General features: G+C 65.4%; 113 protein-coding genes and 2 pseudogenes (2 of these 115 only partly in view). 82 read left to right on the forward strand and 33 right to left on the reverse strand.

Translation table 11 applies throughout. From position 1 onward, the window contains the following. The 3 genes from AB4059_RS08645 to AB4059_RS08655 all read left to right on the forward strand — a co-directional run. Positions 1–840, forward strand: the 3' portion of a protein-coding gene (locus AB4059_RS08645) for an alpha/beta fold hydrolase (RefSeq protein ID WP_498978513.1). It extends 132 nt beyond the left edge of the window; the window shows 840 of its 972 coding nt (coding positions 133–972); its start codon lies off the left edge, out of view; its stop codon occupies positions 838–840. Next, positions 837–1,565 carry a hypothetical protein gene (locus tag AB4059_RS08650; protein WP_498978514.1) on the forward strand — a complete coding sequence of 243 codons (729 nt, stop codon included), beginning with the start codon at positions 837–839 and terminating at the stop codon, positions 1,563–1,565. Before AB4059_RS08645 ends, AB4059_RS08650 begins: the two co-directional genes overlap by 4 nt. Before the next feature lie 71 nt (positions 1,566–1,636). Next, the gene (locus tag AB4059_RS08655) at positions 1,637–2,104 is read left to right on the forward strand and encodes an aminoacyl-tRNA deacylase (protein WP_498978515.1); all 468 of its coding nucleotides are present in this window, start codon (positions 1,637–1,639) and stop codon (positions 2,102–2,104) included. Here AB4059_RS08655 and AB4059_RS08660 read toward each other — a convergent pair whose 3' ends face one another. Then, positions 2,105–3,037 (reverse strand): carbohydrate kinase family protein, encoded by a 933-nt coding sequence (locus AB4059_RS08660; RefSeq protein WP_498978516.1) that lies wholly within the window; start codon positions 3,035–3,037, stop codon positions 2,105–2,107. A gap of 237 nt (positions 3,038–3,274) precedes the next feature. Here AB4059_RS08660 and AB4059_RS08665 point away from each other — a divergent pair, with 237 nt between their 5' ends. The 13 genes and pseudogenes from AB4059_RS08665 (at position 3,275) to AB4059_RS08725 (ending at position 18,165) form a co-directional block, all read left to right on the forward strand. Next, positions 3,275–4,321, forward strand: coding sequence for a rod shape-determining protein (locus AB4059_RS08665; RefSeq protein ID WP_498959701.1), 1,047 nt, complete (start codon positions 3,275–3,277; stop codon positions 4,319–4,321). Positions 4,322–4,363: 42 nt separating this feature from the next. Then, positions 4,364–5,404, forward strand: a pseudogene (gene mreC, locus AB4059_RS08670) (rod shape-determining protein MreC); the annotation flags it as partial. Then, a complete protein-coding gene (gene mreD, locus AB4059_RS08675; RefSeq protein WP_498978517.1) occupies positions 5,404–5,889 on the forward strand; it encodes a rod shape-determining protein MreD in 486 nt (161 codons plus the stop codon). The pseudogene mreC and the gene mreD, both read left to right, overlap by 1 nt. A gap of 10 nt (positions 5,890–5,899) precedes the next feature. Beyond that, entirely contained in the window at positions 5,900–7,813 is a 1,914-nt protein-coding gene (gene mrdA / locus AB4059_RS08680; protein WP_498978518.1) for a penicillin-binding protein 2, read from the forward strand. Then, a complete protein-coding gene (gene rodA / locus AB4059_RS08685; RefSeq protein WP_498978519.1) occupies positions 7,810–8,922 on the forward strand; it encodes a rod shape-determining protein RodA in 1,113 nt (370 codons plus the stop codon). Before mrdA ends, rodA begins: the two co-directional genes overlap by 4 nt. Before the next feature lie 104 nt (positions 8,923–9,026). Then, positions 9,027–10,133, forward strand: a pseudogene (mltB, locus tag AB4059_RS08690) (lytic murein transglycosylase B); the annotation flags it as partial. Positions 10,134–10,204: 71 nt separating this feature from the next. After that, positions 10,205–11,482 (forward strand): septal ring lytic transglycosylase RlpA family protein, encoded by a 1,278-nt coding sequence (locus AB4059_RS08695; protein ID WP_498978520.1) that lies wholly within the window; start codon positions 10,205–10,207, stop codon positions 11,480–11,482. A gap of 58 nt (positions 11,483–11,540) precedes the next feature. Beyond that, positions 11,541–12,755, forward strand: a complete 1,215-nt coding sequence (locus AB4059_RS08700; protein WP_498978521.1) for a D-alanyl-D-alanine carboxypeptidase family protein — start codon at positions 11,541–11,543, stop codon at positions 12,753–12,755. Between the two features lie 65 nt (positions 12,756–12,820). Then, the gene (locus AB4059_RS08705) at positions 12,821–13,099 is read left to right on the forward strand and encodes a DUF493 family protein (protein ID WP_498959720.1); all 279 of its coding nucleotides are present in this window, start codon (positions 12,821–12,823) and stop codon (positions 13,097–13,099) included. Further along, positions 13,096–13,800 carry a lipoyl(octanoyl) transferase LipB gene (gene lipB, locus AB4059_RS08710; protein ID WP_498978522.1) on the forward strand — a complete coding sequence of 235 codons (705 nt, stop codon included), beginning with the start codon at positions 13,096–13,098 and terminating at the stop codon, positions 13,798–13,800. Before AB4059_RS08705 ends, lipB begins: the two co-directional genes overlap by 4 nt. Then, positions 13,797–14,804, forward strand: a complete 1,008-nt coding sequence (gene lipA, locus AB4059_RS08715) for a lipoyl synthase (RefSeq protein ID WP_498978523.1) — start codon at positions 13,797–13,799, stop codon at positions 14,802–14,804. Before lipB ends, lipA begins: the two co-directional genes overlap by 4 nt. A 234-nt stretch (positions 14,805–15,038) precedes the next feature. Beyond that, positions 15,039–17,222 (forward strand): carboxy terminal-processing peptidase, encoded by a 2,184-nt coding sequence (locus AB4059_RS08720; protein WP_498978524.1) that lies wholly within the window; start codon positions 15,039–15,041, stop codon positions 17,220–17,222. A 100-nt stretch (positions 17,223–17,322) separates the two neighbouring features. Continuing rightward, positions 17,323–18,165 carry a methylated-DNA--[protein]-cysteine S-methyltransferase gene (locus AB4059_RS08725; protein ID WP_498978525.1) on the forward strand — a complete coding sequence of 281 codons (843 nt, stop codon included), beginning with the start codon at positions 17,323–17,325 and terminating at the stop codon, positions 18,163–18,165. Between the two features lie 54 nt (positions 18,166–18,219). Here the strand turns inward: AB4059_RS08725 and AB4059_RS08730 are convergent, their stop codons facing one another. Beyond that, positions 18,220–18,714 carry an Lrp/AsnC family transcriptional regulator gene (locus AB4059_RS08730; RefSeq protein ID WP_498978526.1) on the reverse strand — a complete coding sequence of 165 codons (495 nt, stop codon included), beginning with the start codon at positions 18,712–18,714 and terminating at the stop codon, positions 18,220–18,222. Between the two features lie 135 nt (positions 18,715–18,849). Here AB4059_RS08730 and AB4059_RS08735 point away from each other — a divergent pair, with 135 nt between their 5' ends. Genes AB4059_RS08735 through rarD form a run of 3 tightly spaced genes read left to right on the forward strand, consistent with a single transcriptional unit; the run spans position 18,850 to position 21,184 of the window. Then, a complete protein-coding gene (locus tag AB4059_RS08735; RefSeq protein WP_498978527.1) occupies positions 18,850–19,332 on the forward strand; it encodes a DinB family protein in 483 nt (160 codons plus the stop codon). Next, entirely contained in the window at positions 19,329–20,267 is a 939-nt protein-coding gene (gene yedA, locus AB4059_RS08740; protein ID WP_498978528.1) for a drug/metabolite exporter YedA, read from the forward strand. Before AB4059_RS08735 ends, yedA begins: the two co-directional genes overlap by 4 nt. Then, positions 20,264–21,184, forward strand: a complete 921-nt coding sequence (gene rarD, locus AB4059_RS08745) for an EamA family transporter RarD (protein ID WP_498978529.1) — start codon at positions 20,264–20,266, stop codon at positions 21,182–21,184. The genes yedA and rarD overlap by 4 nt, the downstream gene beginning before the upstream one ends. A gap of 35 nt (positions 21,185–21,219) precedes the next feature. Here the strand turns inward: rarD and AB4059_RS08750 are convergent, their stop codons facing one another. The 5 genes from AB4059_RS08750 to AB4059_RS08770 all read right to left on the reverse strand — a co-directional run bounded on the left by AB4059_RS08750 (position 21,220) and on the right by AB4059_RS08770 (position 27,009). After that, positions 21,220–22,392 carry a ricin-type beta-trefoil lectin domain protein gene (locus tag AB4059_RS08750; protein ID WP_498978530.1) on the reverse strand — a complete coding sequence of 391 codons (1,173 nt, stop codon included), beginning with the start codon at positions 22,390–22,392 and terminating at the stop codon, positions 21,220–21,222. A 153-nt stretch (positions 22,393–22,545) separates the two neighbouring features. After that, the gene (locus tag AB4059_RS08755) at positions 22,546–23,847 is read right to left on the reverse strand and encodes an ABC transporter permease (RefSeq protein ID WP_498978531.1); all 1,302 of its coding nucleotides are present in this window, start codon (positions 23,845–23,847) and stop codon (positions 22,546–22,548) included. A gap of 10 nt (positions 23,848–23,857) precedes the next feature. After that, positions 23,858–25,018: an ABC transporter permease gene (locus tag AB4059_RS08760; protein WP_498978532.1), complete on the reverse strand. Its 1,161-nt coding sequence runs from the start codon at positions 25,016–25,018 to the stop codon at positions 23,858–23,860. Positions 25,019–25,034: 16 nt separating this feature from the next. Then, complete coding sequence (locus tag AB4059_RS08765; protein WP_498978533.1) at positions 25,035–25,724, reverse strand: ABC transporter ATP-binding protein; 690 nt, start codon at positions 25,722–25,724, stop codon at positions 25,035–25,037. Between the two features lie 31 nt (positions 25,725–25,755). After that, positions 25,756–27,009, reverse strand: coding sequence for an efflux RND transporter periplasmic adaptor subunit (locus tag AB4059_RS08770; protein WP_498978534.1), 1,254 nt, complete (start codon positions 27,007–27,009; stop codon positions 25,756–25,758). A gap of 192 nt (positions 27,010–27,201) precedes the next feature. Here AB4059_RS08770 and AB4059_RS08775 point away from each other — a divergent pair, with 192 nt between their 5' ends. Genes AB4059_RS08775 through AB4059_RS08790 form a run of 4 tightly spaced genes read left to right on the forward strand, consistent with a single transcriptional unit; the run spans position 27,202 to position 30,703 of the window. Next, on the forward strand, positions 27,202–28,122 hold the full coding sequence (locus AB4059_RS08775) for an ABC transporter ATP-binding protein (protein WP_498978535.1): 921 nt from the start codon (positions 27,202–27,204) through the stop codon (positions 28,120–28,122). After that, on the forward strand, positions 28,122–28,910 hold the full coding sequence (locus tag AB4059_RS08780; protein ID WP_498978536.1) for an ABC transporter permease: 789 nt from the start codon (positions 28,122–28,124) through the stop codon (positions 28,908–28,910). Before AB4059_RS08775 ends, AB4059_RS08780 begins: the two co-directional genes overlap by 1 nt. Positions 28,911–28,931: 21 nt before the next feature. Continuing rightward, positions 28,932–30,104: a sensor histidine kinase gene (locus AB4059_RS08785; RefSeq protein WP_498978537.1), complete on the forward strand. Its 1,173-nt coding sequence runs from the start codon at positions 28,932–28,934 to the stop codon at positions 30,102–30,104. Further along, on the forward strand, positions 30,101–30,703 hold the full coding sequence (locus tag AB4059_RS08790) for a response regulator transcription factor (RefSeq protein WP_498978538.1): 603 nt from the start codon (positions 30,101–30,103) through the stop codon (positions 30,701–30,703). The genes AB4059_RS08785 and AB4059_RS08790 overlap by 4 nt, the downstream gene beginning before the upstream one ends. Here the strand turns inward: AB4059_RS08790 and AB4059_RS08795 are convergent, their stop codons facing one another. From AB4059_RS08795 to AB4059_RS08825, 7 genes are all read right to left on the reverse strand, one after another. Next, on the reverse strand, positions 30,704–32,074 hold the full coding sequence (locus tag AB4059_RS08795; protein ID WP_498978539.1) for a leucyl aminopeptidase family protein: 1,371 nt from the start codon (positions 32,072–32,074) through the stop codon (positions 30,704–30,706). Then, positions 32,071–32,793 (reverse strand): HAD family hydrolase, encoded by a 723-nt coding sequence (locus AB4059_RS08800; protein ID WP_498978540.1) that lies wholly within the window; start codon positions 32,791–32,793, stop codon positions 32,071–32,073. The genes AB4059_RS08795 and AB4059_RS08800 overlap by 4 nt, the downstream gene beginning before the upstream one ends. Before the next feature lie 50 nt (positions 32,794–32,843). Then, the gene (locus AB4059_RS08805) at positions 32,844–33,935 is read right to left on the reverse strand and encodes an AI-2E family transporter (RefSeq protein WP_498978541.1); all 1,092 of its coding nucleotides are present in this window, start codon (positions 33,933–33,935) and stop codon (positions 32,844–32,846) included. Next, entirely contained in the window at positions 33,932–34,267 is a 336-nt protein-coding gene (locus AB4059_RS08810; RefSeq protein ID WP_498978542.1) for a hypothetical protein, read from the reverse strand. Before AB4059_RS08810 ends, AB4059_RS08805 begins: the two co-directional genes overlap by 4 nt. A gap of 61 nt (positions 34,268–34,328) precedes the next feature. Further along, positions 34,329–34,886 (reverse strand): phage holin family protein, encoded by a 558-nt coding sequence (locus AB4059_RS08815; RefSeq protein ID WP_498978543.1) that lies wholly within the window; start codon positions 34,884–34,886, stop codon positions 34,329–34,331. Positions 34,887–34,898: 12 nt separating this feature from the next. Next, positions 34,899–35,273, reverse strand: a complete 375-nt coding sequence (locus AB4059_RS08820; RefSeq protein ID WP_498959767.1) for a hypothetical protein — start codon at positions 35,271–35,273, stop codon at positions 34,899–34,901. Positions 35,274–35,298: 25 nt separating this feature from the next. After that, positions 35,299–36,732, reverse strand: a complete 1,434-nt coding sequence (locus AB4059_RS08825) for a Do family serine endopeptidase (protein ID WP_498978544.1) — start codon at positions 36,730–36,732, stop codon at positions 35,299–35,301. 483 nt (positions 36,733–37,215) lie between these two features. Between AB4059_RS08825 and AB4059_RS08830 the strand changes: the two genes are divergently transcribed. From AB4059_RS08830 to AB4059_RS08865, 8 genes are all read left to right on the forward strand, one after another. Then, complete coding sequence (locus AB4059_RS08830; RefSeq protein ID WP_498978545.1) at positions 37,216–39,369, forward strand: adenosylcobalamin-dependent ribonucleoside-diphosphate reductase; 2,154 nt, start codon at positions 37,216–37,218, stop codon at positions 39,367–39,369. Between the two features lie 92 nt (positions 39,370–39,461). Beyond that, entirely contained in the window at positions 39,462–40,007 is a 546-nt protein-coding gene (locus tag AB4059_RS08835; protein ID WP_498978546.1) for a histidine biosynthesis protein HisIE, read from the forward strand. Between the two features lie 63 nt (positions 40,008–40,070). Then, entirely contained in the window at positions 40,071–40,853 is a 783-nt protein-coding gene (locus AB4059_RS08840; protein WP_498959775.1) for a TSCPD domain-containing protein, read from the forward strand. Positions 40,854–41,352: 499 nt separating this feature from the next. Next, entirely contained in the window at positions 41,353–41,829 is a 477-nt protein-coding gene (locus tag AB4059_RS08845) for a hypothetical protein (protein WP_498978547.1), read from the forward strand. Positions 41,830–41,847: 18 nt separating this feature from the next. Next, a complete protein-coding gene (locus AB4059_RS08850) occupies positions 41,848–42,015 on the forward strand; it encodes a hypothetical protein (protein ID WP_498978548.1) in 168 nt (55 codons plus the stop codon). A gap of 57 nt (positions 42,016–42,072) precedes the next feature. Beyond that, positions 42,073–42,435 (forward strand): hypothetical protein, encoded by a 363-nt coding sequence (locus tag AB4059_RS08855; RefSeq protein ID WP_498978549.1) that lies wholly within the window; start codon positions 42,073–42,075, stop codon positions 42,433–42,435. Between the two features lie 304 nt (positions 42,436–42,739). After that, entirely contained in the window at positions 42,740–43,771 is a 1,032-nt protein-coding gene (locus tag AB4059_RS08860; RefSeq protein WP_498978550.1) for a proline iminopeptidase-family hydrolase, read from the forward strand. Positions 43,772–43,839: 68 nt separating this feature from the next. Beyond that, positions 43,840–44,424: a DUF1294 domain-containing protein gene (locus AB4059_RS08865; RefSeq protein ID WP_498978551.1), complete on the forward strand. Its 585-nt coding sequence runs from the start codon at positions 43,840–43,842 to the stop codon at positions 44,422–44,424. Between the two features lie 7 nt (positions 44,425–44,431). Here AB4059_RS08865 and AB4059_RS08870 read toward each other — a convergent pair whose 3' ends face one another. Beyond that, positions 44,432–44,947: a hypothetical protein gene (locus tag AB4059_RS08870; protein WP_498978552.1), complete on the reverse strand. Its 516-nt coding sequence runs from the start codon at positions 44,945–44,947 to the stop codon at positions 44,432–44,434. A gap of 26 nt (positions 44,948–44,973) precedes the next feature. On the opposite strand from AB4059_RS08870, the gene AB4059_RS08875 reads away from it, so the two are divergent. The 4 genes from AB4059_RS08875 (at position 44,974) to AB4059_RS08890 (ending at position 49,324) form a co-directional block, all read left to right on the forward strand. Further along, complete coding sequence (locus AB4059_RS08875; protein ID WP_498979048.1) at positions 44,974–45,744, forward strand: lytic transglycosylase domain-containing protein; 771 nt, start codon at positions 44,974–44,976, stop codon at positions 45,742–45,744. 71 nt (positions 45,745–45,815) lie between these two features. Next, entirely contained in the window at positions 45,816–46,586 is a 771-nt protein-coding gene (locus AB4059_RS08880) for a lytic transglycosylase domain-containing protein (protein WP_498978553.1), read from the forward strand. Positions 46,587–46,655: 69 nt separating this feature from the next. Then, entirely contained in the window at positions 46,656–46,994 is a 339-nt protein-coding gene (locus AB4059_RS08885) for a thioredoxin family protein (RefSeq protein WP_498978554.1), read from the forward strand. After that, on the forward strand, positions 46,991–49,324 hold the full coding sequence (locus tag AB4059_RS08890; RefSeq protein ID WP_498978555.1) for a PAS domain S-box protein: 2,334 nt from the start codon (positions 46,991–46,993) through the stop codon (positions 49,322–49,324). The genes AB4059_RS08885 and AB4059_RS08890 overlap by 4 nt, the downstream gene beginning before the upstream one ends. Before the next feature lie 60 nt (positions 49,325–49,384). Here AB4059_RS08890 and AB4059_RS08895 read toward each other — a convergent pair whose 3' ends face one another. Then, on the reverse strand, positions 49,385–49,828 hold the full coding sequence (locus AB4059_RS08895; protein ID WP_498978556.1) for a hypothetical protein: 444 nt from the start codon (positions 49,826–49,828) through the stop codon (positions 49,385–49,387). A gap of 100 nt (positions 49,829–49,928) precedes the next feature. Next, positions 49,929–50,213 carry a hypothetical protein gene (locus AB4059_RS08900; protein WP_498978557.1) on the reverse strand — a complete coding sequence of 95 codons (285 nt, stop codon included), beginning with the start codon at positions 50,211–50,213 and terminating at the stop codon, positions 49,929–49,931. A 189-nt stretch (positions 50,214–50,402) separates the two neighbouring features. On the opposite strand from AB4059_RS08900, the gene AB4059_RS08905 reads away from it, so the two are divergent. The 3 genes from AB4059_RS08905 to AB4059_RS08915 all read left to right on the forward strand — a co-directional run bounded on the left by AB4059_RS08905 (position 50,403) and on the right by AB4059_RS08915 (position 54,105). Further along, positions 50,403–53,318: a putative bifunctional diguanylate cyclase/phosphodiesterase gene (locus tag AB4059_RS08905; RefSeq protein WP_498978558.1), complete on the forward strand. Its 2,916-nt coding sequence runs from the start codon at positions 50,403–50,405 to the stop codon at positions 53,316–53,318. A gap of 84 nt (positions 53,319–53,402) precedes the next feature. Continuing rightward, a complete protein-coding gene (locus tag AB4059_RS08910; protein WP_498978559.1) occupies positions 53,403–53,915 on the forward strand; it encodes a DUF1993 domain-containing protein in 513 nt (170 codons plus the stop codon). A gap of 1 nt (position 53,916) precedes the next feature. Next, a complete protein-coding gene (locus AB4059_RS08915; protein ID WP_498978560.1) occupies positions 53,917–54,105 on the forward strand; it encodes a CPXCG motif-containing cysteine-rich protein in 189 nt (62 codons plus the stop codon). 8 nt (positions 54,106–54,113) lie between these two features. On the opposite strand, the gene AB4059_RS08920 is transcribed toward AB4059_RS08915, so the two are convergent. Beyond that, positions 54,114–54,392 carry a hypothetical protein gene (locus AB4059_RS08920; RefSeq protein ID WP_498978561.1) on the reverse strand — a complete coding sequence of 93 codons (279 nt, stop codon included), beginning with the start codon at positions 54,390–54,392 and terminating at the stop codon, positions 54,114–54,116. 7 nt (positions 54,393–54,399) lie between these two features. Continuing rightward, on the reverse strand, positions 54,400–54,624 hold the full coding sequence (locus AB4059_RS08925; protein WP_498978562.1) for a hypothetical protein: 225 nt from the start codon (positions 54,622–54,624) through the stop codon (positions 54,400–54,402). 384 nt (positions 54,625–55,008) lie between these two features. On the opposite strand from AB4059_RS08925, the gene AB4059_RS08930 reads away from it, so the two are divergent. From AB4059_RS08930 to AB4059_RS08950, 5 genes are all read left to right on the forward strand, one after another. Continuing rightward, a complete protein-coding gene (locus AB4059_RS08930; RefSeq protein WP_498978563.1) occupies positions 55,009–55,506 on the forward strand; it encodes an EF-hand domain-containing protein in 498 nt (165 codons plus the stop codon). A 118-nt stretch (positions 55,507–55,624) separates the two neighbouring features. Further along, positions 55,625–55,852: a hypothetical protein gene (locus tag AB4059_RS08935; RefSeq protein WP_498959808.1), complete on the forward strand. Its 228-nt coding sequence runs from the start codon at positions 55,625–55,627 to the stop codon at positions 55,850–55,852. Between the two features lie 118 nt (positions 55,853–55,970). Beyond that, the gene (locus AB4059_RS08940; protein ID WP_498978564.1) at positions 55,971–56,720 is read left to right on the forward strand and encodes an HAD family hydrolase; all 750 of its coding nucleotides are present in this window, start codon (positions 55,971–55,973) and stop codon (positions 56,718–56,720) included. Positions 56,721–56,809: 89 nt separating this feature from the next. Beyond that, on the forward strand, positions 56,810–57,271 hold the full coding sequence (locus AB4059_RS08945; RefSeq protein WP_498978565.1) for a hypothetical protein: 462 nt from the start codon (positions 56,810–56,812) through the stop codon (positions 57,269–57,271). 105 nt (positions 57,272–57,376) lie between these two features. Next, positions 57,377–57,814 carry a hypothetical protein gene (locus tag AB4059_RS08950; RefSeq protein WP_498978566.1) on the forward strand — a complete coding sequence of 146 codons (438 nt, stop codon included), beginning with the start codon at positions 57,377–57,379 and terminating at the stop codon, positions 57,812–57,814. Between the two features lie 18 nt (positions 57,815–57,832). Here AB4059_RS08950 and AB4059_RS08955 read toward each other — a convergent pair whose 3' ends face one another. After that, positions 57,833–58,018, reverse strand: coding sequence for a hypothetical protein (locus AB4059_RS08955; protein ID WP_498959816.1), 186 nt, complete (start codon positions 58,016–58,018; stop codon positions 57,833–57,835). A gap of 81 nt (positions 58,019–58,099) precedes the next feature. Between AB4059_RS08955 and AB4059_RS08960 the strand changes: the two genes are divergently transcribed. From AB4059_RS08960 to AB4059_RS08975, 4 genes are all read left to right on the forward strand, one after another. Then, complete coding sequence (locus tag AB4059_RS08960) at positions 58,100–58,534, forward strand: copper resistance protein NlpE N-terminal domain-containing protein (RefSeq protein ID WP_498978567.1); 435 nt, start codon at positions 58,100–58,102, stop codon at positions 58,532–58,534. Between the two features lie 89 nt (positions 58,535–58,623). Beyond that, on the forward strand, positions 58,624–59,235 hold the full coding sequence (locus AB4059_RS08965; RefSeq protein ID WP_498978568.1) for a hypothetical protein: 612 nt from the start codon (positions 58,624–58,626) through the stop codon (positions 59,233–59,235). After that, positions 59,232–59,636: a GFA family protein gene (locus tag AB4059_RS08970; protein WP_498978569.1), complete on the forward strand. Its 405-nt coding sequence runs from the start codon at positions 59,232–59,234 to the stop codon at positions 59,634–59,636. The genes AB4059_RS08965 and AB4059_RS08970 overlap by 4 nt, the downstream gene beginning before the upstream one ends. Positions 59,637–59,759: 123 nt before the next feature. Next, complete coding sequence (locus AB4059_RS08975) at positions 59,760–59,963, forward strand: hypothetical protein (protein WP_498959824.1); 204 nt, start codon at positions 59,760–59,762, stop codon at positions 59,961–59,963. A gap of 243 nt (positions 59,964–60,206) precedes the next feature. Here AB4059_RS08975 and AB4059_RS08980 read toward each other — a convergent pair whose 3' ends face one another. Then, positions 60,207–60,566: a hypothetical protein gene (locus AB4059_RS08980; protein WP_498978570.1), complete on the reverse strand. Its 360-nt coding sequence runs from the start codon at positions 60,564–60,566 to the stop codon at positions 60,207–60,209. 183 nt (positions 60,567–60,749) lie between these two features. Here AB4059_RS08980 and AB4059_RS08985 point away from each other — a divergent pair, with 183 nt between their 5' ends. The 9 genes from AB4059_RS08985 to AB4059_RS09025 all read left to right on the forward strand — a co-directional run bounded on the left by AB4059_RS08985 (position 60,750) and on the right by AB4059_RS09025 (position 69,896). Further along, positions 60,750–61,226: a redoxin domain-containing protein gene (locus tag AB4059_RS08985; protein ID WP_498978571.1), complete on the forward strand. Its 477-nt coding sequence runs from the start codon at positions 60,750–60,752 to the stop codon at positions 61,224–61,226. Further along, positions 61,223–61,744 carry a DsbA family protein gene (locus AB4059_RS08990; protein ID WP_498978572.1) on the forward strand — a complete coding sequence of 174 codons (522 nt, stop codon included), beginning with the start codon at positions 61,223–61,225 and terminating at the stop codon, positions 61,742–61,744. Before AB4059_RS08985 ends, AB4059_RS08990 begins: the two co-directional genes overlap by 4 nt. 463 nt (positions 61,745–62,207) lie before the next feature. Beyond that, a complete protein-coding gene (locus AB4059_RS08995; RefSeq protein WP_498978573.1) occupies positions 62,208–62,999 on the forward strand; it encodes an RNA polymerase sigma factor in 792 nt (263 codons plus the stop codon). Beyond that, on the forward strand, positions 62,996–63,631 hold the full coding sequence (locus tag AB4059_RS09000) for a hypothetical protein (RefSeq protein ID WP_498978574.1): 636 nt from the start codon (positions 62,996–62,998) through the stop codon (positions 63,629–63,631). The genes AB4059_RS08995 and AB4059_RS09000 overlap by 4 nt, the downstream gene beginning before the upstream one ends. A 6-nt stretch (positions 63,632–63,637) precedes the next feature. Beyond that, positions 63,638–66,991: a UvrD-helicase domain-containing protein gene (locus AB4059_RS09005; protein ID WP_498978575.1), complete on the forward strand. Its 3,354-nt coding sequence runs from the start codon at positions 63,638–63,640 to the stop codon at positions 66,989–66,991. 91 nt (positions 66,992–67,082) lie between these two features. Continuing rightward, positions 67,083–67,592, forward strand: a complete 510-nt coding sequence (locus AB4059_RS09010) for a hypothetical protein (RefSeq protein WP_498978576.1) — start codon at positions 67,083–67,085, stop codon at positions 67,590–67,592. Between the two features lies 1 nt (position 67,593). After that, entirely contained in the window at positions 67,594–68,049 is a 456-nt protein-coding gene (locus AB4059_RS09015; RefSeq protein ID WP_498978577.1) for a DUF7665 family protein, read from the forward strand. Next, the gene (locus tag AB4059_RS09020; protein WP_498978578.1) at positions 68,033–68,521 is read left to right on the forward strand and encodes a hypothetical protein; all 489 of its coding nucleotides are present in this window, start codon (positions 68,033–68,035) and stop codon (positions 68,519–68,521) included. The genes AB4059_RS09015 and AB4059_RS09020 overlap by 17 nt, the downstream gene beginning before the upstream one ends. Further along, a complete protein-coding gene (locus tag AB4059_RS09025) occupies positions 68,514–69,896 on the forward strand; it encodes a ThiF family adenylyltransferase (protein ID WP_498978579.1) in 1,383 nt (460 codons plus the stop codon). Before AB4059_RS09020 ends, AB4059_RS09025 begins: the two co-directional genes overlap by 8 nt. A gap of 94 nt (positions 69,897–69,990) precedes the next feature. Here AB4059_RS09025 and AB4059_RS09030 read toward each other — a convergent pair whose 3' ends face one another. Further along, positions 69,991–70,746, reverse strand: coding sequence for an abortive infection family protein (locus tag AB4059_RS09030; RefSeq protein WP_498978580.1), 756 nt, complete (start codon positions 70,744–70,746; stop codon positions 69,991–69,993). A gap of 113 nt (positions 70,747–70,859) precedes the next feature. Between AB4059_RS09030 and AB4059_RS09035 the strand changes: the two genes are divergently transcribed. Together AB4059_RS09035 and AB4059_RS09040 are read left to right on the forward strand one after the other, a co-directional pair. Further along, complete coding sequence (locus tag AB4059_RS09035; protein WP_498978581.1) at positions 70,860–76,439, forward strand: DUF3320 domain-containing protein; 5,580 nt, start codon at positions 70,860–70,862, stop codon at positions 76,437–76,439. A gap of 62 nt (positions 76,440–76,501) precedes the next feature. After that, positions 76,502–77,095, forward strand: a complete 594-nt coding sequence (locus tag AB4059_RS09040) for a BRCT domain-containing protein (RefSeq protein WP_498978582.1) — start codon at positions 76,502–76,504, stop codon at positions 77,093–77,095. Between the two features lie 122 nt (positions 77,096–77,217). Here AB4059_RS09040 and AB4059_RS09045 read toward each other — a convergent pair whose 3' ends face one another. The 4 genes from AB4059_RS09045 to AB4059_RS09060 form a co-directional block, all read right to left on the reverse strand. Continuing rightward, on the reverse strand, positions 77,218–77,430 hold the full coding sequence (locus AB4059_RS09045; protein WP_498978583.1) for a GDCCVxC domain-containing (seleno)protein: 213 nt from the start codon (positions 77,428–77,430) through the stop codon (positions 77,218–77,220). Further along, the gene (gene merC / locus AB4059_RS09050; protein ID WP_498978584.1) at positions 77,418–77,792 is read right to left on the reverse strand and encodes an organomercurial transporter MerC; all 375 of its coding nucleotides are present in this window, start codon (positions 77,790–77,792) and stop codon (positions 77,418–77,420) included. The genes AB4059_RS09045 and merC overlap by 13 nt, the downstream gene beginning before the upstream one ends. A gap of 147 nt (positions 77,793–77,939) precedes the next feature. Continuing rightward, positions 77,940–79,571 (reverse strand): NAD+ synthase, encoded by a 1,632-nt coding sequence (locus AB4059_RS09055; RefSeq protein WP_498978585.1) that lies wholly within the window; start codon positions 79,569–79,571, stop codon positions 77,940–77,942. Continuing rightward, entirely contained in the window at positions 79,568–79,972 is a 405-nt protein-coding gene (locus AB4059_RS09060; RefSeq protein WP_498978586.1) for a MerR family transcriptional regulator, read from the reverse strand. Before AB4059_RS09060 ends, AB4059_RS09055 begins: the two co-directional genes overlap by 4 nt. 137 nt (positions 79,973–80,109) lie before the next feature. Here AB4059_RS09060 and AB4059_RS09065 point away from each other — a divergent pair, with 137 nt between their 5' ends. From AB4059_RS09065 to AB4059_RS09140, 16 genes are all read left to right on the forward strand, one after another. Next, positions 80,110–82,044 (forward strand): FTR1 family protein, encoded by a 1,935-nt coding sequence (locus tag AB4059_RS09065; RefSeq protein ID WP_498978587.1) that lies wholly within the window; start codon positions 80,110–80,112, stop codon positions 82,042–82,044. Further along, positions 82,041–82,721 carry a cation efflux transmembrane domain-containing protein gene (locus tag AB4059_RS09070; protein WP_498978588.1) on the forward strand — a complete coding sequence of 227 codons (681 nt, stop codon included), beginning with the start codon at positions 82,041–82,043 and terminating at the stop codon, positions 82,719–82,721. Before AB4059_RS09065 ends, AB4059_RS09070 begins: the two co-directional genes overlap by 4 nt. Further along, complete coding sequence (locus AB4059_RS09075) at positions 82,708–83,130, forward strand: hypothetical protein (protein WP_498978589.1); 423 nt, start codon at positions 82,708–82,710, stop codon at positions 83,128–83,130. Before AB4059_RS09070 ends, AB4059_RS09075 begins: the two co-directional genes overlap by 14 nt. A gap of 61 nt (positions 83,131–83,191) precedes the next feature. Continuing rightward, positions 83,192–84,472, forward strand: a complete 1,281-nt coding sequence (locus AB4059_RS09080) for a TolC family protein (RefSeq protein ID WP_498978590.1) — start codon at positions 83,192–83,194, stop codon at positions 84,470–84,472. A gap of 11 nt (positions 84,473–84,483) precedes the next feature. Further along, the gene (locus AB4059_RS09085; RefSeq protein ID WP_498978591.1) at positions 84,484–85,659 is read left to right on the forward strand and encodes an efflux RND transporter periplasmic adaptor subunit; all 1,176 of its coding nucleotides are present in this window, start codon (positions 84,484–84,486) and stop codon (positions 85,657–85,659) included. 30 nt (positions 85,660–85,689) lie between these two features. Next, positions 85,690–88,815, forward strand: coding sequence for an efflux RND transporter permease subunit (locus tag AB4059_RS09090; RefSeq protein ID WP_498978592.1), 3,126 nt, complete (start codon positions 85,690–85,692; stop codon positions 88,813–88,815). Beyond that, on the forward strand, positions 88,815–89,135 hold the full coding sequence (locus AB4059_RS09095) for a P-II family nitrogen regulator (protein ID WP_498978593.1): 321 nt from the start codon (positions 88,815–88,817) through the stop codon (positions 89,133–89,135). The genes AB4059_RS09090 and AB4059_RS09095 overlap by 1 nt, the downstream gene beginning before the upstream one ends. Before the next feature lie 61 nt (positions 89,136–89,196). Further along, positions 89,197–89,532, forward strand: a complete 336-nt coding sequence (locus AB4059_RS09100; RefSeq protein ID WP_498978594.1) for a P-II family nitrogen regulator — start codon at positions 89,197–89,199, stop codon at positions 89,530–89,532. Further along, the gene (locus AB4059_RS09105) at positions 89,532–90,794 is read left to right on the forward strand and encodes a calcium:cation antiporter family protein (protein WP_498978595.1); all 1,263 of its coding nucleotides are present in this window, start codon (positions 89,532–89,534) and stop codon (positions 90,792–90,794) included. Before AB4059_RS09100 ends, AB4059_RS09105 begins: the two co-directional genes overlap by 1 nt. Before the next feature lie 22 nt (positions 90,795–90,816). After that, positions 90,817–91,713: a cation diffusion facilitator family transporter gene (locus AB4059_RS09110; RefSeq protein ID WP_498978596.1), complete on the forward strand. Its 897-nt coding sequence runs from the start codon at positions 90,817–90,819 to the stop codon at positions 91,711–91,713. 21 nt (positions 91,714–91,734) lie between these two features. Further along, complete coding sequence (locus tag AB4059_RS09115; RefSeq protein WP_498978597.1) at positions 91,735–91,986, forward strand: hypothetical protein; 252 nt, start codon at positions 91,735–91,737, stop codon at positions 91,984–91,986. 71 nt (positions 91,987–92,057) lie between these two features. After that, complete coding sequence (locus AB4059_RS09120; RefSeq protein WP_498978598.1) at positions 92,058–92,438, forward strand: hypothetical protein; 381 nt, start codon at positions 92,058–92,060, stop codon at positions 92,436–92,438. Between the two features lie 75 nt (positions 92,439–92,513). Then, entirely contained in the window at positions 92,514–93,800 is a 1,287-nt protein-coding gene (locus AB4059_RS09125; RefSeq protein ID WP_498978599.1) for a TolC family protein, read from the forward strand. Next, positions 93,797–95,332: an efflux RND transporter periplasmic adaptor subunit gene (locus tag AB4059_RS09130; protein WP_498978600.1), complete on the forward strand. Its 1,536-nt coding sequence runs from the start codon at positions 93,797–93,799 to the stop codon at positions 95,330–95,332. The genes AB4059_RS09125 and AB4059_RS09130 overlap by 4 nt, the downstream gene beginning before the upstream one ends. Next, a complete protein-coding gene (locus AB4059_RS09135; protein WP_498978601.1) occupies positions 95,329–98,472 on the forward strand; it encodes an efflux RND transporter permease subunit in 3,144 nt (1,047 codons plus the stop codon). The genes AB4059_RS09130 and AB4059_RS09135 overlap by 4 nt, the downstream gene beginning before the upstream one ends. A gap of 33 nt (positions 98,473–98,505) precedes the next feature. Further along, the gene (locus AB4059_RS09140; RefSeq protein ID WP_498979049.1) at positions 98,506–98,880 is read left to right on the forward strand and encodes a copper-binding protein; all 375 of its coding nucleotides are present in this window, start codon (positions 98,506–98,508) and stop codon (positions 98,878–98,880) included. A gap of 781 nt (positions 98,881–99,661) precedes the next feature. Here AB4059_RS09140 and AB4059_RS09145 read toward each other — a convergent pair. The 5 genes from AB4059_RS09145 to AB4059_RS09165 all read right to left on the reverse strand — a co-directional run bounded on the left by AB4059_RS09145 (position 99,662) and on the right by AB4059_RS09165 (position 103,779). Beyond that, positions 99,662–101,056: a DUF5906 domain-containing protein gene (locus AB4059_RS09145; protein WP_498978602.1), complete on the reverse strand. Its 1,395-nt coding sequence runs from the start codon at positions 101,054–101,056 to the stop codon at positions 99,662–99,664. After that, on the reverse strand, positions 101,056–101,514 hold the full coding sequence (locus AB4059_RS09150) for a hypothetical protein (RefSeq protein WP_498978603.1): 459 nt from the start codon (positions 101,512–101,514) through the stop codon (positions 101,056–101,058). The genes AB4059_RS09145 and AB4059_RS09150 overlap by 1 nt, the downstream gene beginning before the upstream one ends. 319 nt (positions 101,515–101,833) lie before the next feature. Next, positions 101,834–102,085, reverse strand: coding sequence for a helix-turn-helix transcriptional regulator (locus tag AB4059_RS09155; protein WP_498978604.1), 252 nt, complete (start codon positions 102,083–102,085; stop codon positions 101,834–101,836). Between the two features lie 87 nt (positions 102,086–102,172). Further along, on the reverse strand, positions 102,173–102,853 hold the full coding sequence (locus tag AB4059_RS09160) for a hypothetical protein (RefSeq protein WP_498978605.1): 681 nt from the start codon (positions 102,851–102,853) through the stop codon (positions 102,173–102,175). Beyond that, positions 102,850–103,779, reverse strand: a complete 930-nt coding sequence (locus AB4059_RS09165; protein WP_498978606.1) for a tyrosine-type recombinase/integrase — start codon at positions 103,777–103,779, stop codon at positions 102,850–102,852. Before AB4059_RS09165 ends, AB4059_RS09160 begins: the two co-directional genes overlap by 4 nt. Before the next feature lie 265 nt (positions 103,780–104,044). Here AB4059_RS09165 and dusA point away from each other — a divergent pair, with 265 nt between their 5' ends. The 5 genes from dusA (at position 104,045) to AB4059_RS09190 (ending at position 108,574) form a co-directional block, all read left to right on the forward strand. Then, positions 104,045–105,007 carry a tRNA dihydrouridine(20/20a) synthase DusA gene (dusA, locus tag AB4059_RS09170; RefSeq protein ID WP_498978607.1) on the forward strand — a complete coding sequence of 321 codons (963 nt, stop codon included), beginning with the start codon at positions 104,045–104,047 and terminating at the stop codon, positions 105,005–105,007. Further along, positions 105,004–105,915, forward strand: coding sequence for an arginine deiminase-related protein (locus AB4059_RS09175; protein WP_498978608.1), 912 nt, complete (start codon positions 105,004–105,006; stop codon positions 105,913–105,915). The genes dusA and AB4059_RS09175 overlap by 4 nt, the downstream gene beginning before the upstream one ends. 130 nt (positions 105,916–106,045) lie before the next feature. Further along, positions 106,046–106,423, forward strand: a complete 378-nt coding sequence (locus tag AB4059_RS09180) for a hypothetical protein (protein ID WP_498978609.1) — start codon at positions 106,046–106,048, stop codon at positions 106,421–106,423. A 40-nt stretch (positions 106,424–106,463) separates the two neighbouring features. Then, complete coding sequence (locus AB4059_RS09185; RefSeq protein WP_156640792.1) at positions 106,464–107,147, forward strand: response regulator transcription factor; 684 nt, start codon at positions 106,464–106,466, stop codon at positions 107,145–107,147. 11 nt (positions 107,148–107,158) lie between these two features. Next, positions 107,159–108,574, forward strand: a complete 1,416-nt coding sequence (locus tag AB4059_RS09190; RefSeq protein ID WP_498978610.1) for an ATP-binding protein — start codon at positions 107,159–107,161, stop codon at positions 108,572–108,574. Position 108,575: 1 nt separating this feature from the next. Here the strand turns inward: AB4059_RS09190 and AB4059_RS09195 are convergent, their stop codons facing one another. Continuing rightward, complete coding sequence (locus tag AB4059_RS09195; protein ID WP_498978611.1) at positions 108,576–109,322, reverse strand: M90 family metallopeptidase; 747 nt, start codon at positions 109,320–109,322, stop codon at positions 108,576–108,578. 21 nt (positions 109,323–109,343) lie between these two features. Then, positions 109,344–109,664 carry a hypothetical protein gene (locus AB4059_RS09200; RefSeq protein WP_498978612.1) on the reverse strand — a complete coding sequence of 107 codons (321 nt, stop codon included), beginning with the start codon at positions 109,662–109,664 and terminating at the stop codon, positions 109,344–109,346. 158 nt (positions 109,665–109,822) lie between these two features. Here AB4059_RS09200 and AB4059_RS09205 point away from each other — a divergent pair, with 158 nt between their 5' ends. The 3 genes in view from AB4059_RS09205 to AB4059_RS09215 are tightly spaced (each overlapping or abutting the next) and all read left to right on the forward strand, a layout consistent with a single transcriptional unit that may run on beyond the window. Next, positions 109,823–110,821 carry a biotin--[acetyl-CoA-carboxylase] ligase gene (locus AB4059_RS09205; protein WP_498978613.1) on the forward strand — a complete coding sequence of 333 codons (999 nt, stop codon included), beginning with the start codon at positions 109,823–109,825 and terminating at the stop codon, positions 110,819–110,821. Further along, positions 110,818–111,531 (forward strand): type III pantothenate kinase, encoded by a 714-nt coding sequence (locus tag AB4059_RS09210; RefSeq protein ID WP_498978614.1) that lies wholly within the window; start codon positions 110,818–110,820, stop codon positions 111,529–111,531. Before AB4059_RS09205 ends, AB4059_RS09210 begins: the two co-directional genes overlap by 4 nt. Beyond that, a protein-coding gene (locus AB4059_RS09215; protein WP_498978615.1) for an SPOR domain-containing protein crosses the window boundary here: on the forward strand, positions 111,528–111,783 show its 5' end (the start). 419 nt of this gene lie beyond the right edge of the window; the window shows 256 of its 675 coding nt (coding positions 1–256); the start codon lies at positions 111,528–111,530; its stop codon lies off the right edge, out of view. The genes AB4059_RS09210 and AB4059_RS09215 overlap by 4 nt, the downstream gene beginning before the upstream one ends.

Below are 111,783 nucleotides of genomic sequence, written 5' to 3' on the forward strand. Positions count from 1 at the left end.
AAGTTGTCGCGGGAAACGCGGGACGTCGCCGGACACCGCTGGGTCTACGCGACGCGCGAAGCGAAGACGGCCGATGCGCCGACGATCGTGATGGTGCACGGCTTCGTCGGCGGCAAGGAAAACTTCTATCCCGTCGCGCGTGCGCTGGCGGGCAAATATCGCCTCGTGATTCCCGACCTGCCGGGGTGGGGCGAAAGCCAGCGCATTCCGAACGAGAACTACGGCTTCCTCGCGCAGAGCGAGCGCCTGGCCGCGTTCATCCGCAATGTCTCGCCAGGCAAGCCGGTCGTGCTCGTCGGGCACTCGATGGGCGGCGGCATCGCGGCGCTCGTCGCGGCGGGCCATCCGGACCTGGTCTCGCGCGTGGCGTTGATCGATGCGGCAGGCGTGCGCTTCAACGACAACGACTTCGGCAAACAGGTCCTCGCCGGTGGCAATCCATATGCCGTGCGCGATCGCGCGAGCCTGGATCGTTTCTTCGCCACCGTCTTCCATCGGGAAGACATGCGGCCGTGGGTGCCGTGGCCGGCCGACAAGGCCTACATCGCGCGTCGCATGCGCGATGCGGAATTCGAACAACAGGTGCTCGCCGCGATCGGCCGCGGCCCCGAACGGTTTCTTCCCGGCAACGAAGCCGCACGCATCCGCCAGCCCACGTTGTTGCTGTGGTGCCGGCAGGACACCGTGATCGATCCCAGCGCGCTCGGGTTGTACGCTGACCGCATTCCGCAGGCGACGGGCGTGATGCTCGATGATTGCGGCCACATGTCGATCATGGAACGGCCCGAAGACGTCGCCATCGCCATCGACCGACTCATCGAACGAGGCCAGCCCCGATGAACGCCCGCATTGGCTCCACGCTCACCGTCGCGCTGCTGCTTGCCGCCTGTGGCCCGAAGGAAGATCCGCAGGCCGCCGCGAAGGCCGCGGCCGCCGAGTCGGCGCGCGTGGATCAACTCGCCGCCGGCAAGGAAAAGGAATTCGAGGACGCGTACGCGCGCAGCGATTGGAAACTCGCGCGCGGCTACGGCGATTCGCTGCAGATGGATTATCCGAACTCCGCCGCCGCCAAGCGCATCCAGGCCAAGCTCGATGACGCGCGCGCGCATCTGCACGCCGAAGACGATGCGCGACGCCGCGCCGCACTGTGGGCCTACCAGACACAACCGGCGAAGGGCGGCACGCAAATTTCGGCGGCGATCTATTCGAAGGAGGAAGTCGACACCGGCGGCGGCAAGCGCCCCGTTCGCCTGATCTTCCGCGACCATCCCGAATGGGGAAAGAGCGCGTACCTGGTGCTGGAGAAGGGCGACTTCGATTGCTATTCGGGGTGCAAGGTGAAGGTGGCGATCGACGACGGAAAACCGAAGGCGATGGCGGCTTCGCGCCCGAAGACCGATGAGGCGATCGCGATGTTCATCACCGACCAGGGCGCGTTGTGGCGCATGGCCGCGCAGGCGAAGACGGCCCTGTCGATCGAGTTCCCGGTGAAGGCCGGCGGCACGCGCACGGCGGTGTTCGAAACCGGTGGCGTGGACAAGGGCAAGCTGCCGAAGTGGAAGTAGTCCGACGAACGATCACGCCGGGTTAGCGCGAGGGGACTAAGCTCGACGTCCCCACCGGAGCGGAGGCGACCATGCTGTCACCGCGCCTGCACAACTATCTCGACCAGCAACATTCCCACTATTCCACGCTGGTGCACGATCGCACGGTCACCGCGCACGAAACCGCCAGTGCCGCGCAAGTCAGCCGCCAGGTGTTCGCCAAGACCGTGATGCTGAAAGTCGACGGCACGCTCGCGATGATGGTAATGCCCGCGGCGTATCGCGTCGACCTGACGCGGCTGTCGCGCGCCCTGGGCGGGCGCATGACCGAACTGGCCGAAGAAACCGAATTCAAGGACGCATTCCCCGATTGCGAAGTCGGTGCGATGCCGCCGTTCGGCAACCTCTACGGGATGCCGGTGTTCGTCGACTCGCGCCTGGCCTCGCACCACGAAATCGCGTTCAACGCCGGCACGCACACCGATGCGGTGCAGATGCCGTACAAGGAATTCGAGCGCCTCGCGCAGCCAGAGTTGCTCTGGCTGGCGCACGTGATGTGATTACAGCGCGTAGCCGAACTGCTGGCGGAATTGCTCGCTGAAGTCCGCGTAATCGAAGCGCTGGTTCTGCGTGCCCGGGTGTTCGACCTTCAGCGCGCCCATCAGATTTCCGATGCGCCCGATCGTCATCCAGTCCGCGCCCTTTTCGATGCCGAAGATCAGGCCCGCGCGGAATGCGTCGCCGCAACCGGTGGGGTCGGTGACGCGGCGCTCGTGCGCGGGCGGCACGTCGTAGGACTTGCCCGGCGTGTGGATCTGCGCGCCCTGCGGGCCGCGCGTGACGATGTAGGCCTTCGTGCGCGAAACGATGTCCTTCTCGTTCCAGCCCGTGCGCTCCTGCAGCAGGTTGGATTCGTAATCGTTGACGGTGACGTAGTCGGCCAGCTCGATGAACTCGCGCAGTTCCTGCCCGTTGAACAGCGGCATCGCCTGGCCCGGATCGAAGATGAAGGGGATGCTGCCCTCGGCGAATTCCTTGGCGTTCTGCAACATGCCTTCGCGGCCGTCGGGGCTCACGATGCCGAAGCTCACGCCCGCCACGTCCTTCACGTGGTTTTCGTAGCTGCGCATCATCGCGCCCGGATGGAAGGCGGTGATCTGGTTGTTGTCGTGGTCGGTGGTGATGAAAGCCTGCGGCGTGAACAACTCGTCGATCACCTTGACCTGGTCCAGGCGGATGTCCTGTTCGACGAACCACTCGCGATACGGGCCGAAATCCTGGCCGACGGTGGCCATCGGGATCGGATCGCCGCCCAGCAGCTTGAGGTTGTAGGCGATGTTGCCCGCGCAACCACCGAACTCCCGGCGCATCCTCGGCACGAGGAAGGAGACATTCAGGATGTGCACCTTGTCCGGCAGGATGTGGTTCTTGAACTGGTCGGGGAACACCATGATGGTGTCGTAGGCCAGGGAACCGCAGATCAGGGCGGACATCGGGAAACCTTGTATTCGGGCCGGGCTGGGCCCGCGGGGCGCACAGGGTAGCGGCCCGTTGCCCGCATGGCCAGAACGGGCCACTTCGGAGGCGATTCTGCGGAGGCCGTCGAATTGCCCGAAATCCCCGGAAAAAACGCGCACTCCGCGCTTGCTGGGGGGCAGGGGGAAGGATAGGCTAGCGCACCTTCGCGGCACGATTTCCAGTGCCGCCCGCATGCAGGCGACTCCCCCCGAATGTTCAAGTTCCTCGGCCGCTACTTCTCCAGCGACCTGTCCATCGATCTGGGCACGGCCAACACCCTCATCTACGTCCGCGGGCAGGGCATCGTGCTCAACGAGCCGTCCGTGGTCGCCGTGCGCCAGGATCGCCTCGGCGGCGGCTCCAAGACGGTCGCGGCGGTCGGCACGGAGGCCAAGCAGATGCTGGGCCGCACCCCGGGCCACATCACCACGATCCGGCCGATGAAGGACGGCGTCATCGCCGACTTCACCTACACCGAGGAAATGCTGAAGCACTTCATCCGCAAGGTGCACAAGTCGCGCCTGCTGCGCCCCAGCCCGCGCGTGCTGGTGTGCGTGCCCTGCGGTTCGACCCAGGTCGAGCGCCGCGCGATCAAGGAATCGGCCGAAGAAGCCGGTGCCCGCGAGGTCCACCTGGTCGAAGAACCCATGGCCGCCGCCATCGGCGCCGGCATGCCGGTGACCGAAGCCTGCGGCTCGATGGTCGTGGACATCGGCGGCGGCACGACGGAAGTCGCGGTCATCGCCCTCAACGGCATCGTGTACTCGCAGTCGGCCCGCATCGGCGGCGACCGCTTCGACGAGGCGATCATCGCCTACGTCCGCCGCACGCAGGGCATGCTGATCGGCGACGCGACGGCCGAGCGCATCAAGCTCGAAATCGGTTGCGCCTACCCGCCGAAGGAAGTGCGCACGATGGAAATCTCGGGCCGCCACCTGGCCGAGGGCGTGCCGAAGATGATCACCATCACCTCCAACGAAGTCCTCGAAGCGCTGCGCGAGCCGCTCGCCGGCATCGTGGCGGCGGTGAAGCAGGCGCTGGAGCAGACCCCGCCGGAACTGTGCGCCGACGTCGCCGAGCGCGGCATCGTGCTCACCGGTGGTGGCGCGCTGTTGCGCGACCTGGATCGCCTGCTGACCGAAGAAACCGGCCTGCATGTGCAGGTGGCCGACGATCCGCTGACGTGCGTGGCGCGTGGCGGTGGCCGTGCGCTGGAGATGCTCGACATGCACGGCAACGAGTTCTTCGCTCCGGAATAAGCGAGCCCCTTTCCCGCCAGGCCTTCCTTCCTCGCCGCCATCGTGCCGTCCTACGCCGGTCCAGCAGCTGCCCGCCCCGGCGAAATCGTCGGCACGCTTCGGCTGCTGGCGTATCTGGCCGCGGCCTTCGCGCTGATCCTGCTGGACCATCGCGGCGGTTGGCTCTCGCAGGTCCGCCAGCAGGCGCAGGCGTTCGTGCAACCGATGTGGGCCGTGGCCGGCTGGCCCGGGGCCATGATCGATTCGATCAGCGACGATGCCGGCACGCGCACCTCGCTCATCGAAGAAAACCGCCGCATGCGCAACCAGATGCTCGTCGACAGCGCGCGCATGGCGCGCCTGCAGGCGGCGGCCGCCGACAACGATCGCCTGCGCCGCATGCTCGGCGTCGTGCAGCGCGGCGGCCTGGACGTGCAGCTCGCGCCCATCCTCGACATCGACCTGGATCCCACGCGGCAACGCCTGGTGCTCGATGCCGGCAGCAGCGACGGCGTGCGCGTGGGCCAGGTCGTGATCGATGCCGGCGGCGTGGTCGGCCAGGTCATCGCCACCACCGCGTCGCATTCGACCGCCTTGTTGCTCACCGATCCCGACCATGCCGTGCCCGTCGCCGTGATGCGCAACGGCGTACGCCTGGTCGCCTACGGCACGGGGCGCAGCGATCGGCTCGCGCTGGCGAGCATCCCCTTGTCGAGCGACGTGAAGGTCGGCGATGTCGTCGTCACGTCCGGTCTCGGCGAACGTTTTCCCGCGGGTTTCCCCGTCGGCAGGATCTCCGCGCTGCGGCCCGACGACAGCCGCGCGTTCCTCGTCGGCGATGTCACGCCCGCCGCGCAACTGGATCGCGGCCGCGACGTGCTGCTGCTGCGCAGCGCACCCGAACGCCCGGTGATCGGCCCCGCGCCGGCGACCACCGCGCCGGCCAGCGCATCGAGCGCCGCCGTTCCCGCATCGACCGCCGCCATTCCCACGCGTGCGCAGCTCAAGGCGCGCGCGCCGGCGGCATCGGCCAAGCCCGCCGCAACGACGCAGCCCGCGCCCGCAACGACGCAGCCCGCGCCCGCCACCACCGGGGCGCGCCCATGAGCCGCGAACGCGCCGCCTGGGTCCTTCCCGTCAGCATCGTGGTCGCGCTGCTGCTCGGCTTGCTGCCGCTTCCGGCGCAGGTCGCGCCGCTGCGGCCGTACTGGCTCGCGCTCGCGCTGGCGTACTGGGTGCTCGAAGAACCCGATCGCGTGGGCCTGGGCTTCGCGTTCGTCGTCGGCCTCATCGCGGACCTGTGTTTCGGCAGCCTGCTCGGCGAACAGGCGCTGCGCCTGACCATCCTCGCGTTCATCCTGCAGCGCTTCCGCGCGCGGCTGCGCTTTTTCCCGCTCTCGCAACAGGCACTGGCGATCGGCGCGCTGTTGCTCAACGATCGCATCGTGACCACCGCGCTGCATCTGGCGCTGGGCGAATCGCTGCTCCCGCCGCTGGCGTGGGTGGCGCCGGCGATCGGGATGGTGCTGTGGGCGCCGTTGTTCCTGTTGTTCGACACGCTGCGCCTGCGGGCGTGGCGCAACCGCTGAAGGCCGTCGCATGCGCCGCCGCCAGCTGAAGAACGCATTCGCCGAGGCGATGCAGTTCCGCACCCGCGCGTTGATCGCGTTCGCGGCGGTCGCGCTCGCGCTGTTCGGGCTGGGCGGCTGGTACTTCCGCCTGCAGGTGCTCGAGCACGACGAATACGCGACGCGCTCGGAAGCCAACCGCATCAAGCCGCGCCCGGTCGTGCCGGGCCGCGGGCTCATTCTCGACCGCAAGGGCCGCGTGCTCGCCGAAAACGTGCCGGCCTTCCGCCTGGACGTCGTGCCCGACCAGGCGGGTGACACCCAACAGCTGGTCGCGAGCCTGTCGAAGATCGTCGCCCTCGATCCCGAAGAGATCGAACGTTTCGATATCGAACGCAAGGGCAAGCACGGCTGGCGCCCGATCACGCTGAAGATGCGCGTGGGCGAGGAAGAGGCGGCGCGCTTCGCCGTCGACCGCTGGCGTTTCCCGGGCGTCGAACTCGTGCCCTATCTCAATCGCCATTACCCCTACGGCGATCTGCTCGCGCACATCATCGGTTACGTCGGCCGCATCGACCAGGCGGACCTGGCGAAGATGGGCGAGGTCGACGCCGCGCTCACGCACACCGGCAAGACGGGGCTGGAGCGCTATTACGAGGAAGCGCTGCGCGGCAAGGTGGGTTTCGAGAAGATCGAAACCAACGTCGAAGGCCGCGCGCTGCGTCGCCTCGGCCAGGTGCCCGCGGTGCCGGGCGCGGACCTGCGCCTGTCGATCGACCTGGATCTGCAGAAGGCGATGGTCGCCGCGTTCGAGGATCACGATGGTTCGGCGGTCGCGATCGACCCGCGCACCGGCGAAATCCTCGCGATGGTGAGCCTGCCCTCCTACGACCCCAACCTGTTCGTCAACGGCATCTCGCACGCGCAATACAAGGCGCTGATGGATGATCCCTCGCGCCCGCTGTTCAATCGCAACGTGCTCGGAGGTGGGCCGCCGGGTTCGACGGTGAAGCCGCTGATCGCGCTCGCGGGCCTGGACAGCGGCCTGCGCCGTCCGGAAGACAAGGTGTTCTCCACCGGCGAATTCCACATTCCCGGCCAGAAGCGCGGCTATCGCGACGCGCACGGCGGCGCGGGGTGGACCGACCTGCGCAAGTCGATCGCCGCGTCGGTGAACTTCTACTACTACAAGCTCGCCTACGACATGGGCATCGAGCGCTTCGCCGCGTACATGCACAAATACGGATTCGGCGCGCCCTCGGGCATCGACCTGGCCGGCGAAACCAGCGGCATCGTGCCTTCGCCGGCGTGGAAGGCCACGCGCACGAAGGACCAGTGGTACGCCGGCGAAACCGTGATCGCAGGCATCGGGCAGGGCTATTGGGTCGCCACGACGCTGCAGCTGGCGCGCGGTGTGTCGGCGATCGCCAACGGCGGTCGCCTGATCCGCCCGCACTTGGCCGCCGCGCGTCGCGATGGATACGACACGCCGTGGTTGCCGATCGCGCAGCCGCCCGCGGTGCGCATCACCGACCATCCCGACAACCTGCGTGCCGTGCAGGAAGGCATGATGATGACGATGCAGCCGGGCGGCACGGGCTTCAGCCTCGTGCGCGGCGCGCCGTACCTGATGGCGGGCAAGACCGGCACGGCGCAGAAGATCAGCCGCCGTGGCGGCGTAAGCGTGGATCCGCACCAGTTGCCGTTCAACCTGCGCCACCAGGCCTTGTTCGTCGGCTATGCGCCGGCGGACAACCCGACGATCGCCGTCGCCGTCGCCGTCGAACACGGTGGTTTCGGCGCGAGCACCGCCGGCCCGATCGCACGCAAGATCTTCGACGCCTACCTGCTGGGCAAGATGCCCGAAGTGGCGCCGGCGACGCAGCTTCCCGTCGCCGCTGCAGTCCCGGCGACGCCTTCGCCGACACCGGCGCCGCCGCGATGAACGCCATCCTCCGCATCGGCGTGGATGTCACCGGGCGCGTGATGCGCACGGTCGATCCGTGGCTGCTCGCCGCGCTGCTGGCCTTGATGACCATCGGCCTGGCCGTGTTGTACAGCGCGGGCGCCGAAACCCCGAAACTCGTTTATGCGCAGGGCGTGCGCTTCGTCGTGGGGCTGGCCGCGATGTGGGGCCTGTCGCGCATTCCGCCCACGCGGCTGCGGCACTGGTCGCCGCTGGTGTACGGCATTTCGCTGCTGCCCTTGCTGCTCGTGCTCGCGATCGGGCAGGGCAAGCACGGCAACCACTGGATCAACCTGGGCTTCTTCTACTTCCAGCCTTCGGAAGTGATCAAGTTGAGCCTGCCGATGATGGTCGCGTGGTTCCTGCAGCGCGAACCCTTGCCACCGAGCTTCCGCGTCGTGCTGGTCTCCGGCGCCCTGATCGCGATTCCGCTCGGGCTGATCCTGCTGCAACCGGATTTCGGCACGGGGATGCTGGTGGCCTCCAGCGGCGTGTTCGCGCTGTTCCTCGCCGGCTTGTCGTGGTGGTGGTTCGTCGCCGCCTTCGCCGGCGTGGCGGCGGTCGCGCCGGCCGCGTGGTTCTTCATGCTGCGCGAGTACCAGAAGGAACGCATCCTGACCTTCCTCAATCCCGAATCCGATCCGCTCGGCGCCGGCTGGAACATCATCCAGTCGAAGATCGCGATCGGCGCGGGCGGCATGACGGGCAAGGGCTGGGGGCAGGGCTCGCAGTCGCACCTGGATTACCTGCCCGAACACACCACCGATTTCATCTTCGCCGTGTTGAGCGAAGAGTTCGGCTGGATCGGCGTGGCCACGGTGCTCACGCTGTATCTGTTCGTGATCGGACGCTGCCTGTGGATCGCGGCCGAAGCGCGCGATGGCTATTCGCGTCTGCTCGCGGGCGCGTTGGGCCTGTCCTTCTTCGTCTACGTCATCGTCAACGGCGGGATGATTTCGGGCATGTTGCCGGTCGTCGGCGTGCCCATGCCGCTCCTGAGTTACGGCGGTACGTCCGCGGTTTCCCTGCTGGCGGGCCTGGGCCTGGTGATGGCGGTCGGCGCGCATCGTCCGCGCCATACGACATGAAGCAAAGGCGGGAATAGGGAATAGGGAATGGTTGATGCATGGCGGATCAACAATTCCCCATTCCCTATTCCCCATTCCCCGTCCACGCGCTACCCTCCGGCGCAATGACGTTCCGTGCCGCACTGCTCATTCCATTGGCCGCGCTGACCGCGTGCGCGACCCAGGCCCCGCCTTCCCCGCAAACCGCGCCGACGCCCGCCATCACGCAGGTCAAGCCGGCTTCCGCCGCAACCCGCAGCACGACGCCCGCACCGCCCGTCCCGGCGCAATTGCGCGACATCAGCGCCGCGCGCGCCGACTTCGTGCGCCTGACCGCGGCGAAGTACGACATCGATCCTGCGTACATCGAATCGGTGCTGGCGAAGGCGCAGATCCGCGACGGCATCATCGCCGCGATGTCGCGCCCGGCCGAAGCCAAACCCTGGCGCGACTACCGCCCGATCTTCATCACGCAAGGGCGCATCGACGGCGGCAAGGCCTTCATGTCGACCAATCGCGATGCGCTCGCGCGTGCCGAGGCCCGCTTCGGCGTGCCGGCGGAAATCATCACCGCGATCATCGGCGTGGAAACCAGCTACGGCGGCAACAAGGGCAGCTATCCGGTCATCGATGCGCTGTACACGCTCGCCTTCAACTATCCGCGCACCGGCGATCCGGCCAAGGTCGCGCGCGAGAACCAGCGCGAAGCTTTCTTCCGCGACGAGCTCGGCCAATTCTTCGCCCTGGGCAAGGAAACGGGCCTGGACATCACGCAGCTCAAGGGCAGCTATGCCGGCGCGATGGGCTACGGCCAGTTCATGCCGTCCAGCTACCGGCAGTACGCGGTGGATGGCGACAACGACGGCAAGCGCGATCTGTTCGTCAACATCGACGACGCGGTGGAATCGGTCGCCAACTATTTCGCGAAGAAGGGCGGCTGGAAACGCGGCGGCCCGGTGATGACGGCCGCGCTGCGCGATCCGTCGGCCACCGACTACAGCGCCGAAAACATCGACGTGATGCAGCCCTTCGAGAGCTTCGCGCCGATCGGCTATCGCACCAACCTTCCGCTCGCGCCCGCCACGCCCGCGCAGATCGTGCGCTTCGACGGCGCCGGCGGCACCGAATACTGGATGGTGTTCGACAACTTCCGCGCGATCACCAAGTACAACACCTCGCGTTTGTATGCGACGGCCGTGTACCAACTCGCCGAATCGATCGCCGGGCGCGATGCGCAAATCGCGCAGCAGACGCAGCTGGCGACCGTTCCGCCGCCGCCCGTGCAGGCGCAGGCCACGCCGCCATGAAGCGCGCGCTGCCGGCGATGTGCCTGTTGCTGGCCGCCTGCGGCGGCGCGCCGACCACCAAGGCGCCGACGCCTTCGCAATCTTCCACCACCGTTTCGAACACGTCGGCGAACACGCCCGGCGGCAAACGCCGTTCGCCTTACGCGCCCGCGCAGGAAGACCTTTCCAAGCGCGGCGATTACACCGCCGGCGGCCTCTACGCACCGGGCATCAAGGACAGCGCGCCGCCGCCGATCGACGACGTGCACCTGATCCCCGAACCCGAGGTCGTCGCCGAACCGCGTTCGCGCTACGGCAATCGTGATTACGCGGTGCTCGGCAAGCAATACCACGTGCTCGACGATCCCTCCGGCTATGTCGAACGCGGCACCGCGTCGTTCTACGGCCAGAAATTCCACGGCCGGCGCACCTCGTCGCTCGAGGTGTACGACATGTACGCCTTCAGCGCCGCGCACAAGACCTTGCCGTTGCCGTCCTTCGCACGCGTCACCAACCTGGCGAACGGCAAGTCGGTGATCGTGCGCGTCAACGATCGCGGCCCCTTCCACGACGGGCGCGTGATCGACCTCAGCTACGCGGCTGCGGTGAAGCTCGGCGTGTATCCGGCAGGCACCGCGAACGTGGAAGTGCGCGCGCTCACCGTGAACGATCGCGGCCCCGACATGCGCGTGGCTTCACCCGATCCCGCGCCGCCGCCTGTGTCGCCGAGCGCGATGGACCGCATGGTCGATGCGCTTCCGATCGCCAGCGCGCAAGCCGGCGAACGCAAACCGACGCCCGCCAGCGCGGAGCCCGAACCCACGCCGCCCGGCCCCTGGCGCTTCGACATGCGCCAGGACGGCAAGGCGATGACGGCCGACGAGTTCGACAAGTGGATGAAACAGCGGCAGGTGCACGTGGCGACCGGCCAGTCCGGTACGCCCGCCCCGCGCCCGCCCACCGAACCGGTGAAGGCACCGCTCCCCACCGCAACGGCCGCTTCCACGCCACCGCCGGCCGCGCCCGAAACACCCCCCGCGCAACCTGCGCCGACCGTGAAGGGCGACGCCGTCGTGTTGCAGATCGCCAGTTTCGCCGCACGCGCCAATGCAGAGCGCGCGCTGGCGATGCTTGAAGGCGCCGGCATTCGCGATGCACGCCTGTTCGATGCCACCGCCGCGGGCCAGAAAGTCTGGCGCCTGCGCGTCGGCCCGGTGCCGGGCGAACGCGTTGCGGAACTCAGCGCGACCGTCGCCGGTCTCGGATTCGGCCGCCCAAACATCGTGCGCGATTGATTCTCCTTAGAATCGCGTTCTTTCCCCCTTCGCCGCATTTCCGGAACCCGCCGTCCTGATGAACGTCCGTCCCCTCGCCGCCCTCACCCTCGCGGCCCTCGCCACTTCCTTCATCGGCCTGGCGCTCGCGCAAACGCCGGCGCCTGCGGGCAAGCCCGCCGCGCCCGCCGCGCTGAGCGATTCGCTGCCCGTGCCGCCGCCGCCGCAGATCCAGGGCAAAGCCTGGGTCCTGATGGATTACGCGACCGGCCAGGTCATCGCAGGGCAGAACGGCGATGCGCAACTCGAACCGGCGAGCATCACCAAGGTGATGACCAGCTATGTCGTCGTCGCCGAGATGAAGTCGGGCAAGGTGAAGGGCACCGACCCGGTGATGATGAGCGAGCACGCCTGGCGCGAAGGCGGCGCCGGCACCGAGGGCAGCTACAGCGGTTTCGAAGTGAACAAGACCGCGCCGCTGGTGGAGATGGAAAAGGGCATGGTCGTGCAGTCGGGCAACGACGCGGCCATCGCGCTCGCCGAACACGTCGCCGGCAGCGAAGACGCCTTCGCCGCGCTGATGAATGCCTACGCGCAGCGCATCGGCATGCAGCATTCGCACTTCGAGAATCCGCACGGGCTTTCGCAGCCGGGCCACGTCTCCACCGCGCACGACCTGGCGATTCTCGGCCGCGCATTGATCCGCGATTTCCCCGAGGCCTATTCGTACAACAAGATCAAGGAATACACGGTCGGCCCGATCACGCAGCGCAATCGCAACCTGCTGCTGTGGCGCGATCCTTCCGTCGACGGCATCAAGACCGGCCACCACAGCGGCGCCGGTTACTGCCTGATGGCCTCGGCCAAGCGCGGCGACCAGCGCCTGATTTCGGTGGTCATGGGTTCGACCAGCGAAAACCAGCGTGCGGTGGATTCGCAGGCGCTGCTCAACTGGGGCTTCCGTTTCTTCGAAACCCATCGCCTGTACGAGGCGAACAAGGCGATCTCCAAGCAGAAGGTGTGGAAGGGCGATGCCGACGAAGTGCAGCTCGGCGTGGACTCGCCGATGCTGGTGAGCACGCCGCGCGGCAAGTACGCGCAGCTCAAGCCGAGCATGGACATCCCCAAGACGCTGGTCGCGCCGATCGCGAAGGGCCAGAAGATCGGCAGCGTGAAGGTCACGCTCGACGGCAAGGTGATCGCCGAGCGGCCGCTGGTGGCGCTCAACGCGGTGGAAGAAGGCGGCTTCTTCAAGCGCATGTGGGACGAGCTGATGATGTGGTGGAACAGCTGACGGGTTGAAGCCGCTTCGGGGGCGCCGGGGTTGGGTTCGCTCCTTGGCGGTCCCATAATCGGCCGATGGAGATCAAGTCCGACAACCCCGATCACGGCTTCCAGTTTCCCGGCACCTTCGAGCTCTCCGCCATGGGCGCGGCCGACAAGGACCTGCAGGCCGAACTTCCGCGCCTGCTGATGGCCGCCGGCATCGACGTGGTGAGCGAGTCGGTCAGCTGGAAGCACTCCTCCAACGGGAAATACGTCTCCGTGCGCATCGCCTTCAAGGCCGACTCGCGCGAGCAGTACGACGCCGCGCACGCCGCCCTGCGTGCGCACCCCGAGGTGAAGTGGACGCTGTGAGCGTCGCCATCGCGCCGCAGGCGGGGATCGCACGCGAGCTCGTCGCGCGCCCGGCGTTCGTTCGCGACCTGGGCCGCAGGTCCTACGAACCGGTGTGGCGCGCGATGCAGGCCTTCACGGATGCGCGCACCGATGAAACCCCCGACGAAATCTGGCTCGTGGAGCACGATCCGGTTTTCACGCTCGGCCAGGCCGGCAAGCCCGAACACGTCCTGATGCCGGGCGATATCCCCGTGATCCACGTCGATCGCGGCGGGCAGGTGACCTATCACGGCCCGGGCCAGATCGTGGCCTACCCCTTGCTCGACCTGAAGCGGCTGAAGGTGGGCGTGCGCGAGTACGTCCATCGCATCGAACAGGCCATCATCGACACGCTGGGCGACTGGAACATCCACGCGCAGCGCCGCGACGGCGCGCCGGGTGTGTACGTGAACGACGCCAAGGTCGCCGCGCTGGGCATCCGCGTGCGACGCGGCTGCACCTTCCACGGCCTCGCATTCAACATCGCGATGGACCTGGAACCCTTCCACCGCATCAATCCGTGCGGCTACGCGGGGTTGCAGGTGGTCTCGATGCAAGACCTGGGCGGCCCGAACGACCTGGACGCCGTCAAACCCCGGCTGCTGGAGCACCTGGCCGTACAATTCGGCCTGCGGCTCCAGCCTGCGCCCCCTGAATCATTCGCGGCACCTTCCCCATGAGCGAAACCGAGTCCAAGGCCATCCCGCTGACCATCGTCGGCGACGTCGCACCGTCGCTCGTGCCGGGCGCCAAGCAAGTGGCCGGCGACAAGATCGCGCGCTCGCCGGTGCAATTCGCCGACACGCCCGTGTTGCGCAAACCGTCCTGGATCCGCGTGCGCATTCCCTCGGGCAATTCGGTGGCCAACCTCAAGGCCAAGCTGCGCGAGAACCGCCTGGTCACGGTGTGCGAGGAAGCCAGCTGCCCGAACATCCACGAGTGCTTCAGCCACGGCACGGCGACCTTCATGATCCTCGGCGAGGTCTGCACGCGCCGCTGCTCGTTCTGCGACGTCGCCCATGGCCGCCCGAAGCCGCCCGATGCCGGCGAGCCCCTGCACCTGGCGACCACCATCGCCGACATGGGCCTGAAGTACGTGGTGATCACTTCGGTCGACCGCGACGACCTGCGCGACGGCGGTGCCCAGCACTTCGTCGACTGCATCAGCGCGGTGCGCCACCACAGCCCGCGCACGAAGATCGAAATCCTCACGCCCGATTTCCGGGGCAAGGGCCGCATGGACCGCGCGCTGGAGATCCTGGCGACCAACCCGCCCGACGTGTTCAACCACAATGTCGAGACGGTGCCGGACCTGTATCCGAACGTGCGCCCCGGCGCGGACTACGCCTGGTCGCTCACGCTGCTGAAGAAGTTCAAGGCGCAGCACCCGGACGTCGCCACCAAGTCCGGGATCATGCTCGGCCTCGGCGAGACGATGGAGCAGGTGCAGGCGACGCTGCGCGATTTGCGCGCACACGACGTGGACATGATCACCATCGGCCAGTACCTCCAGCCCAGCCCGCACCACCATCCGGTGCTGCGTTACTGGACGCCGGACGAATTCAAGGCGCTCGAGGTCTACGGCATGTCGCTCGGGTTCACCCACGTCGCCTCGGGCCCGTTGGTGCGTTCGTCGTACCACGCTGATCGGCAGGCGATCGACGCGGGCTTCGTCGCCGCGTAAAGGCGCGGTTCGGGTTGGCCTTCGGATTTCGTTAACGCCACGCGAAAGCGGGCGTGGGGAATGAACGATCCCCATGGCCTGAACGCTCAGTCTCACCTTTTGCCGCTGGCGCGCGCCGGAAACTTTCGGCACTGTCGGCCTATCGATGCCAGTCGCAGTCTGGACTTGCCGTTCAATCCCAGCGGCACCCCGTTGTTCCCTTGTCGGCCCGCCCCACCGGGCCCGGAAGCGCCCATGAAGCTCAGCAAGACCCTGCCCGTCCTCACCATCGCCCTCGCGCTGTCGGCGCCACTCGCGCTGCTCGCGCGCGCCGACAACGACACCCAGTTGCCGGATGGTCCCAACGCCGCGCAGGCGAAGACCGCCGAACTGGTCTACGGCCTGTTGTCGGACAGCCGCTTCGCCTATCGCCCGCGCAATCTCGACGACGCGCTGTCGAAAGACATCTACAAGCGCTACCTCGAAGCGATGGATCCCGGGAAGCTGTTCTTCACCGCGCAGGACATCGCGAAGTTCGCGCCGTACCAGACGCAACTGGACGACGCGATCAAGAGCGGTTCGATGGACGCGCCCTACGCGATGTTCGCCATCTACAAGCAGCGCGTCGCCGAACGCACCGCGTTCGCGCGCAAGGCGCTGAAGACCGACAAGTTCGATTTCAGCGGCACCGACCGCTACGACTACGACCGCGAAAAAGCGGCGTGGGCCGACGCGGCCACGCTCGACAAGATCTGGATGCAGTCGGTGCGCAACGACTGGCTGCGCCTGAAGCTCGCCGGCAAGGCGCCCGACGACATCCGCAAGACGCTCGACAAGCGCTACGGCAACCTGGTCAAGGGCGTCGAGGATCTCAACGGCGAGGACATCTTCCAGACGTTCCTGACCTCCTACGCGAATTCGATCGACCCGCACACCGATTACTTCAACCCGCGCACCGCGGCCAACTTCAACCTCACCATGTCGCTGTCGCTGGAAGGCATCGGCGCGGTGCTGCAGAAGCAGGACGAAGTGGTGGTGATCCGCGAGATCATCCCGGGCGGCCCTGCTTCGCGCAGCGGCAAGCTCAAGCCGGGCGACCGCATCGTCGCCGTCGGGCAGGGCACGTCGGGCGAGATGAAGGACGTGGTCGGCTGGCGCATCGACGATGTCGTCGAGCAGATCCGCGGCAACAAGGGCACGCCCGTGCGCCTGGATGTCGTGCCGGCCGAATCGCCCGCCGATTCCAAGCCCGAGCGCCTGGTGCTCACGCGCGACAAGGTGCGCCTGGAAGAACAGGCCGCCAAGGCGCAGACCATCACCGTGCCGGGCGCCGATGGCGCGCCCTCGCGCAAGATCGGCGTGATCAAGCTGCCGGCGTTCTACCAGGACTTCGAAGGCCGCCGGAAGAACGCGAACGACTATGCGTCGGCCACGCGCGACGTCGCCAAGCTGCTCGCGCAGCTCAAGGCGCAGAAGGTCGACGGCGTGGTGCTCGACCTGCGCAACAACGGCGGCGGTTCGCTCACCGAAGCGGTGGAGTTGACCGGCCTGTTCGTCGATCGCGGCCCGGTGGTGCAGGTGGTCGAATCCGGCGGACGCGTGAGCGTCGAGGACGACACGCGCGCCGGCGTCGCATGGGACGGCCCGCTCGCGGTGCTGACCAATCGTGGCTCGGCCTCGGCGTCGGAAATCTTCGCCGGCGCGATCCAGGATTACGGCCGCGGCCTGGTCATCGGTGAAACGACCTTCGGCAAGGGCACGGTGCAGAACCTGATCGACCTGGATCGTTGGCCGCAGAACGACGGCGACAAGTACGGCCAGGTGAAGCTCACCATCGCGCAGTTCTTCCGCATCAGCGGCGGCAGCACGCAGCACAAGGGCGTGGTGCCGGACATCGCCTTCCCGGTGTCGGTGGATGCCAGCGAATTCGGCGAGAGCACCTACGACAACGCGCTGCCGTGGTCGCGCATCCAGGCGGTCGACCACACGCAGTACGGCAACTTCGCGCCGATCATTCCGCGCCTGGATTCCCTGCACGCCGCGCGCGTGGCCAAGGACAAGGAGTTCCAGTGGTGGGCGCAGGACGTGGCGCAGTTCCGCGCCGAGTCGGCGAAGAAGTCGGTCTCGCTCAACGAAGCCGAGCGCCGCGCCGAGCGCGACAAGTTCGAAGCCAAGACCAAGCAGCGCCAGGCCGAACGCAAGGCGCTGGGCCTGCCGCTGGATCCCTTCGCCAACGACAGCGACGACGGCTTGCAGGCCAACGAGCGCAACATTGCCGAAGACGCCAAGCGCGAGAAGCTGGAAGAGAAGCGCCCGGATCCGCTGCTCCGCGAATCCGCCGCGATCCTCGCCGATGCGCTCACGCTGCTGACCAACGACCAGAAGCTTTCGCAGCAGGTGCTGCCGGCTTCGCGGACGATGGGGCACTGGTCCGAGTAACGCCGGCCAGGCGCGGCTCGCGTCGGAGTTTCCCGACGCGGCGGCGGGCAAGAATCGGATATCGGGCGCCTTCGGGCGCCCGTATCGTTTGCACATGGACATGATCGCAACCAAAGCCAGCGACACGACGATCCGCAAGCTCGAGCACGCCCGCCGCGTGCTGGAAACCGACGAGCCCACGCTCGAGGCACTCGCCGAGATCGTGGGCCTCAGCGCGTCGCATCTGCAGCGCAGTTTCACCGCGCGGTTCGGGCTCAGCCCGGCGCAATTCCTGGCACAGCGCAAGCTCGGCGCGCTGAAGACCGCGCTGCGCGACGGCGACGACGTGAGCGGTGCGCTCTACGACGCCGGGTATGGCTCGCCCTCGCGCGTGTATGAAGACGGCGCCGCGAAACTCGGCATGACGCCGGCGCGTTACCGCGCGGGCGGGCAGGGCGAACGCATTCGCTGGAGCATCGTCGACACCGCATTGGGCCAGGCGCTGGTCGCGACCACCGAGCGCGGCATCTGCATGGTGGAACTCGGTCGCGACGCCACGGGCCTGGAGCGCAGCCTGCACATGGAATTCCCGCAGGCGCACCTGGAACGCGTCGACGCCGGCCGCGACGAATTCCTCACACCGCGCGTGCGCGCCGTGGCTGACGCGCTGGCGGGCAAGCAGGCGCATGTCGACCTCGACCTGCTGGGCACCGCCTTCCAGAAAAAAGTCTGGGACGCGCTGATGCGCATTCCGCGCGGCGAAACCCGCAGTTACTCGGCGCTCGCCACCGACGTCGGCGCGCCCCTGGGGGCACGTGCGATCGCCAACGCCTGCGCACACAACCGCGTCGCAATCCTCGTTCCCTGCCATCGCGTGGTGCGCAACGATGGGACGCTCGGCGGCTACCGCTGGGGCCTGCCGCTGAAGGAACACTTGCTGCGTCGCGAGCAAGCCGCCGCGTAACTCCCTCCCCTGCGAAGGCAGGGAGGGCCGGGGAGGGGTTGCGCGTTTCGCGCGCTACTTCTTCCGCTTTACAGGCGCACGCGTCGGCAGATGCAACCCCAACTTGATCGGCTCGAACACCATGCGCGTCTCATAGCGCTTGAGCGTTTCGTCATTGCCGAACAGGCGCTCGGCGACTTCGCGCGTATGCGGCAGCCCCGTCGTTGCGAGAATCACCAGGTAATCCCACTCGCCGGCCAGCACGTAACACTGCTGCACTTCGGCCGAGCTGCGCATGCGCGCATAGAACGCCGCGTGGTGGCGCGCCGATTCCCGCTCCAGCGCCACCAGCACCGTGGCCAATGTGACGTTGCCGAGCATCGCCGGATTCAGCACGGCCACCTGCCGCATCAAGCCCGATTCGCGATAGCGCTTGATGCGCCGCTGCACGGCGCTGGCGGACAGCCCCACTTCGTCGCCGAGCGCCGACAGCGTGGCGTCGGCGTCGCGTTGCAGCAGTTCGAGCAGCCGGTGGTCGAATTCGTCCAGTGCGAAGGGCGTGGTCGACATCGTGTTCGCTCGCAGGGTGATGCGCGTCTTCGCGCCATGCAAGATTCTTGCGCGCAAACGCACGAATTTTCAAGCGCGATTCCGGACGGCTCGCTAGAGTGCTCGCTTCCGACAACCCCCTCGTCGGGAGCCCAGATGCAGGACCCGATCCTCGCCTCCCTCGCGCAGTTCCCGCAGCTCCTGCGCGCGCATTTCGCCACGATTCCACCCGGCCAGGCCCGCTTCCGTCCCCAGGCCTGGGACGGCTGCCCGAGCGAACACTTCGACCCGCTCCACCAGCTCTGGCACCTACGCGACATCGAGCGCGAGGGTTACCACGTGCGCTTCGGCCGCACGCTGGCCGAGCACGCACCACTGCTCGCCGACATCGACAGTTACGCGCTCGCCGAATCCAGGGGCGAACGCGGCAGCGCGGAAGAGGCGCTCGACGAATTCGAAGCCGCGCGCGCGCAAACCATCGCCCTGCTCACCGACCTAACCCCCGGACAACTCGAACGCCCGGCGACCTTCGACGGCTTCGGCCCGGTGACCGTGCGCAGCCTGATGCATCTGTTGTGCAGCCACGACCACCAACACCTCGCGGGCCTGCAATGGCTCGCCGCACGAGCCCTCGCATGAGCACGCCTCTCAAACCCGCCACCCCGCTCGCCGTCGGCCTGGCGCTCGCGTCGGTCTACATCCTGTGGGGTTCGACCTACCTCGCGATCCGCTTCGCCCTGCACGGCTATCCGCCGTTCCTGCTCGCGGCGATCCGCATGGCGATCGCCGGTTCGATCATGTACGCGGTGTTGCGCATGCGCGGCGTGGCCGCACCGACCAAGCAGCAATGGATCACGCTGGCCAAGCTCTCGGTCTTCATGGTCGTGCTGTCCAATGCGTTGGTGAACAAGGCCGAGACGCAAGTGGGTTCGGGCCTGGCGGCGATCGCGGTCGCGTCGATGCCGCTGTTCGCGGGCGTGTTCGCAATGCTCAAGGGCCGCCATCCCACGCGCATGGAATGGGCCGGCCTGATCGTGGGTTTCCTCGGCGTGATCTGGCTCAGTGTCGGCGGTGAGCTCTCGGGTTCGAAGCTCGGGCTGATCTGCCTGATCATCGCGCCGCTGGCGTGGGCATGGGGCTCGATCTGGTCGCGCGACCAGGACTTGCCCGAACCCTTCATGGCCGCCGCGGGCCAGATGCTCGTCGGCACGCTGTGGTTGGTCGTCGTCGCGCTCGTCGCGGGCGAACGCATCACGACGATGCCGAGTGTCGAATCCACCGCCGCGCTGCTGTACCTGGTCGTCGCCGGTTCGATCTTCGGCTTCACCGCCTACATCTGGTTGTTGCATCACGTGCGGCCGGCGCTTGCGACCAGCTATGCCTACGTCAATCCGCCGCTCGCGGTGTTGATCGGCGCGCTGATCGGTGGCGAATCCTTCACCACGCACGATCTCGGCGCGATGGCGGTGATCCTCGCCGGCGTGGTGTTGATCACGTTGGCGAAAGCGCGCGCTGCATCGCCGGCGCCGACAGCGGCGGCCGTGCGCGAAGCGGCCGAGGAGCCCGTGGCGTGAGCGAGCAGACGCTCGATCGCCGCGGCCTGTGGATCGCGATCGCCTCCTTCCTGCTGTGGGGCGTCATGCCGCTGTGGTGGCACCTGATGAAGTCGGTGCCCTCGCTGCAGATCGTGTTGCATCGCATCGCGTGGAGCGCGGTGATCGTCGGCGCGTTCCTGTTCTGGCGCGACGGGCGCGGCTGGCTCAAGCGCGCGCTGTCGAAGCCCAACACGTGGTGGATGCTCGCCCTGTCCGGCGTGCTGATCGGCTTCAACTGGGGCCTGTACATCTGGGCGGTGAACGCCGGCCACGTCGTGGAATCGAGCCTGGGGTACTTCATCAATCCGCTGCTCAACGTATTGCTTGGCGTCGTCTTCCTGCGCGAGCGCCTCGGCCGCGTGCAGTGGGTGTCGGTGGCGATCGCGACAATCGGCGTGGCGTGGCTGACGTTCCGCTTCGGCCAGTTGCCGTGGATCGCGCTGGCGCTCGCGGCGTCGTTCGCGCTGTACGGCTTGATCCGCAAGCTCGCGGCGGTCGACTCGATCGATGGCCTGGGTGTCGAAGGCGCGTATCTGTTCCTGCCGGTCGTCGCGATGCTCGCGTGGAGCGAAACGCACGGGCAGGGCGGCTTCTTCGATGGCTACGGCGCGTTGATGAGCGTGATGCTGATCGTCAGCGGCGCGCTCACGGCGCTGCCGCTCGTGGGCTTCGCCTACGCGGTGAGGCGCGTGCCCTTGTCGATCATTGGCTTGCTGCAGTACGTCGCGCCGACGATGCAATTCCTGATCGGCGTGTTCGTCTTCCACGAAGCCTTCGACCGCGACCGCGCGGTCGGCTTCGCCTTCATCTGGATCGCCCTGGCGATCTTCGCGATCGACGGCGCGCTGCGTGCGCGCCGTGCGAATGCGCGCACACCGCTCGTTCCCGCCGCCTGAACCCCTCTCCCTGGAGGGGAGAGGGGGGCGATGCGTTAGGGCGTCATCGCAAGGAAGCGTTGTTGCACAGCGTTTGCGCAAGTCTTCAGCGCCGGGCGAAGTTCGCCCGGGGCCACCGTGATGCACATCTGCGTGCCGTCCGCGCGCAACCGGCCATGCACGTCGCGCACCCAGGCTTGGCGGACGCCGCCGTCGCAGGTTGCGGCGATGAGGTTCAACGAGGGCGACTGCGACGCCTCGAGGCACTTCCCGCCAACCTGGAGCTGCTTGCCGACACGGCGGAACACCTGGCCTGTTGCACCGCTGCACGTGCGGGCGCCCACCGGGCGTGTTGCCCCGGCGCCGCCCTGTGCTTCGAGGCAGCGGTTGTCGAGATTGCTGACCAGCAGCGCGTCCTGTGTCACGCGCACGCGGCGCACCTCATGCGCGCTGCCGCTGGTGTCCACATACGAGAACAAGCCGAAGCGCAGGCGGTCCGGCGGCGCGATGGCGAAATCCTGCGCGTCATAGACGACGTGCCCGTCAAGGGAGAGGTCGAACAGGAACCCGCCGTTGTTCGCCTTCGGCGTCAACGTGGCATCCACGCTGCGCACGAATCCCTTGGCGATGCCTTCCTCGCGCGACATGCACTCGTACTCCGGAACGCGCTCGTCGGGCATCGACTGGTAATTCATGCAGGCCAGGCGGACCGGGGAGGGGCGTTTGTCGACCACTTGGTGTCCCGCACCGCGCACGGCCACGAGATTCGCCATGTGCGGGTCGAAGGCACCGCCACATGGCGCGGAGAACTGCCCCAGCCACTGGAAGCCGATGCTGAGGTAATCCCCCTTCATCGCGCAGCCTTGTCCGTCGTGGTGGAGCGAGGTGTTCACCACGCTCGCATCCATCAGCTGGAAACCGAACAGGCGTGCATCGGCCCTGCGGGGGCTGTGCGACAGGAACTCGTACCGGATGCGCATGGGGAACAGGGGATCGAGTGTTTCGCCCGACGTGGCGTAGCTCACCTGGTAGGTCGCCTGGTTGCTATTCAGCGCCTTCCAGCCCGAACCGTCCGTCGAAGGTTGTTCGACGACCGGATCGGCGTGGGCATATGTGAGGGCCTTGGCGTCGAGGGTCCATGGTGATTTCGCCGACGCCGTACCGGACGCGAAAGCGCCGAGCAGCGCGAGCGTCGTGACGACAGTGCGCGTGTTGCAGATTCGATTCACCCGAAATCCTTATCGTTGGCGCCGATTGCGCCACGCGCAATGGTGTCGAACGAACTTGCAAGCGTCAGCGCGAATCGTCCCGCGTGTGCCTTGCTTCAGATAAGGAAAGGCCGCGCAATGCGCGGCCTTCGGAATGCAACCATGCGCCAACCCTCACGCCGCGCGCAACGCCTCCGTCACCGGCAGCCGCGCCGCGCGCAGCGCCGGGAACAAGCCGCCGACCAGGCCGATGCCGAGCGCCCACTTCAGCCCGGTCCAGAGCAACTGCGGGGTGACGCGGAACTGGAACACGACCTGGCTGAAGTTGTTGCCCAGCGTCGAGACCGTGTGCCCGTTGAACAACAGCCACGCGATCGCCGCGCCGAGCAAACCGCCGAGCAGCGCGAGCAACATCGTTTCCAGCATCACCGCCGTCACCACCGGCAGGCCGCGGAAACCGATCGCGCGCATCGTCGCGATTTCGCGCGCACGCCCGGCCACCGCTGCGTACATCGAGTTCAGCGCGCCGAAGATCGCGCCGACCGCCATGATCGTGCCGATCACGATGCCGAGGATCGACAGGAACTTGGTGAGGTTTTCCGATTGCTTGGCGTAGTAGTCGTGCGTTGTCGACACGTCGAGCTTCAAGCGCGGATCGGCGGCGAGTGCGCCGCTCAACTGCTTGAAGCCCGTCTTGCCATCCAGCTTCACCGTCACCGACTGGAAGGCCTGGCGCTGGTAGGCCGGGCCCAGCACGTCGGCATCGGCCCACAACTCCGACTCGTTCGAATCGCCCGATTCGAACACGCCCACCACCGTCCAGATCTGGTTGGCGAGGTTGAGCTGCTTGCCGACTTCCAGGCCACGGAACTGCCGTTGCGCGCCGCGCCCGACGACCATCTCGCGCAGGCCGCCGTTGAACTTGCGGCCTTCGACGATCTTCAGGTTCGGGCGGATCGTCCACGCATCCGGCCCGACGCCGCGGAACTGCACGTTGGTGTCGGTGCCGTCGGCCTTGCTCTGCAGGTTGACGACCTGGGAGAGCTCCGGCGACACGATCGGACGCCCGTCGGGGCCGCGCGCGATGCCGGCCAACGCGGAGATCAGCGGGACCTGGTCGCGCGTGATCACCGAGTTGGTCTCCGCTTGCGAGCCACCGCGCAACACGATCGCCGTGTCGGTACCGCCGGTGTTGGACAGCGTGGCGCGGAAGCCTTCGCCCATCGCGAGCATCGCGACCAGCACGCCGACCACGCCGGCGATGCCGACCACGATCACGACCGACGGACCCCAGCGTTGCGGGAGACCGGCGATGCCGATGCTCGTGGCTGCGCGTGCGAGTGCGCCGCTGCGCGTGGTGAACAACCAGATGGCGACGATCGTGGCGAGGCCGAGCATGCCGTAGGGCACGAACGCCGCGGCCACCAGCACCACGGCGAGCAGGAGCAGGAGGAGCAAGTTCACAAGAATCTTCATGTGGATCTCCTCAGCGGCCCGCGAGGGCGTCGACGATGTTCAGGCGCATCGCGCGCAGTGCCGGCAGCAGGCCGGACAACACACCGAAGGCCAACATGAGCACCAGCCCGGTGATCCAGCTTTCGGCCGGCAAGGACGACGGCAACTGGATGAACCCGCCGCTGCCCTTGGTCGTGGCGATCATCGCGATGGGCGCGAGCGCCAGGCCGATGATCGCGCCGATGGCGACAAGCAAGACCGATTCGCCCAGCACCAGCAGCAGGATGCTGCGGTTGGTGAAACCGATCGTCTTGAGCACCGCCAGTTCCGGGATGCGTTCGCGCACGGCCTGCGCCATCGTGTTGCCCGTCAGCAGCAACAGGGTGAAGAAGACCGCGCCCATGATCCCGCTCACGATCATGCCGATGTCGGCGATCTGCTTGATGAAGGCCTTGTTGAACGCTTCCTCGGTCTGCGTCTTGGTCTCGTGGTCGGAGTTGGCCGAGAGCTTGTCGATCGCCTTGGCGACGCGATCGGCGCTGTCGGCGTTGTCCAGTTGCACGATGTACCAGCCCACGCGCCCCTTGACGTAGTCGTTGGACTCGTCGAAGTAATTCCAGTGGAACAGCATCACCGCTTCCTGGCCTTTCCGCTTTTCGTCTTCGACCTTGAAGATGCCGTCGAGGCGGAAGGTCCAGTCGTTGCTGCCCTTGGTCGGGAAGATCGTCGCCTGCAGCGGGATCGTGTCGCCGATCTTCCAGCCGAACTTCTTGGCCAGCGTTTCGCCGACCACCGCGCCGACGCGATCGGATTCCCAGGCCTTGCGCTGGTCGGCCGGCAACACGTACTCCGGATACAGATCCAGGTAGTCGGGGCCGACGGAGAAGTTCGGGAAGAAGTTTTCCGGCTTCTGGTAGATGCCGCCGAACCACGCCGCGTACGAGGATTTCTTCACCCCGTCGATCGAACGGATCTGCGAGTCCAGGCTGTAAGGCAGCATCTGCGTCAGCGACAGGCGCGAGGACGCGATCATGCGGTTGGCGCCGGTCACGCTGCCGCCGGAATTGAAGGCGACGCGCACCGAGTCCAGCATGCCGAACAGGAAGAACGCCGTGATCACCGAGAACAGAGTGAGGAACGTGCGTGTCTTGGAGCGGAACAGGGCCGCCCAGATCAAATGGAAATATTTCATCGCTGGCCTCCGGCGATCACGCGTGGATGGCTTGTTCGACGAGGTTGCCCTTGTCGAGGTGCAGCGTGTGCGTGGCGTACTCGGCCGCCTTCGGATCGTGCGTGACCATCACGATGGTCTTGTTGTGATCGCGATTGAGCATCTGCAGCAGCCCCAGGATTTCCTCGGCCGATGCGCGGTCCAGGTCGCCGGTGGGTTCGTCGCAGATCAGCAGCGTGGGGTCGGACACGATGGCGCGCGCGATTGCCACGCGCTGCTGCTGGCCGCCGGAGAGTTCGGACGGCCGATGCTTGCCGCGATCCTTCAATCCGACCAGTTCCAGCGCGATTTCTGCGTTGCGCTTGCGCTGCGCGGCCGAGAGCTTGGTGAGCAGCAGCGGCAGTTCGACGTTCTTCTGCGCGGTGAGCGTCGGCATCAGGTTGTAGAACTGGAAGACGAAGCCGACGTGGTTGCTGCGCCAGTTCGACAACTGCCCCGACGCGAGCTGGTCGATGCGTGCGCCGCCCACCGAGATCTCGCCGCCCGAAGGCGTATCCAGGCCGCCGATGAGATTGAGCAGCGTGGTCTTGCCCGAACCCGACGGGCCCATCAGCGCGACGAAATCGCCCTCGTCGATATCCAGGTCCAGGCCGTTCAGAACGTCGACGGTCTCCGGACCGCGGCGGTACTTCTTGTGCAGGTTGCGGATGCTGACGAGGGTGGACATGCGAACTCCGGGGGGTGGGTGCGGTGGGGAGTTACTGCGCTTCTGGTTTCTTCTGCTTGATGCGGCCGCCATCGACCAGCGATTCGGGCGGGCTGAGCACGACGGTGTCGCCGCCGCTCAGTCCATCGACGATCTCGCGGTCGTCGCCCAGCGTGCGGCCGACCTTGACCGCGCGCTGCTGCGCCTTGTCGTCGGCGACCACGAATACGACGTCGTTGCCGCCGCGATCGACGATCGCGTTCGCCGGTGCGAGCACCGTCGGCTTGCGCGGCGGCGCGTCCTTCGGCGGCGCGGCTTCCAGGAAGCTCACGCGCGCGCCCATGTCGGGCACGATGCGCGCGTCCTTCTGGTCCACCGCCACGCGCACCTTCACCGTCGCCTTGCCGCGGTCGGCGGCGGGAATGATGGCGATGACGTGGCCGGGGATCTTCCAGTCGGGATAGGCGTTGAGCATGGTCTGCGTCGGCATGCCGGGTTTCACGCGGCCGATGAAGGCCTCGCCGACTTCCACTTCCACTTCCAGCGAATCCATGTCGACGATGGTGCCGATGCCCGTGCGCGTGAAGCCGCCACCGGCGGACAGCGGCGAGACGATTTCGCCCGGCTGCGCGGCCTTGGCGATCACGATGCCCGCGAACGGCGCCCGCACGATCGTGTTGTCCATGCCCAGGTCGGCGATGCGCAGGCGATCGCCGGCCACGCGCGCGTTGCGCTGCGCGGTGAGCAATTGCGCGCGCAATGCATCGCGTTCGGCGACGGCCTGGTCGTACTGCGCTTTGGCGACGAGCTGCTGCTTGACCAGCCCGTTCAAACGACCGACGTTGGCTTCGGCTTCCTTGAGCTGTGCCTGCACCATGCCGATCTGGCTTTGCGCGGCGCCGACCTGCGAAGACATGAGCGAACGTTCGGCGTCTGCGTCGATCGGATCGAGCGTCGCCATGACCTGGCCGGCCTCGACATGCATGCCTTCCTCGATCTTGATCTCGCGCACCTTGCCGGTGATCTTCGCCGACACCGTCGCCATGCGCCGCGCGACCATGTAACCGGTCGCATCGAGCACCGTGGCCGCCCCGCCGCCGCTGGCGCCACCGACGGTGGTCACCTGCGCGGTTTCGACTTCGATCGCCTTGTCGTGACCGAACGCGACCCATGCGCCGACCAGCGCCGCGAACACGCCGCCGAAGATGGCGAGCAATGCCCAGCGCTTCCGCGACGGCGGCGCGGGCGGGGGCGCACTGCGGTCGATGCGCAATTCCTTCAACAGATCGGCGGACGCGTTGGGCATGGTGGTCCAGGGACGGAGGGAGGCGCCTAGTGTGACCAAGCAGGCAGGCGGATGCCATTGCAGGGGCGCAGCCTACGGAAGGCCGCCCCCGGGCGCACCTGACGCATGTCATGTGCTTTGCATGAAGGTCCGGACTGGGACGCGCCCCGGCGCGAGCGCAGCATCGTCTCCACATTCACGTGGAGCTTCGCCATGTCCAGCTTCGAGGGCGCACTCGCGCGCCTGCACCAGGCAAGCAAGTCCTACGGCAAGGTGCGCGCGCTGGACGGCGTGGACCTGACGCTGCGCGGCGGCGAGTTGCTCGCGCTGCTCGGCCCCAACGGTGCGGGCAAGACCACCGCGATCGGCCTGTTCCTCGGACTGCTGCGCGCCGACGGCGGCACGGTCGAACTGTTCGGCCAGGATCCGCAGGACATCGCCGCGCGTCGCCATATCGGCGTGATGCTGCAGGACGCGCAACTGCCGCCGACCTTGCGCGTCGGCGAACTCATTCGCCTGGCCGCCAGCTATTACCCCGCCCCGCGCGGTGTGCAGGAAAGCGCGGACCTGGCCGGTGTCGCCGATCTGTTGAAGCGTCCGTACGGCAAGTTGTCCGGCGGCCAGCAGCGTCGCGTGCAATTTGCGCTCGCACTGTGCGGCCGGCCCAAGCTGTTGTTCCTCGACGAACCGACCGTGGGCATGGACATCGAAGCGCGCCGCAAACTCTGGGCCGCGATCCGCCACCTCGTCGCCGAAGGCAATGGCGTCGTGCTGACCACGCATTACCTGGAGGAAGCCGAAGCGCTCGCCGACCGCGTGTGCGTGATGGCGAAGGGCCGCGTGATCAGCGAGGGCAGCGTCGATGCGCTACGCGCGCGCGTCGCCATGAAGCGCGTGCGCTGCGTGACGCAGTTGCCGATCGAAATCATCCAGGCCTGGCCGGGCGTGGTGGAAATCACGCGCGAAGGCGATCGGCTGTGCATCAGCACCGAGCAGGCCGAAGACGTGGTGCGTCGCCTGCTCGCACTCGACGCCGACCTGCGCGGCCTGGAAGTCCGCGCAGCGGGCCTGGCCGAAGCCTTCACCGAACTGACGCGCGACGATGCCGTCGCCACCTTGCAGGAGGCCGCGTGATGAACGATCTGTCGATCCTCTCCGAACGCCCGCGCATCGATGCGATGCCGCGCATCCGCGTGCTCAACGCGTATCTGCAGGAAATGCGCGCCGAATGCCTGCGTTACCTGCGCAACCCGGGCTTCATGCTGCCGACGCTGTTGTTCCCGACGGTGTTCTACCTGATGTTCGGCGTGTTCCTCGCACGCCCCGGCAGCGAAGCGGGCCGTTATCTGCTCGCCGCCTACGGCACCTTCGGCGTGATGGCGCCGGGCCTGTTCGGTTTCGGCGTGTCGATGGCGATGGAACGCGAGAACGGCCTGCTCACGCTCAAGCGCGCACTGCCGATGCCGCCCTTCGCGTATCTGTTCGGCAAGATGGTCATGGCGATGGGCGTGGCGGCCGGCGTGCTGACGCTGCTGGTGTTGCTCGCGGTATTCGTCGCGCACGTGCCGGTGACCGGTGCGCAGATCGCCGCGCTGTATCTGTCGAACGTGCCGGGCGTGTTGCCGTTCTGCGCGCTGGGCCTGCTGCTCGGCACACTGGTGAAGGGACAGGGCGCGCCCGCGGTCATCAACATGCTGTACCTGCCGATGGCCTTCCTCTCGGGCCTGTGGTTCCCGGTCGCGAGCCTGCCCAAGGCGATGCAGGCCATCGCGCCGGCGCTTCCGAGTTTCCATCTCAACGCGCTCGCGCTGGACGCGGTGGACATCGCGCACGTCAATCCGTGGCCGCACGTCACGCTCTTGCTGGGCTTCACGGTCGGCGTGTCGTGGCTCGCCGCGCGCCGCCTGCGCAAGGTGGGTTGAAGCCCGCTAGCATTGGCCCGCATGAACACCGCCGCCGCCGCGCCCATCCCGCCCCGCATCGCGCAGTTGCTCGCGCGCTGCGGGTTCGCGCCCGCGCCGGATTCGGCGATCGCCGACCTCATCCGCCAGGGCAAATCGCCGTGGACCGACGCGGTCCACCTGCTCTGGTCGCTGTGGGTGTTCATCACCCCGATGTTCGGCATGGGCTACACGTGGAAGTGGGTCGGGCTCACGGCGCTCTCGTATCCGGTGTTCATCGCGCTGTATGCGAAGACCTTGTTGTCCTCGCGCCGCATTTCCGACCGCTACGCCTACGGCATGGCGGTCCTGTGTTTCGTGTTGTTGCCCTGGTATCCCTCGGGCATCAGCTACTTCGTGTTCGGTTGCGTGATGCTGCATGCGGGCAAGCGGCACCGCGCGATCCCGGTGTACCTGCTGCAGTGGCTGGTGATGAACGCGGTGTACGCGGGCATCGCGACCGCGGTGGGCTATCCCTGGCAGATGATCGTGTGGATGCCGGTGATGACGTTGATCATCGGCCTGATCATCAACGTCGAACGCGCGAGCGCCGACAAGGACATCGCGCTGAAACTCTCGCACGACGAAGTGCGGCGCCTGGCCGCCACCGCCGAGCGCGAACGCATCGGTCGCGACCTGCACGACCTGCTCGGCCACACGCTGTCGCTGATCACGCTCAAGCTCGAACTCGCACGCAAGCTCAGCGAGCGCGATCCGCCGGGCTCGCGCCGCGAGCTGGAAGAAGCTGAACGCGTCGCGCGCCACGCGCTGGCCGAAGTGCGCAGTGCCGTCACCGGTATCCGTTCGGCCGACCTGGCCGCGGAACTCGCCTCGGCGCGATTGCTGCTGGAATCCTCGAACGTGCACCTGGAATACGGCGCGCCGCCCACGGGCCTGCCGCCGGATGTCGAACGCGGGCTGTCGCTGGTACTGCGCGAAGCGGCGACCAACATCGCGCGCCACGCGCAGGCGACCAGTGCGCGCGTCGCCTTCGACACCGATGCGCGCAGCGTGCGCATGTGCGTGGAAGACAACGGGCGCGGCGGCGTCACCGACGATGGCAACGGGCTGGCCGGCATGCGCGATCGCGTGCGCGGCATGGGCGGCACGCTGAGCATCGACTCGACCAAGGGCAGCGGCACGAAGCTGCTCGTGCGCGCGGGGTTGCCAGGATGATCCGCATCCTGTTGGCCGAAGACCAGGCGCTCGTGCGCGGCGCCTTGTCGGCGCTGCTTTCATTGGAAAGCGACCTGGAGGTCGTCGGCACCGCGCCCGATGGCGAAGCGGCCTGGCGTGAAGTGCAGCGCCTCAAACCCGACGTTCTCGTCACCGACATCGAAATGCCCGGCATGTCGGGGCTGGAACTCGCGCAACGCATCCAGCGCCACGAACTGCCGATCAAGGTCGTCATCGTCACGACCTTCGCGCGTGCCGGTTTCCTGCGTCGCGCGCTCGACGCCGGTGTGTCGGGTTATTTGCTGAAGGACGCGCCTGCCGAAGATCTCGCCGAAGCCTTGCGCAAGGTGCATCGCGGCGGCCGCGCGATCGACCCGCAACTGGCGATCGATGCATGGAGCGATGCCGATCCGCTCAACGATCGCGAACGGCAGGTGCTGCGCCTGGCCGGCGACGGCATGTCCGCGTCGGAAATCGCCGCCCAGTTGAACCTGTCGGGCGGCACGGTGCGCAACTATCTGTCCGAAGCGATCGGGAAGCTCGGCGTCGGCAACCGCATCGAGGCCTATCGCCTCGCGCGACAGAAGGGTTGGTTGTAACTACCCGAAGCGCTGCCTGAGCATCGCCCACGCCGCACGCAAGCCCTGCGCTTCGCCACCCGCGGGACGTCCCGGGCGATCGGTGTCGTTCCACGAATACACGTCCAGGTGCGCCCACGGCTGCGTGGACGGCACGAAGCGTTCGAGATACAGCGCCGCGGTCACGCTGCCGGCCATGCGCGAAGGCCCGCCGTTGGCGATGTCCGCCACGCTGCTGACGAGATATCGCAGGTACGGACGCCACAAGGGCATGCGCCACACCGGGTCGCGTTGCGCGCCGGAGGCTTCGAGCCAATCGGCGGCGACCGACTCGTCGTTCGCGTACAACGCGGGCAGGTCCGGGCCCAGCGCGATGCGCGCCGCGCCCGTCAGCGTCGCGAAGTCGACCAGCAACGCGGGCTTGTCTTCGGCCGCGCGCGCCAGCGCATCGCACAACACCACGCGCCCTTCGGCATCGGTGTTGTCGATTTCGACCGACACGCCGAGCCGCGTGTTCACGACATCGCCCGGGCGATAACTCATCGGCCCGATCGCGTTTTCGACCGCCGCGACGAACAAGGTCAGCCGCACGGGCAGTTTTTGCGCCATCACCAGGCCGGCGAGCGCGATCGCATGCGCGGCGCCGCCCATGTCCTTCTTCATGTTGCGCATGCCATCGGCGGCCTTGATGTCCAGGCCGCCGGTGTCGAAGCACACGCCCTTGCCGACGAGCGTCAGCTTCGGCGCATCGGCATCGCCCCAACGCACGGCGATCAGGCGCGGCGCGCGATGCGAGGCGCGGCCGACGGCGTAGATCGCCGGATAGTTGTGGGCCAGCAGATCCTCGCCGCTGACCACTTCGATGTGCGCGCCGTGCGCTTCGGCCAGTTCGCAGCAGGCCTGTTCGAGTTGGTCGGGGCCCATGTCTTCGGCGGGCGTGTTGACCAGGTCGCGCACGCGCACGCAGGCGGCGAGCGTGTCGCGCGTTTCGTCGTCGATCGCGCCTGCGACCAGACGCGCCGGCGCACGCAGCGGCGCCTTGTACCGCGTGAAGCGATACGCGCCCAGGCCCCAGCCCAGGTGCAGCGCACGCAGCGCGTCGGCATCGAGTTCGCTCGCCAGCGCCCAGTCCCCCGGCGGCAAGGCGAAGGGTGCATGCGCATAGGAATAGGGATCCAGCGGATCGCCGACGCCCAGCACCGCGCCCGCGATCCCGCCATCGCCCGGCAGCAGCAATACGCTGCCGGAGACGCCGCTGAAGGAATGCGCGTCGATCCAGCTCCCGATTTCGGGGACCTGCAATTGCCGCCATGCGTCGAAGCCCGTGCGTTCGACGCAATACAGCGGCAAGCCCTTGGTCCCCGGCGGTGCGAACCCGTTCGAATCGGTCATGCGACGTCGTCCTGGAGGTGCGCGTCCAGCCAGTCGGCCAACGCATCGAGGGTGGGAAAGGCGAGGTCGGGGCGCACGTGCGCGTGCGGCCACGTCGGTTCGGGATGCAGGTCGTCGCGATGGATCCAGCACGTGCGCAGGCCGGCGCGCGCGGCGCCGAGCACGTCGAGCTCGATGTCGTCGCCGACGTGCAGCACATGTTGCGGCGCATGCCCGAGGCGCTCGCACGCGGCGCGGAAGATCGTGGGATCGGGCTTCGGCGCGCCGTGCTGGCTGGCGCCGAGCTGGAAGGCGAAGTGGTGCTTCAAGCCGATGCGCGCGAGGTCGGCATTGCCGTTGGTCACCGCGGCGACGGGCACGCGCGCGGCGATCCGTTCGAGCGCGGCGACGGCATCGGGATAGCACTCCACGCGATTGCGCTCGGCGAAGAAGGCTTCGAACGCGGGCTCGACCTGCGAGAGGTCATCGCCGGCCAGTTCCATCGCGCGCGCCAGGGTGAGCTTGCGCAGCCGGCTGAAGTCGTGGGCCAGGTGCGGATGTTCGGCGTTGACCACCTCGCGCAGGCGACGCATGGCATCGACCGGGAAGCGCTCGGCCGTGCGCGGGCAGTTCGCGCGCAGCCAGTCGTGCTGCACGTGGTCCACGCGCGCGCCGATGGGCGCGAACGGCCACAGGGTGTCGTCCAGATCGAGGGTGATGGCGCGGATGCGGAGGTTCACCCAGCGGATTCTAAACGGTATGGGCCGAAGGCCACGCCGCACCGCCGCAGTCACTCCAGCAGCTTGGCCCACCCGTCCAGGCCATCGATGCGCGCCAGCACCAGCTTGACGCACACCAACAGCGGCACGGCCAGCAGCAGGCCGATGATTCCCCACAACCAGCCGAAGACCATCAGCGAGAGGATCAGCACCAGCGGCGAGAGCGCCATGCGGCGGCCGAGCACGATCGGCGTGACGATCTGGCCTTCCAGCGTGTGCAGGCCCAGGTACAGCGCCGCCGGCCCAAGCGATTCGAGCGTGCCGCCGTAACTGACGAAGCCCATCACCAACATGATGCAGATGCCGATCAGCGGCCCGACATAGGGCGCGAAGTTCAACAGGCCCGCCATCGTGCCCCACAGCAAGGCTTCGTCGGCGGGCAGGTCGAACAGCAGGTACAACAAACCGGCGAACACCAGGCCGACGATCACGTTGATGATGCTGATGGTGAGGACGTAGCGCGAGATCTCGGTTTCGATCGCCTGCAGGATCTCGACGGTGAGTTTCTTCTGCTGCCGCGATGGCAGCAACGCGATCGCGTTGCGCTGCAGATCGCCGCCGTAAACCATGAAGAAGAACGTCAGCAACACCACAGCGAGGAAGGAGGCGACCACGCGCGGCGTGGAGGTCAGCACGCGGTAGGGATCGTTGACCTCGGTCTTGACGACCTGGACCTTCGAGGAGGTTTCACCGCCGGCCGCGCGCGCGATGTTCTCGGCGGCGCGGTTGGCTTCGGTCATCGGCTTGGTCAGGTTGCGCAGCTTCGGCGCGAGGTCGCGCATCTGCCGGGGGACTTCGCGGACCCACTCGGCGCCGGGCTGCACCAGCACGCGCCCGAGCGAATACGTGGCGAACATGCCCAGGCCCAACACCAGGATCGCGGAAACGAAGCGCGGCACCCACAGTTTGCGCAACAGGCGGATGATCGGATTGCCGACCAGCGCGAAGAACGCGGCGAGCAACACCGGCAGCAACAAGTCCTGCGCCAGGTACAGGGTGAAGGCGACGGCGAGCACCGCGAGCACGATCGCCGCGCTGGAGGAGCGCGGGCGCGGCGGAGACGGCGGTTGTTCGGCCTGGTCGGTCTCGAACTGGAAGCTCATGCGCCCACCGGCGGCGTTTGCGCCACTTCTTCGGCGGATTGCGCGGCCTCTTCGGCCTTGCCTGCCGCAGCCTGCGCGCTGCCACCGGCGAACATGCCCGCGACCGCGGTCAGCATCTGCAGCAGCGTGTTGCCCTTCGCGACACTCTTGCCCGGCTCGAGCTTGCCGACGAGGAAACCCGATGCGAGCCCGGCGATGACGATGCGGCCCGGCGTCCACGACGCGAGCCACGTCGACTTCGCCTGTCGCCAATCGGCGGCGGCCTGGCGCTCCTTCGCCTCGAGCGCGACTTCGGCCTGGCGGACTTTGCGCTGGAGCGATTCGAAGTTCACGCGCGACTCTGCAGTTTGGATGTGGGGATGCTGGCGTAACGCTGGTTGACGGCCGTGTGATTCATGGCGGCGTGACATCGACGCCGAGGCCTTTCTTGACGCCGTCTGCGGTCGCGTCGGCGACTTGTTCGGCACTCTTCTTCGCCGACTTGCTCGAATCGGCGCCCGCCATCATGTCGCCGAGCTCGCCGATGCCCAGGCGTGCGAGTTGGCGACGCGTGGCTTTCATGCGCGTGTGTTCGAAGTAATGCGTCGCCAGCCAGGCGGCGGCCACGGTCAGCACCAGGCTGGTGCCGCCGCACACGACGAGCGAAAGCCACCACGCCCAGCCGACATTGAGCGACAGCCACGCGATCAGCGAGGCCATCAACAACAACCACGCCGATGCGCCGAAGATGATCGCCAGCGCGGTCAGCGCCAGCGTGCGCCCCGCGGCGCTGCGCGCGAGCGCGAAGTCCGCGGTGATGAGGATGCGCAGCGCGGTCGCGGCTTCGCGGCCGGCGGCCCACGTGGCCTTGCCGGTGTCGCCGAGTTCCTTCAGCGCATCGGCGATGCCCGGCGCGGCGGCACGCGCTTGCGTGCCGTCGTCCGTCGTGTCCCCGCTGCCCTCGCTCCCCATCGCGGCGCTGCCTTACTTGTCGCTGCTGCGACCGAGCTTGGCGATGATCCAGCCCGCGGCAAAAGCGACGCCGAAGGAAGCGAGCGGGCGCTCGCGGATCAATTCGGCTGCGCTGTCGATCAGGTCGCGGCCCTTGTCCATGATCGCGTCGACTTGTTCGCGCGAGGCCGCACCGAGGTTTTCGGCCGCCGAAATGGAGGAGAGCGTGCCGTCGGCCAGTTCGGCCTTCATTTGCGCCTTGCCCAGGCGCATCTCGTCGCCCGCGGCGACGGCCGCGCCTTTGATCGCATCGCCCGCGGCCACCGCGGCGCCCTTGAAGTGCTGGCCCGCTTCGCCGAGATCGGCCTTCATCGAATCGGTCGCACGACCGTTGTTGTCCGGGGACATCGCGTTCTCCTTGGGGGGTGGGGGATTACTGCATGGCCAGGTCGCCGCGCGCGTTGCCGCGCAGCACGCGCAGCACCAGGCGTTGCGGGGTCTGCCCGAAACTGGCGCGGAAGCCGCCAAGATCGATGAATTCGCCGCTGGTGGCGGCAAGCACGACGTCGTCCTTCTGCAAGCCATTCTGCGCCGCGCGGCTGCCGCGTGCGACCGCACTCACCAGCACGCCGTCCAGGCCCGCCTGGCGCAGGCGCTCGGGCAGTTCGGAGAAGGTGGCGCCGGCCAGGCGCGCATCGAGCACGCTGCCATCGTAGGCGCGCGGCTGTTCGCGCAGCGTGGCCTTGAGGGTGAGCGGCGCCTTGTCGCGGCGCAGCTCCAGCGCGACGTCGCTGCCGACCGCCTGCAAGCCTTCGAAGTTGTGCAGCGCCTCGCGCGTGTCCATGCGCTGGCCGTTGGCCGACAGCACGACATCGCCCACGCGCACGCCGGCGGCCGAGGCGGCCGAGTTCGGGAACACGCGCGTCACCACCGCACCGCGCGGCGTATCCAGCCCCAGGCCCTTGTAGAGCTGGTCGTCGACCGTCTGCGTCTCGATGCCCAGCGTGCCGCGCCGTACTTCGCCCGTGCTCGCCAGCTGGCGCATCACGTTGCCGGCCAGGTTGGCGGGAATCGCGAAGCCCAGGCCGATGTCGCCGGCGCGGCTGCCCTGCGGATTGAAGGTCGCGGTGTTGATGCCGACCAGTTCGCCGCGCAGGTTGACCAACGCGCCGCCCGAATTGCCCGGGTTGATCGACGCATCGGTCTGGATGAAGTTCTGGAAGCCCAAGCCAGGCAAGCCATTGCGCCCGACCGCCGAGACGATGCCCGAGGTCACCGTCTGGCTGAAGCCGAAGGGATTGCCGACCGCGACGACGAAGTCGCCCACGCGCAACTGATCGGAGTTCGCCAGCGGCAACGCGGTGAGCTTGTCGGCCTGGATGCGCATCAGCGCGACATCCGTATCCGGATCGGAGCCGACGAAGTTGGCGACGAAGGTGCGTCCATCGGCCAGCGTCACCGACACTTCGTCCGCGCCCTCGATGACGTGGTGGTTGGTCAGCACCAGGCCCTTGGCCGCATCGACGATCACGCCCGAGCCCAGCGACTGGTTGATCCGTTCCTGCGGCACCTGCGGGAACAGGCGGCGGAACACCGGATCGTCGGCGAAGGGATTGCGCACGCGCACGCGTTGCTTGGTATGCACGCTCACCACCGCGGGCGTGACCTTCTCCAGCATCGGCGCCAGCGACGGCAGCGCCTGGCCATCCACGGCGGTCGGCAACGCGGCCACCAGCGGCACGGCGGCGGGCGCCGGTTCGGCCATCGCGGGGGATTGCAGTCCTTCGCGCATCGCAGTCGCCGCGAAGCCGCCGAAACCAGCGGCGATCGTGAGGGCGGCGAGCGTTTTCAGGGGAGCATGGCGCATGAGTTCATTGTCCCGGGGGCAAGTGAGTCAGTGATGTGAAATCGCGGCAGGCCGCCATCGAATCAAGACGTCGCTGAACAGGGGCGTATTTTTGGTCGCGTGGCCGGATGCTTGCGGACAACGCGTTTCTGCGCCTTCGGCGCGCGCATCACAGGCTCGACAAATATTTTCGCCAGCCCGTTGACACAGCTCGCGGCCGGGGCGTAGTTTCGCCTTCCGTTGCCACAACATATAGTGGTGGCAGCGTAGGACGGACCTGAATGTTGTGTTCCACGAACTTTCAGGCCCATCCACGAACACAGGCGATAACGTGACCGGAATCCCGGTTGCGTCAGGGGAAAACCAGCGTTCGAAGGTGGCGAGGGATACGCCCATGGGGTGGCGTTTCCGGCTTGCTTCCGTGGAACCGGAGCGACCCGATCGCCACCAGATAAAACGATGAGAACCGGGCACGACCCGGCCACGACGAGGAGATGGAGCAGCATGAGCACGGTGCGCCTCGAGGCGGTCAAGATGGACAACGCAGCGCAGGAGATCCCGATGCAGCCGGCCTCGGCCGACATCTGGGACAAGAAGTACCGGCTGAAGACGAAGTCGGGTGAAGCGATCGATGCCGACATCGACGGCACCTACCAGCGTGTCGCCAGGGCGCTGGCCGAAGCCGAGGGTTCGCCCGAGAAGCAGAAGTACTGGCACGAGCGTTTCGTCTGGGCGCTGCGCCGCGGTGCGATTCCCGCCGGCCGCATCACGTCCAACGCAGGCGCCCTGGAACACAAGCCGGCCACCTCGACGATCAACTGCACGGTCTCCGGCACGATCGAAGACTCGATGGACGGCATCCTGGAGAAGGTGCACGAAGCGGGCCTGACGCTGAAGGCCGGTTGCGGCATCGGCTATGAATTCTCGACGCTGCGCCCGCGAGGCGCGTTCGTCGCCGGCGCCGGCGCCTACACGTCGGGCCCGATGTCCTTCATGGATATCTACGACAAGATGTGTTTCACCGTCTCCTCGGCCGGTGGCCGTCGTGGCGCGCAGATGGGCACCTTCGACGTCTCGCACCCCGACGTGAAGGACTTCATCCGTGCCAAGCGCGAAGACGGGCGCCTGCGCCAGTTCAACCTCTCGCTGCTGATCACCGACGGCTTCATGGAAGCGGTGGAAAACGACGCCGACTGGCCGCTGGTCTTCCCGGTCAACGCCAAGGAACAGGGCGACATCGACCTGGCCGACGCGCAGACGGTGGTCTGGCGCGAATGGCCCACGCACAAGAACTACATCGTGCGCGAAGACGGCCTGGTCGCCTGCCGCATCTACGGCCACATCCGCGCGCGGCACCTGTGGGACATGATCATGGTCTCGACGTACGACTACGCCGAGCCGGGCTTCATCCTGATCGACCGCGTCAACGAGATGAACAACAACTGGTGGTGCGAGAATATCCGCGCGACCAACCCCTGCGGCGAACAACCGCTGCCGGCCTACGGCGCATGCCTGCTGGGCTCGGTGAACCTGACCAAGTTCGTGCGCAACGCCTTCACCGACCAGGCCGAATTCGACTGGGAGGAATACAAGGAAGTCGTGCGCGTGTTCACCCGCATGCTCGACAACGTGGTCGAAGTGAACGGCCTGCCGTTGCAGCAGCAGCGCGACGAGATCATGCGCAAGCGCCGCCACGGCATGGGCTTTTTGGGCCTGGGCAGCACGATGACGATGCTGCGCATGAAGTACGGCTCGCCCGAATCCTGCGAATTCACCGACCGCATCGCCCGCGACATGGCCGTGGCCGGCTGGGAAATGGGCCTGGTGCTCTCCAAGGAAAAGGGTGCCGCCCCGATCATGGAAGAGCGCTTCCCGGTGACCGCCGAGATGCTGCGCAAGCGCCCCGAGATGGTGCGCGATGGCTGGAAGATCGGCCAGGACATCGAAGGCAAGGTGCTGCACGCCAAGTACTCGCGCTACATGCAGCGCGTGGCCGAAGTGGCGCCGGAACTGGTGGACGAGCTGGCCGAAGTCGGCGCGCGCTTCACCCACCACTCCTCGATCGCCCCGACCGGCACGATCTCGCTGTCGCTGGCCAACAACGCCTCCAACGGCATCGAGCCCTCGTTCGCGCACCACTACAGCCGCAACGTGATCCGCGAAGGCAAGAAGACCAAGGAGAAGGTGGACGTCTATTCCTTCGAACTGCTGGCCTACCGCGAGCTGGTCAACGCCAAGGCCATGCCTTTCTCGGACGAAGCCGGCGCCAAGCTTCCCGACTACTTCATCTCCGCCGACGACATCTCGCCGAAGGAACACGTCGACGTCCAGGCCGCCGCCCAGAAGTGGGTGGACTCCTCGATCTCCAAGACGGCCAACGTCCCCACGGACTACCCGTACGAAGACTTCAAGGACATCTACCGCTACGCCCACCAGCAAGGCCTGAAGGGCTGCACCACCTTCCGCTTCAACCCCGCCGCCTTCCAGGGCGTGCTGGTGAAGGAAGCGGACCTGGAGAACACGACCTACCGTTTCGAGCTGGAAGACGGCTCGGTCCTGGAGGTCAAGGGCAACGAGCAGATCGAGTACGACGGCGAGATGCACACCGCCGCCAACCTGTTCGATGCACTCAAGGAAGGGTATTACGGGAAGTTTTGAGGAACACCGACAGAGCGTCTCGACTACTTGTTCACGCACGTGACGGGTATAGGATCGCGTTGTTCCACAAACCTGGCCAACGAGGAGCACCAATGAGCAACGGCAACGGGGTCACGGCGACCCTTTCCAACGCCGCCGATACGGTGGTCGAGACCGCCAAGTCCGTCGCCAAGCGCGCGGGCAAGGCAGTGTCGGGCGCGAAGAAGACGGCATCCAAGGCGGCCAAGTCCGCCAAGAAGGCCGTGACCAAGGCGAAGAAGAAGCTCTCCGCTGCGAGCGCGGCGGCGAAGAAGGAAGCCGCAACGCTGAAGCGCAAGGTGGCCGGCAAGAAGGCCGCCGCCAAGCGCGCGGCGAAGAAGACCGGTCGCAAGGCTGCCAACAAGAAGGCCTCGACCAAGCGCGCAGTCAAGAAGACGGCGAAGAAAGTCGGGCGGAAGGTCGCCGCGACCAAGCGCGCGGTCAAGAAGACGGCGAAGAAGGTCGGCCGCAAGGTCGCCGCCAAGAAGGGCGCAGTGAAGCGCGCCACGAAGAAAACGGCGCGCAAGACCTCGGCCCGCAAGGCGCCCGCCCGCAAGACCGCTGCCAAGAAGACCGGCGCTCGCAAGACCGCCCGCAAGACGGCGCGCAAGAGCGCGTAAGCGACAACGTCCCCTCCCGGCGAACGGGAGGGGATTTTTTGGAACCAAATTCAGAGAACGCACATGGCCGTCAAAATCGACAAGAAGATCAAGGGCTACGCCGTCATCAGCGCGGAAGACAAGGCACGCGAGGCGAAAGCCGACGCAGTGGCCCGCGCCACGCTGGAAGCGGAGCTCCCGACGGCCGACGTGATCCAGATGCACGAGCGCATCGAGCGCCCGGAGGTGCTGATCGGCAGCACCTACAAGATCAAGTCGCCGCTGGTCGAACACGCCATGTACGTGACGCTCAACGACATCGTGCTCAACGCCGGCACCGAACACGAACTGCGCCGCCCGTTCGAGATCTTCATCAACTCCAAGTCGATGGAGCACTTCCAGTGGATCGTCGCGCTCACGCGCATCATGTCGGCCGTGTTCCGCAAGGGCGGCGACGTGACGTTCCTGGTGGAAGAAATGAAGGCGGTGTTCGACCCCCGTGGCGGCTACTTCAAGGCCGGCGGCGTCTACATGCCGTCCCTGGTGGCCGAACTCGGCGCGATCGTCGAAGACCACATGAAGTCCATCGGCCTGATCCACGACCCCGAGATGAGCCCGGCGCAGCGCGCCCTCATCGCCGAAAAGCGCGCGGCCTACGAGAACCGCGGCTCAAAAAAAAACAGTGAAGTGAGCCTGGGCCTGGCGACGGGCAGCGACGCACGCACGGAAGAAGTGATCGAAGTGACGGGCGACGGCGCGAGTTTTCCGCCGAGCGCGACGATGTGCCATAAGTGCAGCACGAAGGCCGTGGTGATCATGGATGGGTGTGCGACTTGCTTGAATTGTGGGTACAGCAAGTGCGGGTGATGCCCGGTTGACGTCCTCGGTGGGTAATCGAGGCTATGAGATCGATACACGAGGGACTCCAGGCGAGTCCCTCTTTCGTTTGTGGGTACGGCCCTCACAAGATCCCAAACAGGTTGCCCACTGGAACAATTACGTTCCCTCGCTCCCTGGCGGAGACTCCGCCCTGCAACCTCGCTACGGCACGTCGGAAAAGCCTGAAGGCGAATCCGAAACGTGAAGTGATCAGTCTGTTGGATCGTGCGCTTGCGTCTGATCCCGCTCGGCAAGCGGCAGGCGCACGATCCACCTCGGAGTTTCAAATCTCCGAACGCCGATCCGCAACAAACAGCCGCGAGGCCTGAAGATCGCACCGCACGCTTTCGTCTTGCCCGTCACGCGATTGCGCTCGCATCGCATTTCCCGACAGAGTGAGCAGTGCGCCGCCAGCTAGCTTGTTAGCGTATCTCGCAGGTTCGGCGCCGGTCTGCGTGAACCAACCGCATGAAATGAGGAGCGCGATATGGTCTTGCTCGATGCATGCGTCCCGCCCCCGCGCATGGAAGAGAGTACGCCCCAGAAAACCTCCGGATGCCCTTCAGCCGGGCCGGTCACTCTGGTGCGCGGCGGGAAAATCGAGCGCGACAACGAGGCAGAGGCGCTGGTCGCCGGGATTTGGGACGACATCGTTGCCCATATCAAGGACGTGCTGAAGGGTGATGCCCACGGATACGAAAAGTATCTGGAGCTCGCGGACCCGAGTATCGAGGAAATCATCAGCAGCATCAGCAAGATCGATGAGTTGATGAACAAGATGCTTGACGGGTTTTTTCCCGGCGATTTGCCGATCGAGGTCGAGCTACAGCTGATCGACTGTCAACAATGCATCCACCTGATTCGCCGGGTTCACATCGCGTTGAAGCACGCCAACCAACCTGAGTACGACGACATCATGCACAAGCTCAGGTGCCACAGCGGATCCCACCACGATCACGAGTGAGAGGCAGGAACAGGAGAAATGGAGATGACGATGAATGCCAACAGCACGCCCAGCCAGTCCCGCGACAAGGCCACCCGGCATGACGAAATGATCGCGCTTGCTCGCGAGATTCGTGGCGAGTTCGCAAAGCTGCATGCCCAGATGGGAAAGATTCTTGCGCGGGCGGAGCAGAAAAAGGCTGCGTAAGAACGTTTGCTCCAGGCTCGCGAACGCGTGCCGGGACACGGGGTGTTGATGCGTAAAATGATCGGCACCCCAAGACCCAAGACCCAGGCATCCGAAATGAGTGCACCTGAAGACCGCTACGCCGACCGGCCCTTCCTCCGCTTGCTGGAGTGCCTCGCACTCGACGCTATCGATGCACTCGACCCCGACCAGCGCGCCGCCCTGGAAGAGATGGCGCCCAAACTCGCAGCGTCCCTGGGCCGCGAAGGCACATGGCAACAGATCGTCGCCGCGCAAATGAATTGGGGTGAGGGCATCGAAGTGGCGATTCGTGAACTCTGGGACCGCAATCGCGAAGTCGCGCGCGTAGAGGGGATCGAACTGACGAGTGATGAATTCGCGATGTTGTTCGCGGAGGCGAATACATCGGACGAGGAGTGAAGCGCGAGATCATCTTGCCGACGCCAGCAAAATGATCGAACGACGCACGCTCCCGACAACGATCGGCTTCCTGCAAAGCACGCTTTGCAGCCCCCAACAACCGCTCGGGCGAAATCCCCGGATCGAAGCGACCCGCAAGGTAATGCCCCAGCGTGGGGAGTTTCAAATTTTTTTCCCAAAAAAATTTGGAACTTCACACGTTCGGGCGGCGCGCCAATGATGGAGGAAGCCCGTTCAACCGGCCCGAACTCCGCACTGCACAACCAGCGCTAGACTCCGCAAAACGCCACCCGCGGGGAACACCATGCTCCGGTACCTGCTCGCCTTGTCGCTCGGCCTGCTCGTCGCATCCCCCGCCATCGCAGCACAGCCCACCCTCCGCGAATACCACGCGAACACCGGCCACCCCGACGCCTGGCAAGGCGGCGTCCGCATGATCCCGATCCACACCCCGGTCGGCGACTTCAAAGTCTGGACCAAACGCGTCGGCAACAACCCCCGCATCAAGGTCCTGCTGTTGCACGGCGGCCCGGGCGCGACCCACGAACCCTTCGAAGTCTTCGACAGCTTCCTCCCCGCCGATGGCGTGGAGTACTACTACTACGACCAACTCGGCTCCTACTACAGCGACCAGCCCGACGACCCGAAACTCCTCAACCTCGATCGCTTCGTCGACGAAGTCGAACAAGTCCGTCAGGCCCTGCACCTGGACAAGGACAACTTCTACCTCTACGGCCACTCCTGGGGCGGCATGCTCGCCATCGAGTACGCCCTCAAGCACCAGGACCACCTCAAGGGCCTGATCATTTCGAACATGGTCTCCAGCATCCCCGCTTACAACAAATACGCGAACGACGTGCTGATGCCGGAGCTCGGCCCCGAAGCACTGGCCGAACTGCACAAACTCGACGCGGCCAAGGACTACGACAACCCGCGCTTCGAACAACTCCTCCAGCCGCACTACGAACACCACATCCTGCGCCGCCCGATGACCGAATGGCCCGAACCGCTGCTGCGCGGCTTCGCGCGCCACCTCAACAAGAAGGTCTACGTCCCGATGCAGGGCCCGAGCGAACTCGGTGCCAGCGGCATCCTCGTCGACTGGGACCGCACGGAAGACCTGAAGAACATCACCGTGCCCACGCTCGTGATCGGCGCGCGTTACGACACCATGGACCCGAAGTACATGGAGATGATGAGCAAGAAGCTGCCGCACGGCGACTACCTCTATCTCCCCAACGGCAGCCACTGCGCTTACTACGACGACCAGGACGCGTACTTCGCCGGCTTGCTGAAGTTCCTGCACAAGGTGGACGAGGCCAAGGCGGGCGGCTGATTGCCCGCCAGATCGCCCGCTAGAATGCGCTCGACCGGCATGGGGGCCGGCGTGTTCCAGGGGGCTCCATGCGCTTCGCCGGCCGCATCACCGAATGGCACGACGAGAAGGGTTACGGGTTCGTCGTTCCCAATGGCGGGGGCGAGCGCGCCTTCGTGCACGTGAAACGATTCGAACGTCTCCGGCGTCGTCCGGAACAGGGCGATCTGTTGTCGTATGAAGTCGGGCGCGATGAAAAAGGCCGGCTTGCTGCGATGCGCGTGCGGATCGCGGGGCAGCCAGTCGTTGCAGAACACAACCAACGCAAGTTGCGCATCCCGCACACATTCCTGGGCTTCATCGCGATCGCTGCGATGGCGATCGCTGCGTGGTGGGGTTGGTTGCCCGTGCTGGCCGTCGTCATCTACACGGTGATGAGCGTGGCGACGTTCGCCTACTATTTGCGCGACAAACGCGCCGCTCAGGAGAGCGCGCGGCGAACGCCGGAAGCCGAACTGCATTTGTTGTCGCTCGCGTGCGGCTGGCCAGGTGCGCTGCTCGCGCAGGGGCTGCTGCGGCACAAGTCGAAGAAGGCGTCGTTCCAGTTCGCGTTCTGGCTGACGGTGATCGCCAACATTGGACTGATGGCTTGGCTGTCGTCGTCTCACCGATAAGAGCGCTTCACTTCTTTTTCTTCTTCTTCGATTTCGACTTGTGCTTGGCCTTGCTCTTCGCCTTCGCCTCCGCGGCGAAGCGCGCCTGCACGTCGACAATCGCCGTCGGCAGCTTTTCCTGCAACGTCGCAAGCAATTCCGCGCTCGCATCGGTGTCGATCGGTTTCCCATCCGGCGTGGTCGCCGTGACACGCGTGGTGGTCTTGCGGATCCTGTCGGAGAGCAGCAAGGCCTTCGTCAACACCAGCAGTTCCTGGCCGCGGTAACGCAAGGTGTACATGTCGAGCATCTGCGAGCGGCCTTCGTACTCGACGCCCGGGGTGTTCACGACGATCGCGCCGACGGCATTCCAGGTTTCGTTCTTGTCGGCCTCGATGGTGAACTCGCCGCGGGTCGTGGTCGGCGCTACGGGGAATTCGAGCGTGGTCGATGGCGGTTGTTCCGCCGGTTTGGGCTTGGTTGCACAGCCCGCGGCGAGCAGGAGCGTCGCCACCAGGACCCACAGCTTGCCTTGCACGCGCATTCGACCTCCGGGTGTGTACGCTCCGCCTGATGCGCGCGCCCCTTCTCACGGTTTGCCTCATCGCGGCTTGCGCCGCGTGGCCTGCGCACGCACGGACTGTGTACCGGTGCGTGCGCGATGGCACCGTCAGTCTGGCCACCGCGCCTGAACCCGGCTCGAAGTGCGTGGCCAAACACTTCGACGACGACGCGGCGAAAGTGCCGAACCTCTGGGGCAATCTCGGCGTCGTGCAGGGCACGCTGTACGAGCGCCAACAGGACGGGGTCACCGTGTACGGCACCCGCAAGTTGCCGGGGTCGACGCCGGTGCTCGCCTTCACCGTGCAAACACCGCCGAATTCATCGGCGCACGTCGGGCTGGGCGAACTCGGGCCGCCGCAGTTGAAGCGCTTCAATGCCGAGTTCCGCGCCGCGGCCAAGCGCACCGGCGTGGAAGACGCAATGCTGCGCGCGTTCGCGCATGCCGAAAGCGGATTCGATCCGATGGCGACCTCGAGCAAGGGCGCGCAGGGCGTGATGCAGTTGATGCCCGACGTCGCGCGCGAGTACGCGGTCGCCGATCCGTATTCGGCCGCGCAATCCATCGACGCCGGCGCGCGCCACCTGAAGTTGTTGCTGCAGCGCTACAAGGGCGACCTGGATCTGGTCGCCGCGGCCTACAACGCCGGCATCGGCACGGTGGCGCAGTACAAGGGCGTGCCGCCGTATCGCGAGACCATCGAATACGTGGCGAAGGTGCAGGCCTTGTACGACCGCTATCGCACCGCGATGACCAAGCCGGCCAAGGCCCGCCGTTAAGCCGCCATTTGCTGCGGCGCACACGCGGCCTTCACGCGATGCTGAGCAGTCGGCGCGTTTCATGGCGCCCGATGTACGCCCGCCTCGCCACCGCCGCCGTGTTGTGCCTGTTGCCGTTCGCGGGTGCGCAGGCGCGCACCGTTTACGAATGCCTGCGCGATGATCGGCTGAGCCTGTCGACGGTTCCCGAGCCCGGTTCGAAGTGCAAACCCAAGCGCGTGAACGATCGCAAGGCCAAGGTCCCGAATTTCTGGGGCGACCAGGGCCCCGTGCGCGGCAACCTGTACACGACGCGCATCAACGGCATCGCCGCGTACAGCACGCGGCCGATCCGCGGCTGGAAGGAAGTCGCCGAGCCGGTGCGCATCCGCGCGCCGCGCGATTCGTGGGCGCATGAAGGCTACGGCGAACTCGGTTCGCCGCGCCTGGATGTGTTCGCGGCGCAGTTCGTCGCCGCGGCGAAGAAGACGGGCGTCGAGGATGCGTGGTTGCGCGCCATCGCCCATGCCGAGAGCGACTTCAATGCGCGTGCGCTGTCGCCGAAGGGCGCGCAGGGCGTGATGCAACTGATGCCGGCGCTCGCGCGCGCCTACGGCGTGGCCGATCCGTATCAATCGGCGCAGTGCATCGACGGCGCCGCGCGCCACATCCGCGATCTCATGCGTCGCTACAAGGGCGACCTGGTGCTCGTCGCCGCCGCCTACAACGCAGGCACCGGCGCGGTCGACCGCTACGGTGGCGTGCCGCCGTACGCGGAGACCGAGGATTACGTCGAAAAGGTGCAGGCGCTGTACGCGCGCTACCGCACGGCGCTGAAGAAGCCGGTCGCAACCAGAAGCTGAGCCTGGGGACGCTGCGCTCACCGCGCAGGCGCTAGCCTCGATGCACCGCCGGCCGCGCATGGAAGCACGATGTCCTTCGCTCATCGTTACGAACCCACCGAGCCCGAGCGGGCGAGCGTGGACGTGCGCGCCGGCCCTGCAGTGCTCGAGTTCGGTGCACCGTGGTGCGGTCATTGCATTGCGGCGCAATCGCCGCTCGAGGCGGCCTTCGCCACGCACGCCGACGTCCATCACCTGAAGATCGAGGACGGCCGCGGCCAGCCGCTGGGACGTTCGTTCCGCGTGAAGCTGTGGCCCACGCTGATCTTCTTGCGCGACGGCGAGGAGGTCGCACGCCTCGTGCGTCCCACGACGCCCGGCCCGATCGCCGAAGCGCTCGCGATCATCGATCCTCCGACGCCGCCATGATCGAAGAGCCCGCGCCGCCGGCCATGCAACCGCGCGCGGATGGTGCGCCGCAGCCGTCGATGCGGTGGCTGGAGATCGCCGATCGCGCGGATGTCGGTTTGTTGCGGGTGGATGCGGGCGGGCACCTGGTCGACGTGAACGCTGCCGCCGCGCGTTTGCTCGGGCGCGGCATCGACGTGTTGCGCGGCATGGCGTTCGATTCGCTGGGCGACATCGCCGATCGCGACGCGATGCAACGCGCGATGGGCGCCTTGCACGCAGGAAAGCGGCCTTCGACCATCGCGATCCAGATCGCACGCCCCGATGGCGGATCGCTCGCGGCGATGGCGCGCTTCACCGCGGTGCGCGATTTCACCGGCGTGCTGCGCGCCGCCACGATCACCTTGCTGGAACTGGACGCGGGCGAGCTGCCGACGCTCATCGAACCGCAGCGGCCGCGCGAAGCCATCGCCTCCGACATGAGTTATCGCGCGCTGTTCGAGGACATCGACCAGGGCTTCTGCGTGATCGAAGTGTTGTTCGACGGCGATGCGCCCGTCGACTATCGCTACATCGAAACCAATCGCGAATTCGAGCGCGATACCGGCCTGGTCGACGTGGTCGGCAGGACCATGCGCGAACTCGTGCCCGACCACGAGGCGCACTGGTATCACTTCTATGGCGATGTCGCGCGCAGCCGTCGCGCGGCGCGCACGATGCTCCCCGCGCAGGCGCTCGGGCGCTGGTACGAGGTGCATGCGTTCCCGTTCGGCGCCGCGAACAGCGGTCGAGTGGCCGTGCTGTTCGAGGACATCTCGACGCGAACGCGCACCGAGGTCGCGCTGCGCGACAGCGAAGAGCGTTTCCGCTGCCTGGCCAACGCTTCGCCGACGATCCTCTGGAGTGCGACGTCCGACGGCGCGATGACCTGGCTCAGCGATCGGTGGACCGAATACACGGGCCAGGGCCTGGACGTCAGCCGCGAGGAACGCAACAGCCTGATCCATCCGACCGATCGCGAGGCGGTGGCGAGTGCATGGCATCGTGCGTTCCAGGGCGAACCCTTCGAAACCGAATTGCGGCTGCGCCGGCGCGATGGCGCCTATCGCTGGTTCCTGGTGCGCGCAAATCCCTCGCACGATGAGACCGGCAAGCTCACCGGGTGGTACGGCGCGACCACCGACATCCACGACCACAAGCTCGCCGAACAGGCGCTGCGCGAGGTGGACCAGCGCAAGGACGAATTCCTCGCCACGCTCGCGCACGAGTTGCGCAATCCGCTCGCGCCGCTGCGCAACTGCCTGCATATCCTGCGCATCGCCGAACAGGGCGAGGCGGGCGCGCACGTCGACATCCAGCGCCTGCATGGCGTGATGGAACGCCAGGTCTCGCAACTGGTGCGTTTGGTCGACGATCTGCTGGAGGTTTCGCGCATCACGCGCGGCATGGTGCCTTTGCACCTGCAGTTGGTGTCGCTGTCGGATGTCGTCGATCGCGCGGTCGAAACCAGCCGGCCCCTCATCGATGGGGCGCACCACGAACTCGTGGTGTCGGTGCCCACCAGGCCGCTGGTGCTGCACGCCGATCCGGTGCGCCTGGCGCAGGTGCTGTCCAACCTGCTCAACAACGCGGCCAAATACACCGAGCCGGGCGGACGCATCGCGCTGGACGCACGCGCCGATGGCGACGAAGCGGTGATCGTCGTGCAGGACAATGGCTTGGGCATCGCGACCGACCAGATCGCGCGCGTGTTCGATCTCTTCAGCCAAGCCGAACATTCCATCGGTCACGCGGCGGGCGGACTCGGCATCGGGCTGACGCTGGTGCGCAGCCTGGTGGAGATGCACGGCGGTTCGGTGATCGCGCGCAGTGCGGGGCTGGGCCTGGGCAGCGAGTTCGAAGTGCGATTGCCGCTCGCGCAGGGCGACGCCGATCCGCTTGCCGCGAGGGAATCGGAGCCGAGCTCCGGCACGCGCATGCGCTTGCTGGTCGTCGACGACAATCGCGAGCACACCGATTCGCTCGCGCTGTTCCTGCGCATGCAGGGGCACCAGGTGCGGACCGCTTACGATGCGGCCTCGGCGCTGACCTGGCAGGTCGCCTTCGCGCCCGACGCGGTGCTGCTCGACCTGGGCATGCCCGGCGTGGACGGTTACGAGGTGTGCCGTCGCATGCGTGCGGCCGATGGCGGCGAGCGCCTGGTGGTCATCGCGATCACCGGATGGGGCCAGCCGGAAGTGCGCACGCGCACGGCGGAAGCAGGCTTCGACGCGCATGTGGTGAAGCCGGTGGATCCGGCCGCGTTGGAGAACCTCGTCGACTCGCTGCTGCGCATGAAACACCGCGCATGAAAAACCCCTCCCCGCGAAGGCAGGGGAGGGGCTGGGGAGGGGGTTGCTCGGTTCGGCGACTTAGCTCGTACGCCCGGTGCTCTCACCACGATTCTGCTGCTGCGATGCGTTCTGCGAGCCCTGCATGTCGCGGTCGCTGGATTGCGAACCGGCACGATTCCACGCCGCTTCGGCCGCCTTGTTCGCGCCCTGGTCCCACTTCAGCGCCTTTTCGTTGCCCTTGATGCTGTTCTCGTACTGGCTGCGCAACTGGCTTTCGGACTGGCTGAAGCTCTGGCCGCCACTGCCGTACTGCTGCCGGCCCTGTTCGCCGGTCTGGTAGGCAGACTGGTAGTCCTCGAACTGCTTGCCCTGTTGATAGTAGGGCTCGTTCTGGAACTGCTGCTTCCAATACTGTTCGGAACCTTGCTGCTGCCAACCCTGTTGCTGCTGGCCGGACGCTTGCTTCTGCGAAGATTGGTTCTGAGACGATGCGCCCTGCGAGCCTTCGTTCTGATTACCCATTTCGACTTCTCCGACTACGGCCGAAATTGCCGTCGCACGACGTTACGCATGCGGGCGTTAGCGAACTTCGTGCGAGCAGTGAAGGTGTCGCTAACGCGATTCAGCGTGGTGAACCCAGCGCCGGAAATTGCGTGGTCATGCGCGCACCGTGCACGACGCCCCAGCGGATGCCGATGCGATGCAGGCGTGCTTCCATCGCCGCGCGCATCGACGGTGGCGTGCGCTCCAGGATCGCGGCGTGGCGTTCGGCCCATGCGCTGGCGAGGGCGAAGACGTTGCCGGACATCGATTGGATGCGGGGCATCTCGCGGTCCAGCGCTTCCAGTTCGGCTTCCAGTGCCGGCCCAAGATCGACCGCCTGCCCCGCAATGGCGTGCTCACTCATGGTGTTCCCCCTGGCGCCCTGTCGGGCGCGTGGATGCACGCTCGCCGGCGGCGGGTGCAGCCGACGTGACGATGCGCCACTAAACCGTTCATCTGCCGAGACGTGGGTATCAGCCACTCAGTGACGTAGCGCACGGAATCAACCCCGGACGCCACCGTACGCTGCGACCCTCAGGGGGATCCACGTTCCATGGTCGTGAAATTCGGTCGATCGCCGGCGCAGGAGGGTGCGGCGCAGCTGCCGCTGCCCGAACGCCTGTTGCGCGCCTCGACCCCGCAAGAAGTCGTCCAGGCCTGGTTCGAGGCCGACCCGCAACTCGACATGCACTGCGCCTGCGTCCTGTGGTCGACGCATTGGCCGCGCGACATCGAGGCGTTCCCGGCTGCCTGCGCGGACGCCGGCATCATCGCCGATGCCATCGACGCGGTCTCGCGCATCCGCGCGGGCGAGAACGACGACAGCAACCCGCGCGTGCTCTACGACGACGGCGAGGGCGCGGTCGCCGTGCTCAACAGCCCGTACATGGGAATCGCGCCCTGCGCGACCACCATCGCGCGCCTGGCCGAAACGCTCGACCTGCGCCGCATGCGCGAAAGCGTGGCGCGCCTGGAACAGGCCGAGAAGCTGCAGCGTTCGCTGTACGCGATCGCCGACATGGCCGGCTCGGACCTCGAGATGCCGGACATGCTGCGCGGCCTGCACCGCATCGTCGCCGACCTGATGTACGCGGAGAACTTCTACATCGCGCTGTACGACCGCGACCGCGATGCATTGCGCTTCCTGTATTTCTCCGACGTCGTCGACGACCAGCTGCTCGCGCCCGAGGAAGAGATCCCGCTCGCGCGGATCGAACGCGGCCTGACTTGGTACCTCACGCGCGACAAGCGCCCGCTGATGGGCGCCACCGCCGACTTGATGCAGCAGGTCTCCGGCCCGCTGCGCCTGCACGGCGCGGACAGCTCGGACTGGCTCGGCGTGCCGATGCTGCGCGATGGCGACGTGCACGGCGTGGTGGTCGTGCAGAGCTACACCGGCGAGCGTTGCTACACGACGGCGGAGATGTCGCTGCTCGCCTTCGTCGCCGAACACATCCTCACCGCGCTGGAACGCAAGAGCGGCCGCGTGGAACTGGAGCGGCACGTCGTCGAGCGCACGCAGCAGTTGCAGGTCGCCAACAGCGAGCTGCGCCGCGAAGTCGGCGAGCGCGAACGCGGCGAACGCCTGCAGGCCGCGCTGTACCGCATCGCCGCGCTGGCGAGCCTGGACGAGACGACCGACAACTTCTATCGCCACGTCCACGCGGTGGTCGGCGAGCTGATCGAAGCGAAGAACTTCTATATCGCGCTGCTTTCCGAAGACGGGAGCACCGTGTCGTTCCCGTACGCGGCCGACGAACACGAGCGCGACTGGAGCGCGCGGTCCTATGGCCGCGGCCTGACCGAACACGTGCTGCGCACGCAGCGCCCCGCGCTGGTCTCGCGCGACCATGCCGCCACGATGGTGGCGGCGGGCGAAATCGACAGCGGCATGCTCGGCGCACCGACGCTGGTCTGGCTGGGCGCGCCGCTGCTGAGCACCGAAGGCGCGATCGGCGTGGTCGCCGTGCAGAGTTACGACCGCAGCGATGTCTACAACGAACGCGACGCCGAACTGCTGACCTTCGTTTCCTACCAGATCGGCAGCTCGCTGCAACGCCGTCGCGCGGCCGAACTGCTGCGCCAGGCGAATGCGGAACTCGAACATCGCGTCGAAGCGCGCACCCTGGAGTTGCGCGAACAGATCTCCGTGCGCGAACAGGTCGAAGCGCAGCTGCAGCACCAGGTCATGCACGATGCGCTGACCGGCCTGCCCAATCGCGTCTACCTGCGCGACCGGATCGAGCGCGCGCTCGCCGGCCTGCGCCGCGACCGGAGCTGGGCCTTCGGCCTGCTCTACATCGACGTCGACCGCTTCAAGGTCGTCAACGACAGCCTCGGCCACAGCGCCGGCGATGCCGTGCTGCAACAAGTGTCCAAGCGACTGGCCGCGTGCGTGCGCAATCCCGACGTGGTCGCGCGCATCGCGGGCGATGAGTTCGTGATGCTGCTCGAACACGTGCAGGCGCCCGAAACCGCGAGCAAGGTCGCCCAGCGCGTGTTGCGCGCGCTGACGCCGCCGCTGCACGTGGCCGGCCGCGAGATCCAGCTGTCCTGCAGCATCGGTATCGCGATCGCCCGGCAGGATTGCGAATCGGTCGACCGCATCCTGCACGATGCCGACGTCGCGCTGTACCGCGCGAAGGATGCGGGCCGCAACCGCTTCGTGATGTTCGACGATGCGATGCACCAGACCGCGATGGACGTCCTCGACCTCGAACAGGACTTGCGCGATGCGCTGATGCGCGACGAGTTCGAGCCCTGGTTCCAGCCCATCGTGCGCCTGGAGGATGCGAGCGTCGTCGGTTACGAAGCCCTGCTGCGCTGGCGACATCCCACGCGCGGCGTGCTCACGCCGTCGAAGTTCCTCAAGGTCGCCGAGGACAGCGGCCTGATCGGCCAGGTCGACTGGCGCATGTTCCGCCTGGCGCTGGAAGCCGCGCGCCCGATGGTGTGCCAATCGCACGACGGCGTGCTGCGCTACCTCACGCTGAATGTCTCGCCGCGGCTGTTCCTGCACACCGACTTCGACCGGCGCCTGCTCGAACTGGTCGACGAGATCGGTTTCGATCCGCGCGCGCTGCGCCTGGAAGTCACCGAAGGCACGCTGCTCGGCGATCCGGAAAACGTGGTGGCGATGCTGCACCGCCTGGCCGAACGCGGCGTCGTGGCGGCGCTCGACGACTTCGGCACGGGCTACTCGTCGCTCGGCCACGTGCACCAGTTCCCGCTGAAGATGATCAAGATCGACCAGAGCTTCGTGGCGCCTTTCGCCAACGGCGCGCCTTCGCGCAGCTCGGCGTTGATCGAGGCGATCCTCGCGCTGGGCAATGCGCTCGGGACGGAGATCGTGGCCGAGGGCATCGAAACCGATGCGCAGTGGGCGGTGTTGCGTGCGATGGGATGCGTGTACGGGCAGGGCTATCGCTTCGCGCATCCGGCGCCGTGCGGCCATTGGCTGGGACAGTGAAACCCGGAAGGGCGACTATCGCTCCACGGGCGTCGGCGTAACCTGTTGCGCTTCCGGGCCGCACCGGCCCGCCGGAGCCCGACCATGACGCAAACGCTGCACGCCTTCACCGCGCCCGTTTTCATCCGCACGCTGCGCAACCTGCTGCATGTCCTGCGCGCCGGCGAGAAGCACGCCGCTGAGAAGGGCATCGCACCGGACGTATTGTTGAACACGCGCCTGATCCCCGACATGTTGCCGCTGGTGCGCCAGGTGCAGATCGCCACCGATCACGCGAAGAACTGCTGCGCGCGCCTGACGGCCACCGAGCCGATGCCCTTCCCCGACGAAGAGAAGACCTTCGAGGAACTCCAGGCGCGCATCGCGCGTTGCATCGCGTATGTGGAATCTTTCGACGCCGCGCAGTTCGAAGGCGCGGCCTCGCGCCCGGTGCAGGTCAAGAGCCGCCTGGGGGAGCTGAACTTCGACGGACAGGGTTACGTCACCAGTTTCGCGCTGCCGAACTTCTTCTTCCACGCCTCGATGGCCTACGCGATCCTGCGCGCCTCCGGCGTGCCGATCGGCAAGGCCGACTGGCTGGGCGACGTGGGGCGCTGAGATGCTGCCGAGCGTCGAGATCCAGTGCCCTTATTGCGGCGAGACGATCACGATCTTCGTCGACGACTCGGCGGGCGAGCAACACTACATCGAGGATTGCCAGGTGTGTTGCAAGCCCATCGTCATCGACGTGGGCTTCGATCGCGATGGCGATCCGATCGTACGGGCGACGTCGGAAGACGAGGCCTGATCCCCCGGTCAGTGCCGGGGTTCGGGCTTCGCGTTGGCTCGGGCATGGGCCCGGTGTTCGTCGCTGGTCACGAACCCGTCGGCGTTGGCATCCATCGCCGCGAATGAAGCGCTGAATCCCGCGTCGCGGTCGGCTTCGGTCGAACTCACGCGCCCGTCCCTGTCGGCATCCAGGCGCGAGAAGACGTCGCCACTCGCCGCAGGCACGGCGATGGTCGCGGCGGTGGGCGGCGTCTGCGCGAATGCAGGCCATGCGCACGCCAGCAGCAGGAGCGAGAGGACTTTCATGGCGGACTCAGTGTCGGGTCGCCGTGTCGTCGTCTTCTTCTTCCTTCAACGAGAAGGGCACGTGGCGGCCCTGCGCACCCTGGTTCGCCATGGCATCGCGAAGACGATCGCGTTGTGTATCGGCCGGTGCGTCGTGGTTGTTGGCCATCGATTGCGGCGAACTCTGCTGTGCGGCAGGTTGCGATCCGACCGTGCGGGATTTCGAGCGTGGGGTGTGGCGTTGCGTGGCCATGGGGGAGTCCTCGGGGGAGAGCGTCGGGTGTCTGCGACCCACTGTGGAGAGGCGGCCATTAAGGCCGTTGCATGGCCGATGTAAAACTTTCGTAAGTCGGCGCCACCGGTCGAGTTCGCGTCATCGACGGCGTTCGCGCGGCGATGACGCCGGCGGCGCGAAGCTCGCGAACGCCGGCGAAAAGGCCTGAAAACAGGCCAATGCCCGACATGCTGCACACCGCCGCACGCGGTTACTCCAATTCGCGTGCCGGTTGGTTAATGCGGTGTGGAGGCCAGAACCGGCAGGTCGCGGAGATTCAGATGCTATGGCGCAAGGTGCGTACCGTCGCCGAAAAAGCCGATGCATCTGGCGCGACGTTTGTTCCCCCATGGAGACCGACGAATGAATCTTTCCAATCGCAAGCCGCTTTACCTCGCCCTCGCGCTGACGCTGGCTGCACCGCTGGCCTTCGCGCAGAGCACCACGCCGCAGTCGGCCACGCAGGACGCGACCAACGCCGCCACTTCGGCGACGCAGAGCGCGACGGACGCCGCGAAGTCGACGGCGACCGATGCGACCACCGCAGCGACGCAGGACGCCACGCAGGCGGCCACGCAGGATGCGACGGCGCAGACCCAGGCCGCGACGCAGGATGCGATGGGCCAGTCGAAGGATGCGATGGCGCAGTCCAAGGGCCAGCCCGAGAAGAAGAACTGGTCCGACCTGGATACCGACAAGAACGGCACGCTGAGCGCGTCGGAAGCGGCATCGGTGTCGAACCTCTCGTCCGTTTTCGCCAAGGCTGACGCCAATGCCGACGGCGAGCTGACGCAGGACGAATACAAGGCCTACCTCGCCGCGAACGGCAAGGGCGGAGCCAAGTCGGATTCGGGCGGCTGATCAGTCGCACCCGGGTCGAAGCGCGCATCGCGCACGCTTCGAAATAGTGGCGCTCCATCCGGCTGACTCTTCGGAGCCAGCCGGATTCGCGCTCCAAGGCACATAGACGAGGACCCCAATGAACAACACGCTTCGCAACATCAGCATCGCTGCCGCAATCACCGTCGCTTCCCTGACGCTCGCCGCGTGCGCGCACGACAAGGACGCGACGACGACGACCGAGACGACGAGCACGACCACCACGGACTCGTCGGGCACGACGGGTACGACTTCCAGCGACACGACGACTTCCTCGTCGATGCCGACGTCGGCCAGCACGGCGGGCGCACCGCCGAGCACGCCGTAAGGAAAAACGGCCGGCCCAGGGGTGCCGGCCGATGCCTTGAAGGCGAACAGCGCAGGGCGGCTTCGGCCGCCCTGTGTCGTTTTCGTACACTGGTGCGCCCCACCCACGCGCACGCCCCATGTCTGACTCCACACCCGATGGCATCCGCCTGGTCGGCTTCGACGGCGACGACACCCTCTGGCGCAGCGAAGACTATTACCGCGGCGCGCAAGGGGATTTCGAACAGATCGTCGGGCGTTACGTCGACCTCGCCGACGCGAACGCGCACCAACGCCTGTACGCGGTGGAGAAGCGCAACCTTGCGTTGTTCGGCTACGGCGTGAAGGGCATGGTGTTGTCGATGATCGAGGCCGCGGTGGAGATCACCGATGCGCGCGTGAGCGCGGGCGACCTGCATCGCATCGTCGCGCTCGGCAAATCCCTGTTGCAGCATCCGGTGGAATTGTTGCCGGGCATCCGCGAAGCCGTCGAAGCGATCGGTGCGCAGCACGACCTGGTGCTGATCACCAAGGGCGATCTGTTCCACCAGGAAGCGAAGGTCAAACAATCGGGGCTCGCGGATCTGTTTCGCCGCATCGAGATCGTGAGCGAGAAGGATCCGGAAACCTACGCGCGCCTGTTCGACGAATTCGAACTGGCACCGCACCAATTCGCGATGGTCGGCAATTCGCTGCGCTCGGACATCGCGCCGGTCATCGCGCTCGGCGGGTGGGGCGTCTACATGCCCTATCACGTGACCTGGGCGCACGAAGCCGAAGCGGACATCGCGGACGACGAACCGCGCGTGCGCCGCGTCGCGCAGGCCAGCGAACTGCCCGAAGCCGTGACCGACATCGCACGCGCGGCGAGCTCCCTGAATGGCCGCTAGCCTGCGCCGGGACGGTTAGACGTCCGTTAATCGATTCGGTCGCATCGTCGCCACAGGTCCGCATCAGGGCGGACCGAAGGGAGACCATCATGTCGACGCTGTCGAAGTACATCGCACCCGCGGTGTTCGCGGCGGGGTTCGCTTTTTTCGCGCTGCTGCCCAAGCCGGCGCTCGCACAGGACGACGGGCTGACCCGCGTCATCGTCGATGTCGCCGACGTGGTGTTGCGCAGCGGCCAGCCGTATTACCGCTATGGCAACTATCGCGACCAGGATCGCCTGATCGTCGTGCGCGATCGCTACGGGCGGCCGGTGTATTACCGCGTCGTCGATCGTCCGTATGCCTACCGTCCGTACGTCCCGCCGGTCTATTACGGCAACACCTACGACCGCACCGCCCGTCGGGTGAAGTGCAACGGCGCCGGGAACTGCACGGTCTCGTACTACGACCCGCAGTACGACCGGCGGGGTGGGTATTACGGGCCGGTCCGCTACCGCCGCGGCCACCATGGCCACCACGGGCACGACGACGACCAGGGCGACGACCGCTGATCGTCCACTGGCCACGACGGCGCCCCGCGGGGCGCCGTCTTCGTACCGGCCATACGCGACCAGTGCTAGCCTCCGCGCACCGATCCCCCGAAGGAGAGTCCTGCCATGCGCCGTCTCCGCCTCATCCAGTTGCTCCCGCTCGCGCTCGTCCTCGCCTCGCCCCTCGCCATGGCAGCGGGCAAGACCGACTGCAAGCTCAAGTTCTCCCTCGCCGGTTGGTCGGCCTTCTACAAGACCGCCTCGGGCGACGGCACGATCACCTGCGACAACGGCCAGAAGATGGCGGTCCACATCGTCGCCAAGGGCGGCGGGCTGACCTTCGGCAAATCGAAGATCGAAAACGGCACCGGCGAGTTCTCCGGCGTCAAGGACATCCACGAATTGCTGGGCAGCTACGCGCAGGGCGAAGCCCATGCCGGTGCGGTCAAGTCGTCCGGTGCCAGTGCGATGACCAAGGGCGAGGTGTCGCTCGCACTCGCCGGGACCGGCGAAGGCTGGGACCTCGGCGTTTCGTTCGGCAAATTCACGATTTCCAAGCGCTAAGCAAGCGGTGAGGCGCGCTCACTCGGCCCGATGCGCGTGATCCTCGACCACGGGCGCAGCCTTGTAGGTGCGCCCCAGGTCGGTATTGAGTTTGCCGGCCACCCAGCCGATGGTCGCGAACCAGCCCACGACGATCAACACGAGCACGGCGGCTCCCCACGCATGGCGGCGCAGGAAGGCGAAGGGCGAAAGATGCAGGCGCATGGCACGGTCCCCGATGACGGCGCCATGCTCCGCCCGGCCGTGTCGTGGCCGCGTGCACGCGTGACGGGCCAGAATGGACGCATGCGCGCGCTCGTCCGCCTGTTCCTGCTGCCGCTGTTCGCGGCGACCCTGATGGCCGGCTGCAACGACGCCGGCGCGCCGCGCGACGCGACCACCGCCCGCTTCGACAATCCCGATGCAGAGCTCAGTTGGCAGGGCGTGCTGGCGTGCGCCGATTGCGATGGCATCGACACGCGCCTGCGCTTGCAGCGCGGCAACGGGGTGGTCGCGCAATACGAACTGGTCGAGGCCTACCTCGACGGCGAAGGCGCGGAGTATTTCCACGAGGCCGGCCGCTGGCGGCGCGAAGGCCGCATCCTGCGCTTGCAGGCGACCTCGGGCGGCGAGCGGCTCTACGAGATCGACGGCACCGGCAACCTGGTCGTCGTCGATCGCATGGGGCGCACCGCGGGGCCCAACCACGTCCTCGCGCCCGCCGGTCCGCCGGCACTGTGACGGCCTGCCCGGAACGCCACTTCTTTCAGAACGCATTCAGTCCTCGCGCCCACACTGCGCACATCACCGCCACACCTGCAGGGGGCAACGTGCGTCATTCCTTCAAAGCGCTTTCGCTAGCGATCGTCCTGGCCGCCGCGGGGCACACCGCGCACGCGCAGGATTTCACCTTCGGTTGGAATCCACGCAGCGGCGATGTGTGGATGGATTCCTGGCTCGGCGACATGAACCGCTACGGCCAGCGCTATCGCGATCCCTTCGTCGACGAACTCGTGCGTTACCACGGTGCGCCGCGCGACCTGGTCGATGAATTGCTCGGTCCGCGCCGCTGGGCGCCGGGCGATGTCTGGATGGCGTGCAACATCGCTTCGATCATCGGGCGTCCCTGCCGCTACGTCGTCGACGTCTACGAACGCGACCACGGCAATGGCTGGGGCAGCATCGCCAAGCAACTGGGCATCAAGCCGGGTTCGCCGGAATTCCATCGCCTGAAGAAGGGCTTCGTGCCCACCTACGACCGTTGGGGCCGCACGATCGTCCTGGATTCGGAGCTCGAGCGCGTGTATCCCGACCACGGCAAGGGCAAGTCGAAGTCGCACGGTGGCAACGGGTACGACGACCAAGGTCATGGCAACAACGGCCACGGCAACAGCGGCAAGGGCCACGGAAACGGCAACGGCAAGGGCCACGGCAAGAAATGAGCGACGCGCCCGATCGCGTCGTGCATCGCGGCGGCTGTCATTGCCGCCGCGTGCGTTTCGAAGTCGATGCGCCCGCCCACATCGAAGCGCTCGGCTGCAATTGTTCGATCTGCCGCATGACCGGGTTCCTGCATCTGATCGTGCCGGCCGCGCGCTTTCGCCTGTTGTCGGGCGAAGACGCGCTGACCGAATACACGTTCAACACCGGCGCGGCGAAGCATCGCTTCTGTTCGGTGTGCGGCGTCAAGGCGTTCTACATTCCGCGCAGCCATCCCGACGGCGTCGACGTGAACGTGCGGTGCCTGGACGTGGGCACCGTCGCATCGCTGCGCATCGTCCCGTTCGACGACAACGACCGCGAAGCGGCAACGGCCGCGTTCGCGCACCTGACGCACGACTGAACGCATCATCACGCCGCTGAATCCAGGCTGGCTTCGAGCGACCTTCGCTGTCCTGTCGTCGAACCGCGGATCGTTCGATGTGGAATGCATTTACACACATCGACCACAGCGCAGGGCGCCAACGTGAATCCTCGCCTCGACCCCGTCGACCGCGAAGAGCTGCGCAAGCTCACCGAATCGATCACCGTGCGCCACGCGGTCGACCTGCACGCGATGGCGCGCATGGTCGAACGCGGCTATGCGCGCAAAGTGCTGGGAGGTTGGGAAATCACCGAAGCCGGTTGGCTTGCGCTGGAGCGCTCGCGCATCCCCGATGCGCTGATGTGATTCCTGGGTAAGAGAGGGAGCCGCCGGCGCAGTTCAGGGAGAGGGGGGGGTTCTGCGCCGGCCGACGGGCGTGCTCGCGCGTCTCTTCGGCTCCGGCCTGCCGATGTCGCTCGGCAGGTGCATGTAGTGGAACACCACGCGCAGGTTGCGACCATTGTCCCTTGGTGCAGCCGCGTCCGAATGCAAGACGAAAAAAGGGCCCGGTCGCTTCCCTGCGACGGGCCCAGGGGAACGCTAGTCGTATCAGCGAATCGAATACACGTTGGGCGCATCGGCGCTCTCGTTCGCGCGTTGCGCCACGGCGATGCCATCGCGTTCGGCCAGATAGTCCTTCACCATCTGGTAGGACTTGGTACGCGAAATGCCGAACTCCAGCACGAGCGTCTTGGCGAACACGCTACGCGGGCTGCCGCGCGTGATGAGTTCTTCCAGCCGGCGCAGGATCAACTCGCGGCCCGGCGTTTCGTTCTTCACCCACTGCTGGTATTCCTCGACGATGCGCCCCGCGATTTCGTGCGCATCCTCCAGGTCGTGCTGCAAGCGGTGCAGCGCCTGTTCGAGGCTGCGCACGCGTTTTTCGAAGTAGTCCAGGTCGATTCCCATGTGTGCCCCGTTAGGCGTTGGATGGCGACGACAGGAAACCGCGTCCGTTCCGGCGCGAACATTGTCCGCGCGGGCAATTGCCCCTTGGTTCCGGGGAAGATTGCCCGGACGGGCACGGCGCAACGAAAACATGACGGTCGGGCTGCTATATCGACGGGCTCGTCCCGCGCGCAAGGCTCTTCCATGGCCATCCTCGAAGCCGGCAAGCCCGCCCCCGCGTTCAAGCTGCATGCCACGCCCGACCAGGTGCTGACCTCGGATGAGTTGCGCGGCAAGCGTTACGTGCTCGCGTTCTATCCGGCCGATTTCAGCCCGGTGTGCGGCGACCAGATGGCGCTCTACAACCAGGTCCTCTCCGAATTCCGCAGCCGCAAGGCCGAGTTGTTCGGTGTGTCGGTCGATGGCGTGTGGTGCCACCAGGCGTTCACCGAGGCACGCAATTTGCATTTCCCGCTGCTCTCGGACTTCGAACCCAAGGGGGGCGTGTCGCGCGCGTTCGGTGCCTATCGCGAAAGCGAAGGGGTTTCCGAACGCGCGCTGTTCGTCGTCGACGAGACGGGAACCATCGCGTGGAGCTACTGCTCGCCGATGGCGGTGAACCCCGGCGCGGACGGCATCCTCGACGCACTCGACGCAATGGACGGGAGAACGACGCCATGAGCCTGCGCATTCCGGTCGGTCCGCAAGACCACATCCTGGGTCGCGACGATGCGCCCGTCACCGTCGTCGAATACGGCGACTACCAGTGCCCGTATTGCGGCGCCGCGCAGCCGCAGGTGCGCAAGGTGCTCGATCGTTTCGGCGACGACATCCGCTTCGTGTTCCGTCATTTCCCGCTCACCGAAGTGCATCCGATGGCGGCGATCGCGGCGGTGACGGCGGAGTTCGCCGGCGCGCACGGGCATTTCTGGCAGGCGCACGAAGCGCTGTACGCCAACCAGGCGCGGCTCGGGCCGGAGTTGTTGTTCGAGATCGTGCAGGGCCTGGGCCTGGAGCCTTCGCAATTGAAGGCGGAGATCGACGCCGATACCTACACCGAAAAAGTGCAGGCGGATTTCAACGGAGGCATTCGCAGCGGCGTGAACGGCACACCCACCTTCTTCATCAACGGCGCGCGGCACGACGGGGCGTATTCGTTCGAGGCGCTCTCGCAGGCGATCGAGGCGGCCCGCGCCTAGCCCGCAGTAGAATGCGGGTCCGATGAAGCCCACGCCCACCATCGATCCCGCCACCCTGCGCCTGTCCGTCGCCCCGATGATGGACTGGACGGAAATAGACATTTTTTGGCTAGTTTCTCGCTGATTTTCTCAGAACGTGTGCACGATGTGTGCAATCACGCGACCCCGATTCTGACGGGCTTCAATGGCGGCGCACTAAGCGACGCATGCTCTCCACCCGATGCGGACGTACTCCGACTGCAGGTCGGTCCCATCGGTGCGTCGCCCCGAAGGCAGGCTATACAGACGGCACTCGACAGAGCTCGCGCGGGCGATTTCCGGGTTTCCGAGCCATGCCTCGACTAAGGGTAGAACGACCCACAATAGCTTCGTCACGGCCCGTCGTCCGCCGTGACCGCGCCCAGCAAAGAATCAGTTCAGATTCTGCACCTTGGGGGTCGGAACGCTTGGAGGAGAATGCTGCATGAATGCCGACCTCGAACCACCCGACCCCGAAGCCGCGGCCGTGCCATCGGCCCGGCGCCCGGAGGTTCAAGCCGCGATTGACGCCCTGACCACGCTGGAGCGCCCACAGCTGATCGACCGGCTGCGAGCTGCGGCCCGGCAGAAGGATCTGCCCCCCGAAGTACTGCTGCACTTCGCGCGCGAGGCGGGTGCCAGGGGCGATCAGGAAATCTTTTTCTTGGCCTTCGAGGGCCTGACTCGGTGCGCGACGTCGATGATCGCCAGCCAGATGCGCACGCTGTATGGCATCTCAGAAGCTGACCTCGACGACCACCTGAGCGTAGTTTTCGAGAACCTTGTCCGTCGCATCCAGCGCGACGACCCAGCGCTCGAATACGGCGTGCGCTTCTTCCACTCATTTATCCTCCGGCGTTCGATCGACGCGATGAAAGCCAAGGACCATCCTTGGACGCGGCGCTACAGGAAGGCGGTGAGCGCGCTGCGCAAGGAACGTGGGAAGCGGACCAAGCGCTACGACGGCGACGGGGAGTGCGCGCCGACTGAAGTCGACGCCCGCATCCTGAGTCAAGCCGAGGATCCGGCCGAACGCGCGGCCGGACAGGAAGAGCTTGCACAGGTCGAACAGCGCCTAGCGGGTCTGCCCGACGATGCCTGCGAGGCATACCTGCAGGCACGCGTGCTCGGGCGAACCCAGGCAGAAATCGCAGAACACTTTGGTGTCAGCGACCGAACCGTGCGCAACTGGCTCGACCGCGTCACCAAAGCACTAGAACAAAGGACCGCGCCATGAACAACAAAATGACCCGCGATGAAGTCCTTGATGCGTTCGGGGCGGCGGTGGCGTGGCCCACCGAAGCCTTGGTGCGCGCATGGGCGAAGAAGTATCCCGAGTACGAGCGAGACCTCGTTGATTTTGCGACCGCATGGGCGGCGACGGTTGGTTTTCCCCTCGAAGCCTTGGATCCTCAGCGTGAGGACGAGATCGTCAATCGCACGATGAGCCGCGTGCAGATGCTGGTTCGGGAACAGGACGAGGCGACGCAGGCGCCACCGCCGGTGGCGGTGGCCGTGGCCGCCAATCGCCTGCAAATCGACAGCCTCGAGCAAGCCCTTCGCGCACACGGCGTGACGAGCTCTTGGATCGAGGCGCTCGGAATCGACGAATTTATCTTGGCGCTGCTGGAAGAGCACATGATTGCCCCGCCCGTGCCTCGACGCTTGCTTGATGCCCTCTCGCGACCGTTAGGAGTCCATATCGAGGTAGTCAGGGCGTGGTTGTTTCAAGACTCCATACCGCAGATGGTTTCTTATTCCACCAAGAAGCCAGCCTTTGAGCGATGGACCTTTCAGCAGGCCGTGCAGCAGTCATCGTTGCCTGACGCGCTCAAGCAACAGTGGCTTCGAGAAACCTCTGACCCGTGAGTCTTCATGGATGCATTTACCTCGGTTCGCCTTAAGGCCCAGCAGCTACGCGCGCAACTGATCGCAGCATGCGGCTGTGGCGAAAAGGTGCAAAACCTTCTGGCCGCGGCGATGAACGACGCCGGACTTCGCGTGATGGTCGTCCCGCCCGACTACCCGCTGCTGGGTGGCGGCGCCGGCGCCTTGCAGCGAAAGCGCCAACGCATGTTCGTGTCCGGCGCACTGAGTCCTGAGCTCCAATTCTTTGTCCAGGCCCACGAGTACGCGCACTGGATCATCGAATCGCCGGCCGATCCGGTGTTGGTCAGTACGATCGTGGATCCGAGCGGTCCCGAGCAATCCACGCCGTTGGGCGCCGGGCGCGTGGAGGGCTACAGCGCGCAGGAGTTGCGCGAACGCTACGCAAATGTGTTCGCGCGTGAATTTTTGTTGCCAACCCACCACGCCAGGCAGCTGTTCATTGACGAGCGATTGTCGGCCTCGCAGATCGCGAGTCGGCTCGGCGTCACGCCAAGCTTGGTCTACCAGCAGCTGCAGTACGCGTTGCTGGTCCCATCGCCGCCGCCCGCGCAAGCGGACAAGCCCTTGCCTGGCTTGGATGCCTCCCAGCGCATCGCCGCCGGTCATGAAGGCGGGCCTGCGCTCGTCGAGGCCGGGCCGGGGACGGGAAAAACGCGGACCCTCATCGGCCGCATCGAGCGGCTGCTGGAAACTGGCGTGGATCCGCGCTCGATTCTCGCCCTGACGTTTTCCAACAAGGCAGCGCGCGAAATCAAAGAACGCATCGCGCGCACGATCCCGTCGGCCAATGAATTGTGGGCGGGGACGTTTCACGCCTTCGGCTTGGAGTTGCTGCGCAAACACGCGGCCTTGGCCGGCCTCCAGGAGCCGGTACGCATCGTAGATCCGGCCGATGCGCTCGAGCGCTTGGAATCCTTGCTTCCCAGCCTGGATCTGCACTACTACCTGCGCTTGAGCGATCCGCTGGCGCTGATGCAGCCGATCTTGGGGGCGATTTCCCGTGCCAAGGACGAGCTGTGTACGCCCGAGCAGTACGCCGTCTTGGCCGAGCAGATGCAAACGAATGCGGTAACTGACGAGGCGCGGGAAGCCGCCGCCAAGGCCGCAGAAGTGGCCAGGGTCTATGGCCTCTACGAAGCCATGCTGCGCGAACAAGGGGGCGTCGACTTTGGTGATCTGATTTGGCGGACGATCACGCTGCTCGAGCAAAACGACGACCTGCTCGCGATGATTCGCGCGCAGTTTCCACATGTATTGGTCGATGAGTACCAAGACGTCAATCGCGCCAGCTCACGCTTGCTCAAGCTGATAGCCGGCGACGGCCGTAATCTGTGGGTGGTTGGTGATGTCCGACAATCGATCTACCGGTTCCGCGGTGCCTCACCGGCCAACATGCGTCTGTTCGCACAGGACTTCCCTGAGGCGGTGGTGCTGCCGTTGAAATTCAACTACCGCTCGGGCCAGCAGATCGTCGATACCTACACCGCCTTTGCGCGCAGCTTGGACGATCCTGTTTGGCGCGCGGCGGGACACTTGGAGGCGATCCGAGGCAGCGGAATACGACCGAAGTTGGTCATCGCCCCGACGTTGGACTCGGAAGTTGCGGCCATCGCGCATGCGATTGAAGCTCATCGCGCGGACGGCATTCCTTTCCGGGACCAGGCCATCGTGGTGCGAACGCACACGCACGCCGAGCGAGTGGCCGAACGACTGCAAGCACTTGACGTGCCATCGATGTACCTGGGCGACATCTTCGAGCGCGACGAGGTACGCAACCTCCTCGCCGTGGTCTCCTTCGTAGCCGAACCCAGTCGCGGCGCGCTGCTGCGACTGGCCATTACCGAGTCTTATCGCATGGGCCTAGCGGACGTGCGTTCGTTCCTGGAGCTGGCGCATGCGGCCGACCGATCGCCGCTAGCAGCCTTGTCGGATCCCGCCGTCATCGCGGCCTGCGCAGCGCCGGCGCGGGCCGCGCTCGAGCGCCTTCGCGACGACTTGGCTGGAGTGCGGTTCGAGAGCACGGTGGCCGAAGTTCTCAACCACGTTCTCTTCGAACGCCGTGCGTTGATCGACGAGTTTCTCGAGCAGCCCGGAAGCGGGGGCGAGCAGCGACGTTTGGCCATCTTTCAGTTGCTGCAGTTCGCGGCCGAGCACTTCGACCCGCGCAAGGGCAACCCGAAGAAGAACCTGCTGCGCTGGATTCGGCGCCTGGAGCAGTTCGGCGAGGAGCGTGCGCTTCGGGAGCTTCCCGCGGCGGCCGCCTCTATAGATGCGGTCCGGCTGATGACAGTGCACGCCAGCAAAGGCCTGGAGTTCCCGGTGGTGTACGTGCCGTATCTGGCTACCCGCCATTTCCCGCAGTCTAACCGCGGCAAATCCTGCCCCCCGCCTGAGGGAATGCTGCGTGCGGAGGACATCCGCGACCAGTTCGAAGAAGAAAGTCTGTTCTACGTGGCGCTGTCGCGCGCACGCGACCACCTCCACCTGTCGCGATCGGAAGTTCTAGGTTCGCAAAAGGCCAGCGAGTCGAAGTTCCTTCCGTCCATCGTTGCCCGTCTTGAGCTGGTGCGGGCCCCCAAGACGGAGCTGTTGCTCCCCGGCGACCTGCCGGCGAGGCCAGAGCTCAAACTAGAACCGGAAATCCATGATGCCCGCGACTTGGACCAGTACGAGCGCTGCCCGCGCAAGTACGCCTACGCCAAGAGCTTGGGGCTGCGCGCCGGCCGCGATGACGATGGCTACGTATTGTTTCACCGGGTGGTATATGCGGTGCTGTCGTGGGTACTCCAAGAACGCGCCGCCCGCGAGGTACCACTTGACGAGTATTGGCGCAAGCTCGACGCAGTCTGGTCGCAACAGGGACCGTGCGAGCATCCTTTCGCGCCGGTATACAAGGAGTATGCCCGGCGCATGCTCACGGTGGCCGAGGAACACTTGCGCGCTCCTGGCGCTACCTCGCAAGAAGTCGACCTGCGGGTCGGCGGCGTCCCGGTGCGCGTGCGTCTGGAACAAGCCGAACCTGGCAGCGGGGGTTTGGTGCGCAGGTATCGCACGGGGCGGCGCCCGAAGACCGTCACGCGAGAGCTGCCCGACGTGCTGCGGCTGCTGGCTGGGCGGCAGGTCTATGGGCCAGGCGCGCGCCTTCAGATCCACTACCTGACCTCCAACGACGCGGTCGATCTGGAGTTCAAGGAAAACCAGCTGCAGTCGAAAGTGGATCAGGTACGCGACTTCGCCGCGGCTATCGCGTCCGGCCAGTTTCCGATCACCACCGACGTCGAGCAGTGCCCCCGTTGCCCGTTCTTCTTCTTGTGTCCAGCGATTCCGGGCGCGGACTGAGGTCTCTTTCCGGTTTTTTCACGCACCACGCGACTTGTTGTGTAACGGCGTTGGAATTCCCCAACGGCCAATGCACAAGAGGTAGCACAACGTGAAAAACATCAAGATCGTTTTGCAGTGCGAAGGTGCTGCGCAGGTGCTGGTCGGCGACGTCAAGGGCGAGCTGTCGGTGGGCGAGGCGCTCGCGGCACTCGGCGCCCAGAATATCGGGCAGGGCGGCCAGCTGCTCTTCGCCGAAGATCGCGACGGGCCGGTCGACCTACACACGGCGGTCCAGACGCTGGTATCGGGCAAGGGCGAGGGCGGGGCCCCGATCGTGCGGCTGCATCAGGGACGCTGCCAGCGCGTGACGGTGAACGTCACCTTCAATGGCGTAACCCAATCGCGCGATTTCCCGCCGGTGACCCGCGTCGCCCACGTACACCAGTGGGCCACGCACAACGTCTTCGACATGTCGCCGCGCGATGCGGCCGAGCATGTGCTCGAGCTGGTGGACAGCGACGAACGTCCCGACCCGGACACCCAGATCGGCACGCTTACCTCCGGCGCGCTGTGCGCTGTGGCATTCGACCTGGTCCCCTTCAAGCGGGTGGAGGGCTGACATGGCGTCTCTGGATCAACAGGCCTTCGAGGCCGACGTGAACTCCGGGGCTTTCCTCAACGGCTCGCTGTCGGGCCGTTGGGGACTGGACTCACTGACATGGCCGCACGCGCTCATCTGGGTGCGGGCGGGCGACGGCAGCCGGATCGTTTTGCGCTTCGAGCTGTCGAACTACCCGCGGACCGCACCCACGGCGCAGCCGTGGGGTCCAGCTTCGAACGCGCCCTTGTCGCCGGCCCTGTGGCCCCGCGGCGAGGCGCGCGTCTCGGCCGCGTTCAATCCCAACTGGAATTCGAGCGCGCTCTACATTCCGTGCGATCGAATTGCGATTCAGGGGCATGAAGCGTGGCGCCACCAGCACCCGTCCCTGCTGTGGGATCCGGCCGTCGGCATTCACCGTTACGTGCGGGTCGTGTCCGACCTGCTGGGGTCGCCCGATTATGCCTGCGCCCACTGAGCTTTGTGTTCCCCGGGCGTTGTGGGACCGCCTGGTAGCCGAGCTGCACGCACGCACCGACGGCGAAAGCCACGAATCGGGTGCGTTCTTGCTCGGGCACCTGACCGCGCAGGGCCGTCGCGTCACTGACGTGCTGTACTTCGACGATCTGCATCCCGAGGTGCATTCCCGGGGCGTGGTGGAGCTGCCGGCCGCAGCATTCCGCGCGTTGTGGGCGATCATTCGCGAACGCGGCGTCCAAGTGGTCGCCGACGTCCATGTACACCCGCACAGCGCCGGCCAAAGCGAAATCGATCGCCAGAACCCCTTGATTGCTACGCGCGGTCACGTCGCGCTCATCCTGCCCAACTTTGCCCGACCGCGGATTCGTCGCTGGTCCGTTGGCGCGTACGTATACGAAGGCGACCACCGCTGGCAGGCGAAGGGCGGGTGCGACAACCGCTTCTTGGTATTGGAGGATGACAATGCATGAGTCGATGGAAGATCTTGGCGAGCGACTGAATCGCGTGGTGAAGCTCGCCATGGATACCGGAGAGGCAGCCAGCGAAGCCGAAGCGGTGGCTATCTTTTCGCGCTATCGCGTGCAGTTGGTTTTCGGCGACGGCCTATGCGAAATGGCGCAGGTGGCTTTGCTTACCGCGGCAGCAACGGCCTTGCCGTGCTTGCTGGGAGGTGTCACGTACTCCGGTCCCGATCAGCCATTGCAAGCGCGTTGGCGCGGGCATCGCGATGCGCCTGTGCCATCGCGCCTGACGGCGGCCTTGGAATTGCTTGGCGTGCAGCGCACGACTGATATCGATGCGAATGTACCGTGCATCGCCGTCGGCGCCGGAATCCCACGCCGAGGAGGGGGTGTTCGCGCAACCTTCGACGGCTGGACGGCAGCGGTGGTGCCCCTCGAGGACGACGCACTCGCCGAACGAGGCGATTGCGCAGCAGCCGCAGTCCTCGCCGGCGCGATGGCGGTTGCCGAAGTTTTCCAGCAGTTTCGTGGCACGCAGCCGCTCGCCTGCCAACGCCGAATCGGCTGGTCGCTGTGGGAACCGTGGAGCAAGTGGACGGAGGCCGCGAGCGGGCCTGAACTGACGGCCCTGCCACAATCGGTCTGGCTCGTCGGACTAGGGAACCTGGGTCAAGCGTACTTGTGGACTTTGGGCTTGCTGCCGTACGCCACGGACCAGTGCAACCTGTTGCTGCAGGACATCGATATTGTCTCGCGTGCGAACAAAAGTACCTCGCTGCTCAGCCGCGAGATTGACGTGGGGCGCCGCAAGACGCGCTTGGCGGCTGCGTGGGCGGAGCAGCGCGGGTTTCGGACATCAATCATCGAACGACGTTTCGCTGCAGATTTCACCGTCACCGGGGACGAGCCGTCCGTCGCATTAATTGGTGTCGACAATCTGGCCACGCGACGCACGATTGAGCGCGTGGGCTTCGCCCGCATCATCGAGGCAGGTCTGGGGCGCGGCCCCAGCGACTACTTGGGAATCACGCTGCACACATTTCCGGCCTCGCGCGCCGCTGACACTTGCTGGCTAGAGTCTACGAAGCCGTCGGTCGACCCGGCGCACGCAACGACGCGCAAACAAGCTTACCAGGACCTGCACGCGGCAAGCGGCGACAGTTGCGGTGTGCTGCGCTTGGCCGGGCGCAGCATCGCCACGCCGTTCACGGGCGCGGCGGCAGCTGCGTTGGCTGTAGGCGAGTTGCTGCGGCTGTGCCACGGTGGACCTCGCGTGGAATTTGCCGCAGTTCATTTGGCGCGCCCAGAAGAGAGCACGATTATTCAAGGTGCGCCATGGCCGGCCATGAACCCGGGCGTCGTGACTCCGGAGCCACGGTCGTAGGCGTGAGCAGGCGACAATTGGGTACTCCGCAGCGTATCTACGTAGCAGCGACGCCGCAGCACCAACTCCGAGTCGACAGGGGAGGTCGCTCACCTCAAATCGTCGATAATTTAGCGTCCAAGTACTGTATGAGCGTGCGCGCGGCATTGATCGCAAGCAGGGCTTCGTCACGCAACAGCAACTCATCGTTCGCATGCGCAAGACTGCCGCGGTTTCGCACCGGTTGCAGCGCATCCACGATGACACTCATGGCATGCAACACTTTGACCAGGCTCTCGTGCTGCGTCCCGAGGTCGGTCAGCGCCGGATGGCGTTGCTTCATTAGTTTGAAAACGCCCGCGGTTGTGCTGTCGGCGGGCACTTCTATATCTGCGCGCGCGCAGGCGGCCTTCAAGTAGCCATGCAACGCCGTGTGCACCCGGTCGACGGCGCTGGTCGGATCGCGTGACTCGAGCAACGCGGCCGCGTCCTTCAATGCGTGGTCGACGACTTGGCTGGAAATTGCGGGGCTGGGCGCGGCAACGGCGATGCTTTCGACGCAACGGCGGGCAAGCTCAAGCAGTGTCGCGTGCGCTTGCTGCGAGCGTTGATGCTCGGAGCCGGGTGGGTAGCGCTTTGCCACCCCCCGTAAGATCGCAGCCTGCTGGACGGGTTCGCAATGGGTCAGGATCGCGATGAACTTTTCCCGGGTCGTCCTGCCTGGGAAACCGTCGGGATCCAGTTCCAAGTCGCAAAAGGCCGAGTAAAAGTCCCGGTGGGTGCGATAGCTGAAGTCACCGAGGTAACCGTCGTTCACCCCGATATACCCCTGCACGACCCAATGGACCTCGCTGCTTTTTAGTCCGGTCATCGCCCCCTCCCGCGTTCGGCCCTTTACTGGAACGACCGCCCAGCAGGGCGCACTATAAGGCTCGGGGCGCCCGCAGCGGGCCCCCCGGGAATGGGGTACGGGGAAGGAGCGTCATGTCGGGATTTGACGGGGTTGAAGAAGTAGCGTGGCCGGAGGTATCGCCGTTTCGGGAAGCCGGTTCGATCGATCAAAAGATCGAGCGCGCGCGCACAGAACTGCTGGACCTTTCCACCCGAAATCGATTGCTGCATACCCCGCGAGGCGGGCGCGCCAAGACCGTGGAAGTCGTCGGCGAGCTGGCCCGGGTGATGTATCAGACCCTGGTGGGCGACGGGAAACGCTTCACCTTCGCCCCCGGGCGTGTCCAAGCCGACCTCGAAGCGCAGGAGGAGGCGGTCCCGAGCGAATCGGCTGATCCTGAACTTGTCGCGCAGCCGGACGAGGAGCTGGATGAGACTGGCCGCCGTCCGAGCCAGTGGGACAACAAGCTCAATACCCGGATGACCTCGGCCGGCTTGCAAAAGCGCTTGTTGGACCTTGCCATCGACGCGCGCACGCTGGAAGAAGAGCAGGGCGTCAACATCTTGTATCTGGCAATTGGCTTCCTGCGCTGGCGCGCCACTTCCACGCCGGACCAGGATCGCTTCGGACCACTCGTGCTGCTGCCAGTTCGGCTGGAACGTAGCAACGCCGGCGAGAAATTCCATTTGAAGTGGTCGGGGGAGGATCCTCAGACCAACCTGTCGTTACAGCTGTACCTGCGACGTGAGTTCGGCATGAAGCTGCCGGACATCACGGACGTTGAATCCTTCGACATCCAGCAGTATCTGGAGGAAGTCGCCGCGCTCGTCGCAGGGCGGCCGAGCTGGGGCGTGCTGGCCGACGACGCGGTGCTTGGCCTCTATTCGTTCGCCAAGTTCATGATGTATCGCGACCTGGATGCCCAGCAGTGGCAGGCGAGGGGCGGCTTCAACGCGTTGCCCTCGTTGCGCGGCGTGGTCGCCGACGGGTTTCCAAATGCGCGCTTGTCCGATGAAAACATCCGCATCGACGAGCTGATCCCACCGTCGCAGATGGTGCATGTGGTCGACTGCGACAGCTCGCAAGCCTTGGTCGTCCATGACGTGCAGCAAGGCGCCAGCATTCTGGTGCAGGGTCCGCCCGGAACCGGCAAGTCGCAGACGATCACCAATATCATTGCCACGGCGGTGAATGCCAACAAGCGCGTGCTGTTCGTCGCCGAGAAGATGGCGGCGTTGGATGTGGTCAAGCGCCGTCTCGATGGGGCCAATATCGGCGCGGCTTGCCTGGAGCTCCATAGCCACAAGGCCCAAAAGCGGACGCTTCTGGAAGAGTTGAACCGCACATGGCTTGGGGCCAAGCCGGCGCATAAAGACGGCGCTGTTGTCATCGCGCAACTGACCCAAGCGCGCGACGACCTTAATGCGCACGCCGACCGACTGCACGCTCCGCTGGATCCGGCCAAGCTCACCCCGTTCCAGGTGTTCGGCCACCTCGTGCGTTTGCGCCGGGAGGGGTATACGACCGCGACGGTCGATCTTGAAAGCCCAGCGCGCTGGTCGCCGTCGGGTTTAGACGAACGCGAGCGCTTGCTGCGGGATCTGGTGCAACGCATCAAGGACATGGGCACGCCCAATCGCCACCCGTGGAGTGGGGTTGGCATCCGGGGCTTGATGCCTAATGACCGCGACCGCGTCGTTGCCATTGTTTCCGCGACAAGCCAACAACTCGGCGACTGGCGAGGTGACGCGGGAGAGTTGCTGTCCTTCCTCGGACTGTCGGCGCTGCGGCACTTTGCGGACATTCATGCCGCCGTCGCGCGCGCCGAGTTGCTCTTGACCTCGCCGCAACTTGGCGCCGCCGCGCTCACCAATGCGATCTGGGACGACCCCGTTGCCATCGACGCGGTGCTGGAAGAATTGGCCACTGCGCAGCGCCTTCGATTGGCGCTGCCGGAAGTTGCAGAGCCGGGCGCATTGGCGGTTGACTGGCAACCGGTAGTCTCTGCACTCGATTCACTATTGCCAACCTTCGTCTTGGGCAACGAGCTGGCGACACTGGCCCGAAACCACACCGAGCTCGACCGGCTGATTGGAGCCGCCACCCGGCTGGCGCAGCTCTTGGGCGAGCATGGCCGGCTGACGCTTGATAGTGCCGCGCATATCGCCGCCATCGGCGAGCGCGCGGCCTCCATTCCCGCCATCGACCGCCAAGCACTGGTCGCGCATATTTGGGATATCGGTGTCGACACGGTCGATGAACTCATCGAAGCCGTGGAGCAGGTGCAACAGACAAAGGCGCGGTTGGGTGGCGTGTTCCGCGACGCCGCCTGGTCGCAAAATTGGGAAGAAGCGCGCGGCTACCTGGCCACCTTAGGGAGCAGTTTCCTGCGTTTCTTTAACGGCAAGTGGCGGGCGGCCAATCGCAAGGTGCGTGGCCAGTTGCTGGACCCGAAACTGCCCGCCACCGAAGCACTGTTGCATCTGGACGATTTGATCGGCGCGCAAGCGGCGCAGCGGAAGATTGCCGAACGTGATCGCCAAGGCGACGAAGCGTTTGGTGGAGGCTGGCAGCGCGAGCGCTCGGAGGTTGCTTTCTTGCGTGGGGTGGCGGAGTGGATGCGCTCACTGCGTCCCCTTGGAAGCGGCGTCCGTGAGCGCCTTGCGGATGTTGCCGACCGGGAACTGGCAGCCGAACTGGGCAAACGCGTCGGCCCCTTGGTCGACGCCATTCGCTCGCAATTGCTCCCGATCAGTGAAGCGCTAATCGCCGCTGATCGTCGCCCGTGGGGCGAGGAAACTATCCTGCGCCGCGTGAGGCTTGATGAACTGCGCACGCGCTGCGCGCATTGGCGCGAAGTAAGCAACACGTGCGCGATGCTTGCCGGCCCCGATCGCCTCACCGTCGCGCAAGCGACCGACGCGATCGCACGCGTGCGCGAAACTAAAGCGGCGCTGGATGCGCTCGACCAAGCCTCGCCCGCGGGTCAAGCGGGCCTGGGTCTGCTGTGGGCAGAGATCGACACGGATCTGAGCGCGGTGCGCACAGCGACGCGCTGGATGCACGATCATGGCGAAGTCCGGGCTGTGGCTGCCCGCAATGACGACCCCAAGGGTGCGTTGTCCAAGGCAAAGGAACTTGCAGTGGCAGGCAGCGCCCTGGCAGACAGTCTGCAAAGCCTATTCGCGCGCTTGGAGTTTGTCGGCAACGACGCAGTCGGGGTCGTGCCAGGCACTGCGCCCTTGGACGCCCTCGCTACCCTTCTCTCGCGCTGGCATGAACACCCGGAGTCGCTTCCTCAATGGGTGGCCTACCAAGCGCGGGCAGGCGAGGCCTGCGACAGCGGGATGAGGCAGTTGGTCGATCAGCTGGCCGCCGGAGACATTTCCCCGAGTGCTGCGATCGGCACCTTTAAGCTCGCCTACTACGAAGCCGTGCTTGCCGCCATGGTCAAGCGCGAGCCGGTGCTGGCGCAGTTTGACGGGGAGCGTCAGCGCCTAATGGTGTCGCAGTTCGAACACCTCGACGAGGCGCGCATGGACTACGCCCGTTATCAGGTGCAGGCCGCACACCACGGCAAGATCCCGTCGCGCGCAGGGGCCACCGGGCCGACCGCGCTGCTGCTCGGGGAAATGGCGAAAAAGCGCGGACATCTGCCCATCCGCCAATTGATGTCCAAGTGCGGTCCGACGGTCCAGGCGCTGAAGCCGGTGTTCATGATGAGCCCGCTGTCGGTCGCACAGTTCCTGCCGCCGGGCGAGGTCGAATTCGACTTGCTCGTGATCGACGAGGCAAGCCAGGTGCAGCCCGTCGATGCCTTGGGGGCCATCGCGCGCGCCAAGCAGTTGGTCATCGTCGGCGACGAGCGACAGCTGCCGCCGACGCGCTTCTTTGCGAAGGTCGTCGGCGAGGCCGATGAAAATAAGGACACGGACGACACCGAAGCTGGGGATGTCGAAAGCGTGCTCGGCTTGTGTCGCGCCCGCGGCTTGCCCGATCGCATGTTGCGCTGGCACTACCGCAGCCGACACGAGTCGCTGATTGCCGTTTCCAATTCGCAGTTCTACGAAAACAAGCTGTTGATCGTGCCGAGTCCCTACACGGGCGAGGCCGGATTGGGGCTGCAGTTCCACCATCATCCCAACACTGTTTACGACCGCGGTGGCACCAGCACCAACGTCGAAGAAGCCAAGATCGTTGCGCGCGCAGTGATCCAGCATGCGCTCGAGCGCCCGCACCTCAGTCTTGGCGTGGCCGCGTTCTCGACCCAGCAGCGACGCGCGGTGTTCGACCAGGTGGAACTGCTGCGCCGCCAACATCCGGAAGCTGAAGGCTTCTTCGCCGCCCACCCGAACGAGCCGTTCTTCGTGAAGAGCCTGGAAAATATCCAAGGCGATGAGCGCGACGTCATCTACATTTCAGTGGGCTACGGCCGCGATAGCCAAAATCGCATGACCATGAATTTCGGTCCCTTAGGCAAACAGGGCGGGGAACGGCGACTCAATGTCCTGATCAGCCGAGCCAAGAGCCGGTGCGAAGTGTTCTCGTCCATCACCGACGAAGACATTAATCTCGAAGGCACCCAAGCCCGCGGCACGGTCGCGTTCAAGCTGTTCTTGCACTACGCACGGACCAAGCGCTTGGGGATCGATCAGCACGAGCAAGCCATCGTTGCCCACCAAGTGTTCGAAGAGGAAGTGGCCGCCGCCTTGCGGGCACGCGGCTACACTCTGGACACGAACGTTGGCATCGCGGGGCTCTATATCGACATCGCCATCGCCGATCCGCGAAGACCGGGGCGATATGCCTTGGGAATTGCGTGCGACGGCGCCTGGTATGGGAAGGCGAGCAGCGCACGCGACCGCGATCGTTTGCGCGACAAGGCCCTGCGCGATAAGGGCTGGACGATGCACCGCATTTGGGTGGCTGAGTGGTTCCAGCGGCCGCAGGCTGAGCTTGAACGGGCCGTGGCCGCGATCGAGCACGCGCTGGCGGAGTCCGAGGATGTCGCCAATCCATTGATGCAGCGCCGCCCGGTCCCCGTGGAGATCGAAACCGTCGAAGGCGATGTTTTCGATGAAGTGGGGTTGATCCCCTCGGACCTTAAGACTACTCGCGACGGCGTCCCGTACGAGGAAGCGTCATTTCGGGTGCCAAGCAATCACTATGAGTTGCACCTGCTGCCTGCCGACAAGATGGCGGATGTCGTGTATGACGTCGTGGCCATCGAGGGACCGATCCATCGCGCGGAAGTGGTCGCTCGAGCCCGCGATCTGTGGGGGCTGCAGCGTGCTGGCAGCCGCATCCAAACTGCTGTGGAGGCGGGGATTGCCCGTGCGCTTGGGCAGCGTCGCATTGAGCGCAGCCACGAAGACTTCCTGGCACTGCCGCAACAAGTAATCTCCGTGCGCGATCGCAGCGGCGTGTTCTCCACCACACTGCGCCGTCCGGACTACCTGCCGCCCCAGGAACTCGATGCGGCCATTGTCGATATCGTCAACGCCAACCATGGCGCGACAGTTCCCGAACTGGTCCTACATGTGTCCCGCCAGCTTGGCTACAAGAGCACGAGTGTGCAGCTGCGTTCAGTCATCGAGGATCGGGTCGATGCGGTCGTTCGCGCGGCCAAGGTGCGTTTCGAAAACAATATGATTGTTCCGCTTCAGCGTTGACGCCGGACGGCGTTGGGAAGGGTGAGATGGAAAAAGATCGGGATCGAGCACCGCAAGCCAACATGACCGTGACGCGTCGCGCAGACCGCGCGTCGAATGAACTTGTCGGGTTGTGCCGTGGGCTACTCGCGGATGGGCACGTCAGCCCCCAGGAGGCCGCGTTTTTAAAAGATTGGATCGAGCGCAACGCTGAGTTCGTCGGCATGTATCCATTCAACCGGCTCTATACCCAGCTCACGGCAATTCTCAAGGACGGCTTTGTCGACCAGGACGAGTCAGCGGATCTACACGACACCTTAGTTCGGTTCGTGGGTGGCGAAGCACTTGACTCAGCCGGCGAGACTGTGTCGATGGCAACGACTCTTCCGGTCGACCAGCCTGAACCCGTAGTTCTGTTCGGAGGCGCTACGTTTGTCGTTACAGGCACCTTTCTTCACGGACAACGAACGACAGTTCACCAAGCCATCGAAATGCGAGGCGGATTGACCAGTGGCACACCTTCTAAGGCTTCCCGCTACCTTGTGATCGGTGAATTGGGTTCGCGGGATTGGATCAACAGTAACGCCGGTCGAAAGATCGAAAAGGCTGTGCAACTGCGGGCGGCAGGGCATCCGGTTGCCATCATTACCGAGGCACATTGGAGTCGAAGCCTATAGCGCTACCCTCCGGCTCGGACTGGCGTCCGCGCCACCGTACACAACTGCGCGTAATCGCCAGTTCTGTGCAGCCAGGCGGGTGGTCGCTTTTCGACCCAAAGCGGCGCATTCGATTCAGGAGGCTACTTACAACAGGGCCGCTCTTGCTGTATTGGCGGGCACTTCACGGTGCCATACGAGCAGTAGACGCAGCAGTCGCCGGCCTTCGGCTCCAGTACTCGCCCACAGTCGGTGCAGTCATAAAACCACTGGCACGCGTCGGTCGGCATCGTCTCCATTTGGGAATGCCCGCAATGGGGACACGTAATCCGAGATTGCAGAACTACGCCCGACATTGGGGCTTCACCGGCTTGAACACATCCAACAAGGAAACAAGGACCATTGCCGACAGGCCCGCATAGAACAGGTAGATGCTCCAATCGAATTGCCACACCGCGAGGAGCGCAAGCAAGACGGCGATCGGGCCGACCACGGAGAGGGCGCCACGCATCGCATTCCGGTGGCGGTACCAAGCCACCGCGTTCGCCAGGAGCGCGAGGGCGGCAAACGCGGGCAGGAGCTTTCGGAACATCAGGCCTTCGTACGGGGCGAGAAAACCGAGGCCCAAGGCGAGCCCAAGTGACCCCAATGCAGGGAAACAGCCGGCGCACGAGAGCGCGCTCAGAAGGGCGGCACCGCTACTGGCTTTGTCGATCACTCTTGAGATATTCATTTGCCAATGTAGGCGCGCACAAACCACGCGGTCAATCGTTTCTCTCGGTGAGCACCCTCGTGCGCAGATAGCGCCTACGAGGGGCTCGGCGACGATCGGGAATCATGGTCTCTCCGCTGATGCGCAGGTCGACTAGTCGCGGTAACCGTTACTAATGGGATACCGACGTTCGCGCCCCAGCGCGCGGCGGGAAATCTTGGGCCCGGGCGCAGCCTGATGACGCTTCCATTCACTGGCGTGGACCAGGTCCAGCACGCGTTCGACGATCGACGAATCGAATCCGGCTCGCGCGATTTCTTCGTAGGACTGTTCCTGATCGATATGTCGGAACAGAATTGCATCCAACACATCATAGGGCGGCAAGGTGTCCTGGTCGCGCTGATTGTCGCGAAGCTCCGCCGAAGGCGGACGTTCGATGACGCCCCACGGGATGACCGGCGCGCCAGCCACTGTGTTGCGCCAGCGTGCTAAGACGTAGACCTCACTCTTGTATAGGTCCTTGAGAGGTGCGTAGCCGCCGCACATATCGCCATAGATCGTCGTATAACCGACCGCGTATTCGCTCTTGTTACCCGTGGTCAGCAGCAAGCCGCCCAGCTTATTCGACAAGGCCATCAGCAGCGTGCCGCGCGCACGCGATTGGATGTTCTCCTCGGTGACGTCGGACTGCTGATAAGCGAACTGGGGGCAAAGCGCCGTAAGGAATCCCTCGAACGGCGATTCGATGGGCACCGTGTGCAACTCCACTCCGAGTGCCCGGCACTGCTCCTCGGCCAGGTCGTTCGACTGTGAAGCTGTGTACCTCGAGGGCATTCGCACCGCACAGACGTTCTCCGCGCCCAACGCGTCCACTACGATCGCGAGCACGACGGCGGAGTCCAGCCCGCCGGATAGTCCGACCCAAGCGCGGCGAAAGCCATTCTTGTGGCAGTAGTCACGTGTGCCGCACACCACTGCGCGCCAAGCCAGACCATCGCGGCTCTCATCGGCGTCGGCCGGCCATGAGGCGGGGGCGAATTTCTTCAGCTCCTTGTCGAAGTCGGCAATGAGCCAGTGCGACTCGAACGCCACCGCCGCCGGGTGCACGTGGCCGTTGCCGTCGGCGAGTAACGAGGCGCCGTCAAAGAGAAGGCCGTCCTGACCACCGACCACGTTGACATAGGCGATGGCGACATTGTGTTCGCGCGTGCGCTGGGCGAGCAGCGCGTCGCGCTCAGCGTGCTTGTCGCGCTCGAACGGCGACGCATTGGGAACCAGCACCAAGTCCGCCCCCGCGGCCGCAGTTTCCGCAATAGGATCGATGCCCCAGAGGTCCTGGCAAATCAGAAGTCCTGTCTGAACGCCGTTGACCTCAAACACGCACGCGCGCGCGTCGGGATCGACTGCGAAATAGCGGCGTTCGTCGAACACCGCGAAGTTGGGCAAGTCCCGTTTGCGATACGTTGTGGCGATGCACCCGTCACGCAACACGCTGGCGGCGTTGTACACCACTGCACCCGCTGCCTCCGGCCAACCCACCACGGCAACAATGCCAAACGTGCTCTCGGCGATGCGCTGCAATGCCTGGTCACAGTCGGCCAGGAACTGCGGGCGCAGCAACAAGTCCTCGGGCGGATAACCGCTGATCGCCAGTTCCGGAAAGAGCACCAAATCGGCGCGGTACCGATCGCGGGCCTCGGCGATTAGGGAAATGATCCGGTCCGTGTTGCCGGCGAGGTCTCCGACCGCAAAATCGAATTGCGCCAGGGCCAGCCGCAGGCTCATGACACCGCTGCAACGGGCTGCCGCAAGGTCGCCAGGATCGTGCAGGCACCGCGCTCTCCCCCGCGGCAGCAGCCGATCGTGCGCTCCAATTCCGCGGCCATGCGCTGCAGGTCGGAAATGCGGGCCTGGATGTCGCTGAGATGCTGGCGCGCCAGCAGGTCGACCTCGTCGCAGGAGAGCACCGGGTCCTGGGCCAGGCGAAGCAGGCTGCGGATTTCTTCAAGGGTGAAGCCCAGATCCCGGCCACGGGCGATGAAGCGCAGCCGCTCAACGTCCGCCGGGGTGTATGCGCGGTATCCGCTGCCGGTGCGCCCGGGGCGCGGCATCAAACCGATCCGTTCGTAGTAACGGATGGTTTCCAGGTGACAACCACTGGACAATGCCGCCTCACTGATTTTCATTCGCATCTCGCTTGACTCTGTAGCTGCTACGGACTTTACGCTGCCCGCCATTCGGATTCCAAGCGCGGCCTTACCACGCCCGCCCCAAATGGACAAAGCCTGTGCTCTCAAGTGATTTCTGGAAGCGGTGTGCGCTGGTGGTCGTCCTTTGGTGCGGCGGGTTCACCGCCGCCTGGGCGGAGGATCCGCAATCCCAGGCGCGCCAAGCCTGGCAGTTGCTGGACTACATCGCGGTCGACTATGCCGGCGCCGTACGCGACGGACAGGTCGTCGAGGCCGGCGAATATGCAGAGATGCAGGAGTTCGGCGCCACCGTACGCGAGAAGCTGCAGGCGTTGCCCGCACAGCCGCAACAGCCAACGCTGCTCGCCGCAGCGGACGCATTGAATGCAAGCATCGCCAAGCGCGAATCACCCGAGCGCGTGGCCAAGGCAGCGCATGCATTGGCGGACCAACTACTCACGGCGTATGGGATTGAGGCGCGGCCCAAAGCGCCACCGCGTGTTGGCGCGGCTGCGCACCTTTATGCGCAGCAGTGTGCCGCGTGCCATGGCCAATCCGGTCATGGCGATGGCCCGGCCGCCGCCAGCCTGACCCCGCGACCGATCGCGTTTGCGGATGCGCAGCGCGCCGCGCAGCGCAGTCCGCTCGCGCTGTACCAAGTGATCAGCCAGGGATTGCCAGGAACTGCGATGACGAGCTTCGGGCACCTGTCCGATGCCGACCGATGGGCACTGGCGTTCTACGTGAGCGGGCTCGCGTACGGCCCCGAGGACAAGGCGCAAGGCGAAGCCTTGTGGCGCAAGAATCCCGCGCTGCACGCGATCGTCCCCTCCCTCGAGGCCTTGTCGCGCGCTAGCGAGCGAGACCTCGCGCAATCCCTCCAGGCCGATCAGGCCAAGGCGATCACCGCCTATCTGCGCGCGCATCCAGAAGCCGTGCAGGAGCAACACCAAACTTCGACTGCCACGTTCTCCATCGCGCGCAATCGATTAAATGATGCACTGCAGTCCTACCGGGCCGGTGATCGTGCGCAGGCCAAGGCGCTAGCGCTGTCGGCTTATCTGGACGGCGTCGAACCCGTCGAGCCGATGCTGGCAGCGCGCAATCGTCAGCTCATGCGCCAGATCGAAACCGCGATGGGCCGGTTTCGCGCGCAAATCGGGGAAGGCGTTCCAGACACTGCGTTGACCGCGCAGGCCACGCAGATCGCAACGCTCTTCGATCGGGCGCAAGCAGTCTTGCAAGAGAGCCATACCGATGCAACCACGGCTTTCGTGGGCAGCTTTACCATCTTGTTGCGCGAGGGGCTGGAGGCGTTGCTGATCGTGATCGGCATGATCGCGTTCCTGCGCAAGGCCGAACGCCGTGACGTGTTGCCGTATGTGCACGCTGGCTGGATTGGCGCCTTGTTGGCCGGCGTGGTGACTTGGGCGATCGCCACTTACCTAGTGGGGGTCAGCGGTGCCAATCGAGAGGTAACCGAAGGGCTCTCGGCCTTGTTTGCCGCGGCCGTGCTGCTCAGCGTCGGAATCTGGATGCACCAGAAAAGTCTGGCCGGGCGTTGGCAGCATTATCTACAAGCGAAGATGTCAGCTGCGCTCACTCGGCGCTCGGCCATCTTCCTGTTCTCGCTCGCCTTCATCGCCGTCTATCGCGAAGTGTTTGAGACCATTTTGTTCTTCATTGCAATGTGGAGTGAGCACAACGGCGGTGCGATTGTCGCTGGATTGATCGCGGGCACCGCCGTGCTGGCTGCAGTGGCGTTCTGGATGCTGCGCATCAGTCGCCGCCTGCCGATCAGCCAGTTCTTTTCGATCAGTTCGATCCTGATTGCGATTCTGGCCGTCGTGTTGGTCGGCAAGGGTATTGCCGCATTGCAGGAAGCCGGGTGGGTTGCGCAAGCGCTGGTTAGTGCACCGCGTATCGAATGGCTGGGCGTATATCCCTCCTGGCAGTCGCTGATCGCCCAGGTTGCCGTTGCCCTTGCTGCTGCGATCGGCTTCTGGATGAATATGCGCTCGTCGCGAACTGCTGTGCCGGCGGCCAAGACGGAAGGATCGCCGCGATGAGTGGCTGCGGCTGCAATGACGCGGCAACGGTACTGAGTGCGAATACGGATCGCGCGCGGCGCCGTGTGCTGTGGATCGTGCTGATCATCAACGTAATCTTGTTTGTCGGCGAATTCAGCGTGGGCTGGTGGTCCGACTCCAGTGCGCTGCAGGCCGACTCGCTGGACAGCTTGGGCGATGCGTCAGTCTACGTGTTGAGCTTGATGGTCATCGGCGGCACGCTCCGCCAGCGCACCAAGGCGGTCTTTCTCAAGGGTGGGATCCAGGCCCTGTTCGGGCTGGGCGTGTTGATTGAAGTCGCTCGCAGTGCCTGGCTCGGCGCCGACCCCCGGCCTTCATACATGGCCATTGCCGCTGCGGTGGCGCTAGTCGCGAACCTCACCTGCTTCGCTTTGCTCACGCGCTTTCGCAGTGACGATATGAACATGCGATCGGTCTGGCTGTGTTCGCGAAATGACTTAGTGAACAACGCCGGAGTAATCATCGCTGCCGCACTGGTGGCCTGGCTGCACAGCCCTTGGCCCGACTTGGTGGTCGGCACGCTCGTGGCGGTGTTGTTCCTGCGTACGGCTCGGACGGTGCTTACCGAAGGCTGGGCGGACTGGCAGCGGCGAGAGGTGAAATCCGCTCCTGCCTGTGCGGCCGCGCCCGCGTCCACCAAGCATGAAATTTCATAACACCGGTTCCGCCCTGTATGCTGGTTCGATGCATGTCGCCACCACTCCGACCCTGCTCGCCCGCTTGCGCCGATCCGCGCGGCTGGCGATGCTCGTCCTGGTGTTGATGGTGTTGAAGATTGGCGCGGCAAGCGCCTGTGTCAGTCATGACTTCGCCGAGTTGGGATTCGGCACGGGGAGTACTCATGAAGTCGTGGCGAAGGCAGCACCTTCCGCCGCAGACGATGTGAGTCTTGGCACTTCGGCGCACGCCGCCACTTGCCAGCATTGCAGTTGCCATCACGCGGCAGCGGTCCTGCCCAAAGCCGACGCGGTGTTTGCCGACGTTCTTGGAAGGCTGCCGGCGCTAGCCCTTCGAGAGCGGCCAAACGCATCGCTGCGCATTGAACTAAAGCCACCGATTGTCTGAGTGACGTGTATTTCCCTCCGGCGCTTGCGCCGGAGGCACCGTCATTCAGAGGATTCTTCCAATGCATTTTGTTCTTACGCCGCGCGGACGATGCGTCCCGCGGCTGGCTGGCGCCATTCTGGTGGCTTGCCTGCTGGCAGGCCCCGTTTCTGCGGCCAACCCTCCGGCGACCCGCGCGCCTGCACCGATTCGTGAAGCCTTGCAGTTGGCGTGGCAGCGTCATCCGACTTATCGCGCCACCGAGGCGCAGCTCGCGGCCGCCCAAGCGCGCCTCGATGCGGCGGGCCAACCGTTATACAACCCCGAGCTGGACCTCGAGGGCGAAGACGAAGGGCCTGATCGGACGACAACCGCTGGCATCAACCTCACGTTGGACCTCAGTGGTAAGCGCCGTGTGCGTCGCGACGCGGCCGCCGCGCGCGTCGATCAGGTCACCGCCGAAGCGAAGATGCGCCGGCGCGACTTCACCAGGCAGTGGTTCGCGAGTTGGGCGGATTTCCAGACGGCGCAGCAACGCGTCCGCACGGGCGAACGTCGCCTTGCGCTGGTGATGCGTTTCGCCGAATTAGCCGACAAGCAATTCGCCGCCGACGACATCTCCGGGCTCGAACGCGACTTGGCGCAGCTGGCGCGAGATGAGGCCCAAGCCGAGCAGTCGCAACTGATTGCAGAGCGTGCGGACGCCGAAGCGCGCTTCCGCGCTGTGGGTGGGATCCCCGCGTCGCTTGCCGGGATCGAATTACCGTCAAATGCGTTGCCGCCCCCGAGCGTACCAGCGATGGGCATCGAGCAACTCCCCGATTGGCAGGCGGCGCAGGCGGCCGCGTTGGTGGCCGAGCGCGAAGTCACCGTCGCCCGTCGCAACCGCATCGCCGATCCCACCGTCGGGGTCTACGGAGGGCGTGTGGACTACGGCCCTGTGCAGGACAACGTGGTGGGGGTGTCAGTGACGATCCCCTTGTTCGTCCGCAACTCTTATCGCGCCGAAGTGGTGGCTGCCCAGGCTGACGCCGAAGTTGCGGCTGCCGACGCCAACCGGATCGAGCTCGAACTGGTCGCGGACCGTCAGCGTGCCATCGACAGCTACGCCGCCGCGCGATCGGCATGGTCGCGGTGGCAAGGCAGTCGGGGTACCGACGTTGAGCGCCGCGCCAATCTGCTTGAACGCTTGTGGCGCGAAGGCGAAGTGTCCACAGCGGATTACCTGCTGCAACTCAATCAGACCCTCGACACTCAGCTTGCCGGTGCCGAACTTGAAGCGCGCCTGTGGCGCAGCTATGCCGACTACCTTGCCGCCACCGGTCAGCTCGAACGCTGGGCCGGCCTGGAGGGCACTCCATGAGAGAAATTCCGATGAATCGTATTCGTTTCCTGCTGCTGCCGCTGTCGGCGGCGTTGCTGCTTGCGCTGGTCGCCTGCTCCAGATCGCCCGACGCCGATGCAACCAAGCCCGGCGCCGAGGCCGAGCACGCCGAGGGCGAGGAAGGCCACGCCGAGAGCGGTGAGGAAGAAGCGCCCGGCGCGGTGAAGATGGACGATGCGGCGATGAAGGCCGCCGGCATCCGTCTGCAGACCCTGCAGCCGTCTGCACTCAGCGAGGAACTGCGTGCCCCGGGCGAAGTGGTCGACAGTGCCTACGGCACCACGTTGATCACGCCGCGCGTCGAAGCGCTGGTCGTACGACGCCACGCCAAGCTCGGTGACGAAGTGCGTGCGGGGGCCCCGCTGGCGACGTTGGCGAGCGTGGAAGTTTCCGATGCGCAAGCCGAACTGCGCATCGCTGAACAGGAGTGGCGCCGGGTTTCCGCGCTCGGCCGCGACGCCGTGGCCGGCCGTCGAATTACCGAGGCCAAGGTCGCGGTCGACCGCGCACGCGCCAAGGCGCAAGCCTACGGGCTGCCGGGTACCGCCAGCGGCGGGGTCAACGGACAGTTCACGCTGACCGCGCCGCACGCCGGCCGTATCACGGAGGACGAGTTTGTCGTCGGCGAGCGGATCGAGCCGGGCAAGGCGCTGTTCCGACTGGTCGATGAGTCGACCGTCTGGGTCGATGCCAAGCTGCCCTCAGGCACGGTGTCGCGCATCGAACCCGGTAGCCCGGCGATTATCGTAGTGGGCGGCGAACGCATCAACGGCAAGGTACTACGCAGCGCCCATCGCACCTCCGATGCGACGCGCACGGCCAGCGTCCGGCTGGAAGTGCCGAACAAGGGTGACCGTCTGCACGGCGGCGATTTCGTCGAGGTGTACTTCAACGCCGCCTCGGCAAGCAATGTCGACAACAAGGCCGCTACCCAGCTTGCCATTCCGACCGACGCGCTGATGCAGCTCGAAGGCGAAACCGTGGTGTTTCGCCGAAACGCCGAAGGCGCCTTGGAACCGGTGTCCGTGCGCACCGGCGAAGTGATCGGCGATCGCACTGTGATCCGCGAAGGCCTCAAGGCCGGCGATACCGTCGTCGTGGCCGGCGCTTTCGCAGTGAAGTCGCAGATCCTCAAGGCGCAACTGGGAGAAGGGCATGGTCATTGATCTGATTCTCCCGATCCCGGGAGGTGCACCATGTTGAATCGTCTGGTGGAACTTTCCCTCCGCTACAAGTTCCTTGTGCTGATCATCTTTGCAGTCGTGGCGTTCCTCGGCTTCACCGCGGTGCGCGACGTGCCGATCGATGCATTTCCGGATGTCACGCCGGCGCAGGTCAACATCTACACCGAGTCGCCCGGTCTGGCGGCTGAAGACGTCGAGCAACTACTGACCACGCCAGTGGAATCGGCGCTGGCCGGTCTGCCGAAGGTGCAGGAAATCCGCTCGGTCAGCCTGTTCGGATTGTCGTATGTCGCCGTCTATTTCGAAGACGACATGGACATCTACTTCGCGCGCCAGTTGGTCAATGAGCGGTTGCAGGAGATCGGCGATCGCCTGCCCGAGGGCTACGGCAAGCCGAGCATGGGGCCCAACACGTCGGGGCTGGGCCAGGTCTTCTGGTACACGGTCGAGCGCGCCCCGGGCGTCACGAAGGATCAAGTCACCGACATGGACCTGCGCACGTGGCAGGAATGGACGGTGCGCTTGATCCTTCGCACTGCGCCGGGTGTCGACGATGTCACTTCGTGGGGCGGCGGCGAACGCGAGTTCCAGATCCAGATCGATCCGCAGCGTCTCTACGCTCGCGGCATGGGATTTGGCGATGTCATCAATGCAATCCCGGCGAACAACGGTCAGGTCGGCGGCAACGTCATGGATGTGGGCCGCGAGCAGTTTCTCGTACGTGGCTTGGGCCTGCTCAAGTCGAAGGAGGATATTGGTGCCATCGTGCTGAAGGCCGAGCACGGCGTGCCGGTCTATCTGCGTGATGTCGCCACGGTCGTCGAAGCCCCGGCTCCGCGATTTGGCGCGGTGACGCGTGACGGCCAAGAGGTCGTGTTGGGCATGGCGCTCGCGCGCATTGGCGAGAATGCCAAAGACGTAGTCGAGGCGGTCAAAGGCAAGCTCGATATCGTCCGCGACGCATTGCCCAAGACCATGGTCCTCAGGCCGATCTACGAGCGCACGGATTTGGTCAACAAGGCGGTGGGCACGGCGACCCGCGCGTTGATCGAAGGCTCGATTCTGGTTGCGATCATATTGTTCCTGTTTCTCGGGGACTTGCGTTCAGCCGTGGTGGTCGTCTTGACCTTGCCGCTGGCGATGCTGATTGCCTTCATCGGCATGGGTCAGGCCGGGTTATCTGCAAATCTGATGTCGCTGGCAGGCCTGGCGATTGGCATCGGCATGATGGTCGATGGCGCGGTGGTGATGGTCGAGAATGCGTTCCGGATCATGGCCGAGCGCCTGGAACACGGCGAAAAAGTCGACAAGACCTCGGCGGTGCTGGCGGCGGCGAAGGAAGTAGCCAACCCGATCACCTTTGCAATCATCATCATTATTGTGGTGTTCCTGCCGCTGTTCGCGCTAGAAGGGCTCGAAGGCAAAATGTTCAAGCCGATGGCCTTCAACATCGCTTTCGCGATGGCCGGCTCGCTGATCCTGAGCCTGACGCTGATTCCGGTGCTGGCTTCGATGATCCTCAAGCCCAAGCCTGAGCGAGACACATGGCTCGTGCGCCACATCAAGCGGGGTTATCGACCACTGCTGGATAAGGCATTGGCGAAGAAGCGCATTGTTGTGGTCAGTGCCGTGGTGGCGCTGGTGGCAAGCCTTGCGCTGTTCCCGTTCTTGGGCAAGGAGTTTATGCCGCAGTTGCAGGAAGGCTCGATCATGTGGCGCGTGACGGGCATTCCGTCGACCTCGCTCAACGAATCGATCCGCACGAGCAATGCGATCTCGGCTGCGTTCAAACAGTTTCCGGAGGTTGACACCACGCTTGCCATGATCGGCCGCGCTGAGAAGGGCGAGACTGCCGACGTCAATTACATGGAGATCTACACCGCCCTGAAACCCGAGGACGAGTGGACCAGCGGGCGCGACATCAAGCAGTTGGAAGAGGCCATGCAGGAGACGCTGGAGAAGGTCGTGCCCAACGTGGTGCCGGGCTACACCCAGCCGATCCAGATGCGTGTCGAGGAATTGATCTCGGGCGTGCGTGCCACATTGGCGCTCAAGCTGTATGGCGAAGACTTGGGCGAGCTGGACAAGCTCAGCGGCCGACTCAAAAACGTGCTCGGACAAGTACAAGGGGTCGCTGATCTGTCGCTCGAAGCTAACGTCGGTAAGCCGCAGATCCGCATCCAGGTCAACCGTGACGAACTCGCCCGCCACGGCATGAATGCCGAAGAGGTGCTGACCATCGTTCGCAACGGACTGGGCGGTGAACCGGTGAGCGTGTTGCTTGATGGGGTCAAGCGGTTTGATATCGCAGTGCGGTTGAGTGAAGCGACTCGCGATTCTGTCGAAAGGTTGCGCGAAATCCCGCTACGCACCGCCAGCGGGGCGTTGGTACCGCTGTCGGAAGTTGCCGAGGTGAGCGTAGCCGAAGGCTACTCGTTCGTCCGTCGCGAGCAGTTGCAACGCTATGCCGTGATCCAGATGGACGTGCGCGGGCGAGACGTTGATGGCTTCGTTAAAGACGCCAACGCAGCGATCAAGCAACAAGTGCAATTGCCTGCCGGCTACTGGATCGAGTGGGGCGGTGCGTTCGAGAACCAGCAGCGCGCCTTGGCTAAGCTGGCGTTGATCGTGCCAGTCACGATCTTCTTCATCTTTGTGTTGCTCTACACCGCGTTCAACTCGGTCAAGTACGCGGCCCTGATCATCGCCAACGTGCCATTCGCCACCATCGGCGGTCTCGTTGCACTTGCGATCACCGGCCAATATCTGTCGGTTCCTTCCGCCATCGGTTTCATCGCGGTGTTCGGTGTGGCGATGCTCAACGGCATTGTGTTGGTGAGCTTCCTCAACGAACTGCGCGACAAGGGCCTGTCGGTCCGTCAAGCGGTAGTGCAGGGCACGGCACTGCGGTTGCGACCCGTGCTGATGACCGCCAGCGTGGCAATCCTGGGCTTGGTGCCGATGCTGCTCTCGACCGGCGTCGGTGCGGAAACGCAGCGACCGCTAGCGACCGTCGTGGTCGGGGGGCTGATCAGTTCGACACTCCTCACCCTCGTGCTGCTCCCCGTGCTTTACGAATGGCTTGAAACCCGCGCCGAACGCAAGGCGGCCGGATCCAACCCCAAGGAGGCCGCTTAATGAAACAGATCAAGGCATTCGTGCACAGGAATCGTGTCTCCGACCTCGTTCACGCGCTGGGTGCGGCCGGATTTCAGCGGCTCGCGTTGTTCGATGTGAAGGGACTACTCCGCGCATTGAGCGCGCGCGAGCAGGAGTACTCGGTCGCGCTTGGCGATCTGGTCATCAGCGAAGTGCAGATGGAGTTGTTCTGCGAAAACGACGACGTTGACCGCGCCGTGGAGATTTTCCGTCGCGTTGGTCGCACGGGACGATCCGATGCGGGGTGGATTTACGTCAGCGCGATCGAGCAAGCCGTTCGCATCGACGACGCGATCTAAAGCAGTCGGCCGCGGTGGGCTACGGCCCGCCGCGTTCGTGAACATCATGGGAGCGCACTCCATGAAGATGATCGTCGCCTTCGTCCGTCCATCGCTGGCCGCGCGAATTGTCGGGGTGATCGAACGGGCGGGTCTCTATCACCTGTCGTTGTCCCGGGTGCACTGCATAGTGCACCCGAGCGATGCCGGCATGGCGCCGGAAGGTGAAGCGGATGTTCGATTGGAGGCGTATTGCGAGGACGCACGTGTTGAGCACCTGGTGGCCGTGATCCGCGAGGTTGGCCAGATAGGCAACCTCCCGGCGGGCGCCGTTTTCGTGGTACCGGTGGATCGGCACGAGCCCGTTGGTTTCTCCGCAGCTGCGACGGGTTCGTCGAAGGCAGGAGGAAAGTCTTGATGCTTCGTGCCCACAATGTCGTCCGCGAATTCGCCATCCCTGTGAGCGTCGCGGTCGCGGCGATCTTGCCTGCCACGGTGCTGCGCCTGACTGGAGGCAGTACAGGATCGTTGGGCGACATGGCGCTGTTCGGTATCGCCATTCTGGCGGCAGGTTTCTTGTTGTCCTGGGGCGCGGAAGCCGCGGAGAAGTACATTGCCACCGGCTTCGTATTGGCAGTGGTCGCACTGATCACCGTCTTGCCCGAATACGCGGTCGACTTCTACTACGCCTACCGCGCCGGCCAGGATCCGGCCTCCGGTTACGTGGCCTACGCTGCGGCCAACATGACCGGGGCCAACCGCCTGCTTATTGGGCTGGCGTGGCCGCTGCTGGTGGGGCTGCATTGGTGGCGCTCGCGGCAGCTCGGGATTACGTTGCAGTACGGCAACGCCGTCGAGGTGGTGTTTCTCGCCTTGGCCAGCGCGTATGCCTTCATCATTGTCTTGAGGAACAGCATTGGCCTGTTCGATTTTGTCGTGCTGGGCGCCTTGTTCTGCCTGTATTTGTGGCGCACCTCGCGTGCCGAGAATGAAGAAGAGGAAGAAGCTGATGAACCGGGGCCCGGTGCGGTGATCGCGCAGTTGTCGCCTACCAAGCGTTGGACGGTGATGGCGATCATGAGCATTGCGGCAGCGGGCGTCATCTTGTTGGCCGCTGAACCCTTCGCAGAATCGCTCGTGGCCTCCGGCCGCCGTCTAGGCATCGACGAGTTCCTGCTGATCCAGTGGCTTGCGCCGCTGGCCAGCGAGGCGCCGGCGGTTACCATCGCCATTCTGTTCGTGCTCGACGGTCGCGCTCGCGCTGGTTTGACCACCATGATCAGCGACAAGATCAACCAGTGGACCCTGCTGGTGGGCATGCTGCCGATTGCGATGAGTATAGGCGCCGGGCAAGTCATGTCATTGCCGTTGGACGCGCGCCAGCACGAGGAATTCTTCCTGACCGCGGCCCAATCGGTGTTCGCCCTGGTGATGCTGCTGTCATGGCGTCTCGGTCCATGGGGTGCGGCCGCCTTAGCAATATTGTTCTTCACCCAGCTTGGGCTGGCCTACTTCTTTCAAGCGGAGCCGGAAATCGAAATTGCCGTGCTGACAAAGATGGCTTGGGTCTATCTGGCGCTGGCAGCGGTGATGCTGGTCTTCAATGCCAAGCAGTTGCCGCTCCTCTTACGCTCGGCGTGGAAAGTGCGTCAGACCGAATCGACAGCCCCATCCCCCTGAATTACGGATTGGAGAGCAGAACATGGGTGCAGGACATGATCACGGGACTAGCGAGATCCAACACGAGAAACCGCTGTGGTGGGCATTTGGCCTGACCGCAGCGTTTTTGATTGCGGAAGTCGTCGGCGGCCTGCTAACCAACAGCTTGGCGCTGTTGTCGGATGCCGCGCACATGATGACGGACGTCATTGCGCTGGCGATCTCCCTGTTTGCCGTGCGGCTGGCCAGGAAGCCGCCGGACGCCAAACGCACCTACGGCTATGCGCGCTTGGAGGCCATCGGCGCGATGATCAACGGTGGGTTGCTCTTCGTTGTCGCGGGCTACATTTTGTGGGAAGCAATCGGTCGCTTCAGAAATCCCCCAAGTGTTGCGTCCACCGGCATGCTGGTGATTGCAGTCCTTGGCTTGGTCATCAATCTAATTTCGATGCGGCTCCTGAAAGCGGGAAGCGGCACAAGCCTCAACGTCAAAGGCGCCTACCTCGAGGTGTGGAGTGACATGCTGGGGTCAGTCGGCGTTCTGATTGGCGCTTTGGTCATCCGATACACGGGCTGGACCATTGCCGACCCCATCATCGCTGTCCTCATCGGCCTGTGGGTCTTGCCACGCACCTGGAGACTGCTGCGCGCCGCCATGCAAATCCTGATGCAGGGGGTTCCGGTCGGCCTCGATCTGGAACAGGTGCGCGCGCTCCTTGTTTCTCATCCCGGCGTCAGCGAGGTCCATGATTTGCACGCGTGGTCATTGGGTTCAAAGGAGCCCGTATTGACCGCGCACATCGTTGTGGGCGACGCCATGAGTGATCCCGAGCAGGTTCGCGTCGCGTTGGCGGCCGCGCTTGATGAGAAATTCGGGATCGGACACGCGACGTTGCAAGTCGAGCGCACGCCTTGTGACAAGGATCACGGGCACGCCTGACCTCCGATTAACGCGTCCGCGATGACGACACTCAACATCTACCGCTGCCCCTCTGGCGACTATCTGCTGTCGCCTGTCTCAACGGTGCTCCCCGCCGAACGCCTCGCCTCGCTCGACTGGCTCGGCGTCGTGTCGTTGGAGGCTTTTGACGACGTTCTAGCCCGCAACCTTCTGGCCCAGATCGAGGACCGTGCGTTCGCCGTCCTCACGTCGGCGCAATTCCGCTCCGGCCGCCCCCCGGCAAATGACGGCCGCGGACCGGTCAGAAGGTGACAACGACGCTTAAGGGAATGGGGTCCGCCGAGGGAGCTCCCCAAGAGCGAAGCGGGAGTACTATTTCGCCCATGACCCGGCGCGCCCGCCACCGCCTTCGAGTTGCCTTGTTGGCAGTCTTCTGCCTGCTGTTCCAGCAGTTCGCGCTGGCGGCGTACCTGTGCCCCATCGAGCAGATGCCCGCCGAGATGACGGCGATGCCGGAGCACTGTGCCGAGATGGGCATGGACCAGGCTCGCGATAATCCCGCCCTGTGCGAAAAGCACTGCAACCCGGAACACTCCGTTTCCACGGACGCCGTTAAGCTGTCGGTGCCACCGTTGGCGCTTCCGGCGCCCATGCTGACGCCGGTCGTCCTACAGTCCACCTCCCACGTCGCCGTCCAGGCCGATGTGCCGATCGCTCGATCGGACCCACCGCCACGACTGCGTTTCTGCAGTCTTCTGATCTAGCCCCCGAAACGACGTAGCCAATTCGCGCCGGCGCTGAAATGCCGCGCGTGTCGCCATGTCCGTTTTGGAGGTTTCATGAACTCCCGATTTGTTCGTTGCAGCTCGTGGCGCACGCCTGCCCACGCGCTCGCCGTGTTTTTCTGCCTGGTCGTGCTGCCAGTCGCGACCGCGGTCGCCGCTGACGGCGTCTCGTTGCCGGAGGCCCTTCGGCTGGCGGCTTCGCGCGCGCCCGGGCTCGACGCCCGGCGGTACGGTGTGGCCGCCGCCCAGGAAGAGGCCGCCCGCGCCGGCGCGTTACCCGACCCCACGCTGACGGTCGGCATCGACAACCTGCCCGTGACCGGGAGTGATGCATTCGATGCGCGCGCCGACGAGATGACCATGAAAACGATTGGTCTGTGGCAGGAGATTCCCTCGCGTGCAAAGCGCGCCGCGCGTCAGTCATTCGCGGATCGAGAGACCGAAGAAGCCCAAGCACGGGCGGACGCCGAAGGACTGGCCGTTCGGCGCGCCACCGCCGAGGCATGGATCGCGGTGTGGACTGCACAGCGTCAATTGCTGGCGCTGCAAGAGCTGCAGGAACAAGCTGCGTTGGCGGTGAAACTGTCCAAGGCGCGCGTGGGCGGAGGCGGCGAATCGGTGAGTGACTCGCTCGCCACCCAGGCTGCCCTGCTGGAACTGGATAACCGCATCGAAGGTGCGAAGGCCGACAAGCGGGTCGCGCAAGCAGGCCTAGCACGCTGGGTGGGCGATGCCGCCGTCGAGCCGAGCGAAGCAGCCCCCGATTTCAACGCGCTCCCAATGCCCGAAGCAGACTTGCTGGCAGCGGTAGATCGGGTCGGGCCCTTGCTGCCCACAGCCGCGCAAGTGGAAACCGCTGCAGCCGCAATCGATGTCGCTCGCGCCGAGAAGCGATCGGACTGGAGCGTGGGCGCCTCCTACGGCCAGCGTGCCGGTGCGCGGAGCGACATGATCATGCTCGAGGTCGGGATTGGCCTGCCGCTGTTCTCGCGGAATCGACAGGATCGCGGCATCGCCGCACGCGAGGCTGACTACCAAGCCGCACTCGCCAGCCAGGAAGATCTCCGGCGCCAAGAAACGGCCCGCATTCGTGCCGACGTGGCGCGGTGGGAGGGACTGAAGCGCCAGGTTGCCTTGCACGAGGACTCCTTGTTGCCGCTCGCGCAGGACCGCAGCGCGACGACGCTCGCCGCCTACCGTGCGGGCGGCGACCTGCAGCCGTGGCTCAACGCAAGACGCGATGAACTTGATGTCCATCTGGCGCATGCCGAACACCTCGGTGAACTCGGACGTGCTTGGGCCGCCTTGGCCTATCTGCTGCCCGCGGAGACGCAACCATGAACACCATCCATCGTGGCGTCGTGATTGCTGCTGCGTCCCTTGCATTACTGGGCGCTGTCGGCGCCGGCTACTGGTGGGGACGCTCTCACCAAGGCCTATCCGTCGCCGGCACGTCGCCCCCGCCATCTGGAGAACGCGAGGTTCTGTATTGGTACGACCCCATGGTCCCGGACCAGCATTTCAACAAGCCGGGCAAATCGCCTTTCATGGACATGCAAATGGTGCCTAAGTACGCCGATGACGCGACAGCGAGCGGCATTTCGATAGCGCCGGGCGTGCGCCAAAACCTTGGCATCCGTACGACGATCGTCAAGCGCGGACGATTGGTCGCGGCCCTGCACGTGCCCGGCACCATTGGCTGGGACTTACGACAGGAGCACATCGTCAGTGCGCGCGTCGATTCGATCATCGATCGCTTGCACGTTCGCGCACCGTTCGAACGCGTGCGAGCAGGGCAGCCCCTGGCCAGCATCATTGCCCCGAGCTGGAATACGGCGATCGCCGAGGCACAGGCCTTGGGCGGCTCACGCTCGACGGCGGCGAGAGGATTGCAGTCGGCGGCACACCAGCGGTTGCGGGCGTTGGGAGTGCCTTCATTCAGTGGCGCCGGCCTGCGTGGACAAATCACATTGACCTCACCGGTCGCGGGTGTGGTTAGTGAAATCGGTGTACGCGAAGGGCAATCCGCGCCAGCTGGCACGCTGCTGTTTCGTATCAACGGCACGAAGTTGGTCTGGCTCGAAGCTGCAATCCCGCAGGCGGGCCAGGTGGGCATCACTCCAGGCACGCCGGTCGAGGCGGTTGTCGACGCATTCCCCGACAAGACGTTTCGCGGTCGCGTGGAAACCTTGCTCCCGGTGGACATGAGTAGCCGCACGCAGCGAGCGCGCATCGCACTGGATAACCCCAATGGCGAGCTTGCCCCTGGCATGTTTGCGCAGGTCACATTGCGGCCACCTGCAGGGGTCGAACAACCTGCGGTGCCGACCGAAGCGCTCGTCGGGGCTGGGACGCAGGCGCGGGTGATCGTGCTCAGCGACGATGACACGCTCCGCGCGGTGCGCGTGCAAGCGGGCCGCAGCAGCGACGGAATGACCGAAATCCTTGCAGGTCTGCAAGGCGGTGAGCGGATCGTGGTCTCGGGACAATTCCTGATTGATTCGGAGGCGAACCTCTCAGGCGCGCTCGAACGGCTCAATGCGGACAACGCCCAGCCCCCCGGAACCAGTGAAGGCGAAAAGATGCCGAGCGATGTCATGCCCGGCATGCCCAACATAACGATGACGCAGCCGCCTGTGCTGTCCAAAACGCCGACACGTCCTAAAACTGCAAAGATGCCGCCGGTCAGCGCGCCGCCGAAGGGGCGGCAATGCCGCGTGCTCTATTGGTTCGACCCAATGGCGCCGGATAAGCACTTTGACAAACCCGGCAAGTCTCCCTTCATGGACATGCAACTGGTACCAAAGTTTGCGCCCGAGGCGAGCGCGGACTGCACGATCCGTGATGTCCCAGCTGCCGAGCTCCAGCCGTGATCGCCCGCATCATCCGCGCCTCGATCGTGAACCGAGTGTTTGTGCTGCTCGCCGCCACGGCGCTGGCGATCACCGGCATCTGGTCTGTCGCGCACACGCCACTCGATGCGTTGCCGGATCTGTCCGACACGCAGGTCATCATCCGCACTGAATGGCCTGGGCAACCTCCGCGGATCGTGGAAGACCAGGTCACCTATCCGCTGACCACGACGATGTTGTCAGTGCCCGGCGTCAAGGCAGTGCGCGGCTTTTCCTTCTTTGGCGACTCGTTCGTTTACGTGCTGTTCGACGACAAAACTGATCTGTATTGGGCGCGTTCGCGCGTGCTCGAGTACCTGAGTCAGGTGCGCGATCGCTTGCCGGCGCAGGTCAATCCGGCGCTTGGGCCTGATGCGACCGGCGTCGGCTGGATCTACGAGTACGCGCTCGTCGATCGCAGCGGTCGCCACGACCTCGGACAACTGCGGGCTTTGCAGGACTGGTTCCTGCGCTACGACCTCAAGACCGTGCCCGACGTGGCCGAAGTCGCCAGCGTGGGCGGCATGGTGCAGGCATGGCAAGTGACGCCAGACCCGCAGGCGCTGGCTGCCCGCGGGATCACCGTCAATCAGCTGACCGACGCTATCAAGGCCGCAAATGGCGCTACCGGCGGATCAGTGATCGAGCAGGGCGAGGCCGAGTTCATCGTGCGCAGCGAGGGCTATCTGCGCACCCGCGCCGACTTTGAACACGTACCAGTGGTGACCAGCATCGATGGCGTGCCGGTGTTGCTGCAGGACGTGGCGACGGTGCAGCGCGGACCCATCCTGCGACGCGGCATCACGGAGCTTGATGGGGAAGGAGAAGTCGCTGGCGGCGTGATCATCCTGCGCTCGGGCAAGAACGCACTGGCGGCGATCGAAGCGGTGAAAGCGAGGCTCGCAACATTGAAGAGCAGCTTGCCGGTCGGCGTCGAAATCGTACCGACCTACGACCGCTCGGAGTTGATCCTCGATGCCGTGCATAACCTCACCCGCAAGTTGGGCGAGGAGTTCCTTGTCGTCGCGTTGGTGTGCGCGTTGTTCCTGTGGCACCTGCGCTCGTCGCTGGTTGCTGTGATCACCCTGCCACTGGGCGTGCTCGCGGCATTCGTCGTGATGCACTACCAAGGCATCACCGCGAATCTGCTGTCGTTGGGCGGTATCGCGATCGCTATCGGCGCGATGGTCGATGCGGCGGTGGTGATGATCGAGAACGCCCACAAGCATCTCGAACATTTCCGCGATGAAAGGGGCCGCGAACCGGAGGGGGCCGAACGCTGGGAGTTGATGGCGACGTCGGCCAGCGAGGTAGGCCCGGCCCTGTTCGTTAGTCTGTTGGTGATCACACTGTCGTTCGTTCCGGTGTTCGCGTTGCAGGCGCAGGAGGGGCGGCTGTTCGCGCCGTTGGCCTTCACCAAGACCTACGCCATGGCAGCGGCAGCGGGCCTCTCGATCACCCTGATCCCCGTGCTGATGGGGTACCTGATTCGTGGCCGGATCCGGTCCGAAAAAGACAATCCGCTCAATCGCATCTTGATCGCGGTGTATCGCCCCGTGCTGGACGCGGTCCTCCGCTTCCCAAAGCTGACGTTGGCGCTCGCCGGCGCCCTGTTGCTGCTCAGCCTGGTTCCCTTGTTGCGCCTGGGCAGTGAGTTCATGCCGCCGTTGGAGGAGGGCACGCTGCTGTACATGCCAAGCGCGCTGCCGGGACTTTCGGCAGGCAAGGTGTCGCAGTTGTTGCAACAGACGGATCGGATGCTCAAAACCGTGCCCGAGGTGGACCACGTATTTGGCAAGGCAGGACGCGCGGAGACCGCGACCGATCCAGCGCCGCTGGAAATGTTCGAAACGACGATCACGTTCAAGCCGCGTAGCCAGTGGCGGCCCGGGATGACCCCGGAGAAGTTGCGCCAGGAACTCGACCGCGCGGTTAGGGTGCCAGGCTTGACGAATCTGTTCGTGCCGCCGATTCGCAATCGCATTGACATGCTCGCTACCGGCATCAAAAGTCCGATCGGTATCAAGGTGTCGGGAGCGGACGCCGCGGTGCTGGCGAAGCTCAGCGAGCGTATCGAGCAGCTCGCGCGCACCGTGCCCGGTGTGAACTCGGCGCTGGCCGAACGCATCACCGGCGCCCGCTATCTGGACATCCATGTGAGGCCGGACGCGGCAGCCCGCTATGGCTTGAGTCAAGCGGACGTGCAGCGCCTAATTGCCACGGTCGTCGGCGGTGAACCCATCTCCGAAACCGTTCAAGGCCGAGAGCGATATCCCGTTGTCGTCCGCTATCCACGGACTCTGCGCGACTCTCCACCGGCCTTGGCGCAGCTGCCATTGATCGCCGCGGGTGGCGTGCAGCTCACACTCGGGCAGGTCGCCGAGTTGCGCGTTTCCGAAGGGCCCCCAATGCTGCGCAGCGACAATGCGCGGCTCACGAACTACATCTACGTGGATGTGAGTGGCCGCGATCTAGGGTCCGTGGTGGCGGACCTGCAGCGCGTCGTCGCCGATCACGTGCCCATGCCGGCGGGCTACGCCGTCGATTGGTCCGGACAGTACGAATACTGGAAGCGCGCAAGCGATCGCCTTCGCTTCGTTGTACCTGCAACCCTGGTGATTATTTTCGGGCTGATCTACTTCGTTTTCCGTCGCGCTTCCGAAGCCGCCATCATCATGCTGAGCCTTCCGCTGGCCCTTGTTGGTGGGCTGTGGCTGATCTCGATCCTGGGGCATGCAGTGTCGGTCGCCACACTGATTGGCTTTATCGCGCTGGCGGGGGTAGCCGCGGAGTTCGGCATCATCATGCTGTTGTACTTGCGTCACGCATGGGAAAAACAGTTGGCAGTGAACGCCGGTGCGGGCGAGGTCGAGCTCGAAGCCGCCATTCGTGAAGGTGCGGTGCAGCGGGTGCGACCCAAGGCCATGACCGTCGCCGTGATCTTGGCCGGCTTGCTGCCGATCTTGCTCGGTGGCGGCGCCGGCTCCGAAGTGATGCAGCGCATCGCCGCACCCATGGTCGGCGGCATGCTGAGCGCACCACTGCTCTCAATGCTGGTCATCCCTGCGGCCTTCCTGCTGGTCAGGCGGCACAAACTTGCGCAATCCAGATCCGCGCGCTAAGGAGGCTGTCGTGAAAACATTTTGTTCCTACTCGTGCTCGTCGTTCTAGCCGCTTGCACGCGGATTTCAGAGTCAAATCCCCAAGCCACCGCCCATTCTCCCGCTCCACCCCCATCAATAGCGGAGTCGAGGCCTGGGAACAAATCGGCTTCAACTGCAGCGACAACTGCTTCTGCGACTGGAGTTGTCGAGGCGATCGATGTGGCAGGGGGCAGGATCACCATCGCCCATGGTCCAGTCAAAGCGTTGAACTGGCCTGCGATGACCATGACATTCGGCACCGGCAAAGTGGATGTGCATGCGATCCAGCCTGGCGACCATGTCAGCTTCGAGTTCACCTCGACGGGGGCGCACTCCGTCCTCACCTCTATCACCCGCCAGGAGCCTCAAGGCGCGAATCCCCCGTGATCGATTGAGCGCGGGCAGTGGCCGGCGCGTACAGCCCCGCGCGGTCCACGCGTTCGTCGCACATCGTTCTGTCCCTTGGTGCTGTGGAGCGAGGCTCGCATAGGGCCATGAGGCCAGGAGAATCCCTCCGGCCGCAATTGCGGTCCCTGTTTGGGTTCCCTGTTCGGCCGACTTCCGAATCCCTCGCCGTGATTACTTGAAGAAGCGAAGTCGGTGGCTCCTCCCCGATTCTCGCTTCCCGGCCCTCGCTAGCTGGCGGGGCGGGGAGCGGATTTCTCAGTTCTTTTCCCTGAAACCGGGAAAACGGCGACAGAGAGGGGTTAGCGCGAGACTGCATCCACAAGCAAGCTGACAAGCAAAACTCCGGCCACTTACGGAGAAAGTTTACGAGGCGAGGTAAACAACAAATCGGTTTCGCAGTGCCACGCACAATACGATTGTTACGGTGTCAGGGACGCCGCACCCCCACCCCCTCAAGGAAGGACCCACGGTTATACAGGGGGTCTTCGTGACGCGTCACGTGGTCCAGTTGGTCAAGGCCAGCAAGTCCGACGTGGACCGCCGAAAGCCGCTCTGTTGTGCGCTTGGACCACATGGTCCACTTGGTCCACCAATAAGGAGAGCTGCAGCAGGCCAGGACCATTTGGGTGATTTTTTTCCCTTCCAGCGATTACCCCCAAAACAAGTAGCCCACTTGGACCATGTGGACCAACAGCTCAAAACAAGCGTTTTTGCGAACCACTATGCGGACCGCTGGTCCACATGCCGATGGACCGGAGACTTAGAACGGTTCATCGCCCCATTCTTCGACTATGCCCATGCTGACCTTGTGCAGGCCTTCGAATGCCGCGAGTGAATCCCGCACGCTAGGCAACAGCCACGACCGCGAACGCGCATCGGTGGACCTGGGCCTAACTGACCTCGCGTCTGTCGCGGCTGCGAAGTGTTTCGCGAAGCCGTTCGCCGTGAGCAAGTGCGACTTGCCGCGCTTCCGCGCATAGTCGAGGTAGGCGTCGTAAGCATTCTGCTTGACCACTGTAGCGCCCCAAGTCCACTCCGTGCCGGCGATCGCGCCGCTATGCAAACAGTCGGCGATGAATTGGAAATGAGGTTCCAGGCTCAGCGCGCGCTGCTTCTTCAACGCGTCCGTTTCCGGCACCGCGCGAAGGTCAAAACCCGCCAGGGGGATTTGGAGCAATAGCCCCAGGAACGCTTGCAGACCGTCCCCGTCCATTTGCTTGTGAATCGCAGAGAAGTAAGCATGATCCTGCCGGCGCTTGCTCCCGACGTCCAGGACGAAGTACCGACGCTCATCGCGAGTCGCGGGAACAGCCCACGCGGCGTTCGTGACCATAACGATGCGAGACACGGAACGCATTTCCACTGCGTCGACGCCCTTACGTTCGACCGTGAGCGTATCGCTGGTAATCATGTCCTTCAGCGGACCTTCGTCGTTCTTGTCGCCCGCCCAAAACGATTCTTCCGCGACGACCAGCAGTTTGTCTGCAAGGTGCCCGTTGAAGTTGCCGGTCAAGTGCTTCATGTGCGAAACCTTGATGGCATGACCACCTAACAACCGGCGGAGGATGTCCGCGAAGGTTGATTTACCCGTTCCCTTTTCGCCTCGCAGGACTACCGCGACCCCCTTTTTGTGATCCGGGTCCTGCATCATGTCCGCAGTCCACGCCAGCAGATAGCGAAAGTGCTCTCGATTGCCGTTGCAGACGTTGTGCTTAAGGTGGGCCAGCAATCGCCGGCAACGCATTGCAGCGCGAAAGAGGTCCACGTCGAGCGGCTCGACCGCGAATCCAGTCCAAAGGTTGTAATAGCTTTCCGGCGCATTGCAGCTCGGCGCAAACGTCACACCCTCGAATGTGCGTCGCTCGGGCGACGCCATCCAAAGGTCCACGATGGGTACGCGCTTGGCCTTGGGCCGGCCCTTGCTGTCGATGGCGTCGACTTCCACGGTTTGGTTCGCGAAAAGCGTTCGGATGCCTGCAGGCGACAGAAAGTTGATCGAACGCCCTCCGCGATCATTCCGCGACTCGCGGAGAACCGCGACGGTTCCTTCCATGACGACGATTGCGTGATCGCGATTAAGGCGCGCCACGGGGTCATCGTTCGCAGCGCGCTCAGCCGCTCGCGCGCGTTGCGCAAGGTCCATCGCAGCGTCCATTAGCGCAGGTTCCTTTGCGGCCGCAGCACGCCCCGTGCCTCAAACACACGACTCACAGCGAGCGCCAGGCGCGCGACATCTTCATTGCTAAGAGCGTTGCCCGCTAGCAGTTCGCGTCCGGCATAGAGAATGACGGGCGATTCCACGTCGAGCATTTCCAGCGCCGCGCCCCAGTGCGCCTCCCTTGCCGATTGCCTCATCCGTCGGCGCGCTTGCGGCGTGTCGTCGCAAATCGGTTTTGGAAACAAGTCGGCAAGAGTGAGCCCGACGGCCGCCACCACGTCAACCGCGTTGCATCCGGCGAAGCAACGCAGAAGGACGCGGCCGTCATCGCCCTGCGCGATGCTGACCTTAGAGCTGCGGCCGCCGCAGGAAGGGCAGCACGCGCGCCAGCCCTTTCCAGATGCCTTCACGCCATCAAGTCGGCTCAACAACAATTCAATGCTGGCGCCGCTCATCGGCGATTACTCGGGAAGACAAGTTCGCGCAAGACCATTCGGTAGGCCTCCAGACAATCCAGGTCAAATGGAGGCTGCGGATTCGGTCCGTCCTGTGAACGTAGCGACGTAACTGCCATGCTGTGCGCATACGCCAAAACGCATTCCACCGGCATAGAGCGAAGGCCCGCTCGAATTGATCGTCGGGCCGCTTCCCACCGAGCCGCCTGCAACTCGGGAAGTGACTTGGGGTCACCGTCCTCGGGAGGGCGGGTGACAAGTCGAAAGAACTCTCCGGCCTCCGTACGCCATGACCGAAGTTGACCTCGCGAGCGGCGGCTCACAGAAGAGATACCGTAGCAGTGTTGCGCTCGCGCGTGATCGAGCGGAGGTACTCCGAGACGGCCTCGCGCGGGTACAGAACACGGTTACCAAGGCGGATATACGCTGGCCCTTGTCCGCGCTTGCGCCACGCTTCAACGGTGGATTTCGTGGCCCCAGCCAACAGCCTGAAGTCATCTTCCAGCAGACAATCGACGCTGTCTGCCATCTTTCGAATGCGCTCGATTTCGTTTTGTTGATCTTGGATCATGTTGCCCCGTTGTTCTCGGCGAGTTGCCGTTCTATGTACGGGGCTATTCCAACTCTCAGGCGCGCTTAGCGCTCCGACGTTGATAGATCATTTCTTCCCATCAACGTCTGAGGACGTCACCAGCTCAATGCCGGACTTGACGATGCGCGGGCCGACTTCCAGTCCCATGTGATTCGCGAGCCTTCCCACAAAGCCGGCGAACCAGGAAGCGGGGTCCGAAGGCGGAGCCTTACCTGTCAGAGTCAGATGGCAACTTGCGAGGCCAGCAACGACAGCTCGCGCGCGGGCCTGCTTCGGTTTAGCTTGCTTCGAAGGTGCTTGCTGAGAAATCGCGTATTCGGCGGCGGCGCCGAGCGCGTTAATCCACTCCCACGAATCGGCAAGGATTCCATTCGATTCCGCGGCAGTGAGCTTTTCAACAATATCGAACGCGATGGGGCTTGGGTCTTCTAGGACCGGGGCCTCGCGGGCGTGCATCTCCAGTGTGGCGATGGTCGCCTCGCTTAGGGCGTTTAAACTGTTTAGCAGGCGGTGCACGTCTGAAACGATTTTCTCTAGTTGGTTAGACTGCTTGGCGATAGGCTCGTCGCCAGTGTGAGGAATCTGCGCAATTTGGTTCGCGCGTGCGAGCATTATTTCCTGCTGGCCGTTGTCTAGCCCGGACCCCTTCAGTTCCAACAGCAGGTCGGAGCGGACGACGTCCGGCAGATGATTCGGGTCAACCCAGAAGCCCGATTTGACAGTGAAGTTGGGTTTGCGGTTTGTCACGTTTGATTCGCCCCTTCAATGAATGAGTGCACGTCTTCCGGTTTGATCGACGTGTATCGGCGCAGCATAGTCCAGGTCTTGTGGCCCGTCAGCAGTGCCACTCGTGGAATGTCCAAGCCCATGCGGAAGAATTCTGCTGTAGCTCGGTGTCGAAGGTCGTGCATGTGCAGATCATCGATGGGAGGATCGACCGCCTTGCATGCGCGAGTGAAAGCTGTCGAGGCCGAATCAGCTTTAACGCCGAACACGAAACCCGTTTCGCGATCGCACACTAGCGGTTTCACTATTTCGACCGCCGCCGGCAGCAGCGGAACGATTTGGTTGTTGCCGAGTTTGTTGCGGGGGTCTTTGCGGTCACGAATCAACGCCGTCTTGCGCTTCAGGTCGACGTCCTCGACCCGCAGCCCACATATCTCACCCAGCCTCATGCCCGTCGCCAGCGCGAAGCGACACAAAGTCGCCATGTCGATGCGCTGTCGTGGCCTGGACTCCCAATGCGAGAAAAGTCGCTTCAGTTCGGCATCCGTCGGCTCGCGTTCGCGCTCCTTGCTCCTCGTGTCCAAGCCACGATGCTTGAGCGACGCGCGTGCCTCTGCTGGCAAGTCGGCGGGGACGTCGAGATGCCGCGCGTGCCGTCCCCACTTCAGGACTGCGCCAAGGAACGACAGGTCGGCAGCGATGGTCACGCCGCCTGCGCCATCCTCGATTCGCTTGTCGATGAAGTCGCGTAGAACAATCGCTGATAGCGCGCGGAGCTTCACCTTACCAAGCCGCGTCTTCAGCATGGCCAGCGTTGCCGCTTTGGTCTTGCCGCCAGCCCCGGCCTTCGTCACCAGGTATCCGTCGATTAGATCGCTCACAGTCGCGGTCTTCGGAGGCTGCGCGTGCCCGATAGCCGCCACCTGGTGCGCTTGGCCCTCGACCATGCGCGCCCACGCTTCCGCGTCGCGTTTCAGGGGGAATGTGGCAGCCCTATACAATCCACCGCGTCGCACTTGAACGCGCCACTTGCCTGACGGTAGCTGGGTAAAAGAGGCCATGTGTGCAATCTGTGTCCGTCCAATCGTGTACCGATTATTACCCGAATCATTCCCGCGTGTGCACTGCGTGTGCACGACAGTTCGCACACGGTGCGTTTAAACGCTCTACGCCTAAATCAAAATGCAGCCAAAACAACAACATAGAAACATCATGTTGTCAGTCGCTCCGATGATGGATTGGACCGACACGCATTGCCGCGTGTTCCATCGCGCGCTCGCGCCGCACGCGCGCCTGTACACCGAAATGGTGCACGCCAACGCCGTGGTCCTGGGCGATCGCACGCGCCTGCTCGCGATGGATCCGATCGAACATCCCGTGGCGCTGCAACTGGGTGGCAGCGAACCGGCACTGCTCGCGCAGGCCGCGCGCATCGGCGCAGAACATGGCTTCGACGAGATCAACCTCAATTGCGGTTGCCCGTCCGATCGCGTGCAGGCCGGGCGTTTCGGCGCCTGCCTGATGCGCGAGCCGGCGCTCGTCGCCGACAGCGTCGCTGCGATGGTCGCGGCCTGCGACATCCCGGTCACGGTGAAATGCCGCCTGGGCGTCGACGACGACCACGACTACGATCATTTCCTTGCCTTCATCGACACCGTCGCCGCGGCGGGCTGCCGCATGTTCGTCGTGCATGCGCGCAACGCCTGGCTCAAGGGCCTGTCGCCGAAGGAGAACCGCGAAGTCCCGCCGCTGCGCTACGACTGGGCGTATGCGCTCAAGCGCGATCGGCCCGGCTTGCAGGTGATCGTCAATGGCGGCATCGCGACCGAAGACGAAGCGACGGCGCACCTGCGACATGTCGACGGCGCGATGCTCGGCCGCGCGGCGTATCACGATCCGTATCTGTTGCATCGCCTCGATGTCGCCTGGTTCGGCGGCACCTTGCGTTCGCGCGGCGAATTGCTGCGCGCGCTGCGTCCGTATGTCGAAGGCGAACTCGCGCGCGGCGTGTATCTCAAACACATCACGCGCCACCTGTTGGGCCTGTTCGCGGGCGAACGCGGCGGCCGTGCCTTCCGCCAGGTGCTGAGCGAAGGCGCGCACAAGCCCGGCGCCGATTGGGCGCTCGTCGAACGCGCGCTCGCGCTCACGCAATCGCCGGCGCTGGTCGCATGATCACGCGCGACGTCGGCGCCTTCCTCGCCCGTGCACGCACGCTCGCGCACGACTTCGGCCCGCCCACCGCGCGCGCCGCTTTCCTGGTCGCGCCCGACGGCTTTCGCCTCGCAACCGAGTCGGCCACCGACAACCGCTACATGGCCGACCAGGCCGGCTTCGACGCGGCGCGCGCATCGGACGAACATCGCGCGCTGCATCGCGCGCTTGCGCAAGTCGTGCCGACGATTTGTTTCCCAGGCGATCCCGACGCGCCCGACGGCCTGTTCCCGAACAACGTCTTCGCGACGGGGCAGGGGCGTTACATCGTCGGCCGCATGCGCCATGCGGTGCGCCAGCGCGAGGCCGCGCGCGCCGACATCCGTGCGTTCTTCGGCGGCGTGCTCGACTACGCCGAGATCGATCTCTCCGACCAGGTGCATCCCTGCGAACTCACCGGCGCGCTGGTCATCGACCGCGCGCGGGGCATCGGCTGGTGCGGCCTGTCGGAACGCTGCGACGAAATCGGCGCGCAGCTGATGCACGAAGCGCTCGGGCTGCGCGCGACGTTGCTGTTCGACCTGGCGCCGGGCGAATACCACACCAACGTCGTGCTGGCGGTGCTTGCCGGTCGCGCCGCGCTCGTGTGTCCGCGCGGATTCGCCGACCCGGCGGTGGTCGAGGCGCTGCGCGCGCTGTACGCCCCGCACGCGATCGTCCTGTCGGAGGCCGAACATGCGGCCTTCGCGGGCAACGCCATCGCCCTGTCGCACGAGGTCGTGTGGATGAGCGCAGGGGCCGGCCGCGCCCTCTCGGCGTCGACGCGGCAGGCCCTCGCCCATGCGGGTTTCGAGATCCGCACGGTTGCGATGGGGGCTATCGAGGCGGCCGGTGGCTCCCTCCGCTGTTGCGTCGGGGAGCTCTTCTGAGGGGTGCGCAACGTCATCGCCGGCGCGACCGGCCATGAACGGCGCCCCCGCGTGAAGAAAAAGTTCAGACGTGATTCACTGCCGCGTTCGAAAAATGGCCTCCCCTGCTGGATCAACGAGCCGACCGCCCATGTCGTCGCTGTCGCTGTCCCTGTCCCGAATGTCGCTGGCGCTCGCCCTGTCGGGCGCGTGCGCCGTGGCGTGGGCCCAGCCGCAGCCGCCGAAGCCGCAGCCGCCGCAACCGCAGCAGCAGCCGCGCTCGCCGCATCGCGACCAGCAGCAGGGCCTGTCCGAATCGGTGCGGCGCGCCGAGCGCAACGGCCAGGTGCTCAGCGCCGAGCAGGTGCAGTCCGACGGACGCGACGTGAATCGTGTCAAGATCATCGACGACAAGGGTCGCGTGCGTGTGTTCTGGGATGATCCGGCGGCGAAGCCGCGGGACGGCGGGAAACGGCGGCAGGACAAGCCCCGTACACGCTCCGACGACGACGGCGACCCCACCCTCTGAGCCAACGGCCGCTCAGGCCTTACGCAGACACGGAGTCACCATGCGCATCCTGCTCGTCGAAGACGAAGCCCCGCTTCGCGAAACCCTCTCGGCCCGCCTCAAGCGCGAAGGATTCGCCGTGGACTCCGCCCAGGACGGCGAAGAAGGCCTGTACATGGGGCGCGAAGTGCCCTTCGATCTCGGCATCATCGACCTGGGCCTGCCCAAGATGTCGGGCATGGAATTGATCAAGGCCCTGCGCGACGAGGGCAAGAAATTCCCCGTGCTCATCCTGACCGCCCGTTCCTCGTGGCAGGACAAGGTCGAAGGCCTGAAGCAAGGCGCCGACGATTACCTGGTCAAGCCCTTCCACGTCGAGGAACTGCTCGCGCGCATCAACGCGCTCGTGCGCCGCGCCGCGGGCTGGAGCAAGCCCACGCTCGAATGCGGCCCGGTCGTGCTCGACCTCGCCGCGCAAACGGTGACGGTCAACGGCGGCAACGTCGACCTGACCTCGTACGAATACAAGGTGCTCGAGTACCTGATGATGCACGCCGGCGAGCTGGTCTCGAAGGCCGACCTCACCGAGCACATCTACCAGCAGGATTTCGACCGCGACTCCAACGTGCTCGAAGTCTTCATCGGCCGCCTGCGCAAGAAACTCGATCCCGAAGGCGAGCTCAAGCCGATCGAGACCGTGCGCGGACGCGGTTACCGCTTCGCGATCCCGCGCAGCGGGGATTGACCTCTTAGCCTGTGGGCGACGCGCTCTTCGACAAAGCTCGGTGGCGCGCGCGCTCATTGCAGTCGCGGCAGCTGCTCGCGGCCAGCCTGGGGTTGGTCGCCTTCCTCGCGCTCGCCGGCTACGCGCTCGACCGCGCGTTCCTCGAAACCGCGCAGAGCAATCTCCGCACGCGCCTTGAAAGCTACGCGCTGGAATACGCCAGCGGCATCGAGTTCCTGCGCGACGGCACCCTCTACGTTCCCGACACCCCGCCCGAGCCGCGCTTCGAGCGCCCCGGCAGCGGGCTGTATGCCGAAGTGGTGTTGCCGAACGGGCATTGGGATTCGCCTTCGGCGCAGGGCCCGGAGCTTCCGCTGGGCGGCATGCTCGCGCCCGCGGTCGACAAGTTCGAAGGCCCGCTGCCGATCACCCGCAGCAACGGCCAGTCCGGCGAGATCTACCGCCTCGGCAAGGGGCTGGTGTGGGCCGAGGGCGGGCCGCAGGGCGAGTTCCCGTACACCGTCTACATCTCCGAAGACACCAGCGCGCTCGCATCGCAGATCCGCGTGTTCCGCCGCGCGTTGTGGGGCTATCTCGGCGGCGCGGGGCTGGTGTTGTTGCTGCTGCAGATGCTCGTGCTGCGCTGGAGCCTGCGTCCGTTGCGCCAGGTCGTCGGCGAACTCAGGCGCGTGCATCGCGGCCAACTGGCGCACATGAGTGCGCAGCATCCGCGCGAACTCGAACCCCTCACCGAAAGCATCAACGCCTTCATCGAGAGCGAGCGCGAAAACCTCGACCGCCAGCGCAACACGCTGGCCGATCTCGCCCACAGCCTGAAGACGCCGCTCGCGGTGTTGCGCGCGCGCCTGGACAACCCGACGCCCGAAGCGGAGTTGCGCGAGGAAGTGGCGACGCAATTGCGGCGCATGAACGAAATGGTGTCCTACCAACTCGCGCGCGCGGCCTCCAGCGGCCATGCGTTGTTCGCAGCGCCCATCGACATCGAACCGCACGCCGAACAGATCGTGCGCGGGCTGGAGAAGGTGTATTCCTCGCGCAAAGTGTTGTGCGAATTCGAATTCGATCCCAATGCGCGCTTCCACGGCGAACCCGGCGACCTGCAGGAACTGCTCGGCAACCTGCTGGAGAACGCCTTCAAGTGGGCCAAGTCGCGCGTGCTGCTGACCGTCCGCGTGGGCGACACCTCACCCGGGCGTCGCGATGGCTTGCTGCTCGCCGTCGACGACGACGGCCCGGGCATCGCGACCGAGCGCGTCGCGCAATTGCTGCAGCGTGGCGTGCGTGGCGACGAACGCGTGCAGGGCCACGGCATCGGCCTGGCGATCGTGCAGGACATCGTGCGTGGCTATCGCGGCGAGCTGGAAGTGCGACGTTCGGACGAACTGGGTGGCGCGCGCTTCGAAGTGAAACTCCCGCCCGGCCTCTGACTCAGGCGAAGGGCGAGGGGCCGTACAGGCGTTCCAGGTGCGCGGCGATCGCCGGCATGTCCTTGCGCAGCAACGCCGGCGCGCTGAAGTGGTATTCGGTGCAGACGGCGAAGAATTCCTCGGGCGCCTCGGCCGCGTAAGGATCGATGTCCGTCTTCCGATTGCGGTCCACGCGATCGGCGAACGCGTCGTAGGCCGTCTGGAAATCGCGCGCCCAATCGCGTTGCCAGGCACGCGGCAAGGGCGGCGTGCCATCGAGCACGCCGTCGAGCGCATCGAGTTTGTGCGCGATCTCATGCACGGCCACGCAGAAGCCCTCGCGCGGCGATTCGAAATCCGCCTGCACATCGGCCCACGACAGGATCACCGGGCCGGTTTCCCACGCTTCGCCGATGAGCTCGTCGTCCCATTCGTGCAGCACGCCCGCGGCATCGACGTGCGTGCGATTGACGCGGAAGGCATCGGGATAGACGAGCAGTTGCGACCAGCCGTGCAGTCCCTCGGCGCCGAACTCGATCAGCGGCAGGCAGCACAGGGCGGCGAGTTGGATGCGCTGGAGGTCGTCCAGATGCAGATCGCCGACCGGCGTGATCGCTTTTTCGTGCACGAAGCGCGAGGCGAGCACGTGCAGTTTCGCCTGTCGTTGGGCATCGAGCGGCGCGATGAAGGGAACGTGCGCGATCGCCTCGCGCCAGAGCGCTTCATCGATGGGGTCGGGGCGCAGGAGGCGCCGGAAAAGCGAACGCAAGCGACGAGCTTTGCGGCAGGCTTAGCGGAACATGCCCGGCAGGAAGCTGTGCCAACGCGGCGTCGGCATGCGCGGGGCATCCTCGTCCGTATCGCCGCGCGCGGCAGGCAAGGCCTTCACGGCCTTGGCGCGCACCGGTTGCGAGATCGAGGCGGTGACGCGCGGCTTGGCCGGGGTCTTGGCATTGGCCGCCGCAACGGCGTTCTCGACTTCGTCGCACTGCTGCAGGCTGCCGCCCTTGCCACCGCCACCACCGCCGGGGCCGGCCAGGTGCACATCGCGCGCAGCAACGCCCGTGCTGGCGAGCAGCATCAATACGCAGAACAGGGCACGGGACGTCATGGCAGGATCCTGGTGCGGTGGGGTGCACGGCCAGGGGAACAGGCCCCGGACTATAACGTGGATGCGGCCTGCACGCAGAACGTTGCAAGGGCCGGCGACCGCCTGTCGGTCGGGGGAAACGTAGAATCGCCGCTTCCCCCGCGCCGGCCCCGACCCGCATGGACGACCGCGACCTCCTCGCAAGGCTGGCGCAAGGCCCTGCCAGCGGCGATTCCCTCGCCCGCGCGGCCGGCACCACGCGCGCGGCAATCTGGAAGCGGATCGAGGCTTTGCGCGCGGCCGGCGTCGGCATCGCGGCGCGCCCCGGCAGCGGTTACGCACTCGAACAGCCGATCGACCTGCTCGACGCAACCGCCATTCAGCGAGCGCTCCCCGCGCCGGTGCGTGAGGCGATTGGTACCTTCGAACTGGCGTGGTCGATCGACTCGACCAATACCGAACTGCTGCGCCGCAGCACCGATGTGCGCAAAGCGGACGTTTTGCTGGCCGAACGCCAGACCGGCGGCCGCGGTCGGCGCGGACGCACCTGGGCTTCGCCGCTGGCAGCCCATCTGTATCTGTCGATCGCGCGGCATTTCGGTGGCGGGCTCGCGCGCCTGGGCGGCCTGCCCCTGGTCGCCGGCGTGGCCGCGGCCGAAGCGCTGCATGCGCTCGGCTACACCGACGTCAAACTCAAATGGCCCAACGACCTGGTCGTCGAAGACGGCGCCGGCCTGCGCAAGCTCGGCGGCCTGCTCGTCGAAGGCGGCGGCGAACACGGCGGCCCCGTGCGCGCGGTGATCGGCCTGGGCCTCAACGTGCGCATGCCCTCGGCCTTCGCGCGCGAGATCGACCAACCCTGGTGCGACCTGGCCGCGCTCGCCGAACACGCACGCGTCGAATTGCACACACGCAATGCCATCGCGGCGGTCGTGCTCTCGCATCTGTTGCCGGCCCTGGGCCTGTTCGATCGCGATGGGCTCGATCCCTTCCTCGCGCGACACGCCGCGGTCGACGCCCTCGCCGGCCGCCCGATCGTCCTGCACCAGCACGACGGAAAGCGGAACGCCGTCGCGGAAGGCCTCGCGCCCGACGGTGCATTGCGCGTTCGCCTCGACGACGGTCAGGTGCGTGTGGTCCACTCCGGCGAAGTCAGCGTTCGGACACGCGGGGCATGAAGCAGGACTGGCTGTTCGATTTCGGCAACACGCGACTGAAGTGCGCGCCGCTCGGCGCGGACGGCAGCGTCGGAGCCGTGCGTGCCTGCGCGCCTTCCGAAGTCGATGCCTTGCCCTCGGGCGAGGTGGCGTATGTCGCCAGCGTCGCCGGCGAAGACGCGCGCGTGCAGTTGCTCGATGCCTTGTCGCAGCGCTTTCGCCGCATCTGCCTCGCGCGCACGTCGGTGGCCTTCGGCGCGTTGCGCATCGCGTACGCCCATCCGCAGAAACTTGGTGTCGACCGCTTCCTCGCGATGGCCGGCGCATACGATGCGTGGCCTGCATTGATCGTCGGCGTGGGCACCGGGCTGACGATCGACCTGGTCGACGGCACCGGACGCCACCACGGTGGCCGCATCGCCCCCTCGCCGACGCTCATGCGCGAAATGCTGCACGCCCGCGCGACCCAACTTGCGCCGACGGGCGGCACGTACGTCGAATTCGCCGACGACACCGAAGACGCCCTCGTCTCCGGTTGCGAAGGTGCGGCGCTCGCGCTCGTCGAACGTAGTGTCGCGGAAGCCACGCGCCAACTCGGCACGCGCCCGCAATTGCTGTTGCACGGCGGCGGCGCCGCGCCCTTGCACGCGCACCTCGACGACGCGCACGCCCGTCCGGCGCTCGTGCTCGAAGGCCTCGCGCGCTGGGCGCTCATGGACGTCGTTGCATGAAGCAACGCGCCCTCATCGTGTTGCTGGTCGTGATGAACCTCGGCGTCGCCGCGTGGTGGGTCTCGCGCAAGCCGCCCGTGCAGGAAGACCGCATCGCAGCGCCCGAAGGCGTGCCGCGCCTGCAATTGCTGCAGGAGGCGCCGCAACGCCCGCGCCCCGCGACGCCGGTCCCCGCCGCATCGGTGGCCGTCGCCGCGATCCCGGCCGATGCGCGTTGCGTCTCCTTCGGTCCCTTCGACAATCCCGCCTTGT

It is taken from the genome of Lysobacter sp. 2RAF19 (assembly GCF_052115395.1).
Lineage (GTDB): Bacteria > Pseudomonadota > Gammaproteobacteria > Xanthomonadales > Xanthomonadaceae > Noviluteimonas.

What these genes read in the sequence shown, in the direction of transcription:
- AB4059_RS08650 (WP_498978514.1), top strand. Translation starts at nt 837, where the DNA reads ATGAACGCCCGCATTGGCTCCACGCTCACCGTCGCGCTGCTGCTTGCC.
- AB4059_RS08655 (WP_498978515.1), top strand. Translation starts at nt 1,637, where the DNA reads ATGCTGTCACCGCGCCTGCACAACTATCTCGACCAGCAACATTCCCAC.
- AB4059_RS08660 (WP_498978516.1), bottom strand. Translation starts at nt 3,037, where the DNA reads ATGTCCGCCCTGATCTGCGGTTCCCTGGCCTACGACACCATCATGGTG.
- AB4059_RS08665 (WP_498959701.1), top strand. Translation starts at nt 3,275, where the DNA reads ATGTTCAAGTTCCTCGGCCGCTACTTCTCCAGCGACCTGTCCATCGAT.
- mreD (WP_498978517.1), top strand. Translation starts at nt 5,404, where the DNA reads ATGAGCCGCGAACGCGCCGCCTGGGTCCTTCCCGTCAGCATCGTGGTC.
- mrdA (WP_498978518.1), top strand. Translation starts at nt 5,900, where the DNA reads ATGCGCCGCCGCCAGCTGAAGAACGCATTCGCCGAGGCGATGCAGTTC.
- rodA (WP_498978519.1), top strand. Translation starts at nt 7,810, where the DNA reads ATGAACGCCATCCTCCGCATCGGCGTGGATGTCACCGGGCGCGTGATG.
- AB4059_RS08695 (WP_498978520.1), top strand. Translation starts at nt 10,205, where the DNA reads ATGAAGCGCGCGCTGCCGGCGATGTGCCTGTTGCTGGCCGCCTGCGGC.
- AB4059_RS08700 (WP_498978521.1), top strand. Translation starts at nt 11,541, where the DNA reads ATGAACGTCCGTCCCCTCGCCGCCCTCACCCTCGCGGCCCTCGCCACT.
- AB4059_RS08705 (WP_498959720.1), top strand. Translation starts at nt 12,821, where the DNA reads ATGGAGATCAAGTCCGACAACCCCGATCACGGCTTCCAGTTTCCCGGC.
- lipA (WP_498978523.1), top strand. Translation starts at nt 13,797, where the DNA reads ATGAGCGAAACCGAGTCCAAGGCCATCCCGCTGACCATCGTCGGCGAC.
- AB4059_RS08720 (WP_498978524.1), top strand. Translation starts at nt 15,039, where the DNA reads ATGAAGCTCAGCAAGACCCTGCCCGTCCTCACCATCGCCCTCGCGCTG.
- AB4059_RS08725 (WP_498978525.1), top strand. Translation starts at nt 17,323, where the DNA reads ATGATCGCAACCAAAGCCAGCGACACGACGATCCGCAAGCTCGAGCAC.
- AB4059_RS08730 (WP_498978526.1), bottom strand. Translation starts at nt 18,714, where the DNA reads ATGTCGACCACGCCCTTCGCACTGGACGAATTCGACCACCGGCTGCTC.
- AB4059_RS08735 (WP_498978527.1), top strand. Translation starts at nt 18,850, where the DNA reads ATGCAGGACCCGATCCTCGCCTCCCTCGCGCAGTTCCCGCAGCTCCTG.
- yedA (WP_498978528.1), top strand. Translation starts at nt 19,329, where the DNA reads ATGAGCACGCCTCTCAAACCCGCCACCCCGCTCGCCGTCGGCCTGGCG.
- AB4059_RS08755 (WP_498978531.1), bottom strand. Translation starts at nt 23,847, where the DNA reads ATGAAGATTCTTGTGAACTTGCTCCTCCTGCTCCTGCTCGCCGTGGTG.
- AB4059_RS08760 (WP_498978532.1), bottom strand. Translation starts at nt 25,018, where the DNA reads ATGAAATATTTCCATTTGATCTGGGCGGCCCTGTTCCGCTCCAAGACA.
- AB4059_RS08765 (WP_498978533.1), bottom strand. Translation starts at nt 25,724, where the DNA reads ATGTCCACCCTCGTCAGCATCCGCAACCTGCACAAGAAGTACCGCCGC.
- AB4059_RS08770 (WP_498978534.1), bottom strand. Translation starts at nt 27,009, where the DNA reads ATGCCCAACGCGTCCGCCGATCTGTTGAAGGAATTGCGCATCGACCGC.
- AB4059_RS08775 (WP_498978535.1), top strand. Translation starts at nt 27,202, where the DNA reads ATGTCCAGCTTCGAGGGCGCACTCGCGCGCCTGCACCAGGCAAGCAAG.
- AB4059_RS08780 (WP_498978536.1), top strand. Translation starts at nt 28,122, where the DNA reads ATGAACGATCTGTCGATCCTCTCCGAACGCCCGCGCATCGATGCGATG.
- AB4059_RS08785 (WP_498978537.1), top strand. Translation starts at nt 28,932, where the DNA reads ATGAACACCGCCGCCGCCGCGCCCATCCCGCCCCGCATCGCGCAGTTG.
- AB4059_RS08790 (WP_498978538.1), top strand. Translation starts at nt 30,101, where the DNA reads ATGATCCGCATCCTGTTGGCCGAAGACCAGGCGCTCGTGCGCGGCGCC.
- AB4059_RS08795 (WP_498978539.1), bottom strand. Translation starts at nt 32,074, where the DNA reads ATGACCGATTCGAACGGGTTCGCACCGCCGGGGACCAAGGGCTTGCCG.
- AB4059_RS08805 (WP_498978541.1), bottom strand. Translation starts at nt 33,935, where the DNA reads ATGAGCTTCCAGTTCGAGACCGACCAGGCCGAACAACCGCCGTCTCCG.
- AB4059_RS08815 (WP_498978543.1), bottom strand. Translation starts at nt 34,886, where the DNA reads ATGGGGAGCGAGGGCAGCGGGGACACGACGGACGACGGCACGCAAGCG.
- AB4059_RS08820 (WP_498959767.1), bottom strand. Translation starts at nt 35,273, where the DNA reads ATGTCCCCGGACAACAACGGTCGTGCGACCGATTCGATGAAGGCCGAT.
- AB4059_RS08825 (WP_498978544.1), bottom strand. Translation starts at nt 36,732, where the DNA reads ATGCGCCATGCTCCCCTGAAAACGCTCGCCGCCCTCACGATCGCCGCT.
- AB4059_RS08830 (WP_498978545.1), top strand. Translation starts at nt 37,216, where the DNA reads ATGAGCACGGTGCGCCTCGAGGCGGTCAAGATGGACAACGCAGCGCAG.
- AB4059_RS08835 (WP_498978546.1), top strand. Translation starts at nt 39,462, where the DNA reads ATGAGCAACGGCAACGGGGTCACGGCGACCCTTTCCAACGCCGCCGAT.
- AB4059_RS08840 (WP_498959775.1), top strand. Translation starts at nt 40,071, where the DNA reads ATGGCCGTCAAAATCGACAAGAAGATCAAGGGCTACGCCGTCATCAGC.
- AB4059_RS08845 (WP_498978547.1), top strand. Translation starts at nt 41,353, where the DNA reads ATGGTCTTGCTCGATGCATGCGTCCCGCCCCCGCGCATGGAAGAGAGT.
- AB4059_RS08850 (WP_498978548.1), top strand. Translation starts at nt 41,848, where the DNA reads ATGGAGATGACGATGAATGCCAACAGCACGCCCAGCCAGTCCCGCGAC.
- AB4059_RS08855 (WP_498978549.1), top strand. Translation starts at nt 42,073, where the DNA reads ATGATCGGCACCCCAAGACCCAAGACCCAGGCATCCGAAATGAGTGCA.
- AB4059_RS08860 (WP_498978550.1), top strand. Translation starts at nt 42,740, where the DNA reads ATGCTCCGGTACCTGCTCGCCTTGTCGCTCGGCCTGCTCGTCGCATCC.
- AB4059_RS08865 (WP_498978551.1), top strand. Translation starts at nt 43,840, where the DNA reads ATGCGCTTCGCCGGCCGCATCACCGAATGGCACGACGAGAAGGGTTAC.
- AB4059_RS08870 (WP_498978552.1), bottom strand. Translation starts at nt 44,947, where the DNA reads ATGCGCGTGCAAGGCAAGCTGTGGGTCCTGGTGGCGACGCTCCTGCTC.
- AB4059_RS08880 (WP_498978553.1), top strand. Translation starts at nt 45,816, where the DNA reads ATGTACGCCCGCCTCGCCACCGCCGCCGTGTTGTGCCTGTTGCCGTTC.
- AB4059_RS08885 (WP_498978554.1), top strand. Translation starts at nt 46,656, where the DNA reads ATGTCCTTCGCTCATCGTTACGAACCCACCGAGCCCGAGCGGGCGAGC.
- AB4059_RS08890 (WP_498978555.1), top strand. Translation starts at nt 46,991, where the DNA reads ATGATCGAAGAGCCCGCGCCGCCGGCCATGCAACCGCGCGCGGATGGT.
- AB4059_RS08895 (WP_498978556.1), bottom strand. Translation starts at nt 49,828, where the DNA reads ATGGGTAATCAGAACGAAGGCTCGCAGGGCGCATCGTCTCAGAACCAA.
- AB4059_RS08900 (WP_498978557.1), bottom strand. Translation starts at nt 50,213, where the DNA reads ATGAGTGAGCACGCCATTGCGGGGCAGGCGGTCGATCTTGGGCCGGCA.
- AB4059_RS08905 (WP_498978558.1), top strand. Translation starts at nt 50,403, where the DNA reads ATGGTCGTGAAATTCGGTCGATCGCCGGCGCAGGAGGGTGCGGCGCAG.
- AB4059_RS08910 (WP_498978559.1), top strand. Translation starts at nt 53,403, where the DNA reads ATGACGCAAACGCTGCACGCCTTCACCGCGCCCGTTTTCATCCGCACG.
- AB4059_RS08915 (WP_498978560.1), top strand. Translation starts at nt 53,917, where the DNA reads ATGCTGCCGAGCGTCGAGATCCAGTGCCCTTATTGCGGCGAGACGATC.
- AB4059_RS08920 (WP_498978561.1), bottom strand. Translation starts at nt 54,392, where the DNA reads ATGAAAGTCCTCTCGCTCCTGCTGCTGGCGTGCGCATGGCCTGCATTC.
- AB4059_RS08925 (WP_498978562.1), bottom strand. Translation starts at nt 54,624, where the DNA reads ATGGCCACGCAACGCCACACCCCACGCTCGAAATCCCGCACGGTCGGA.
- AB4059_RS08930 (WP_498978563.1), top strand. Translation starts at nt 55,009, where the DNA reads ATGAATCTTTCCAATCGCAAGCCGCTTTACCTCGCCCTCGCGCTGACG.
- AB4059_RS08935 (WP_498959808.1), top strand. Translation starts at nt 55,625, where the DNA reads ATGAACAACACGCTTCGCAACATCAGCATCGCTGCCGCAATCACCGTC.
- AB4059_RS08940 (WP_498978564.1), top strand. Translation starts at nt 55,971, where the DNA reads ATGTCTGACTCCACACCCGATGGCATCCGCCTGGTCGGCTTCGACGGC.
- AB4059_RS08945 (WP_498978565.1), top strand. Translation starts at nt 56,810, where the DNA reads ATGTCGACGCTGTCGAAGTACATCGCACCCGCGGTGTTCGCGGCGGGG.
- AB4059_RS08950 (WP_498978566.1), top strand. Translation starts at nt 57,377, where the DNA reads ATGCGCCGTCTCCGCCTCATCCAGTTGCTCCCGCTCGCGCTCGTCCTC.
- AB4059_RS08955 (WP_498959816.1), bottom strand. Translation starts at nt 58,018, where the DNA reads ATGCGCCTGCATCTTTCGCCCTTCGCCTTCCTGCGCCGCCATGCGTGG.
- AB4059_RS08960 (WP_498978567.1), top strand. Translation starts at nt 58,100, where the DNA reads ATGCGCGCGCTCGTCCGCCTGTTCCTGCTGCCGCTGTTCGCGGCGACC.
- AB4059_RS08970 (WP_498978569.1), top strand. Translation starts at nt 59,232, where the DNA reads ATGAGCGACGCGCCCGATCGCGTCGTGCATCGCGGCGGCTGTCATTGC.
- AB4059_RS08980 (WP_498978570.1), bottom strand. Translation starts at nt 60,566, where the DNA reads ATGGGAATCGACCTGGACTACTTCGAAAAACGCGTGCGCAGCCTCGAA.
- AB4059_RS08985 (WP_498978571.1), top strand. Translation starts at nt 60,750, where the DNA reads ATGGCCATCCTCGAAGCCGGCAAGCCCGCCCCCGCGTTCAAGCTGCAT.
- AB4059_RS08990 (WP_498978572.1), top strand. Translation starts at nt 61,223, where the DNA reads ATGAGCCTGCGCATTCCGGTCGGTCCGCAAGACCACATCCTGGGTCGC.
- AB4059_RS08995 (WP_498978573.1), top strand. Translation starts at nt 62,208, where the DNA reads ATGAATGCCGACCTCGAACCACCCGACCCCGAAGCCGCGGCCGTGCCA.
- AB4059_RS09000 (WP_498978574.1), top strand. Translation starts at nt 62,996, where the DNA reads ATGAACAACAAAATGACCCGCGATGAAGTCCTTGATGCGTTCGGGGCG.
- AB4059_RS09005 (WP_498978575.1), top strand. Translation starts at nt 63,638, where the DNA reads ATGGATGCATTTACCTCGGTTCGCCTTAAGGCCCAGCAGCTACGCGCG.
- AB4059_RS09015 (WP_498978577.1), top strand. Translation starts at nt 67,594, where the DNA reads ATGGCGTCTCTGGATCAACAGGCCTTCGAGGCCGACGTGAACTCCGGG.
- AB4059_RS09020 (WP_498978578.1), top strand. Translation starts at nt 68,033, where the DNA reads ATGCCTGCGCCCACTGAGCTTTGTGTTCCCCGGGCGTTGTGGGACCGC.
- AB4059_RS09025 (WP_498978579.1), top strand. Translation starts at nt 68,514, where the DNA reads ATGCATGAGTCGATGGAAGATCTTGGCGAGCGACTGAATCGCGTGGTG.
- AB4059_RS09030 (WP_498978580.1), bottom strand. Translation starts at nt 70,746, where the DNA reads ATGACCGGACTAAAAAGCAGCGAGGTCCATTGGGTCGTGCAGGGGTAT.
- AB4059_RS09035 (WP_498978581.1), top strand. Translation starts at nt 70,860, where the DNA reads ATGTCGGGATTTGACGGGGTTGAAGAAGTAGCGTGGCCGGAGGTATCG.
- AB4059_RS09040 (WP_498978582.1), top strand. Translation starts at nt 76,502, where the DNA reads ATGACCGTGACGCGTCGCGCAGACCGCGCGTCGAATGAACTTGTCGGG.
- AB4059_RS09045 (WP_498978583.1), bottom strand. Translation starts at nt 77,430, where the DNA reads ATGTCGGGCGTAGTTCTGCAATCTCGGATTACGTGTCCCCATTGCGGG.
- AB4059_RS09055 (WP_498978585.1), bottom strand. Translation starts at nt 79,571, where the DNA reads ATGAGCCTGCGGCTGGCCCTGGCGCAATTCGATTTTGCGGTCGGAGAC.
- AB4059_RS09060 (WP_498978586.1), bottom strand. Translation starts at nt 79,972, where the DNA reads ATGAAAATCAGTGAGGCGGCATTGTCCAGTGGTTGTCACCTGGAAACC.
- AB4059_RS09070 (WP_498978588.1), top strand. Translation starts at nt 82,041, where the DNA reads ATGAGTGGCTGCGGCTGCAATGACGCGGCAACGGTACTGAGTGCGAAT.
- AB4059_RS09075 (WP_498978589.1), top strand. Translation starts at nt 82,708, where the DNA reads ATGAAATTTCATAACACCGGTTCCGCCCTGTATGCTGGTTCGATGCAT.
- AB4059_RS09080 (WP_498978590.1), top strand. Translation starts at nt 83,192, where the DNA reads ATGCATTTTGTTCTTACGCCGCGCGGACGATGCGTCCCGCGGCTGGCT.
- AB4059_RS09085 (WP_498978591.1), top strand. Translation starts at nt 84,484, where the DNA reads ATGAATCGTATTCGTTTCCTGCTGCTGCCGCTGTCGGCGGCGTTGCTG.
- AB4059_RS09090 (WP_498978592.1), top strand. Translation starts at nt 85,690, where the DNA reads ATGTTGAATCGTCTGGTGGAACTTTCCCTCCGCTACAAGTTCCTTGTG.
- AB4059_RS09095 (WP_498978593.1), top strand. Translation starts at nt 88,815, where the DNA reads ATGAAACAGATCAAGGCATTCGTGCACAGGAATCGTGTCTCCGACCTC.
- AB4059_RS09100 (WP_498978594.1), top strand. Translation starts at nt 89,197, where the DNA reads ATGAAGATGATCGTCGCCTTCGTCCGTCCATCGCTGGCCGCGCGAATT.
- AB4059_RS09105 (WP_498978595.1), top strand. Translation starts at nt 89,532, where the DNA reads ATGCTTCGTGCCCACAATGTCGTCCGCGAATTCGCCATCCCTGTGAGC.
- AB4059_RS09110 (WP_498978596.1), top strand. Translation starts at nt 90,817, where the DNA reads ATGGGTGCAGGACATGATCACGGGACTAGCGAGATCCAACACGAGAAA.
- AB4059_RS09115 (WP_498978597.1), top strand. Translation starts at nt 91,735, where the DNA reads ATGACGACACTCAACATCTACCGCTGCCCCTCTGGCGACTATCTGCTG.
- AB4059_RS09120 (WP_498978598.1), top strand. Translation starts at nt 92,058, where the DNA reads ATGACCCGGCGCGCCCGCCACCGCCTTCGAGTTGCCTTGTTGGCAGTC.
- AB4059_RS09125 (WP_498978599.1), top strand. Translation starts at nt 92,514, where the DNA reads ATGAACTCCCGATTTGTTCGTTGCAGCTCGTGGCGCACGCCTGCCCAC.
- AB4059_RS09130 (WP_498978600.1), top strand. Translation starts at nt 93,797, where the DNA reads ATGAACACCATCCATCGTGGCGTCGTGATTGCTGCTGCGTCCCTTGCA.
- AB4059_RS09145 (WP_498978602.1), bottom strand. Translation starts at nt 101,056, where the DNA reads ATGGACGCTGCGATGGACCTTGCGCAACGCGCGCGAGCGGCTGAGCGC.
- AB4059_RS09150 (WP_498978603.1), bottom strand. Translation starts at nt 101,514, where the DNA reads ATGAGCGGCGCCAGCATTGAATTGTTGTTGAGCCGACTTGATGGCGTG.
- AB4059_RS09155 (WP_498978604.1), bottom strand. Translation starts at nt 102,085, where the DNA reads ATGATCCAAGATCAACAAAACGAAATCGAGCGCATTCGAAAGATGGCA.
- AB4059_RS09165 (WP_498978606.1), bottom strand. Translation starts at nt 103,779, where the DNA reads ATGGTCGAGGGCCAAGCGCACCAGGTGGCGGCTATCGGGCACGCGCAG.
- dusA (WP_498978607.1), top strand. Translation starts at nt 104,045, where the DNA reads ATGTTGTCAGTCGCTCCGATGATGGATTGGACCGACACGCATTGCCGC.
- AB4059_RS09175 (WP_498978608.1), top strand. Translation starts at nt 105,004, where the DNA reads ATGATCACGCGCGACGTCGGCGCCTTCCTCGCCCGTGCACGCACGCTC.
- AB4059_RS09180 (WP_498978609.1), top strand. Translation starts at nt 106,046, where the DNA reads ATGTCGTCGCTGTCGCTGTCCCTGTCCCGAATGTCGCTGGCGCTCGCC.
- AB4059_RS09185 (WP_156640792.1), top strand. Translation starts at nt 106,464, where the DNA reads ATGCGCATCCTGCTCGTCGAAGACGAAGCCCCGCTTCGCGAAACCCTC.
- AB4059_RS09200 (WP_498978612.1), bottom strand. Translation starts at nt 109,664, where the DNA reads ATGACGTCCCGTGCCCTGTTCTGCGTATTGATGCTGCTCGCCAGCACG.
- AB4059_RS09205 (WP_498978613.1), top strand. Translation starts at nt 109,823, where the DNA reads ATGGACGACCGCGACCTCCTCGCAAGGCTGGCGCAAGGCCCTGCCAGC.
- AB4059_RS09210 (WP_498978614.1), top strand. Translation starts at nt 110,818, where the DNA reads ATGAAGCAGGACTGGCTGTTCGATTTCGGCAACACGCGACTGAAGTGC.